This window comes from Paenibacillus sp. FSL E2-0151 (genome assembly GCF_037993015.1).
Taxonomy (GTDB): Bacteria; Bacillota; Bacilli; order Paenibacillales; family Paenibacillaceae; genus Paenibacillus; species Paenibacillus amylolyticus.
Genome location: NZ_CP150308.1, coordinates 6,915,581 through 7,030,923 on the forward strand (window position 1 = coordinate 6,915,581; position 115,343 = coordinate 7,030,923).

At 45.1% G+C, this 115,343-nt stretch carries 82 protein-coding genes and 1 pseudogene (2 of these 83 running past the window's edge); 15 read left to right on the forward strand and 68 right to left on the reverse strand.

The window, feature by feature from the left end; genetic code table 11:
- The 3 genes from MHI55_RS30620 to MHI55_RS30630 all read right to left on the reverse strand — a co-directional run.
- Positions 1 to 818, reverse strand: the 5' portion of a protein-coding gene (locus MHI55_RS30620) for an ATP-binding protein (protein WP_340388143.1). It extends 502 nt beyond the left edge of the window; only the first 818 of its 1,320 coding nucleotides appear in the window; the start codon lies at positions 816 to 818; the stop codon falls past the left edge of the window.
- Positions 819 to 986: 168 nt separating this feature from the next.
- Positions 987 to 4,124 (reverse strand): ATP-binding protein, encoded by a 3,138-nt coding sequence (locus tag MHI55_RS30625; protein WP_340388145.1) that lies wholly within the window; start codon positions 4,122 to 4,124, stop codon positions 987 to 989.
- A 3-nt stretch (positions 4,125 to 4,127) separates the two neighbouring features.
- The gene (locus MHI55_RS30630; protein ID WP_036671798.1) at positions 4,128 to 5,285 is read right to left on the reverse strand and encodes a response regulator; all 1,158 of its coding nucleotides are present in this window, start codon (positions 5,283 to 5,285) and stop codon (positions 4,128 to 4,130) included.
- Between the two features lie 175 nt (positions 5,286 to 5,460).
- On the opposite strand from MHI55_RS30630, the gene MHI55_RS30635 reads away from it, so the two are divergent.
- On the forward strand, positions 5,461 to 5,958 hold the full coding sequence (locus MHI55_RS30635) for a DinB family protein (protein WP_340388147.1): 498 nt from the start codon (positions 5,461 to 5,463) through the stop codon (positions 5,956 to 5,958).
- A gap of 138 nt (positions 5,959 to 6,096) precedes the next feature.
- Here the strand turns inward: MHI55_RS30635 and MHI55_RS30640 are convergent, their stop codons facing one another.
- The 6 genes from MHI55_RS30640 to MHI55_RS30665 all read right to left on the reverse strand — a co-directional run bounded on the left by MHI55_RS30640 (position 6,097) and on the right by MHI55_RS30665 (position 17,966).
- Positions 6,097 to 7,047 carry an SMI1/KNR4 family protein gene (locus MHI55_RS30640; RefSeq protein ID WP_340388149.1) on the reverse strand — a complete coding sequence of 317 codons (951 nt, stop codon included), beginning with the start codon at positions 7,045 to 7,047 and terminating at the stop codon, positions 6,097 to 6,099.
- 214 nt (positions 7,048 to 7,261) lie between these two features.
- Complete coding sequence (locus tag MHI55_RS30645) at positions 7,262 to 8,887, reverse strand: rhamnogalacturonan lyase B N-terminal domain-containing protein (RefSeq protein WP_340388151.1); 1,626 nt, start codon at positions 8,885 to 8,887, stop codon at positions 7,262 to 7,264.
- 252 nt (positions 8,888 to 9,139) lie between these two features.
- Positions 9,140 to 10,012, reverse strand: a complete 873-nt coding sequence (locus MHI55_RS30650; protein ID WP_076252074.1) for an AraC family transcriptional regulator — start codon at positions 10,010 to 10,012, stop codon at positions 9,140 to 9,142.
- Positions 10,013 to 10,181: 169 nt separating this feature from the next.
- On the reverse strand, positions 10,182 to 12,290 hold the full coding sequence (locus tag MHI55_RS30655) for a TerD family protein (RefSeq protein ID WP_340388153.1): 2,109 nt from the start codon (positions 12,288 to 12,290) through the stop codon (positions 10,182 to 10,184).
- Positions 12,291 to 12,629: 339 nt separating this feature from the next.
- The gene (locus MHI55_RS30660) at positions 12,630 to 16,652 is read right to left on the reverse strand and encodes an S-layer homology domain-containing protein (RefSeq protein WP_340388155.1); all 4,023 of its coding nucleotides are present in this window, start codon (positions 16,650 to 16,652) and stop codon (positions 12,630 to 12,632) included.
- 177 nt (positions 16,653 to 16,829) lie between these two features.
- Positions 16,830 to 17,966: a response regulator gene (locus MHI55_RS30665; RefSeq protein WP_340388157.1), complete on the reverse strand. Its 1,137-nt coding sequence runs from the start codon at positions 17,964 to 17,966 to the stop codon at positions 16,830 to 16,832.
- Positions 17,967 to 18,143: 177 nt separating this feature from the next.
- Between MHI55_RS30665 and MHI55_RS30670 the strand changes: the two genes are divergently transcribed.
- Positions 18,144 to 21,233 (forward strand): ATP-binding protein, encoded by a 3,090-nt coding sequence (locus tag MHI55_RS30670; RefSeq protein ID WP_340388159.1) that lies wholly within the window; start codon positions 18,144 to 18,146, stop codon positions 21,231 to 21,233.
- A 233-nt stretch (positions 21,234 to 21,466) separates the two neighbouring features.
- Here the strand turns inward: MHI55_RS30670 and MHI55_RS30675 are convergent, their stop codons facing one another.
- The 6 genes from MHI55_RS30675 to nikA form a co-directional block, all read right to left on the reverse strand.
- Positions 21,467 to 22,972, reverse strand: coding sequence for a malate:quinone oxidoreductase (locus MHI55_RS30675; RefSeq protein WP_076252082.1), 1,506 nt, complete (start codon positions 22,970 to 22,972; stop codon positions 21,467 to 21,469).
- Between the two features lie 379 nt (positions 22,973 to 23,351).
- Positions 23,352 to 24,320, reverse strand: a complete 969-nt coding sequence (locus MHI55_RS30680) for a dipeptide/oligopeptide/nickel ABC transporter ATP-binding protein (RefSeq protein ID WP_340388161.1) — start codon at positions 24,318 to 24,320, stop codon at positions 23,352 to 23,354.
- A complete protein-coding gene (locus MHI55_RS30685; RefSeq protein WP_036671813.1) occupies positions 24,317 to 25,117 on the reverse strand; it encodes an ABC transporter ATP-binding protein in 801 nt (266 codons plus the stop codon). The genes MHI55_RS30680 and MHI55_RS30685 overlap by 4 nt, the downstream gene beginning before the upstream one ends.
- Positions 25,114 to 25,968: a nickel transporter permease gene (gene nikC, locus MHI55_RS30690; RefSeq protein WP_036671814.1), complete on the reverse strand. Its 855-nt coding sequence runs from the start codon at positions 25,966 to 25,968 to the stop codon at positions 25,114 to 25,116. The genes MHI55_RS30685 and nikC overlap by 4 nt, the downstream gene beginning before the upstream one ends.
- On the reverse strand, positions 25,965 to 26,912 hold the full coding sequence (nikB, locus tag MHI55_RS30695; protein ID WP_100528661.1) for a nickel ABC transporter permease: 948 nt from the start codon (positions 26,910 to 26,912) through the stop codon (positions 25,965 to 25,967). The genes nikC and nikB overlap by 4 nt, the downstream gene beginning before the upstream one ends.
- Positions 26,912 to 28,462, reverse strand: a complete 1,551-nt coding sequence (gene nikA / locus MHI55_RS30700; RefSeq protein WP_339190535.1) for a nickel ABC transporter substrate-binding protein — start codon at positions 28,460 to 28,462, stop codon at positions 26,912 to 26,914. The genes nikB and nikA overlap by 1 nt, the downstream gene beginning before the upstream one ends.
- Before the next feature lie 370 nt (positions 28,463 to 28,832).
- Here nikA and MHI55_RS30705 point away from each other — a divergent pair, with 370 nt between their 5' ends.
- Positions 28,833 to 29,258 (forward strand): hypothetical protein, encoded by a 426-nt coding sequence (locus MHI55_RS30705; RefSeq protein ID WP_253504517.1) that lies wholly within the window; start codon positions 28,833 to 28,835, stop codon positions 29,256 to 29,258.
- A gap of 96 nt (positions 29,259 to 29,354) precedes the next feature.
- On the opposite strand, the gene MHI55_RS30710 is transcribed toward MHI55_RS30705, so the two are convergent.
- The 8 genes from MHI55_RS30710 to MHI55_RS30745 all read right to left on the reverse strand — a co-directional run bounded on the left by MHI55_RS30710 (position 29,355) and on the right by MHI55_RS30745 (position 35,878).
- The gene (locus MHI55_RS30710; protein ID WP_340388163.1) at positions 29,355 to 29,900 is read right to left on the reverse strand and encodes a hypothetical protein; all 546 of its coding nucleotides are present in this window, start codon (positions 29,898 to 29,900) and stop codon (positions 29,355 to 29,357) included.
- Between the two features lie 402 nt (positions 29,901 to 30,302).
- Complete coding sequence (locus tag MHI55_RS30715) at positions 30,303 to 30,782, reverse strand: hypothetical protein (RefSeq protein WP_340388165.1); 480 nt, start codon at positions 30,780 to 30,782, stop codon at positions 30,303 to 30,305.
- Between the two features lie 293 nt (positions 30,783 to 31,075).
- Complete coding sequence (locus tag MHI55_RS30720; protein WP_340028009.1) at positions 31,076 to 31,687, reverse strand: hypothetical protein; 612 nt, start codon at positions 31,685 to 31,687, stop codon at positions 31,076 to 31,078.
- Between the two features lie 322 nt (positions 31,688 to 32,009).
- Positions 32,010 to 32,180: a hypothetical protein gene (locus tag MHI55_RS30725; protein ID WP_340388167.1), complete on the reverse strand. Its 171-nt coding sequence runs from the start codon at positions 32,178 to 32,180 to the stop codon at positions 32,010 to 32,012.
- Between the two features lie 224 nt (positions 32,181 to 32,404).
- Entirely contained in the window at positions 32,405 to 32,812 is a 408-nt protein-coding gene (locus tag MHI55_RS30730) for a contact-dependent growth inhibition system immunity protein (RefSeq protein WP_340388170.1), read from the reverse strand.
- A gap of 102 nt (positions 32,813 to 32,914) precedes the next feature.
- Positions 32,915 to 33,478 (reverse strand): hypothetical protein, encoded by a 564-nt coding sequence (locus MHI55_RS30735; RefSeq protein ID WP_340388172.1) that lies wholly within the window; start codon positions 33,476 to 33,478, stop codon positions 32,915 to 32,917.
- Positions 33,453 to 34,889, reverse strand: coding sequence for a WXG100 family type VII secretion target (locus MHI55_RS30740; RefSeq protein ID WP_340388174.1), 1,437 nt, complete (start codon positions 34,887 to 34,889; stop codon positions 33,453 to 33,455). The genes MHI55_RS30735 and MHI55_RS30740 overlap by 26 nt, the downstream gene beginning before the upstream one ends.
- 185 nt (positions 34,890 to 35,074) lie before the next feature.
- Entirely contained in the window at positions 35,075 to 35,878 is an 804-nt protein-coding gene (locus tag MHI55_RS30745) for a DNA-binding protein (RefSeq protein WP_340388177.1), read from the reverse strand.
- 165 nt (positions 35,879 to 36,043) lie between these two features.
- Between MHI55_RS30745 and MHI55_RS30750 the strand changes: the two genes are divergently transcribed.
- The gene (locus tag MHI55_RS30750) at positions 36,044 to 36,382 is read left to right on the forward strand and encodes a helix-turn-helix transcriptional regulator (RefSeq protein ID WP_340388179.1); all 339 of its coding nucleotides are present in this window, start codon (positions 36,044 to 36,046) and stop codon (positions 36,380 to 36,382) included.
- A 109-nt stretch (positions 36,383 to 36,491) separates the two neighbouring features.
- Positions 36,492 to 39,698, forward strand: a complete 3,207-nt coding sequence (locus MHI55_RS30755) for a pentapeptide repeat-containing protein (RefSeq protein WP_340388180.1) — start codon at positions 36,492 to 36,494, stop codon at positions 39,696 to 39,698.
- Positions 39,699 to 40,233: 535 nt separating this feature from the next.
- Here the strand turns inward: MHI55_RS30755 and MHI55_RS30760 are convergent.
- The 5 genes from MHI55_RS30760 to MHI55_RS30780 all read right to left on the reverse strand — a co-directional run bounded on the left by MHI55_RS30760 (position 40,234) and on the right by MHI55_RS30780 (position 47,384).
- On the reverse strand, positions 40,234 to 41,928 hold the full coding sequence (locus MHI55_RS30760) for a diguanylate cyclase (RefSeq protein WP_340388182.1): 1,695 nt from the start codon (positions 41,926 to 41,928) through the stop codon (positions 40,234 to 40,236).
- A gap of 334 nt (positions 41,929 to 42,262) precedes the next feature.
- Positions 42,263 to 43,033 carry an AAC(3) family N-acetyltransferase gene (locus tag MHI55_RS30765; RefSeq protein WP_340388184.1) on the reverse strand — a complete coding sequence of 257 codons (771 nt, stop codon included), beginning with the start codon at positions 43,031 to 43,033 and terminating at the stop codon, positions 42,263 to 42,265.
- A gap of 160 nt (positions 43,034 to 43,193) precedes the next feature.
- Positions 43,194 to 44,612: an L-arabinose isomerase gene (gene araA, locus MHI55_RS30770; RefSeq protein ID WP_017691494.1), complete on the reverse strand. Its 1,419-nt coding sequence runs from the start codon at positions 44,610 to 44,612 to the stop codon at positions 43,194 to 43,196.
- Between the two features lie 274 nt (positions 44,613 to 44,886).
- Complete coding sequence (locus MHI55_RS30775) at positions 44,887 to 45,582, reverse strand: L-ribulose-5-phosphate 4-epimerase (protein ID WP_340388187.1); 696 nt, start codon at positions 45,580 to 45,582, stop codon at positions 44,887 to 44,889.
- A gap of 176 nt (positions 45,583 to 45,758) precedes the next feature.
- Positions 45,759 to 47,384 carry an FGGY-family carbohydrate kinase gene (locus MHI55_RS30780; protein WP_340388189.1) on the reverse strand — a complete coding sequence of 542 codons (1,626 nt, stop codon included), beginning with the start codon at positions 47,382 to 47,384 and terminating at the stop codon, positions 45,759 to 45,761.
- Positions 47,385 to 47,817: 433 nt separating this feature from the next.
- Here MHI55_RS30780 and MHI55_RS30785 point away from each other — a divergent pair, with 433 nt between their 5' ends.
- Positions 47,818 to 48,909, forward strand: a complete 1,092-nt coding sequence (locus MHI55_RS30785) for a GntR family transcriptional regulator (RefSeq protein WP_340390664.1) — start codon at positions 47,818 to 47,820, stop codon at positions 48,907 to 48,909.
- Positions 48,910 to 49,065: 156 nt separating this feature from the next.
- Here MHI55_RS30785 and MHI55_RS30790 read toward each other — a convergent pair whose 3' ends face one another.
- Positions 49,066 to 49,830, reverse strand: a complete 765-nt coding sequence (locus MHI55_RS30790; protein ID WP_340388191.1) for a leucine-rich repeat domain-containing protein — start codon at positions 49,828 to 49,830, stop codon at positions 49,066 to 49,068.
- A 178-nt stretch (positions 49,831 to 50,008) separates the two neighbouring features.
- Between MHI55_RS30790 and MHI55_RS30795 the strand changes: the two are divergent.
- Positions 50,009 to 50,155 (forward strand): annotated as a pseudogene (locus MHI55_RS30795) (ABC transporter ATP-binding protein); the annotation flags it as partial.
- A 276-nt stretch (positions 50,156 to 50,431) separates the two neighbouring features.
- On the opposite strand, the gene MHI55_RS30800 reads toward MHI55_RS30795, so the two are convergent.
- From MHI55_RS30800 to MHI55_RS30820, 5 genes are all read right to left on the reverse strand, one after another.
- Complete coding sequence (locus MHI55_RS30800) at positions 50,432 to 51,571, reverse strand: 5-methyltetrahydropteroyltriglutamate--homocysteine S-methyltransferase (RefSeq protein WP_340388193.1); 1,140 nt, start codon at positions 51,569 to 51,571, stop codon at positions 50,432 to 50,434.
- Positions 51,572 to 51,763: 192 nt separating this feature from the next.
- Complete coding sequence (locus tag MHI55_RS30805) at positions 51,764 to 53,557, reverse strand: hypothetical protein (protein ID WP_340388195.1); 1,794 nt, start codon at positions 53,555 to 53,557, stop codon at positions 51,764 to 51,766.
- 71 nt (positions 53,558 to 53,628) lie between these two features.
- Complete coding sequence (locus MHI55_RS30810; protein ID WP_340388197.1) at positions 53,629 to 55,920, reverse strand: glycosyltransferase family 2 protein; 2,292 nt, start codon at positions 55,918 to 55,920, stop codon at positions 53,629 to 53,631.
- Positions 55,920 to 57,014, reverse strand: coding sequence for a bifunctional glycosyltransferase family 2/GtrA family protein (locus MHI55_RS30815; protein WP_076252108.1), 1,095 nt, complete (start codon positions 57,012 to 57,014; stop codon positions 55,920 to 55,922). The genes MHI55_RS30810 and MHI55_RS30815 overlap by 1 nt, the downstream gene beginning before the upstream one ends.
- A 177-nt stretch (positions 57,015 to 57,191) precedes the next feature.
- Complete coding sequence (locus MHI55_RS30820; protein ID WP_340388199.1) at positions 57,192 to 57,374, reverse strand: hypothetical protein; 183 nt, start codon at positions 57,372 to 57,374, stop codon at positions 57,192 to 57,194.
- Positions 57,375 to 57,447: 73 nt separating this feature from the next.
- Between MHI55_RS30820 and MHI55_RS30825 the strand changes: the two genes are divergently transcribed.
- The gene (locus MHI55_RS30825) at positions 57,448 to 58,191 is read left to right on the forward strand and encodes a YheC/YheD family protein (RefSeq protein WP_340388201.1); all 744 of its coding nucleotides are present in this window, start codon (positions 57,448 to 57,450) and stop codon (positions 58,189 to 58,191) included.
- A gap of 83 nt (positions 58,192 to 58,274) precedes the next feature.
- Here MHI55_RS30825 and MHI55_RS30830 read toward each other — a convergent pair whose 3' ends face one another.
- The 7 genes from MHI55_RS30830 to MHI55_RS30860 all read right to left on the reverse strand — a co-directional run bounded on the left by MHI55_RS30830 (position 58,275) and on the right by MHI55_RS30860 (position 70,927).
- Positions 58,275 to 58,613, reverse strand: a complete 339-nt coding sequence (locus MHI55_RS30830; protein ID WP_051449797.1) for a hypothetical protein — start codon at positions 58,611 to 58,613, stop codon at positions 58,275 to 58,277.
- Positions 58,614 to 58,869: 256 nt separating this feature from the next.
- Positions 58,870 to 59,421 carry a DUF4303 domain-containing protein gene (locus tag MHI55_RS30835; RefSeq protein ID WP_340390665.1) on the reverse strand — a complete coding sequence of 184 codons (552 nt, stop codon included), beginning with the start codon at positions 59,419 to 59,421 and terminating at the stop codon, positions 58,870 to 58,872.
- A gap of 327 nt (positions 59,422 to 59,748) precedes the next feature.
- A complete protein-coding gene (locus MHI55_RS30840; RefSeq protein WP_340388203.1) occupies positions 59,749 to 60,183 on the reverse strand; it encodes a hypothetical protein in 435 nt (144 codons plus the stop codon).
- Positions 60,184 to 60,702: 519 nt separating this feature from the next.
- On the reverse strand, positions 60,703 to 61,248 hold the full coding sequence (locus tag MHI55_RS30845; protein WP_100526857.1) for a 50S ribosomal protein L25: 546 nt from the start codon (positions 61,246 to 61,248) through the stop codon (positions 60,703 to 60,705).
- 375 nt (positions 61,249 to 61,623) lie between these two features.
- Positions 61,624 to 62,400 carry a class B sortase gene (gene srtB / locus MHI55_RS30850; RefSeq protein WP_340388205.1) on the reverse strand — a complete coding sequence of 259 codons (777 nt, stop codon included), beginning with the start codon at positions 62,398 to 62,400 and terminating at the stop codon, positions 61,624 to 61,626.
- 22 nt (positions 62,401 to 62,422) lie between these two features.
- Positions 62,423 to 68,416: a carboxypeptidase regulatory-like domain-containing protein gene (locus MHI55_RS30855; RefSeq protein WP_340388207.1), complete on the reverse strand. Its 5,994-nt coding sequence runs from the start codon at positions 68,414 to 68,416 to the stop codon at positions 62,423 to 62,425.
- Positions 68,417 to 68,803: 387 nt separating this feature from the next.
- On the reverse strand, positions 68,804 to 70,927 hold the full coding sequence (locus MHI55_RS30860; protein WP_076252119.1) for a 5'-nucleotidase C-terminal domain-containing protein: 2,124 nt from the start codon (positions 70,925 to 70,927) through the stop codon (positions 68,804 to 68,806).
- Between the two features lie 591 nt (positions 70,928 to 71,518).
- Here MHI55_RS30860 and MHI55_RS30865 point away from each other — a divergent pair.
- Positions 71,519 to 72,145 carry a hypothetical protein gene (locus tag MHI55_RS30865; RefSeq protein ID WP_076252121.1) on the forward strand — a complete coding sequence of 209 codons (627 nt, stop codon included), beginning with the start codon at positions 71,519 to 71,521 and terminating at the stop codon, positions 72,143 to 72,145.
- A 52-nt stretch (positions 72,146 to 72,197) separates the two neighbouring features.
- On the opposite strand, the gene MHI55_RS30870 is transcribed toward MHI55_RS30865, so the two are convergent.
- From MHI55_RS30870 to MHI55_RS30915, 10 genes are all read right to left on the reverse strand, one after another.
- Positions 72,198 to 73,313 (reverse strand): response regulator, encoded by a 1,116-nt coding sequence (locus MHI55_RS30870; RefSeq protein WP_076252123.1) that lies wholly within the window; start codon positions 73,311 to 73,313, stop codon positions 72,198 to 72,200.
- Positions 73,310 to 75,040, reverse strand: coding sequence for an ATP-binding protein (locus MHI55_RS30875; RefSeq protein WP_340388209.1), 1,731 nt, complete (start codon positions 75,038 to 75,040; stop codon positions 73,310 to 73,312). The genes MHI55_RS30870 and MHI55_RS30875 overlap by 4 nt, the downstream gene beginning before the upstream one ends.
- A gap of 164 nt (positions 75,041 to 75,204) precedes the next feature.
- The gene (locus tag MHI55_RS30880) at positions 75,205 to 77,496 is read right to left on the reverse strand and encodes an S-layer homology domain-containing protein (protein ID WP_076252127.1); all 2,292 of its coding nucleotides are present in this window, start codon (positions 77,494 to 77,496) and stop codon (positions 75,205 to 75,207) included.
- Positions 77,497 to 77,968: 472 nt separating this feature from the next.
- Positions 77,969 to 79,666, reverse strand: coding sequence for an ABC transporter ATP-binding protein (locus MHI55_RS30885; RefSeq protein ID WP_076252129.1), 1,698 nt, complete (start codon positions 79,664 to 79,666; stop codon positions 77,969 to 77,971).
- Positions 79,667 to 79,725: 59 nt separating this feature from the next.
- Positions 79,726 to 80,577, reverse strand: a complete 852-nt coding sequence (locus tag MHI55_RS30890; protein WP_076252131.1) for a glycosyltransferase family A protein — start codon at positions 80,575 to 80,577, stop codon at positions 79,726 to 79,728.
- Positions 80,574 to 81,239, reverse strand: a complete 666-nt coding sequence (locus MHI55_RS30895) for a glycosyltransferase family A protein (protein WP_076252133.1) — start codon at positions 81,237 to 81,239, stop codon at positions 80,574 to 80,576. Before MHI55_RS30895 ends, MHI55_RS30890 begins: the two co-directional genes overlap by 4 nt.
- 4 nt (positions 81,240 to 81,243) lie before the next feature.
- A complete protein-coding gene (locus MHI55_RS30900) occupies positions 81,244 to 81,663 on the reverse strand; it encodes a hypothetical protein (RefSeq protein ID WP_076252136.1) in 420 nt (139 codons plus the stop codon).
- 1 nt (position 81,664) lies between these two features.
- Positions 81,665 to 82,702, reverse strand: coding sequence for a hypothetical protein (locus MHI55_RS30905; protein ID WP_076252141.1), 1,038 nt, complete (start codon positions 82,700 to 82,702; stop codon positions 81,665 to 81,667).
- A gap of 38 nt (positions 82,703 to 82,740) precedes the next feature.
- Entirely contained in the window at positions 82,741 to 83,811 is a 1,071-nt protein-coding gene (locus MHI55_RS30910; RefSeq protein WP_179087890.1) for a nucleotidyltransferase family protein, read from the reverse strand.
- A 346-nt stretch (positions 83,812 to 84,157) separates the two neighbouring features.
- The gene (locus MHI55_RS30915; protein WP_076252145.1) at positions 84,158 to 84,826 is read right to left on the reverse strand and encodes a DNA alkylation repair protein; all 669 of its coding nucleotides are present in this window, start codon (positions 84,824 to 84,826) and stop codon (positions 84,158 to 84,160) included.
- Positions 84,827 to 85,040: 214 nt separating this feature from the next.
- Here MHI55_RS30915 and MHI55_RS30920 point away from each other — a divergent pair, with 214 nt between their 5' ends.
- On the forward strand, positions 85,041 to 86,015 hold the full coding sequence (locus tag MHI55_RS30920) for a YndJ family transporter (RefSeq protein ID WP_340388211.1): 975 nt from the start codon (positions 85,041 to 85,043) through the stop codon (positions 86,013 to 86,015).
- Positions 86,016 to 86,106: 91 nt separating this feature from the next.
- Complete coding sequence (locus MHI55_RS30925) at positions 86,107 to 86,559, forward strand: HEAT repeat domain-containing protein (RefSeq protein WP_036611867.1); 453 nt, start codon at positions 86,107 to 86,109, stop codon at positions 86,557 to 86,559.
- Between the two features lie 253 nt (positions 86,560 to 86,812).
- Here MHI55_RS30925 and MHI55_RS30930 read toward each other — a convergent pair whose 3' ends face one another.
- Positions 86,813 to 88,303, reverse strand: a complete 1,491-nt coding sequence (locus MHI55_RS30930; RefSeq protein ID WP_340388213.1) for an aldehyde dehydrogenase family protein — start codon at positions 88,301 to 88,303, stop codon at positions 86,813 to 86,815.
- Positions 88,304 to 88,330: 27 nt separating this feature from the next.
- Complete coding sequence (locus MHI55_RS30935) at positions 88,331 to 89,416, reverse strand: 5-methyltetrahydropteroyltriglutamate--homocysteine S-methyltransferase (protein ID WP_340388215.1); 1,086 nt, start codon at positions 89,414 to 89,416, stop codon at positions 88,331 to 88,333.
- 274 nt (positions 89,417 to 89,690) lie between these two features.
- Between MHI55_RS30935 and MHI55_RS30940 the strand changes: the two genes are divergently transcribed.
- Positions 89,691 to 91,715 (forward strand): right-handed parallel beta-helix repeat-containing protein, encoded by a 2,025-nt coding sequence (locus MHI55_RS30940; RefSeq protein ID WP_340388217.1) that lies wholly within the window; start codon positions 89,691 to 89,693, stop codon positions 91,713 to 91,715.
- A 174-nt stretch (positions 91,716 to 91,889) separates the two neighbouring features.
- On the opposite strand, the gene MHI55_RS30945 is transcribed toward MHI55_RS30940, so the two are convergent.
- The 6 genes from MHI55_RS30945 to MHI55_RS30970 all read right to left on the reverse strand — a co-directional run bounded on the left by MHI55_RS30945 (position 91,890) and on the right by MHI55_RS30970 (position 104,493).
- Complete coding sequence (locus tag MHI55_RS30945; RefSeq protein ID WP_340388219.1) at positions 91,890 to 92,219, reverse strand: hypothetical protein; 330 nt, start codon at positions 92,217 to 92,219, stop codon at positions 91,890 to 91,892.
- A gap of 563 nt (positions 92,220 to 92,782) precedes the next feature.
- Positions 92,783 to 94,519, reverse strand: a complete 1,737-nt coding sequence (locus MHI55_RS30950; RefSeq protein WP_339190479.1) for a dockerin type I domain-containing protein — start codon at positions 94,517 to 94,519, stop codon at positions 92,783 to 92,785.
- Positions 94,520 to 94,667: 148 nt separating this feature from the next.
- On the reverse strand, positions 94,668 to 98,057 hold the full coding sequence (locus MHI55_RS30955) for an S-layer homology domain-containing protein (protein ID WP_340388221.1): 3,390 nt from the start codon (positions 98,055 to 98,057) through the stop codon (positions 94,668 to 94,670).
- Positions 98,058 to 98,061: 4 nt separating this feature from the next.
- The gene (locus tag MHI55_RS30960) at positions 98,062 to 99,792 is read right to left on the reverse strand and encodes an InlB B-repeat-containing protein (RefSeq protein ID WP_340388223.1); all 1,731 of its coding nucleotides are present in this window, start codon (positions 99,790 to 99,792) and stop codon (positions 98,062 to 98,064) included.
- A 412-nt stretch (positions 99,793 to 100,204) separates the two neighbouring features.
- Positions 100,205 to 103,264: an ATP-binding protein gene (locus MHI55_RS30965; RefSeq protein WP_339190474.1), complete on the reverse strand. Its 3,060-nt coding sequence runs from the start codon at positions 103,262 to 103,264 to the stop codon at positions 100,205 to 100,207.
- A complete protein-coding gene (locus MHI55_RS30970) occupies positions 103,261 to 104,493 on the reverse strand; it encodes a response regulator (protein ID WP_340388225.1) in 1,233 nt (410 codons plus the stop codon). The genes MHI55_RS30965 and MHI55_RS30970 overlap by 4 nt, the downstream gene beginning before the upstream one ends.
- 298 nt (positions 104,494 to 104,791) lie before the next feature.
- Here MHI55_RS30970 and MHI55_RS30975 point away from each other — a divergent pair, with 298 nt between their 5' ends.
- Positions 104,792 to 104,926 carry a DUF2252 domain-containing protein gene (locus MHI55_RS30975; RefSeq protein WP_257467764.1) on the forward strand — a complete coding sequence of 45 codons (135 nt, stop codon included), beginning with the start codon at positions 104,792 to 104,794 and terminating at the stop codon, positions 104,924 to 104,926.
- 26 nt (positions 104,927 to 104,952) lie between these two features.
- Positions 104,953 to 105,315, forward strand: a complete 363-nt coding sequence (locus tag MHI55_RS30980; RefSeq protein ID WP_339190469.1) for a DUF2252 family protein — start codon at positions 104,953 to 104,955, stop codon at positions 105,313 to 105,315.
- A gap of 135 nt (positions 105,316 to 105,450) precedes the next feature.
- Here MHI55_RS30980 and rlmH read toward each other — a convergent pair whose 3' ends face one another.
- The 6 genes from rlmH to MHI55_RS31010 all read right to left on the reverse strand — a co-directional run bounded on the left by rlmH (position 105,451) and on the right by MHI55_RS31010 (position 111,953).
- Positions 105,451 to 105,930: a 23S rRNA (pseudouridine(1915)-N(3))-methyltransferase RlmH gene (gene rlmH / locus MHI55_RS30985; protein ID WP_076252167.1), complete on the reverse strand. Its 480-nt coding sequence runs from the start codon at positions 105,928 to 105,930 to the stop codon at positions 105,451 to 105,453.
- Positions 105,931 to 106,592: 662 nt separating this feature from the next.
- Positions 106,593 to 106,760, reverse strand: coding sequence for a CxxH/CxxC protein (locus MHI55_RS30990; protein WP_017691462.1), 168 nt, complete (start codon positions 106,758 to 106,760; stop codon positions 106,593 to 106,595).
- 206 nt (positions 106,761 to 106,966) lie between these two features.
- Positions 106,967 to 107,938 (reverse strand): MBL fold metallo-hydrolase, encoded by a 972-nt coding sequence (locus tag MHI55_RS30995; RefSeq protein ID WP_340388227.1) that lies wholly within the window; start codon positions 107,936 to 107,938, stop codon positions 106,967 to 106,969.
- Between the two features lie 388 nt (positions 107,939 to 108,326).
- Positions 108,327 to 109,505 carry an IS110 family transposase gene (locus MHI55_RS31000; RefSeq protein WP_340386931.1) on the reverse strand — a complete coding sequence of 393 codons (1,179 nt, stop codon included), beginning with the start codon at positions 109,503 to 109,505 and terminating at the stop codon, positions 108,327 to 108,329.
- 346 nt (positions 109,506 to 109,851) lie between these two features.
- Positions 109,852 to 110,376, reverse strand: a complete 525-nt coding sequence (locus MHI55_RS31005) for a hypothetical protein (RefSeq protein ID WP_051449799.1) — start codon at positions 110,374 to 110,376, stop codon at positions 109,852 to 109,854.
- 299 nt (positions 110,377 to 110,675) lie between these two features.
- A complete protein-coding gene (locus MHI55_RS31010) occupies positions 110,676 to 111,953 on the reverse strand; it encodes a trypsin-like peptidase domain-containing protein (RefSeq protein ID WP_036611896.1) in 1,278 nt (425 codons plus the stop codon).
- Positions 111,954 to 112,669: 716 nt separating this feature from the next.
- On the opposite strand from MHI55_RS31010, the gene MHI55_RS31015 reads away from it, so the two are divergent.
- A complete protein-coding gene (locus tag MHI55_RS31015) occupies positions 112,670 to 112,882 on the forward strand; it encodes a hypothetical protein (RefSeq protein WP_036611899.1) in 213 nt (70 codons plus the stop codon).
- Here MHI55_RS31015 and MHI55_RS31020 read toward each other — a convergent pair.
- The 3 genes from MHI55_RS31020 to yycH form a co-directional block, all read right to left on the reverse strand.
- Positions 112,851 to 113,657, reverse strand: coding sequence for an MBL fold metallo-hydrolase (locus MHI55_RS31020; protein ID WP_036671861.1), 807 nt, complete (start codon positions 113,655 to 113,657; stop codon positions 112,851 to 112,853). The two genes, MHI55_RS31015 and MHI55_RS31020, sit on opposite strands and share 32 nt — an antisense overlap.
- A 6-nt stretch (positions 113,658 to 113,663) precedes the next feature.
- Positions 113,664 to 114,407, reverse strand: a complete 744-nt coding sequence (gene yycI, locus MHI55_RS31025; RefSeq protein WP_036612041.1) for a two-component system regulatory protein YycI — start codon at positions 114,405 to 114,407, stop codon at positions 113,664 to 113,666.
- Between the two features lie 272 nt (positions 114,408 to 114,679).
- Positions 114,680 to 115,343, reverse strand: partial view of a two-component system activity regulator YycH gene (gene yycH, locus MHI55_RS31030; RefSeq protein ID WP_076252171.1) — the 3' portion only. It continues 617 nt past the right edge of the window; only the last 664 of its 1,281 coding nucleotides appear in the window; its start codon lies off the right edge, out of view; it ends in the stop codon at positions 114,680 to 114,682.

Genomic DNA, 115,343 nt, shown 5'->3' on the forward strand with positions numbered 1-115,343 from the left:
ATGTTGACCGCTTTTTCATTATCATACAGCTTCAGCAGACCTGCCAGAATGCGTTGTGAATCCTTCTTCACTTCATGAATCTGCTGAGCGATGCCCAGGGTGCGCTGACTGTATTGATTCATGTCCTGCTCCCGGAGATCGCGATATAGATCATAGCTGTCAGCTGTAATGCCTTCGATCGTATTCATCGCTTTCTTCAGGTAAAAGACCTCGCCATACAGACCTGAGTTCACACTCAGCATCTGCTCCATCCGCTTCTCCTGCTCTGCATGTAAGAGCCGCATCTGCCTCACCGCAATGCTGTTATATAGCCCAATCACAAAATAACTTCGCAGACCACCTACCACAAGCAGATACAACCATTCCTTCATATAAAAAATATTGGTCCCGCTTAACATTCCGCGAAAAAGCAGCTCAACAAGATTAGAGGAGAAATCGATACATGTGATTAACCCGCCGAGCAGAAGAGGCTGCATCTCATGGAATCGATGCTTGAACTTGCTAAGCCCATAGGCAAAGACCACATAATACACACCTGCCCCCAGATTGTCCCGCATGCTTTCCAGTATAGACACCGTCTGTACATGATTGATGAGATCTACCGACTGGAACAGCAAATTCGCGATACCTGTCAGGATTCCTGTCTTCACATAAGACAAGTGTGGCATGATCATCAGCAGAAATAAAAGGATGCTAACCCCCAGCCCGATTCGGAAGTAATCTTCCCGGAACGGATTTATCTTGAATTGCGCCCCTACCGCAGTGGTAAAGGCAATGGCCGTCATCTGCACATTCTCATTTTTGACCCAATTGCGCATCGATCTCTTCACCCACTATAACAACGTTTAGCGCTCAATGCCGGAATCCGCGCTTCTAATGTTAAATATACTAACATATGAAAGAAGCATTAGAAATAATTAAAATTAGGGAATGAACGCGCAAGTAAAACAAAAAGGCCGGAAGTTTTCACTTCTGCGGCCTTTTCCTTATATCTCATCCGGAATATCAAATGACACCATCGTTCCCTCACCCGGCTCACTTACAATCGATAATCCCTGACCATAACGTTGTAGCAACCTACGGTTCGTATTTGCAATGCCTATTCCGCCTTTTCCACCCAGTGTAGCACGCAGTAGCTCAGCAACCTTCTCGGGTTCCATGCCTTTGCCATTATCCTTCACCTCAATACGGGTATAACCCTCATGACGAGTGATGGATAGGCATAACGTACCGCCTACATTGCGGCTTAATAGTCCGTGTCTGACGGCATTTTCAATCAAAGGCTGAATGGATAGCGGCGGGAGAAGCAACGGAAGGTCCGGCTCTACGTTTAATACCACCGACAATCGATCTTCAAATCGTGTTTTTTCAATAAAAAGATAGGCTTCAACGAGTTCCAGCTCGTATGATAATTTCACCAGTTCCCCTGTGTTGAGATAGTTGAAGCTGATCCGTAAATAGGATGAAAAAGCATCGCCAAGCTTCCGCATATGCTCTGTATCAATATCACTTAAGACCATAAGTGAATTCAACGTATTGAATAGGAAGTGAGGCTGAATCTGAGCCTGTAAATAAGCGGCCTCCATGCGCAGGCGCTCTTGGATAGACTGATTTAGCATGGTCAATGCACGTATCCGATATTTCAGTTCCACCGCATCTACAGGCTTCGTGACATAATCATTGGCCCCCGATGCAAACCCCGTGTAGATATCTGGCGGCTGACTTCGTGCCGTCAACAGCAGCACAGGAAGCTCCGACATCGAGAATTGTTCCCTCACCTTCTGGGTTAACTCATAGCCGGACATATTGGGCATCATCACATCTGTAATGAGCAGATCCCACTGACGTGTGCCGAGCAATTCCATCGCTTCCTGACCCGAACCCGCTGTAGTTATATCATATGGTTCCGTCGAAAGAATGCTGACCAGCACATCCAGATTCACCGGATCATCATCGACAGCCAGAATGGTGGCTCTCCCCTCTTTTAACAATGGAGCCATCTCTGCTGTCGCCAAGGCTTCCGCGTCCCCCATACCTGGGCGGGGTAACAGGAATCCGCTGGGTGCATCTTCCATCATCTCCGCGGCCTGTTCCCAAATTAGAGGTAGCTGCGACTGAGCCTGATCGGCGGCTTCATCCGCGAGTGGTAGATCGAAGCTGAATACCGAGCCCTTTCCGAGTTCCGAGCGAACCGTAAGTGCCCCGCCGTGCAGTTCTACAAGCTCTTTGCAGATGTTCAGTCCAAGCCCGATGCCTTGTCCATCACTGATTCCATACGACCCTTGTTCATACGGAAGGAAAATACGCATCCGTGTATCCTCATCCATGCCAATGCCTGTATCCGTCACATGAATCAGAGCATGTCCTTCACGAATTTCGGCACTTACGGATATCGTTCCTTCCTCTGTATGTTTAAGCGCGTTATGCAGTAGATTATACAAAATCTGAACAAGCCTTTCTTCATCAGCCATGACCTGAGGGAACGATTCGGGAATCTCCATATGAAGGCAAACCGGTTTTCGTTCTGCCATGAATTGCAGCATGGCGATAACGCCAGGCACAACCGACTGTATGGAAAGAGGCCCCTGACGTAACTCAATGCGGTGCTCCTTCAGCCGGACTACATCCAGTAGATCACCAAGGAGATGTGACATCCGTCGACCGATCGTAATCAGCAACTCCATATCCTCCAGGCTCCGTTCATCCAGCCTGTTTTTCTCTCGGGTGACCACGTTGTGAGCGATGTTAATGATCCCATGCAGTGGAGTCCGCAGTTCATGTGATGTATTCGCCAAGAACTGATCTTTAATTTTGTCGCCCTTCTGCAGCTCTGTATTCAGCTTCATATTCTCCCTGACATTCCTGAAGTATTTCTTGAACCAATAGGCAGAGAAGCCCGTAATCGCAAAGATAATATCAATAGGATAATAGACTGTTGTCACATCTCCGGCTGTCTCGGCCACACTCCATAACAGGTTGGATGTAATACCTCCTGCAGTAAGCAGCAGAAAAACAATATCCCGGTCCGCCTGTTTCCTGAAGATCATCGTTCCGACGATATATAGAAACCAGATCAGGGATACAAGAAAGAATAGGTTAATGACGTTGTAATGGATCATGGCATATGTAATATGAATGGGCATCACCACAATCACGGCCGTATAGATCAAGGTCATGACAACATGCCACTGTAGCCATGCCTTTCGTACATGAACCATCGTTAATCTCTGGAATAACAGAAGGATACAAGCATTTTGCAGCAACAATGAGATCAATCGAATTTTAATGCCCCAAGTATAATTAATTGGAAGCCATAACATCAATATATTATCATGACCCATCGTAACCGTGATGCCAACAGATAAAGTTAATACGGCTCCAACCAGCAAGGAACGTTCCTGTCGATTAAATGCGTAAAGAATACAGGCATACATGCCGTGGAGGAGCAGAACCAGAAAGGTGAGCATCTGAAAACCAATGGAATACCAACGCGAAAAATCAACGGCTGCCTGTGAACCAAAGCGAACAGGTTTGCTAATTCCGCCCATATACGGGCTGTCGTAATTGGCTACACGGACCAATAGTTCAATAGAGGTTGTTCCTTCCTGATCATAGGTCGCTGTATATGAAGTGCTTCGGGGTATATATGTACTGCTATCCGCGGAGACCTCACCCATACCCCCGTCCGCGTCTCCATTCAACTCGATCTCGGATGAACTTCGGATTCCCTTGAACCAGAAGGTTATCGGCGTCTGAAGTGGATCTGTCAAAATGCGCAATCGATATGTTCCGTAACCGTACGAACTCTCTTGTTCCTGATTCTGTGCACTCCCCCAGTCTCCTGGGACCTGAACAGTCTTTGCACCGCCATTCCTCTTCGCAATATCTTGTTGGGTCAGCAACTCATCCGGGTAAAGTTCCCATTCCCCATTCAAGTACATGACAGGGGAATGATCCAGATCCACATCTCTCAAATCAAGCACCCCGTTAACGGCGCGATGCTCATCTACTGTGTGGAATAGCTCAGACCATACCGAGCGCATGCCAATTAACACTCCAAAAATGATTAGCATGATGATCAAATATTTGTAACGGTCCATACGTTTCGTTTGAAGTAATTTCATTAATTATTTTTTCATGACTTTGGTTAAACCGAGCTTCCAGTCCTGATACCATTCGGTAATGTCCTCACTGATCGGTATCTCCAAATCTTGCTCCATTCTGGTGGTTAAGAGACGATACTGCTCCTCCACACCGAGATCGTTGTGCATTTCATCATATAACTTCATTAGCATAAAATAACTTTCTTCTTCATCCGGAAGCATATGCTGGATACGTTGTGTACTCTCGACCACTTTCTCCGCCAGCCCATGCTGCTGGTAATACAGACTTAGTTGTCTCATATGATACAGCCACAGATAGCGTAATCTTTCCCGCTCAGGTTCAGCCCACATGTATTCATAATTGCCAAGATAGGTACCCTTATATAGATGAAGCGCTTGCTCATAGGCATGAACGGTACTTGCGTCTATGACTTTCCATTGCCTGATTTCCCGTTCCCACTGCTCACTATCCAACTGAGCCTCACCCAATTCGAGTCGATAACCTGCCTCCAGGTGCCCGCTCTGAATCGTGATCATATCCATATTGCAAGTTTTCAGGGTTTGGCGGACATGATACATTGCAGTGTAGAGTTGATGTGTCGTCTTCTCCTCTTCCATTCCCGGCCACAGAAGCTCCAGCAGAACACTGCGATGGATGACCTGGTTCCGGTGGTGAAGCAAGTATGCAAACAGCTCCTGCGCCTTGCTTGTACGCCATTTGGCCACCTGAACATCCTTGCCTGGAAGCTTAAACTGAATCTGATTAAAACAGCAAATTAAAGGTACGTTTGTATCCTTTGACCGCTGCTCGCGTTTTACGCTCAGTTTCTCTCTTACGCGGCTCACCGTCTGCTTCAATCGATCCTTTTGGATGGGCTTCATCACATAGTCCAAAGCCTGTAATTCGAAAGCATGCACCGCATATTGATCGTAACTGGTCACAAATATAATTTCGGTGCCCGGTGTTGCCGCCTGAATCTGTCTTCCCAGATCCATACCATCCATCTCCGGCATATGAATATCCAGAAATACAACATCAGGACGGTGCTCCACAATACCCGCCACAGCCTCTGTTGGATTCATATATGTAGCGATAATTTCAATGCCGCTTACTTCTTTTTCTAGTGATTTTTGAAGGCCTATCAACGCTAGACGTTCGTCGTCAACCAATATCACTTTCACAGGAGCTTCCTCCTCGACCCTGAGGTCTTGAGATTTATTTTCACTATTATATCATAGGCATTTTAAGTATTTAGCGTTCTTCGTTACCTATTTTTAATTTTTAGCAATTTAATTGTATAATACTAAATAGAAGACAGGTTATCAGATCCGGTCTTGGAAGAGAGGAAGGTTCCATATGTCAGATATTAATCAAAGCTTTGGGCAAGCCCTTGTCAAATCATTAGTGGGGGAACGCGGTCATATCCGCATCGCCCGTGCTCTACCCGATATCGATGTCACACTTGCTGCTCGTACGCACGATGCCATGCCATATACGATCTATCAGTTGGTGAAGCATATGCATTATTGGCAACAATTCATGCTCGAACACTTGGAAGGACGCAAGCCACAGCTCCCTGCTAACGTGAGTGAAAGCTGGCCTGAAGAGAAGGGTCCACAGGACGAAGCAACGTGGAAGGCAGATATTCAGGCATTCTTGGATGGAGTTGATCAAGCCGTAGCCATTGCAGAAACTGCACAATTAGATGATCCACTGCTCTATTTCCCGGGTGAAACTAAAGCAGGACTTCTGCGCAATATCGCCTCCCATAACTCGTACCATCTAGGGGAGATTGTTCTGTTGCGTCGCTTCTACGGCGCATGGCCGCCTCCAGGTGGCGGATATCCGGCGTAAACCGGAAAGATTCCGATAGAACGAAAGCAAGCCGCAAGGGAATGTATCTCCCTCGCGGCTTGTATTGTTTTTACCATACTCTACATTGTTTAGTTAGCACTAGTATAGAGGCGCTTCAACACAATGATATTATTCATACTAGACTTCTGGAGTCATCAGCCCTTGGATAAACGTCTCAAAGTTCGGTGCCAGCGGAAGGATCTCTTTGGGATTCTCCCTCTTCACATAAACGACCTCAGGTTCTCCATCATTACCGAATGAACGATAATCGAGCATGACAACCCCCGACTCCGAAGGAGATACCGCGATGACCACACCAATCTCCGGATAACCTTCACGTTCAATCAAAGTCCAGCTACCTTGTACACCCGCTAGCGTGCGAGGCTTCTCACGGCCAATGCCCAGTATGCCTTCAATTTCAACATAATCCGTAGCTCCCGTATCTGTGTTGGCTACAGGGAAATATCGATTGTACGGAATGCCACCGTTATGTAGCTTCATCATCTCAATGTAGGAGGCAGGGAGTCGGAACACCAATTGCTCCTCCACAGACTCAATGAGGCCATCACTTGGCGGATTGGACACATAGTGCTCCAGTGCCTGCTCACTATCGTTCCAGAATTCGCCGGATTCCGGTCTGGGAACTGCTTCAAAGGTCGCTACAACGTCAACGGGTACATGGAATTCTCCAACAGCCTCTGGATCCGTTTCAACTTCAGGTTCAGATTCGGACGGCTCCTCCATTTTGCTTCGAATCCATCCCAGAAACTCCAGCGTATCTTCATCCTCAGGGTCCAATTCATCCGCTCTTTCAAACGCCTGCAGTGCATGCGCATATTGCTCCAGATAATAATAAGCCAGTCCAATCCGATAATGCCAGAGTGGGTCACCTGTGCCCTCTTTAGCAACCGTCAGGAATTGTTCAACCGCTTCTTCATACTGTTCCAGGTTATTTAGCGCTCGTCCCAAATGGTTAACCAGCTCATAATCCCTTTCTTCCACAGGAATTGCTTGAATTGCATCTACAATTTCCTGAAATTCATCTTCTTCATGCCACTCTTGCAATTGAACCAACAGATCGTCTCTCATTCTCTTTTCCTCCCCGTTCATTCACTCATGATTACGTATTGAAAATTATACCACTATCCGGATCACCATCTCCAGCAAAGCAAAATCCTTAGGGATATCATGAATCAATATCTTTTCATTTCGGATGACAAGACTAAAAGAGGTAACCAGAACCCGGTTAAGAAAACCAGGCAGGCCACCTCCTCTATTCCTTCCACTATATTGAATTCTTCATTCAATTCAGCAACTCAACACAGTCATAGACCCAGCCTGCACTTAACCAGTTACCCAAGTCACTTGAACCGCTGATTGGCGTAATCGTGATGGTATTGGAACCATTCACGAAGTAGGATGCTGGAACATTCCAGCTAAAGGTTGTGTTGTTCCCACGATACGTACCAATGGTGAAGCTACGAGAATTGGGCTGTGAAGATGCAGCAGGATTGGTTAAAGCATGTCCATTAACCGTTACACTCGGTCTGCCATTATTGTAAGCTGCGGTAATACCGATGTTGAGCGTATGAGAAGATGCCGCTTGAGATGCATTCAAATTAAACGTTATTGTGGTTGGAGAATTCTGACCACGGAACTGGATTGCCGGGAATCGATTGGTCGCACTACCGGTAGCATAGGTGACAGGTCCCCAGCTTGGGTTGCGACTATCGGAAGGGTGACGGATCGGAATCGTCTGTCCATTCAGGAGCTCCCGTGGTGTACCATCCCAATTACCAATTCGCCAGATGTTAGAGGCTTTACTCGGGTCATTGTTGATCGTACGTGTATTCAGTGTCGTCGTTTGCCCTGCCGTGACATTAACCGTTTCCGTATATACGGCCAGTTCTCCCTTATAGGCTGTCATGGTGTACGTGCCCGGGATCATGCTGTATTTGGCTGCCGCCCCACTTGAAGACGTCCCCACCCAATACTGGGCGTTGCTATTGGCAAACCCAATTGTGTAAGCATACCCTGTATCCATCCCGGAGAGGCCATTAAGTACCACGTTCCCCCTACTGGATACCCAACCCTGCAGATTAAGACCAGACATCCAGCTGAAGTCGGGTACACTTGGCGTACCTCCCGTTGTAAAGATCAAAGCGTACGGCCCATGCAGACCCAGGCGCCAATTCTCCGTCTGTGCATGTCCTGAGTTCATATAGTTATATACTTCCGTCTCTGTTCCACTTTGGAACTGGATGTCGCGGAAGAATGGACCACCAGAGCTTTTTTCCCGATTGCCGTAGGCCATAAACACACCGACGCCATTCCCCGTAACTCCACGAACGGATAAATCTTTGGCCTGATCATTACCATAATATTTGGAGGCCGACTGTCCATTTGCAAACCCGAACACATCCTGACTTTCAATCGCTCCGGTGTTACCCCTGTTGTTTGAATTCGCCGGAACACCTGTCAACACACTACCATTACCACGGAAAATGTATCGCAGCTCCCCGATCGAAGGTTGAGCCGTGATATGCGTGGCCATGTATATGATATTCTCCCCACCACGTGAAGCATAATAGTGATTTAGTGTGCTTGTGGATACCGTGATTAACACGGTTGATCCTGAAGGAGAGGTATTCCACGTCACATTGGCGGAGGAGCCCAAACCTGAGCCGATATGTGATCCTCTGTTGCTGTTCAGCTCCGTACCGTTCATTTTGGCTGAGATAATATCCCCATTGGTTTTGTTCACCACATAGACTAATCCTGATCCGGTGTTTACTTCAATTCTGGAGCCGTTATCGGTCACATTAATGGTTGCCGCGTGTCCGGTAGATGCAGGGTATACAACAGCTGTTGCGATCATAACGATGATTAAAAACAAACCAAGCGCCTTTCTCACTATACTTTTGGTCATGAGTAATTTCCTCCTTGGAACTCATTTGATAAAGCGCTTACATTATAATGTATAATAACTGACACTTCCGTCGCCCCCCCCCTTTTTAAATCACTCTTCTACATACAAGTATTCTTACAATTCCAATAAAATAATACCATTATATTACATAAATTTGCAATGAAAACGGCACGTATATCCGATAGCAAATTCTGAAAACAAAAAACGCAGCTTCAAAAAGCTGCGCCCGCAGATACTAAGCTAGAGACAGTATCATCTCTTCCGAATAGGTATCCATATCTCACTTCTATATTGCTCTACAGTAACATCCTTGTGCTCATTCCATAACATTTCCGGACCCTCACTCAGCTCATAATCCGATGAGGGAAACCACTCTGCGTAGATCCGGCCCCACACCTCCTGAAGCGTGCTTGGAAACGGACCCACGACGGTAAATACAGCCCACGTTGAAGCAGGAACCTCCAGCTGTTCCAGTCCTTCAGGCGTATCCTTTGTCGTAGCTGCACCAATGTAATGATCCAGTTCTCCCTGTTCCGCCATCCGTCCCTCACTGAAATGGGCTGAAGCACTGATTAAGCCCATAGGTTGGACGTTTGATGCCCCCTTGATCGTATCAATCAATTCCGGTGTGAGACTCTGGTACATCGCAGCGATCTCCGGATTAACCCCGTTGAATACGATTGGCACCCTTTTACGAATACCCACGATTCGAAAAGCTTCTTTGTCTTCAATGCGGTAGTTCATTTCGCTTCCTCCTTGAATGGTCAGTTGAAATGTCATCCGTGGAAAGGCTTTAAGGGATGGGCCATGGTTTCGCGCTTCGGAGGGCGTAGTGTCATGCATGCTTTGAAATGCCCTAGTGAAAGAATCCGGCGATGTATACCCGTACTTTAGCGCAATATCAATGATTTTGCTGTCACTGTGGCTTAACTCCATGGCCGCAAGTGTCATGCGGCGACGCCGAATATATTCCGAGAGTGTTACACCACTAAGAAAAGAGAACATGCGTGTAAAGTGATACTCCGAGCAGCAGGCAATTCGGGAAATCTCCTTCATGTCCACGACATCCATCAGATGCTCCTCAATATGATTCAAGGCTTCATTTAACCGCCTCAGCGTATCCATATCATCCCTCCCACGTTAATTTAAGCTTAGCAAAGTCATTCTCTTTGCATCCGACATTACCTGCACCATTCTGTAGGCTCTTTGCACCCAAACCAGAAAAAAAGAGCAGCATCAGCTACTCTTTTCTAACCTTGATATTCACATATCGCCAGTAGTCAGGTCAAACAGGTCAAACCAGATACTCCGCCATAATCTGCTCGATATCATAGGGTGTAATACCTTGATCCACCGAATAGATTGTATCCGCTTGATCTATTGTATCCACCAGTTCTCCTCTAGCTTTCGCGTGGAGCATGAACAAGTCGTGCAGATCGGGTTTGCGTAAATTCGTTAGTGCTTTACCCATCAGCACGATACCTTTCTGATTCCCCTCTACGTTATTGTAGTATTCCGGATATCTGGTCAGCGCCAGGTCTGTCCAGATGACGGTGCGTTCGACCAGGTCCATAATCACAGGGATCGCAATCTGCGTATCCGCGGTAATATCGATTTTGTTCGCTACGGTAGACGGTTCGAAAATCTCGCCAGACCCCGGCTTCTTCAGCATCATCCACCCTACAAAACATTCCGGCAGATCACAATACGGATGACTGGTAAACGATAGCAGTGTCGCCACCACATATCGTCCACCATAGGCCACGATGGATGGAATATGCAGATCAATGAACTCACTTGCGCCATAAGGTGCGGTCACGATATCTCCGCTATGGACAGCCTTATAGTTAGAGGATCGCAGATTCGTATAGGAAATATGCTCCACATAGTTCCAGTCCTTATCGTACATCACCGCAGACAAGTCAATGTCCACGCGCCCTGTAGACTTTCCATCCACGTCCCCCTCTTTCCACCAGTTGAAGAATCGAATGGTATCTCCCTCGGCCATCGGCACACGACTCCCACGTACGATAGTATGCAGAGCCTTGCTCGCCGATCTCTGGGAAAAGGGCACCAGATAATCATGAAGCTGTGGATCGACATAAGTCTTTCCAAGCGGGGCAAGGGCAGCGAAGCGCTCTACCAATGCCTGTTCGCACAATTGCACGACATTCTGACACGTGGCTTCATCGATCTCTGGCAGCTCATTCGGAACAGCAAAAGCTTTGGCTACATTGCCTTTCGGGAAGAAGACACGCAGATCCTGCGGTTCATTACGGTGGGCAAAATGCTGTCTTACCTGCAATAACACCGGGGTAGATACTTGCTCCAGTACCTCACCAAATGCCAGCAGTACATACGCTTCATCTTCGGTCATCCGCAGCAAGTGATCCAGTCTTCTCGCGAATTCACCTGGACGCTGTGACAACAGATCGATCAGACTCCATACATTCCGATATTGGAAGGCAAGCTCCACACTTCCGTTGAAGGTCGAATAAGGCTTATTATTACGCAAAATATCAAAGGCTTCTTCGCATCGTGGATACCGAAGCTTATATTCCGAAGGATGCAGAATTTCGCCAAGGCGAATCCAGCGATCCTTATATCGCAGCATATCCTCCGTCATGGAGCCACATTGCTCCAATAATCCGAGCAAAAGGCGTCTCTCGCGGCGTTTGAATTTCCGGAAGGGAGAAGCCGCAGCGAGGCTGACATCACCATCGGACCAGGCAACAGCCAGACGGAGGACATCACTTGCCGTTTTGAAATACGGACCGATCCGGTCGATGTTTGCTTTTTCATGCTTCAACAGCGAGGCAATCACAAAGCCCACATTTTCTTTAAACGGAATCTCAGCGGGTAATAGCGCATCCACGTCTTCCGGGTCTGCATGCTCCAATACCGTGTCGATATCCGCCTTGTCTGTTTCCGAGATGGAACCTTTTGCTTCAATGATCTGACGGATGAGTGTCTGGAATGCTTGCTGGTTTCCCAAACCAATGACTTTTAAGTCCGTCTTCTCCAGCAAAGGCATTCGCTCCACAGATGGTTGATCCGGATAGACCACAGTCAGGTTGGTCAGATAATGAATAATCGCATTGAGATATAACTCGGCCTCATCCGCTTGCATCACCTGCATCGGGAATCCTGCATACATCGGTGTGTACTTCACATGTGCGCCGACCATGACTCTTAGATCAGCCACGAGTTGAATATATGTTGCTTCAAATTGTTCCTTGGACAGCTGCCGCATCGCCTGCATTAGCTCATCCGAGAAGGTATATCCGAGTGCTTCAATATTTTTGAGGGCAGTCGCCAGATGTGTCTTCGGCAACTGTTGTTTCCCTTCGTTTGATTCGATAATGAGTTTGTTCGCTCTGCGCAAATAGATTGTATTGTTCATGATAAAAGAGTCCAGGAAAGCCACATCCCTATATAACGTGGAAGGTTAGGGTTAGAAGGAAGGAATGTGATAGCCTGGACGCCTCCTCTCTGAAATAAAATCTTCAGGAGAGCTTCGACCCTATGATCTCCAATGATTGTAGAAGGAAGGATCGCAATAGCCTGAAGGCCAGCAGTTCAAAGTTTGTCACCCGAACCTCTGGTGAACCCATCATCTCAGATTCCACGATCTGCCAACAGGGCGAAAGTATTACGACATGAATTTAAGAATTTAATAAAAATAGAAAAAAGCCTTTGCCGACCCCCAATGTCAGCAAAGGCTTTTCATTTTAGATTGTGTTTATTGATCAATCAAGTTGGTTACCTTCAACATTCTTGCAATCAATGCAGTGACCTCAGCACGGGTCATCGTGGTCTTCGGACTCAGCACCTCCGGCCCATTACCTTGGATGATTCCGGCTGCAATCAACTGGGCTACATCTTCTTTGGCCCAATTCGATACATCCGCTGCATCACTGTAACGTTCCAGTTCAGAGTTCATCTGATCCGGGCTAATTGCCGCTTCCGGCTCAATCAGACGGTAGGCACGAGCAACCATAGCAAATCCTTGCTCACGTGTGATCTCCTGATTACCGTTGAAGTTCCCATTATCGTAACCGCGAACGATACCGAATTCATTTGCAAGGGCTACCGCAGAGCGGAACCATGCGGAATCGTTAACGTCAGGGAATAGATTCTGTGGTGCATCCTGACGCATTAAGCCCAGTCCAAGCACAACAATCTCGGCAAACTCAGAACGAGTAACCTGACGGTTCGGTGAGAATGTGTTATCTCCGTTACCCTGCAAATCCAGTCTTGCAGCGATGTTGTTCACATCAATTTTACCCCAATGGGATCTGGCATCTTCAAAATCCTGTGGATTCCAGATGACCGAGTAACTTCCGCTGCTACGCAAGTCATTAATGAGCGCATAGTAACGACTACTGATCTTAGTGACAACCGTTGGTACATGGAAGATGCTACCGTCCGGATTAATGATTACGCCTGTAGTAATCCGGTTCGGATCGATACCTTCCGGAAGTGCAATATACTTCGGTGCATAACCATTCAGCTGGCCGGATCGCACGGTCTGTCCATCTTTCGTAAACGTCAGATCCAGATCAACCGGTGTGACAAGTAGCTCGTATCCTTGGGATGCGGCTCTTGTCTCGGCGCTGTCAATCAAGGCATCCGAGGAACGTGCGATATCAACATGGACATCAATATCATTCAACGCTGCATTACCAAGCTGTCTGGACACACCATTCACGTCCATTTTACCGCCAGGTACCGGATAGATTGCCAGCGGATTGCTAATGTTTAGTTTGGAACCTTGATCCACCAATTGTTTCAGTGTTTCGAGGGTTAAACCGTCCACCTTCATATCCCCATCATTCGGTGAATGAATGGCGAACTGCTGGCCTGTGCCTTGTGACATGGCAACATTCAGCTTGGCTGGATCAACTTGAACTAATGTTTCTTTGTTGTCAGATGGTTTGGATGTAGCAAATGGTTGATGGTTACCATCCCGAGTTGTTTCCAAATTATCCTTCACGGGTGCCGGAGTTGGCGTTGGTACTGGCGCAGGTGTAGGTGCTGGTGTACTTCCGCCGTTACCTCCCGTATTTCCACCGCCGCCATTGTTGCCTCCACCATTGTTACCATTGTCACTGGATGCTCTAGTCACGTTGATTTTATACGCCGTAACATTTCCAAGTGAATCGGTTACTCTAACAACGATCTTATTTCCACCGACTTGGAGCGGTAGATTCTCACTTACAGTACCACTTGAAACCTCGTTCCATTCTCCATCTCCAACAGCTATTTCAATCTTCGCAAGTGGATCAAGTGCCGTTGGCGTGAGCTGGAATTGATATACGCTATTCGGCACAGAGATGGTGTACGTGTCTTTCGCCGGATCAAAAGCCGGAGACAAGCTTCCCACCGAAGGGACCAGCGTCTGCAACGTAGACTCATCTGTACCAATTACTTTGGTAAGTCCCGTTCTAGCGTTAGTCAGATCCTGAAGTGCCTTATCTACCAGCGCTTGAGTCGCTGTCGGTTCATTTAACACTTGCTCTGCTTCATTCATTGCATCTTTGAGTGCAATCCAGCTCGCTGGTGTGTACGCTGACTCTTCGAGGCTTTCACCTGTAATTTCAGTTACTTTCGCTTGCAAAGCTGATTTATCTACAACTGGTACAGATGTTGTAGGGATTAAGCCCGTTCTTGCATCTGTCAGATCCTGAAGTGCCTTGTCTACCTGCGCTTGATTCGCTGTCAGATCATTAAGCACTCGATTTGCTTCATTCATCGCATCTTTGAGTGCTTCCCAGCTCTCTACCGTATATTCCGTTTCGGTTAGATTTTCACCCTTTATTCTATCATGTTCATTTTTCAGCACTGACGTGTCGACACCAGTACCAGGCTTTTTGGTAAGCCCCTTCCGGGCATCCACCAAATCCTGATAAGCCTTTTCTACTTGTTCCGGTGTTGCATTCTCGTCGTCGAACACGGATTCAGCAACTCCTAACGCTTCTTGCAGCGTTTGCCATGTTTCTGGTGTGTACTCCTCTTCGTCCAGTTCGCCTGATTCGATCTTACCGTTAATCTCATCGGCTTTAGCTTTCAACTTCGACTTATCAATAGCAACAACATAACTTTTCGAATTCGACTCTTCTGAATCAGAATAGGCTGGATTGTTCGTCTTCGCTGTTACTGTCACTTTGTAGGTGCCAACTTCTAGCGATGGTACCAATTGCGACAGGTTAAGCGCCATTCCGGTTACTTCCACCGTCCGCTTCGTGCCGTCTTCCAGTTCGATTGTTACTTCATATTTATCTGCATGCGCAACTGCTTCCCATGTCAACTCATCGTCGGTCAGTGTGACGTCCGGTACCGTCAAAGGAGTAGCAGCAGTTGCAATGGTAAAGTACGAGTTCGGACCAAAACTAGAGGTATTCAGGGTTAATTGGCCATTCTCAATTAAATGTAATGAGTTTGGATTACCAAATTTAGCATCATCGCTGATCACAACATACCGAGGCAACGCCGGGTTACCTCCCGTTTCGTCTACCTGAAGTGTAATCTGTGATTCAGTCCAATTTGCTTTCTGTACCTTGAAGACACGCTCCATCCCAAGTAGTTTTTTCCCATCTTTCGTAATTGGTGTTTTGAATTCAGTACTTGCTCCATTGTCACCAAACGTAAAGAAAGAAGAATCCTTTAAGAATTCATTTTTATTTGCAGAATTGGTATCCTCAACACTGTTGCCCAATGCAATCGTCAACGTAGATCCCAGTTCCTGCGCTTTGGCTTGTTTCTGCATCAATCCGCTCTGATCATCTCGACCGATGCTTGTAATGCGATGGGTATAGACTGCGTTCTCCTGGGCATCCCAGATCGTAGCCATGTTTGAATCGACATATGAATTTGCTGTCGTCTGATCCATCGTGTAGCCATATTTGATCGCCAGATATGTGCTGACTTTTTGGCGTTCTGCGTCCGTAAGAGCATGGTCAAATACGATAATTTCTTCAATCGTACCCTGCCAATGTTCAATGCCCGTAGCTGCTGGGATCAGCTTACCGACTACTGCTCCGCCAGAGTTACCAGTATCCCATAGCTTAACATTATCTTTTCCCCAGTCATTTAGTTGCTGTACCTGCTTCATTTTACTGTACAATCTAGCTTGGTTTATACCAGTATCTCCGCCTGTCCAAGTAACAAATTGCTCGTTCGGGAAAGTCGTGCCCAAGAATCCTTCAGGGGTGTATAATGTTTGGTTTCTATCACTGTTAAATGTCGTCAAGCCGCCCCTTGTATTATTCTGAAGCATCCCCATACCCGTATAAGCATTCGGTGTTTGTACTCCCCATGAAATAATATAATTGAGGCCTCCCGTTTTATTGGTTTTACTAACGGTAATGATCGATCTGGGGCTCTTCCCTTGAGGAAGCTTACTTACATCCAGATTCATAAAACTACTCGTGCCGTTATATTCCAATACCGGATTGAAATTGATATTATGATTTTTATCATCCCAATAGGTCGGTTGATTAGCTTCCGTACTTTGGGTTGCATTGTTTATTTTACTGCCTTGATCTTCCCAGATACTCACCTTTTCGCCGCTGGCAACTCCGCTTACCCGCTCTGGTCGTAGCCATAGTGAAGGGGATCCAACTCCGCCCGGACCAACAGGAGTCTGGTTAGTCGACTCCGCTTGAGCCAAACTCATGGGCAACGTTCCAATCGCTAGAATAAAGGAAAGAACCAGCATGGAAATTCTTTGCCATGGTTTCTTCCGGATTTTTGCTGTGTACATAGTTTCCTCCTACTTAATATGTTATTTTTGGACTGCTTACTGACTCAAAACATCATATCTACCCTCATCTTGCTTATTCTACACATGGCCTCTTACCAAACTCTTACCAAACCTTTCACTAGCAAATACAACAAAAAACAGCCTTGCAAATGAAGCTGCAAGGCTGTATATTTCCAATTAACTATTCGAATTTTTCCATTGTTGGTACCATAACTCAACTTCTAGGCCAGGACGTATACCTGCCTCTTGTTCTAAAGCGATAACCAACTGATTATATTGAGCGACCACAGGATCTTTATTGCCTAATCGATCGTAGGTCTTCATTAAGGCCAGTCCGACTTCCTCCAATGATGGTTCGAATTGCTGTACCCGGTAATATAACGTGAGTGCTTCCGTATTCTGTCCCAGTTCGATGTAATATTGTGCGAGTTGCATGGCATGGTTACGCCAGAGTGCATGCAATCGCTGGCGCTCCAACTCAGCCCATACATAATCGTCCTCCCCATAATATTTGCCTTCATATTGATCTGAGGTCTGCCGATGTTCAGTTATTGTAGACGAAGATAATAGAGGCAATCGGGTAAGACGGCTCTCCCATTCTTCCGCGTCAATCCTGAATTCACCCGTTTCCAATAGATAGCCAAACTGTTGATAACGAATGACCATCTTGTCCTCACCCATGAATTCGTTCATCATGCTACGTAAGCGATGGATCCCACTGTGCAGATTGGATATACCTCTCCGCTCATCCAACTCTGGCCACAACAGTTCAAGTAGCGTATCCCGCTTAATCGGTTTGTTCCGATGGTGAAGCAAATAGGCGAATAACTCTCTAATCTTGGTTGTTCTGAACTTCATATGTTTTGGCGGCTCATTTGGGTGCACTTGGACTTGGAGCATCCCCAGACAACGGATCATCATGGATGGCCCTTCTGTTATATTCAGACTTACTGACACCGTTCGGCGTTGATACATCTTCATCGTTTTTTCCAAACGGTCACGCGTTACAGGCTTCATAATATAGTCCAGCACTTCAAGCCCATAGGCCGTCAGTGCATGTTCGTTATATGCGGTTGTGAAAATAACTTCTGTTCCAGGAGAAACCTCATGGATACGTTCGGTCGCCTCGATCCCGTTCATCCCCGGCATTTGAACGTCCATGAAGACGATTTCCGGCAGATGAATTTCGATCTGATCTATGGCTTCCTGTGCCGTCAGAAAAGAGCCGATAACTTCGCAATCCTCTCTCTCTTGCAACAGTTTGTTCAACCTGCTCAGAGCGAGATATTCATCATCTACCAAAATCACTCTCATATGCACAACTCCTCTGGCTCACTGATCACCCTTTAATCTATAATTTTACCATAAATCCTGACGTGGGACCGCTATCATTTAAATATAGAATCTATGTTCCGGTATTCAAAAAAATGTTCATCTTTGGCAGAGGGCATGCAGGAATTTGAAGTAAACTGTCGAAAACTAAAGTCTGCCATGAAACCAATAACCTATAAAAAGATACCCCGATATGTAGTGCTGTCGATTCTATTCCTGACTATTTTGCTTGGCTTTCGCTGGATATGGTCCGAGACTTTCACTATTCCCGCACATCCTGAACCCATTGAAGGCTTGTTAGACCTTCGAGACTGGGACCTAGCCAACACTTCACCTATATCCCTGGATGGAGAATGGGAGTTTTATCCCCAGACGTTAATCTCTAATCGTGACGCGAAAATAGCGGATAACCCATCCACACCGATTCAAGTTCCCGGTGACTGGCGTGATGCATTACCACAATCCTCATCGTCGTTCGGATATGGGACGTACCGTCTTCGCATACTGTTAGATCCATCTGTGGAGGAAGTCTCTCTCTGGGCTCAGAAAATCCAGACATCATCGATTATCGAGATGAACGGGACCATTGTTGCCGAATTCGGCCAACCTGCCACTCATGCCGAAGCCTATCGACCAGAAAGGACTGCATTTACAACTTCCTATGTGCTTGACGGTTCTACCGAACTCAATCTTTTGGTGCAGACAGCCAATTTTGACGATCCTTATAGCGGAGGGATCACACGCTCTCTCTATTTTGGTTCTCCAGAAGCCATTGGAAGTGAACGAGGATTGTCTATCGATCTGCAAAAGATTACATTCGCCATACTGATTTTGCACAGCCTATACGCTTTTGTCATGTTTCTATTTATCCGAAAGGAACGAGCTCTTCTGACGTTCTCGATGCTAACACTGGTAGCTGCCCTAACGGTCGCTTCCGACCATGACAATCTGTTATTAAGTTGGATTCCTCTCAACTTCACTTGGATCGTTAAGGCCAAAGCGTTGTCCTATCCGTTGTTCGCATTCTTTCTTTTACAAATGGCTAAAAGCTTCTCCCATAATCTACAATGGCGTAAACTGTTCCGTATCTATGCCAGCGTGCTTGGCGTTTACTGTTTATTTTTACTCGTCGCACCCGTGACCCTAATCTATCATGTACTTGAGATTGGGCTTTCTGATTTCCTCTATCTGTTTGCCATCGGCTGGTCTGTGTACCTATTCTTCCGAATGGCAGCCGAGAAACGAAGGGACGCAAGCTTTTTGCTCTTTGCGGCTACTAGCAGCCTATCAAGCGTGTTATGGGGAATTGTGAACTCACATAGCGAAATTACCAACGTATATTATCCGATCGATGTGATTGCGGCTATGTTTGGCTTCTCCGCCTATTGGTTCAGAAAATACTTCCGCAATTCAAGTGAGATCGAGAAGTTGTACGAACAGCTCAAAGAGGAGGATCGCCAGAAGGATCAGTTTCTTGTGAATACGGCTCATGAATTGCGTACACCGCTGCACGGGATCATCAATATCGCCGAGAGCATCGCGGTTCGTGAACGTCGTAAATCAGGTGGGCAGCAGGCAGAAGACATGAAGCTGTTAGTTACCATCGGCCGACGCATGTCCCAACTGGTGGATGACCTCCTTGATGTCATTCGTTTGAAGGAAAAACGTATTACGCTTCAGAAGAAACCTTTATCTCTTGCATCTGTCATTCCAGGCGTGATCGGTATGTTCCGATTCATGGCAGAGGGCAAGCCCATCCATATGCAGGTGGATATTCCAGAATCACTGCCGTTGATTCAAGCCGATGAGAGAAGACTTGTTCAGGTGCTCTACAACCTGTTGCATAATGCGCTCAAATTTACCGATGAGGGTACCATTACCGTGTCCGTTCGGGAACATGGAGAGTACGTCTTGATTCAAGTTTCAGATACAGGTGTTGGTATGAGTGAGGAGATACAACAGCGAATATTCGAGGCGTATGAACAAGGAACCCCAGAGGCCCGTTTAAGCGGAGGAATCGGCCTCGGTCTCAATATCAGCAGGCAGCTCACCGAACTCCATGGCGGCCAACTCACCGTGCAATCCGTACCTGGGCAAGGATCGACCTTCCAGATCTCGCTTCCACGGGAAGACACCGCATCGTTATCGGACCAGACTGAGCAGCAATGGGACGCTCACAGCTTCGATGAAATTGCGATTGCAGAGCCGCAGCAGCAGACCGTCTCTCAAGATAAGACTGCCGCAAGAATTCTTGCCGTCGATGATGATCCTGTAAACCTGCGAGTACTGATCTCCATGCTTGCGAATGAACCGTATCATATTCAACCCGCGGCCTCGGCGCTTGAGGCACTTGAATTATTGGATAAGGAGCCTTGGGACTTACTGATTGCCGATGTCATGATGCCTCATATGTCCGGTTATGAACTGACCGAGAATGTACGCAAGCGTTATTCGGTATCCGAGCTTCCCATCCTGTTGCTGACGGCCCGTAACGAGCCAGCGGATGTATACGCCGGATTCATGGCCGGTGCTACGGACTATGTCACCAAGCCCGTGGATGCCGTTGAATTAAGACATCGCATCGGGTCTCTGATCGTACTGAAACAATCTATCGATGAGCGACTGCGCATGGAGGCTGCTTACTTACAAGCACAGATTCAGCCCCATTTTCTTTTCAATACGCTCAATTCAATCATGGTTCTTAGTGAGATGGACACGGAGCGAATGCAGAAACTGGGCGATGCTTTTATCGAGTACCTTCAGACCAGCTTTCATTTTGTCAATTCGGAGAAAATGGTTGAGGTCACTCATGAGTTGGATCTATCCCGCGCCTATCTCTATATTGAGAAAGAACGATTCATGAATCGGTTGAACGTCATCTGGGATATTCCCGATGATCTTGATCTATCCCTGCCGCCACTCACCATTCAACCGCTCATTGAGAATGCTGTTCGACATGGTATTCTCAGCAAAGTGAAGGGTGGAACCGTGCATATCCGAATCATCAACCAAACAGCGTCCACCTTGATTGAGATCGAGGATGACGGTGTGGGGATGCAGCCCGAGCAGATCGAACGGGCACTAGCGTGGCCCAAGAAAGGTCCAGGCGGAACTGGAGGCATTGGATTAACCAATACACATCGCCGGTTGACCCAGATGTACGGACAAGGTTTGACCATCGTCAGCTCGCCGGGCCAAGGTACGAAAGTTTCCTTTGTCATCCCTTTGGACCGCAGCATGAGAGCCTGAGCGATAAGATCGTTCTATGACTCTACAGCAGCATATTGTACGATCCATATCCGTATGCTTTGTGTAAGGTCTACGGGGAACGCGAGGATAGCGGACATGTTCAAGCCCAGGCTCGAGTTCAAGTTCAGGTTCTGACATACCAAATAAACCAAAAGAGAGCTAAGCACGGGTTTCGACCCGGCTTAGCTCTCTTTTCTATGACTTCATTATGATCTAACACGATAAACTATACGTTATACGTGCAGGACATGTTTTTCATCCGATAACCCCAGCGCTTTGGCTGTTGAAGAATGAACCTCTTTGAGAAGATCCAAGTTCTCCACAAGTGAGATGCCATAGGAAGGAATCATTTCCTTGATCTTTGGCTCCCATGCCTCCATATGCTGCGGGAAACACCGCTGAAGAATCTCAAGCATGACCTGAACTGCCGTGGATGCACCCGGTGATGCACCTAGCAGGGCCGCAATCGTCCCATCTGCAGACGTGACCACTTCCGTACCAAATTGCAACGTGCCCTTGCCACCTTGAACGGTATCCTTGATCACCTGCACACGCTGGCCCGCCAGAACCATATCCCAATCCTCGCTCTTCGCACCCGGAACAAAGTCACGCAATTCTGCCATACGTTGCTCTTTGGATAACATCAGTTGCTGGATCAGATATTTGGTCAAAGAAATTTCTTTGACACCTGCCGCGAGCATCGTAAGCAGATTATGCATCTTAACAGACGTGATTAAGTCGGCATTGGAACCCGTCTTCAGGAATTTCGGTGAGAACCCGGCAAACGGACCAAATAACAGCGACTTTTTATTGTCGATAAATCGAGTATCCAGATGCGGAACCGACATCGGCGGAGCTCCTACCGAAGCCTTGCCATATACTTTGGCGTGATGCTGTTCCACGACTTTTTGATTTTTGCACACCATAAAGATCCCACTGACCGGGAATCCGCCGATATGTTTACCTTCCGGAATGCCCGTCTTCTGGAGCAAATGTAGACTTCCGCCGCCCGCGCCGATGAAGACAAATTTTGCCTTATGGCGTTCGACTGCACCGCTCTTCAGGTTTTTCACGGATAATTCCCATTGTCCATCGCTGGTGCGTTTCATATTCTTCACGCTATGTTGGTAGTGGACGCCCACTTGTTGTTCCTTCAAATGTTTGATCAGCATACGCGTTAAAGCACCAAAGTTAACGTCCGTACCGGAGTCAATTTTGGTCGCTGCAACAGGTTCATTACTGGTACGATCTTTCATCATCAGCGGCATCCATTTCGCCAGCTCTTTCTTGTCATCCGAGAATTCCATGCCTGCGAACAGCGGGTGATTCGACAAGGAGTCATAACGTCTTTTCAAAAACTGGACATTGCTCTCTCCGTGTACATAACTCAAATGAGGAATCGGCATAATGAAGTCCCGCGGATTACGAATCAGACGGCTATTGACGAGATAGGACCAAAATTGCTTTGAGATCTGAAATTGTTCATTCACTTTAATCGCTTTGCTAATATCTACGGTTCCGTCTGGTCGTTCAACGGTATAGTTAAGTTCGCACAATGCAGCATGCCCGGTTCCGGCATTATTCCATTCGTTGGAGCTTTCCTCTCCTGCAGTGGCTAGCTTTTCGAAAACCTTAATATTCCAGTCTGGTGCCAATTCTTTTAGCAAAGTTCCCAAAGTTGCACTCATAATTCCGGCACCAATCAAGATAACATCTGTACTCGTTTGTCCCTGGCTCATGTCTACCGTCCTTATATCCTATATTTGCCAAAAGGATGTAAGCGTTATCGATTTGGCATTTGCAGCAAGCCCATTCTTGAACGGGATCGCACCTTCTCTGAATGATTATAACCTTGATCTAGTGTATCAATAATATAGAGCAATTTAAATATGCAATTTCAAGATATTTGCTATTCCATCAGTATACGCTAGTTTACATCGGAACGTTAGCCCGGTTATAGGCCTGAAAGATATATTTGTTCAAAACAAAGAAAGGAACCCGGTTTTAGGGGGACTTTGGATGATCAAATGGATGCACTAAAAGCCGCTCTCGAATCTCTTCGTAAGGCGGCTTCATATATAAATTAACGATTACCACCCCCGGCGTCTCCGGGAGTACTCAGAAGATTGAAATCAATTCCTTTGTATACGGATGGCGTTCTTCAGCGAACAACGCATCTGCACCAAAGCGGTCAACGATCTGACCTTCCCGCATAACGATGATACGCTGGCTCATGCGATGTACAGCAGCCAGATCATGTGAGATGAACACGTATGAAAGACCAAGCGATGTCCGCAGATCGGTGAGCAACTGCAAAACTGCTCCTTGCGAGATCACGTCCAGGCTGGCCGTCGGTTCATCCAGAACGACAACGTCCGGTTCAATGCCAATAGCACGTGCAATCGTGACGCGCTGACGCTGTCCACCACTTAGCTCATGGGGGTAACGTCCAGCCAAATCGCTTGGAAGCTCGACCGCTTCAAGCAACTTTTGGACGTAAGCCTCCTTCGACGTATAGGTAAAGTGGGACAGCTCGGCGTTCCGTCCAAGTTGTTCGTACGGATCAATCAGCGAATCAGCAATCTTGAGCTTCGGGTTTAGTGCAGCCATTGGATTCTGGAAAACAATCTGAATCTTCCGGCGATGTGGCCGCAACCGTCGGCCGCTCAGCCGTGCAATATCCTGTCCACCCAGTGTAATCGAACCTGTATCTGCATCTTCAATCCGTAGCAGACAGCGGGCGAGCGTACTCTTGCCGCACCCGCTCTCGCCAACCAGGCCAAGGCATTCGCCGTGGTTCAGGGTGAAGGAAATATCGTTCACAGCCGGCCGGTCTGCCCCCGCATACGTTCGGCTCAGATGTTCCACGTGAAGCACAGGATTGCCAGGGGTGCTGAGCGATGAAGCATTGTCTGAACCGGCAATATCTATATCCGCATCTATATCCGTATGATCTGTACCCGCAGTATCTATGATTACATTGTCTGTGTCTACATGGTTTAAGTCTCTAGCAAAATCGTGGCTTCGCACACCAGATTCTTCGGACTGCATGAGTCCACGGCGTTCAGCATTTGTGGTTGTCTTCATTCCGTTCCTGCCTCCTTCAATCCCGACTTCAGCGAGCGACTCAGAACGGGAGCCGCATCAATCAGCTGACGCGTATATTCATGCTGGGGATGATCAAGAATGCGATGTTTCCCGCCAGATTCGACGATCTGACCTTCCTTCATCACAGCCAAGCGGTTGGCATAGCGACGTACATGGCGCCAATCATGCGTGATAAACAAAATGGCACAGCCCGTCTCCGCTTGTTTGCGTGCCAGCAGTTCCAACACGCGATGCCCAGACACACTGTCCAGTGCCGTTGTTGCTTCGTCAGCAATCAACAGGCGAGGAGACAGCATCAGCGATGTGGCAATTGATGCCCGTTGAAGCTGTCCACCGCTCAACTGGAACGGATAGCGGCGCAGCAATTCAGCGCCAAGGCCAACCGATTCCAGCGCTTCCTCCGCTCGTTTCTTGCGGATGGCAGAAGACTTTTCCCCGTGTACCTTCTGGTATTCATCAAAGTGCCCACCAATACTGCGAAAGGGCGTAAATGCTCCCTGATAGTCTTGAAAAATATATGAGATGCGGCTTCCCCGCAGGGCGCGCATCTCCTTTGGCTTCCGTTCGAGCAGGTTGCTGCCCTCGAACATGACTCGCCCCGACGCATGCAGGTTGGGCGGCAGCAGACGACCAATTGCTTGCGAGAGCAAGCTTTTGCCACTACCACTCTGTCCAACCAATGCCATGAACTCGCCTTCGCGAACAGCCAGAGAGACTTGATCTACAATCGTACGATCCCGACTGGAGATGCTCAGTTCCTCAATGGAGAGAATCATGGTTGCACCTCCTTCTTCACGTCAAACCGGTCTCTTAGATAGTCACCCAGCATGTTGGCAAGCAGGACTACCGAGACAATGGCAAGACCCGGATAGATCATCAGCTCCGGCCGAGACTGGAAGTACGGCCGTGAGTCGTTCAGCATCGCACCCCATTCAGGTGTTGGCGGCTGTGCGCCAAGGCCAATGTAAGACAATGATGAGATGAGTAGAATGATTTTACCCAGATCAAGACTGGCCAGCACAAGCACATGGCCTGCGATATGCGGAAGCAGATGTTTTCTCATGATACGACCGTCCGAAAGTCCGTTGGTACGGGCAATTCGAATGTAATCCTTTTGTGACTCAGATAAAACCGTACTTCGAACTAGACGGGCATAGCTGACCCACTTTACGATCACAATCGCCAATACCAGATTACCGATTCCCGCGCCAAGCAAGCCACTTAGCACAATCGCCACGATGGTATCAGGGAAAGCGAGAAAAGCATCAGCGATGCGCATGAACAGCTTATCGACCCAGCCACGTTTGTATCCTGCTATCAGTCCAAAAGGAATACCGATCAGCAGTGCAGCACCGAGTGCCAGCAAGCTATAACCAAGCGTTTGGCCGCCACCAAGCAACAGACGTGTCAGTACATCGCGGCCCAGATGGTCGGTGCCGAACGGATGGAGAGCACTTGCACCCTGCAATCGTCCGCGCAGATCGGTTAAGGTATGATCATGCTTCAGAACTAAAAAGGCATACAAGGAGGCCGCGATGACCAGCAGTGCAAACAGCAGACCAATGATCGCCTGCCAGCTATGTTTTTTAGATTTTGTAGTTGGAATGGGCAGGGGTATGGTTTTCATCGGTGGGCCTCCTTTTCCTTGAGTTTCATTTCGGGATTCAAATAACGGTACGACAGATCAACCGCTGTATTCACGAGGAATACCACGATAGCCATGATCAGAATGTAACCCTGAATCAGTGGATAATCACGCTGGCGGATGGCATCAACGACAAGCTTGCCAATACCCGGATAAGCGAACAACACTTCAATCACGACAACTCCACCAATCAGGCTGCCGAGGCTTACGCCGAATACCGTAATGACAGGCGGCAGACTGTGCCGAAACGCGTGAAGCATGAAGATCCGGCCTTCGGATAACCCTCTTGCCCGGGCGGAGCGAACGAACTCCTGGCTAAGAGAATCCAATAGGCTGGAACGCAAAAGACGCACATAAACGCTGGAAATGGCAAGTCCCAGCGTCAGAGATGGCAGAATAAGTGAGGTGAATCCATCCCGGCCCATGGTCGGCAGATTGCCGAAGCGTACGCCGAACATATCGATTAGGATCAGACCCAGCCAGAAGCTTGGCACCGCCGCACCCAGAATGGAGAGTATGCGGCTGCCGCGGTCAATCCAACTGCCACGATGGAGCGCTGACAGCGAGCCGAGCGGGATCGCTATGACGAGCATGACCAGTAGAGCGCCTATCGTCAGTTCAGCCGTAGCCGGCAGTGCACGCATCAGGGTCTGCATAACTGGCTGGCCTGTTGAATACGATACGCCGAAGTCGAGACGAACAAAATCGAGCAACCAGTTGCCGAACTGGACAGGAAGCGAATCATTGAATCCCATCTCCTCGCGTACAGCTTCGACCTGCTCCTGACTAACAGACAGTTCGTCCACATTCAGGATCGTCAGCACGGGATCACCCGGAGCCAGACGAATGAACAGGAAGCTTACAAACATAATGAACAACAGAAAGATAAATACCTCAAGGAACTTCCGAAGCAAAATGCGAAACATTACATCACATCCAGCTTATTGGTAATCATGTAATATTCACTGCGAGTGGTAACCCAGTTCTTGATCTTCTTACCGTTGTAGGCAACGATTGTACCTGGATGCAGCACGAATGAGTTCAGCACGTTGTCATGCACGTAGTTGGCTGCCTTCTCGGCAAGTTCCGCGCGCTTCTCCGGTTCAACTGTGAGATTCAGTTCGTCGATGATCTTGGTCAACTCCGGATCTTCCGATCCACTAAAGTTAAGAGCACCCTTCGGATGGTACGTTGCATTCAGGTAATAGCCTGCATCCCCACGAGGAGCCGTCAAATTACTGTACGTTGCAATATCCCAGTCGCGGTTGGATGCCATATAATCTTCTGGCGTGTCAATCTGGCGAATCTGCACGTCGATACCGATCTTCTTCGCATCAGATTGGAACACTTGAGCAATCAGTGGCAGATCGGCACGGGCTGAATATGTCAGCAGCGTCAGCTGCAATGGTTTGCCATCCTTGGTCATCACGCCGTTTTGCTGCGTGTATCCTGCTTCGTTGAGATATTTTACAGCGACATCAGCTCCGGATTCCGTTGCTGTATCCGTATAGGTTGGTGCGAAGGGCAGTGATGGCAGGAACGGTCCGATAGCAGCTTCACCGTAGCCGAGCAGGATCGTGTCCACGATACCCTGACGGTCAATCAGCGCGTCCAGCGCACGACGGACATTGAGGTCCTTCATACTCTCCCGCTGCATGTTCATCGTTAGCTGATGCACGCGGAATGTCGACGTGGACTCAACCGTCATGCCGTCCATCGCTTTGAGCGATTCGAGGCTCTCGACTTCAGGACGGTATACGATATCTACCTGTCCAGATTTGAGCGCTAGTGTGCGGGCATTGGCATCTTCATTGAAAGAGAACGTGATAGAATTCAGAGGCGATGCTCCATCCCAATATTCATCATAACGATCCAGTTGCAGCTTGCTGCCTGGGGTAAAAGAAGTCAGCTTGAACGGCCCCGTACCAATCGGCTTGTTCACAATGTCCGGCTCACTCACGTCGATAATCGCCGTGTTGGGGTTCACCAGTTCCGAAGCGAACTCCGGGAACGGCTGAGTTGTAGTGATCTCCAATTTGTCGCCCTCGGCTTCAATCGTATCAATCTTCAGCGCATTCTGGATGGCTACATTCTCTTCCAGTGCCCGCTCAAGGGATGCCTTAACGGATTCACCCGTCATTGGCTTGCCGTTCTGGAATGTCACATCATCTCGCAGGTCAATCGTCCAATGCTGCCCATCTTCGCTCTCCCAGCTCTCGGCGAGCCATGGAGCAACCGTCAAGTTATCTTCATCGAGACGAACCAGCGTTTCCGTAATGCCCGCGCGCAGCGGCACATAGCTGGAATCCACATGTGGATCTAGCGAACTGGTGGAGAAGTTATATAGGAAATGAACATTTTTATTATCGGTGGATGGTTGCGCAGCGGGACTGGACTCAGATGATCCGCAGGCGCTCAACAGTCCAGCGCTCAAGGCCAAGGAGACCAGCGCTAGCAGTGGCGTCTTTTTATTCAAGGTAATGCCCCTCTCTCTTAATCGTAATCATTATGATCTAAACAATGAGTATTATCATATCGTAATGATTACGTTTTGACAAGAGTTATATTGGTGTTGGAACGAGAAAGAATCCGACTCTCGGATGAGAGCGGATTCTTCATGTTTTTTGTTACATATGAGGGCTTTATTAGTGGGCATTTCTTTTGCGATCCGGAATTGTTTACAGGTAGAACCATCCAAAAATTTCTAGAAGAGTTAAACCCAGTTTCGTAGTCTTCCAGCAAATGTGACCAGTAACCTCGATGTACTTTAAGGATTAAACAAAATTGAGTTTATGCGGAACATTTCAAATACAAAATTCGTTTAGCGTTTAAAGAGGGGGAGTACGATGAGAAGATATTCACTTATCGCCTTAATGTTTGCTACAGTTATGGTCCTGATTCTTAGCGGCTGCCAAAGTTCTAATCAGCCCGATCAAGTCGAAGTAAATAAAGTCCAGAAGGAATTACACACCTTTTATCCTGGCGATATTACACAGGTTGACTCTATTGAAATGATGACTGGTGGTGATGGTACTAAAAAAACAACTACAGATCAAGTGCTGATTCAGGAATGGATTGAAAAGGTACGCGATTTAGAAATTGTAATTGATCCAGATCAAGAAGATGCTACAGGGGTATTGTTCCATGTAACAATGTTTGAGCAGGGAGAAGAAGTGCTGTATATGACACCTACCGATATGAATCATCAGCGAATGCAGCCACAGTTGGAATTGGCTGACCGAATGTCGGAACTTTATGATGCCATAGAATAAGAGTGTTCTTATATCCTGTATTCAAAGTGACTACATGCTTAAAAGTTCGATTTGAAATTATCCTTCGTAATCCACATTTTCAGCAAAGTAGGTTCTCTATGAGTTCAGTCGCTTTACATCGGTTAACTTTTCCTGAAGTATTTGAATACTCGTACTCTGCAGTATGTCAGGATTCAATTCAGTAACAAAATCCAGAAACTGATGCGCATTTTTCATAATTTCATCTGTAAAGGAAGCCGAACTTACAATAACATCCTTCCAAGTTGAGTATCTAAATTCCTCAAGTGGTTCAGTAATAAATAAGTCCAGAATAACTTCCCGATCAATATCTTCTACTAAACTAACTTGTAGTTCCACTCCCTGCTGTTTAAACTCCAGCCACAAATTAGCGCTATCAGGAATTCGATAAGCAACATATTGATGTATTCTAATCTTCTGGACTATAGTCAGTAAGTCCTCAAACCATCTAATAAGTCTTTCATTACCAAATGGACAATCGTCAAAGAACATACCGTACTTACTTCCGTTAAAGTCCAATTCAATAATTCCCTCGATATCTTGTTTCGTTAGATCAAACTGCTTTGCAGACATTTGTTTAATTTCATCAAAGTTATCGATAGCCTTGAAAGATAAAGTGAACATAATCAGGGCACTCCCCCGCTCTGTAGTCGCTACTAACCTCAGAATATATACAGAATTGTAGTTTCACTAATAAATGCGCTAGGTAATATATCAAGTAAATTTTCAATTCTACCCGTCATATAATTTAACCCACTTCCGTTTAAATGTTCCTTTGCCCACTCACTTAATCGTTTTAACTCAACTACAGCAGCTTCTAATTGGTGAAAATATATTTTAGATCCATCCCGAATCAGGGCTATTCCTAATTAATGTATTGCTGCCTCCCAGTACTCATCGTAAAATTCCTGAGTAGCAATATTCTCACTGAGTGTAAGTTCACAATTCCGGTCTTCTATATCCCCGTTATATCTGTATAGACCTACGGACATTACTATCCCCCCCAGTTTGATCTACATGATCCTATTAGATGTCGCTAATATCTTGAACTGAAATATTTAAATGTCTCCAATACTTAAGAGGATAAGCTGAACTACCTAAAACCATTTCGCCTTGTCTTATGATGAAACTCCCACCTCGTTCAAAGAATTTTATCATCGGTTCGTAGAGGTCTATGTATTGAATTGCCTCATCCACTCCTTGATCTGCTAATTCGGAGACTTCTAAATAACAGTAGCAAATTACCTTTACATATGAATTTCCTAGTGTGTCCAGTTTTGAACAAGCTCGATATACCTCTTCATCTATAGCTTTTCCAAGAATTTTAGCAAAACTAAGTAGGGGATATTGATTTATTGAAGCATCCATCTCGTTTAATAATTGATTAACGCGTCTAAGATATTCTTTAATCAAAACATGAGAAGAAGATTCTAGTGAGCTATCTTCTGTATCCTCAAATGAAATAGACGATAATCGTTCAATAGCTTTGGTTAGTAGCTGCCCCATGTGTTACTCTCCCTCGATTAACTATTAAACCTATTAGAGTTACGTACAAGGTAACGACTAAATAACGCAGCCCTGGCAACTGCGTTATCGTTTTAAAGTATGTTCTTTAATCTCAATCACTTTGTCCGAAATCCTCCATTATTTCTGCGGCTATAATACAACCAGCCAAGGACAAGAAAATAAAGTCCTAGACTGTCACCGTTTCTTGAATCTATCGTACCCGATAGTTAAGTCACTTATAACGAACTATACCCGCATGCCAATGATTCTTACGACAAGATAGCCGGCCATGGCTAGTTCTTCAATGCGTTGATTTCATCACTCATCAGTTGAATGAGATCTTCGCGAGCATCTATTATGGCCGGGTTATACAACTGAATGAAATCATTCGAGTCTATCTCTATATGGATCTCTTTCTGTTCTTTCCCCGCTATAGGCTTTTTAATCTGATTGCGTTCATAAATATACTCTTCTATATACTGTTCAGTCGATATTCTGCTAAGACTTGATTGGTACTTATCAATGGCTGCATCAATTTCTGGTCCAAACATTGCTTTGGCCATATAGAAAGATCCGTTTAACTCTATCGTTGTTCTGTCGAATTCGTCTGCATATTTATATGCCAACGGAAAATCTTTTTCCATTTTTTCATATAACTTCCCATTCTGCTCAGTCGTCAAACTTTTCCCGTAGGATTGAACGCTAAACGTTAATGCAATAAGCAACTTAGAGTGGATCAGCGACTGTTGCTTGGACATGTTTGCGGAAATGTCCTCAAATATAGCGAATTTCCTTTCGTCAATCTTATTTTTCAGATTATCTTGTTGCGTCGCTTTGTACTGTGTTTCCCATGAATTTTGTGTAGTCTCGGCAATTACCAGAGCAGAAATTATGGCCGTCAACATCCCTCCTAAGATCGTGATTAGATGCAAGATCAATGGATTTCGCTCTGTCCTCCCATTAACCTTGTTACCAGAAATTCTAGATCTACTTTTGTTCTCAGTGTTATTGCTTCGAATCATTCTTGATCTCCGACTCATGTTCTTCTCCTTTTATCTAGTTGTCTTATCAACAATAACAAACAGATTCCTATTCTTCACAGTCGTCGACACCTACGATACCCCTGAAGGAGAAATCGGAACTACTGTCGGTAGCTAATGGCGTTTTCAGTCTAACACTTTAATTTCCTAGTCTACAACTTTATTTTCTTCGAACCGCTGCAGCTGCCTAGCCATCTGCACCGCCTGCCGTCCGGGAACCAGGAATGTGATCGGGATCAGCATGTGCTACTTTCTCCGGATTGTATGCGGAGCTGCACCTGCGCTGCTTGGGCAACTTCACCAGTAGATAATTAGCAGGACTATTCTCGTATATATGTAACGTCTCAGAATAGTTCATTAATAATATATAAGAACTGAGACATGGAATGGAAATCCATGTTGTTCAGACTAAGATTATCAAAATTACAGCTAGTCATATACGATTGTTCCAAACACACACCAGTTAACTCATAATGTTGAAAATCAACTTCGTGTAATCGTAGCTTCTCACCTTCTTGAGCACTAGTCTCTACCCACTTTTTGTGAAGTTCAAATTTAAGATCTGAATTTTGTTTCATAACTTTAAAGGCCAACCTTTTTCAAAAAAAGTTCTAATAACACAGCGTACTCTTCCTGATCTTCTTCATCAGCCCATTCGAATTGAGAAAAACTACTCTTGATAGTCTGGAGTATTCTTTTTAATTGTGACAAGTCTCTGAAATTATTCGTTTCAATAGTATAAAGAAGCTTCAACAGATGTCCATCATACATCTCCCCAGCAAGAGGATCTTCTGATAAAATTTCTATAGCCTTTTCTATACCAAGATCTATAAGCACATGTTGGCCCAACATTCTACTAACATCTTCTAAGTCAATCTCATTCACGTTCTTATTAATAAGTCTATCGTACCAATGATCCAAAGGTGAATCAGACATATCAGTCTGAATATTTTGATCTATTGAAAATATTTCTTTAATTAATTTACTCATTTATTTTGTTCAGCTCCTACATTTAAAAAGGCCTATCTACGATCTTATAGGACGCAGGTAGGCCGCTTCATTTAAAAATCGCCTCGAAGGGCAAGGAAGTTATTAGTTTGCCCAAGCTTTCAAGCCTTCTTCACTAATATCTATAGGTGCCTGTTTTGACATGTAGTCAGCGTTTGCCAGAGGAAATGCATAGCCCCCAGCAATAATATCGCCATGCCGTCTTCTGAGGGTTCCTCCTCTTTCAATCAGAAGAATTAGAGGTTCGTACAAATCATGGAATTTCAATGCAATATCATTTTCAGTATCCTGCAAGTTTAACCACTCTAGATAGGCTTCACACGTTCCTTTCATAAACGTATTTTTTAATCCTGCCAACTCAGGACACTTTTCTGATAGACCCAGATCACTATCAAATCCAATTGCATGAGAAGCTTTAAAGAAAGGATACGGTGTTTCTAGATCATATAATGTAATTAGCACTGCTGCTCGTCTTATATATTCTTGTATTAGCGCCATATGTGAAGGCTCGTCTACAGTACCAGATAGATTCCAATCTATATTATTTATTCTTTCTATTCCTTTGGAAAAATAACTCATCATTGCCTCCACTTTTCCGATTTTTTGTTTAGTATTTTTGCGATTATTTAAATGGATCAAAGCCTTCAAATGTACCATACTCCGGTTGCTCAGGTGCCTTTCTGTGTGCGCCATCATTCGGAGGTTGATCAGTATACGTTCTCTTATCATCTGACCATGACTCTATACGTCTGTACGGAATTCCCTCCCTCATTAATTTTGCTTCAGTAAGTTCATGATCGGCTAATTGTTTAAACCAATCCTTCTGGGCTTGATTGAGTTCTTTCTTCTGAGCTAATTGCCATGCATATGCTATTTCATCGTCAGGTGAGAAATGTTCTTTTTTGATCAGAATGCCTCCTGCTTTCGGAATTTCATGTTTCTCTAAAAATAAATGTTTCTTTAAATTTGTAATGTCTGAAATATTTAAGCCAGTATTCTTAGCAACATCGGGAACATCCTCTAATTGCATATTCCTGATTTTATCATATGACTTCATACCATAATCTGAAATGCTATCTTCAAAGAGGATAAGTTCATCCAACTTGTTAAACGAAGAATTCGGCATGTCATCTTTATTGATTTTTACTACTTTATTATCATGTGTAACAATTTCAGAATAATTATCATATACAGTCACCTTTTTAGCATGTTTACGAATATCCTGTACATTATCTCCAGAGACTATTTTTCTTATCGCATTTTCAGTTTCAATGTTAGGTTTTCTTAATGCCTCTGTCTTACCATTCTTCGCCTTAGCAGCCTCAATATTTTGCTTAATCTTTGCCACAGCTGGATTAGAAGCAGGCAATCGGTAAGGCCCTTTACTGCCCGGCATACTCCCACGAACCATCTGAATGGCCATGAATATTTGACTAAACTTCAGAGAGGTCACCATCATCTGAGCATACTTATCTGATACAGGCTCTCCCGTCGTAGGATGAATGCCCATCTCAAATGCCTTGATCTGTAACGCAAAAATATCTTCTCCAGGCGGTTCAACGTTCACAGCTTGCATGCGATTAAAGTCCAGATTTCCCTGATCCCTCTGATAAGCCTGAAGAGCAGCCTGATCAGCAACACCATTCTCGTTGACAGGCATCCATACCCACTTACCAAACATATTGACTTGCGCCATCCTATAGCCCTTATCACCCGAATTTGAATCACCTGATGATTTGGTCATCATAGCTGCGGCGCCGACAGCTCCAATTGCACTGCCCAGACTTCCCTTCTGAGCATCTGCATCTTGGAAACGCGTGGCGATATCCTTCAATTCTTTGGATGTGTTCACCATACTCTCCAGCGCTTTATCCAGTATAGGTCGCGACTGCTCGAACTCATAGTAAAATCGCTCCTGCGTCGCACCCATCCACATCATCTGAACGAACATGATCTGTCTCGTCAGATCACTTCGTATACTCTCCAACTGTTGTCTGGCTTGATCCACCTGATTTGATACGTGATGTAGTTGTTCAGGGGTAACTTTGATTGTACTCATACGTTTCTCCGCTCATTTGAAATAGGATTATCCTATGTTAGCAGAAGTGTAATATGTAAACTATCCGGCTAACATCCTGATTTCACCATGGTAAAAACACAAGCTGTGCTCCTCATCGGTGCTATGGTCCTATATGCATATACCTACTTCAAGGCATATCCTACCAGTTTCAGTAAATACCTTTCCTACTTCATTTCCTCCAACATCACCCGATACCGCCCAATCTGCTCCGCTGACGCCTCTTTCCGCAATGATTCCAACAATGCCGTGCACCTTATAAAATACCGATCCATCCTTAGCTTATCCGCTAACCTGATTGCCTGCAAAATGAACTCCACGGCCTCCTGTGGTCTTCCCATCCACTGTTCATACAAAGCCCGCTGATAAGAGTAATGGTACATATCATCGTTGTTTGAAGAATTCATTTCTGAGCCATCACCCAGCATCTGATCCTCAATCACCTGTAAAACCCGATCAATCTGCCACCTATGCCGCACTACTGCCTCCGTAATCACTTTCAGACCTGCCAAAACTTCCTCCGGATGCTCAAGCAAAAAGTTCACAAACTCCTCCAGCAGCTCCACCTGCCCAGCTTCAATCTCGAGAGCATACCGATTCACCAGTGCCTTATGTCTGAACTCCTGTACCACCAGCATACCTACCTCATCCAGATCCTCCAACCATCCCAGTTCTGCATATTGATCGATACATGCCCTCGCCTGATCTACCTGTCCCATCTTCTGGTGAGCCATACCCCGCATTAAGTGACTGATCCCGTAATAGTAGACCAAAGGCCGCTCGATGTGTATATGTGGTGCAGGCACTCCCTCTGACCGATGCTCCTGCCGCTCTTCATGGATAGACTGAACACATTGATATAACATGTCCGCCCTCTCCATTACCTTGTTCCAATTTTCAAAAGCCACAGCCATGTCCAACATTTCAACAATGATGTCCGGTTTGAGTGATTTTAGGATAGATTTTCGCAAAAGGAGATCCTCCTTAATTATCCATTTTTTTATAATTGTATAGATAAATCAAAAGAAGATCAATATAAATTGTACTTATGAGTACTTTTATTTAAGGTTTAAGTTTGCACATATTAGTCTGTAAGGATTCTTTAACCTCTTCTAACCTTAAGTGGAGGTGATCAAATGAGTTTACCAGAGGACGTAGGAAATCGAATACGTGAGTTAAGGAAGGCAAAAGGCTGGACACAAGAACAATTAGCTGAGGCAGCAGGTCTTCATTATAGCTATATTGGTGGAGTTGAGCGGGGAGATCGTAACATTTCTTTGGAGACTCTTGAGAAAATAATTAAAGCTATTGGAACTGAAGCACATGAGCTATTTCGATTCGAGAAAGATGCCAAGCGACAAGATGTGGTAGACCAATATATAACTCTAATTAGCGATAGCACTAAAGAAGAAATCTATACACTTGTAAGGATAAATAAAGAAATTATCAGTGCACTAAATAAAAAACACAATTAAATACCCTTCACTTTCTCTTGCAATTTTTTCATGATCAACTTCAAGTGAAATACACATCTTCATTTTCACCTGATTCCTTTATTAATTTATATATCTAGGGGGCCTTGAATTGACTAGTATAACTTGGACAAAAAAGACAATTACTGATATTAAAGAAACTATACCACTAGTCTCAAAATTAATAGTAGATAATCTTAAAGAAAACTTTAATGAGCATGGTCAGGGAATGTTAAACAATTTGAATGGTGCTCTGGGTATCTCTGTAAAACTATTGGGTCAAAAACTCATTGATAGCTATTTTGATGGGCTATCAGAGCAAAAGTTGAAGAATTTCGGTTTAGGGACATACTTTATATCTGCATGTAACCAAGCAGAGAGCTCTCTTCAAAATATTGATAGCATTAGCTTGGATCTTACTACGCGTAAAATTATCATAGAGAGATTTGAAGAGATATTTAGTGGTATTCAGAATTCAATTGATGAATCCGACCTAGTTCTACACTTCTCACCTATTAGACATCCTGCAGTTTCTATAGTACGAACTGTGTGTGAAACGATATTATTTGAATATATTAATGAACCTAATAAACAAAGTATAATTGATTCTTTTACTAAGGATTTCAATTTAAATATAGGTTCAAAAATAGAATCAGCATTTGGTGATGACTATAACAATCACATTAGAGAGGTTGAGGAAAAATGGACCAAGAATAAAGAAGGGAAACTCTTAAATGACATGTTAGATTTGAATCGTATAGGTTTTGCAGAGAACGAAGATTTAAAATACCAAGAAACATATGCATATTGGAATAAAGTTGATGATTATAGGAATTCTAATAATGAGATTAAGCTACATAATATAGATACATTTGAAGATTCTTTAGTTCCAATAGACAGTCTTATTGAACAGTACTTTAATAGAGGTAACGATACAATTGAGAAAGTCTTATTTATCTTGGCCGATTTTGGAAAAGGTAAGTCTATTTTTTTGAAACACAAAGCCTCGACACTTGCAAAACGTTATCAACAGCGCGGTGAAGGAATCATACCAATTTATTTTAATCTTAGGGATTTTGACCAATATGATAAAGGGAGCGGTTTTGGGGTTATTAGTGATTATTTGGGAATAAAGTACGGGATCGATGTGCAAGACGAGTTTTTCAGTAAGAATGAATTTTTCTTTTTAATAGACTCATTAGACGAGTGCGGAAATCTAACCGAAGAACGAATTGATAAAGTAATTTCATCAATAAAGAAAATACAAACAATTAATGTTAAAAATTGTAGACAAAATCAATTAGTCATTACTTCTCGGCCTATAGAGCATGGCATACTTAAACATTTAAACAGTAATGATCCATTTGTAATTAATAATGACGAGCACAGACCGATATACCATTACATCTCTATTTATGGATTTAAAAAGGAACAGTTCAATGATTCAATTATGGATTCTTTGAGAAGGACATCCCCTCTAATTTCAGGTGATTATACGGGGATATCAGAACAAATCGTCGAAGCTATTAATTTAGGAAAAGATTTTGATATATACAGTAAGCTTACCTCTTCAAAATTGTTAACACATACTGAACTTAGACGCCCAATTTTCTCTTATATGATATATAAACTCATAATTAACAAATCTGATTTATCATTATCAAATAAAGTAGGAATTTACTTATCCTTTATAAATGTTTTGACTAAAGAAGCTAAGTATATTGATTCTTCTCTTGAAGTTAATTTAAAGGATGAGTATAAATTCAGAAATATTTTGCACGCAACTTCAGCACTTTGGATGTATGAATCCTACAGAGGGAATCAGGGGTTTCTAAAAAAAGATAATATAAGTGATACTATTGAAGGCTCAACTATTAATAGATCTGATACTCAAAAAATGAATATCTATAAAGATATTGAGGATGTCGAATTTTTATCTCAATCCTACTTCGGACAGAATGGTAATGTTTTTTATTTTCAACACCAGTCTTTTGCAGAAATACTGCTCGCGGAATACTATTTAAAAATTTTCATTCATTTTGCATTATATGATTCATCTACAGTTGAAACTGTCAGGGTAAGATTGATGTTAGGAAACCCAACTGAACAAACAATTGACTTTTTAGTAGGGTTACTTACACTTCTGAAAGAATGTGTGTCCGACAATCCTGATGAATTAACAATAAAAAAACGAAAACTACTCTTCCCTATGCTTGCATCTTTATCCACATCAGATTACAGCAAAGGCTTATTTAGTCAATATCTCAAGTTTAAATGGTTTGACAATTATCCCATCGACAAAAATACTGTAGAGCCACCACTCGAACTACTAAAGAAATGGATTATTGATAAAGAAGTGATTGACAAAATAATAAAATTGGCAAGAGATGTTATATATTCAAAAGCAAATTATCTACTGACATCAGTTAATTCCAACCACTCTTCTTTGTATAATAACGAAGTAACTCAAGTTAGTGATTCTATGAATAGTATCCCCCCAGATATTGATCGGTGGCTTTCATTTTTAGTAGGAAATATCTTATATACCAATGATAAGAAAAGAGTTTTTTTTACAAGTGGTATTACTGACCCGAAAATTATCTTTGATATGTTCCGAAATTGGAGTCTCTTCTCCGACACCGTTTCTCCAGATTGGGGAAGATCATTATTCCGTGGTCTTACTTTAGAAGATAACACTTCTGATGAACCAATCTTAGAGGATAGATACAGTCGTAGAAAGGTCAAAACCTATTCATTGACTGGTCTTTCCATGCAAGAAATGAACTTCTCATATTCTAAAATCAGCGATATTGTATTCAACAATTGTGGAATAAATAATAGCGATTTTACTGGGTCTGAAATATCAAATGTCAGTTTTGAGAATTCTGATTTGCGAAGGACCTCATTCAAAAGTGTAATCTTCAAAGAGGTTAACTTCACATATTGTTTGTTAAATAACTCAAAATTTAATAACATCCGAATAGAGGATAAACTATATTTAGAACTATGCCAGATAGCTCAAGGAATTTTACTACCTAACCTTTTAAGTGTGTTTCTGAAAAAGAGCGATCATGGATTAATCGACTTCGGAGGAAAAGCTTATGTAGGTAGCAACTTATATCCCCTAAAAGAACACAGTAGTATATACAATATGTTTTCAGTTATTGAACCTTTTCTTAGACTTGTGCTTAAAAGTGAAGAAAATTTTTCCAGTCCAAATGAAATTATAGATTGGTTTATTTTTGAGAATCAAGAAGATAAGGAGTATTTTAATAGACTCTTAAATAGACGAGCAAGGAGAATAGAAATATTAAGATAAGTAAAATATTATATCAAACGTTTTGATGCCGTTAAGTGAATCAATGTACTACTGTAGTAGTTGAATAAACTAATGAATTTCTTCTCAAATTAGAAGTCGTTTTTAAAAAGTAAACCTATTATTGATAATAGTTACTCTCTTAACACCAGTTATCATAACAACATTATAGCGATTTTGCTAAAGACTGCTTCCTTATAGATTGGGAGTAGTCTTTTTAGTATATATATTTTTTTCTAGGAACTACTTCCTGTGTCAGTGTCATTCTTTGATTTGCAATTTTTTATAATCCCCCCCTTTTCTCAGTTTACATATTTCAACACAAAAAATTAATATGCTTTATGAATTAAACTAAACATTTACACGAAACAGAGAGAGAGAAACTGAAGAAGCGGAGCATTCACCTTTATCCCCGGATTTACCTTTATTAAAGAAATTAAAAATCTGGGGATAAAGGCGATCAGAAGGTTGATCTGTTATCAGAGTGCCCAGTGTAAATATTATATATTTCAACTTATATAACAAACTATTTTTTATTTCAAACAACCCCCCGCTCAAACTCCGCAAACTCCACTCTGTTACGCCCGTTCTGCTTCGCCTGATACAATGCCTTATCCACCGCAGCGAACAGCTGAGTCAAATATCCCTCCGGATTGTCCGGCACATGCACAACTTCAAAATCCTCAAAGGCCAGAATTCCAATACTAATCGTAATCGACACCTGCGAACTCTCGTGATCCACCATAATGAAGTTGGACTCCACGGCTAATCTCACGCGTTCCGCGATCTGGTTCGCCAAGTCATGCTCCGTATGCGGAAGGTAGATCATGAACTCTTCCCCGCCATAACGCGTCAGGATATCGGTACTGCGAATCGATTGTCTGACGGCCTCCGCCGTGCGAACGAGCACTTCATCCCCGATGACATGCCCATAGCGATCATTAATCGCTTTGAAGTAGTCGATATCGAGCAGCAGGAGTGAGAATGGTGTTTTGTATTGAATATTGGTAATGACTTCGTGATTCAGATGTTGGGTCAGATAACGACGGTTGTAACAGTTGGTTAAACTGTCCGTCAGGGCGAGTTCCTCCAGTTTGCGATTGGCCTCGGATAACTCCTGACGGATCAGGTCTAGAGCCTGATTTCGCTCTTGAAGCGTTACGTTCTGGCGATTCATCTCTTTCACGTAGAAACGCTCCTGCGAGACATCCTGGAACGTGAGAATATGACCTATAGGCACAAGAGCCGAATCCACAATCGGAGACGATTGCAGGATAAAGTGCCGAATGTTGTTGTCCCGCTCCACGATCACTTCAATCTGAGAGAGGGTATTTTCTTTTTTCTTATAATGATTCACGAACTCCCGACAGCTGCCCACAAAATGAACAGACTCCAGAAAGGCTTCTATATCAAAAAAATCCCCCACATGCAGATCCATAAAGGATCGAGAGGCTTTGTTCGCTTCAACAATGACTTCATTCTCATCCAGTACCAGGATGCCATATGGAATGGTATTGATCACGTCCTCATGCGCGATGGAGACCAGATCGAACACATTGTATCTTTTGATCACATAGACAAAGAACAGGTCCGACAGAAAGATCCCCAGCGAAGTCATACCAGGAATGATCGGCAACCAGCGGGCTAGAACGACATTCAGAATCGCATCAATCGTTGCAAAGACAGCCAAGACCAGGATGCCCCACAGGGTGATTCTCACCTGTTTTTTGATCATGGCAGACGTGTGCGAAGAATACACCGCCCGGAATAGAACCACGAGAGAAGTCAAGAAATAGCTCACCAGAATAGTCATCACAACCCAGAACCAAAGGCCGTAATCCCGCTCGATGTACCCGCCCTCCAGTGGAATGACGAATTCGTTCCATGGATTAGCGACCACACCTATAGCCCCGATCACCGCAGGGACAAATAGCAGAAAGGTTCCTTTTGCACTCAGACGCTCTGAATAACCGGTAATAAAGATCGTCAGTAGAAGCCACCCGCTCCCAAGCAAGGAGACCGCAACGAAAGATAAGGTAACGTAGAACAATTGCAGACCGGAATCATCCGTGAGCATACTCGCAAATTGACAGAAAGGCCAGAGCATCATCAACCCGTGAAATAAAAAGTACACTTTATGTAAGTTCGTAATTCTAACTGTAGCAAACACATATACACCTACACCAAACAAAAGGACAAATAAAAAGAGATCATACCATACTAAAGGGTTCACGAATCTTCTCCTTCTTAGATGCTACAATGACAACGTGGTTGTTCATGATTCTATGTGATACTTATATATAACTTCAATAAACACCTATACAATTCTGCTACGCCAAACTTATTGGTTAATTTAACCATATCTTATCACACCACCATAAGGGTGAGTAGCCCATACACTGGAAGTCCGACCAACCTCTGATCGAAATGCTGATCTATTTCTGATATTTATGAATGCTTTTGAAGGTTTAGAGTACAAACAGGAGAGGAGATCATTTGCTCGGGAGTTATTCAGCTATCATCAAGTGGTCGATATCGAGCCATCCGGCTACCGGACGGCCCTTGTATCATTCGGTTACTGCATGTAGAGTGAGATTGTCCGTGAATAGATCGGGGTTATGCTTGAGCATCTCCGTAATTACCTCTGCTGTCTTAGCCGCATCACACACTCTTACGACCGCATCGCCGAGCTTTCCTTTACGCATTGCACCTTCGCGAACCAATACCTCATCTACTTTCCAGAAATGCTCCGACCATGGCAACCCACAATGTCTGCGGGATGGTACTGAAATCTGACTTCCATCCGGTAAAACCGTATACAGCATCTCATGCTCGTCCGTCATTCTGCCAGGGATGTCCACCCACTCTTCGACCCCGTGGATAAATGTATTCCGCTTCAAGTCAACGCCTACTAACAAAATCGTCGCTTTCCGATCAAGCAGTTTCCCCCATGCTGAACCTCTCGCACACGGTGTATCGAAGAGATGATCATCCTTCGTAAATGCCTCTGCGTCCCTTCCCAGTGCTGCTACCGAGTGCGTAGGGTGCCATGAACGAACTACGCCCGGACGTTTACGAAAAAGTTCAGGAAGAATACCCACACAACAGGAAGAAGTTTCCACGTGGAACACTGGGTTATCCGCATTAATGGTAGACCACGTATGCGTGGGAAGCACCAACAATCCCTCTTTCATATAGTCGCTAAAGGCATCCAACACTGTGTCTGCTCCACCTTCAACCTCGCCTATACTTTTCATTGAAGAGTGAATGAGCACCGTGCCTTGCCTATCCACACCAAGCTGTTCTAGTTGCTGCATCAAGCTATCTTTTGTATACATGTCCTTCCTCCTTCATTTCTTATCCCTTTTCGATGAAAAAGCAAAGCCTTGCTCAGCTTCACATCATGCTTCTCAGCATAACAAACAAAGGGCCGAGGGTTAACCCCCGGCCACAGAGAAAAAATTTGTATGAGTTCAGGCAGTAGCTACCACTCCACTTTTACTTAATAATAACGTACTCCAGATTCACCAGCTTCGCATACGTCACGATCTGATCTGTCGTCAGGTTCAAGGATACAACCGTATGGTGACCACCACCATTTTCGATCCATGCTTTCACTCCATCTTGGAAGTTCGGCTTCACGCTCCACAGAACACGTGCTACCGGCAGGTTAGGTGCTGGAACGGTTGGCTCAAATGCAGATACTTCGTTGATCAGCAGTTTGTAATGTGTACCGAAGTCTGCCATGGATACCACGACACCTTCGCCTGCTTTACCATCGAATACAAGACGTGCCGGATCTTCACGATCGCCAATGCCCAGTGGGGACACGATGATTCTCGGTTTCGTGCTGGCAAGTGTCGGATCTACTTCAAGCATGTGAGATTGCAGGATAGCTTCCTGTCCGGCAGCCATCTCGTATGTGTAATCTTCCATGAAGCCTGTGTTCTCGTTATGGGCCATGATTTTCAGCAAGCGATCCAGCGCAGCCGTTTTCCAATCACCCTCACCGGCAAATCCGTACCCTTGAGCCATCAGGCGTTGCACTGCCAAGCCCGGAAGTTGTTTCATGCCATGCAGATCTTCGAAGTTCGTAGTGAAGGCACTGTAACCACCTTCGTCCAGGAAACGTTTGATCGCAATTTCATAACTCGCTTGCACACGTACACTGGCTTCCCAAGCTTCCTTGCTGTTCGTGCCGTAATCGAATTCGTAGAGGTCTCCATACTGAGCGATCAAATCATCGATTTCCTGCTCTGTCACAGCGTTCACGTATTGCACGAGGTCGCCAATACCAAAGTAATCAACGGTCCATCCGAATTGGATCTGCGCTTCCACTTTATCACCTTCGGTTACGCCCACGTTGCGCATGTTGTCACCGAAGCGCGCTACTTTGATGTTAAAGCTTTCATTATAAGCTACCGCTACGTCCATCCAGTCAGCAACCTGTTGTTGCACTTCTGGGCGCTCCCAGTAGCCAACAACGATTTTATTTTGTTTTCTCAGACGGGCATTAATGAAGCCATATTCACGGTCACCGTGTGCCGCTTGGTTCAAGTTCATGAAGTCCATATCGATGGTTGCCCAAGGAATGCTTTCGTTGAATTGGGTTGCCAAGTGCAGCAAAGGTTTTTGCAGCAATTTTGTACCACGAATCCACATTTTCGCCGGGGAGAACGTATGCATCCACGTAATCACACCTGCTACTTCGTCGCGATAGTTCACTTCTTTCATCGTGCTTGTGATTTTATCTGCGCTTACCGCCAGATCCTGCAATACGAGCGGGTACGGCAGTACGCCACTTGCATTAAGAGCATCCGTAATTTTCTGTGCGTTGGCTTTTACTTCACCCAGTGCTTCTTCTCCGTACAAGTGCTGTGAACCGACCACAAACCAGAATTCTTTTGCTGCTGACATATAATCATCCTCATTTCATTATTTTATAGTTGAACAAATGGGTTACACTAGAACACTGCGATTGCAGTACCATCTTCCGATCGCTGGTTATCCCCGGATTTCTTTGATCAATTTTAATAAGGATGATATCCGGTTATAAAGGCGAGCGCTTCGCTTCTACAGATTGGTTCTGCACTCTCCGTTATCGTGTAAAAGTTTGATACAACTTCATTGGTAGTAGTAACAAACAACCTATTCGCTTGAATTATTATCAACCGATCGCTATATAACCTAATTACTTCTGTCCGTAATACGCGTCTTTTCCGTGTTTTCGCAGATAGTGTTTATCCAAAATGCCTTGTGGCAGTTCTTTCGCGAAGTTATTTAACTGCCGCGCGTACAGGTTCATTTTGCACACTTCCTCCAGCACGACACTGTTCACCACCGCAGACTTGGCATCTTTCCCCCACGTAAACGGCGCATGCCCATGAAGCAATACAGCCGGAATCGCCATAACATCAATCCCACGCTGTTCAAACGTTTCAATAATGACGCGTCCCGTCTCCGCTTCGTATCCGCGATCCACCTCGTCCTGATTCAGGAAACGTGCACAAGGCACCGCTCCATAGAACGTGTCTGCATGCGTGGTGCCCATTACAGGTACGTCCAATCCGGCTTGCGCCCAGATGGTCGCCCATGTGGAGTGTGTGTGCACGATGCCGCCAATCTCCGAGTAATGCTTATATAGTACGGCATGTGTTGCGGTATCCGAGGAAGGTCTCATCTCACCCTCCACCACGTTACCGTCCAGATCAACCACAACCATGTCGCTTGCTTTCATCGTATCGTAGCTGACGCCACTTGGTTTGATCACGAACAGACCGCTTTCCCGATCGATTGCGCTGACGTTACCCCATGTGAATTTCACAAGTCCGTGCTTTGGCAGTTCCAGATTCGCCTGGAATACCTCTTCTTTCAGTTGTTCTAACATGTTATTCCCTCCCGTTCTCTAAATAGTGCATGTTCAAAAAGTCGGTTTTCAGTACCGAGAAGATGGGATGAAGCTAGAAATGGAGTAGCGGAGCGTAGATAGAGCTACGTGAGCCACGGACATTTCGGCTGAATTCCATATTCGATGTTGATGATGCCACTAGGCATCCTTCGTAATCAAAAGCGGTCTTTTTGAACAACCTCTACCAGATGATCTACGGCTGATTGCTCAATCGCAAGTCCCTTCCGGTAGCGTTCGATAAATGCTTCAAACCCTTTCACATCCGATGCATCCGGCGCCACTTCGACACCCTCCACATCGTTAAAGACTTTCTGCTCCAGGAACACATCCAGGCTCTCCTCTTGATCCTTGTTGATCATGTAGGAAGCCAGAAGCGCCATGCCCCATGCGCCGCCTTCACCAGCGGTAGACATCACCGACACCGGCACGTTCATCGCAGCGGCTACAATCCGTTGTCCGACGACAGGCGTTTTGAACAGGCCACCGTGAGCCAAAATGCTGTCAATCGCCACATTCTCTTCTTCCGTCAAAATGTCCATACCCAGCTTGAGTGCACCGAAGGCACTGAACAGATGTGTCCGCATGAAGTTTGCCAGATTGAAGTTGCTTTCCGGGGAGCGGACGAACAATGGACGGCCTTTCTCAAGTCCCGTAATGTTCTCACCTGAGTAGTAACCGTAGCTGAGCAAGCCACCACCATCAGGGTCTGCCTCCAAAGCCTTGTTAAACAACACGCTAAACAACTTGGCGTTATCCACTTCATATCCCATTGCTTGAGAGAATTCACGGAACAGTCCAACCCATGCGTTGATATCACTGGAACAGTTGTTGGCATGCACCATCCCTACTGGACTGCCATCCGGCGTGGTGACCATATCAATCTCGGGATACACTTTGGATAATTCCTTCTCCAGTACGATCATCGCAAATACGGATGTGCCGACGGAGATGTTTCCCGTACGTTTTCTCACGCTATTTGTTGCCACCATACCCGTTCCGGCATCGCCTTCTGGCGGGCAGAGCGGAATGCCTGCTTGCAGATCTTGCGAAGGGTCGAGCAACTTGGCTCCCGCTTCCGTTAGCTCACCTGCATTCTCACCCGCGAGATATACCTTGGGCAGAAGGTCCTCGACTTTCCACGGATAACCTTTGCCTGCGATCTGTCCGTCGAACTGTTGGATCATAGATGGGTGATAGTTATGTGTAGACTCGTCAATTGGGAAAATCCCTGAAGCATCGCCGATCCCAATCGCCTTATTGCCCGTCAGCAACCAGTGGATGTATCCAGCCAAAGTTGTCAGGTGATCGATCTGTGGCACATGCACCTCTTCGTTCAAAATCGCTTGATACAAGTGGGCAATGCTCCAGCGTTCCGGAATATTGAATTGCAGAAGTTCCGTTAGCTCTCTTGCAGCTGCTCCCGTCGTAGCGTTACGCCACGTGCGGAAAGGGACCAACAGTTCACCCGCACTATCCAACGCGATATATCCGTGCATCATGGCCGAGAATCCGATGGAACCGACCGTTCGCAGCGTAATTCCGTATTTCTGTTCTACATCTTGCTTCATCTCACGATAAGCCGTTTGCAGACCTGTGATGATATCCTCCTGGTTGTACGTCCAATATCCATCTTTCAGGAGGTTCTCCCATTCATAACTGCCTGACGCGATGGTCTCAAAACGCTCGTCAATCAACACCGCCTTAATCCGCGTTGATCCAAATTCAATACCGAGCGAAGTAGCGCCCTTGGTAATGGCTTCTTTCAAGTCCAGTTGACTCATAATCACGTGTATCCCCTCTCCGGTCGCGATTTCACATCCCAAAGGATGCATATATAAGGTGAATCTCTTACTTATAGCAGTGACTAATAATATTTTTGTATAAAAACTTCCTGTTGTGTTTTCAAAGAATGCGCTTTCCTTTTCTGACAGCCTTAGTATATTTTTTGTACGTACATTTGTCAATAATATATAATAGTTATACTTACAAAGGACACATAATGTACTCTATTTGACCATTCAAAGGTCTTATACGGCTATAAAATGGCTATGCTGTAAGGTACACCTCTATGTGAAAAGGCTGAATATGTACGGTTTATTTTGAAAAATGTTCGGTTTTATTTTCATCCTATCTGAATCATGCTAAAATATGTACGTACAACTATTTGAACAACAACGTTGATATAGATGAGTAACGATGAAAGAAGTGGACTACGTGAAGCCAAAATATCAGGTCATCATTGATGATATAAAGAGTCATATCCTTTCGGGGACATATAGCATAGGCGAACAGATCCCCACCGAGTTGGCATTACAGGAAAGCTACACCGTAAGTCGCCAGACGGTGCGGAAGGCTATTTTGGAGTTATCGAACGAAGGGTTTTTACGCAGCGAAAAGGGTTCAGGGACTTACGTTAGCAATCAGTATCGATCACGATCAGGTGGCAATACGTCTAAGAAAACGATTGGTGTGATCACGACATACATCTCGGATTACATCTTTCCGTCCATCATCCGTGGCATCGAGAGTCGTCTGAATGAGGACAACTACTCGTTACTGCTGGCCAGCACCAATAATGATGTGGCACAGGAGAAAAAAGCCCTTGAAATGATGCTCTCCTACGGCGTGGATGGCCTGATTGTCGAACCGACCAAAAGTAATCTCTACAACCCAAACATTGCATACTACCTGTCCTTCAAAGAGCAGGATGTACCGTTTACGATGATTAATGCGTTCTATGAAGAGCTGGAGGTTCCGTTCTTCTGCCTGGATGACGTGCAATCCAGCTATCTTGCCACACGAGAATTGATCGCCAAAGGTCATACCCAGATCGGCATTATTGCCAAAATGGATGATCTACAAGGCAAGTACCGGATGAAAGGGTACATCAAGGCGCTGGGTGAAGCGAGATTACGGTTCCATCCTGAGCAAGTGCTTTCCTTTGATACCGCATCGAAACCGGATTTATCCTCTAATGTAGCAACGTATCTGGACGAAAATAGGGATTCGCTAACCGCAATCGTCTGTTACAACGATGAGGTGGGACTGGAGGTCGTGCACGCCTGCAGACAACTGGGTATCTCGATCCCGGATGAGTTATCCATCATTGGGCAGGACAATTCGTACATCGCCAAGAACGCCAACATCAGGCTAACAACGCTAACCCATCCCCAAGAACAAATGGGCCGTGATGCTGCCGACTGGGTGATCAAGAAGCTGCAAGGCAAAAAGGATCTGCCAACAAACACCTACTATCAGCCGGTGCTGGTTGAGGGAGAGACGGTGAAGGAGATCGTAGTGGAATAATATTGTTGTGGGACGGGCGTTAAGTTGTTACCGAGCGTTTCTGTCCAACATAATTAAAGAAGGCCGTCAGAATATCTGCGGCCTTCTTTGTTTTTGTTCACTATTAACGAGGGATTACTTCTTCTTACTATACATATACATTTTTTCTAATCGAAACTACTTCGCCTGATCCGCTTCATCGCTTACCAGACTTACAAGGACACCTTTCTTCTCCAGCTTTTTCACAACCTGCTCTGCTCGATCATTCAACGGATTGTTAACCAAATATACCTCTGTTAGATGTGGGATGGTTTCGAGCACTGAAATATCCTCAATGAGGTTATTTTCTACATATAGATACTCCAAGGTCGGATGATTTTTTAAAGGAGTCAGATCCTGAATTTTATTATCGTTCATAATGACCCATTCCAGCTTTAACTTCTGAAGAGGACTTAGATCAGTCACCTGATTACCACTGGCGAGCAGACTGGTCAGCTTATGCATATTTTTTAATGGAGCCAGGCTTTTGATTTTGTTATCGTCCATAACCAGATTTTGCAGACTAGTCAGACCTAAAAGTGGTGAGATATCTGCAATCTGATTGCCTTCAACAGCTAAGAACGTCAATTTCTTTAACTTGTTGAGTGGCTTAATATTTTTTATATTTTGACCCGGCAAAAATAAATCTGTCATATTAACGGCATGTTCAAGACCTTGCAGGTTAGAAATCTTAATTTTTAATTCCATAGCATATAGAGATTTTAATTTTTTCAAATCGGCAGCCTTTATTTCCTTCTTAGCCGACATCTTCAAATCTGCTCGAATAACTTTGGCCAAGACCGGGTCCTTAATAAGCGACGACGCAGCCAAAACGCTCGTTGCCGGTAATAATACAAAAACCAAACAAAGTACGATCAACTTTTTGATGATTTGATTATGCATGTAGAATCTCCTTACTTTATTTAATAATACAAATATACCATGATCTGAAATGTAATACATGGATATTATTTTCATCCTAATTTAATAGAACCCCTCCTGCTCTCATCCTATAACTGTTCCGTTAAGAACGGATAATGGACTACTTCATCAAGGAATGTAACCCTCTGTGCTTCATACCGGAAAACTTGTGGCTGAGGGTAAGCCCGCAGAGGTAATAACCGCCCCACAGGTTAAAGACATTTTCGGATTGGAATGTACGGTCATAGAAGACCCCGTTTCGGGATCACCGATGGTGGTGCCTAAAGGGCGATATCATGCAAGATAGCAAATAGCGGCAGTTGCGACAAAGATCCCTTTGTCCTAACTGTCGCTATTTTATTTCGTCCACCACACCTCTTCCTCAGTCATGCCGCTTACCTGATCGGTTATTCTCATCTCTACCCATTGCTTCACTCTCTTGGCTGTTATGGACTCTGATCAAACATCCACTCTACAATGAGGACTACACCAAAAAGCCATACGGATGATGGTCCGTACGGCTTTTTAGCGAATTTTTACTTATGCATAACATGTGCGTGAATGATGAATGACGTTGAAAAAGTTACTTCCAAAGCTCTTCAGCAATTTCCTTAATGAAGGAAAGCTTGCGCCATTGTTGTTCCTCGGTCAGATGGTTGCCTTCTTCCGTGGAAGCGAAGCCGCATTGTGGGCTCAGGCAGATTCGATCCAGATCAACATATTGTGTAGCTTCCTCAATCCGTTTCAGGATATCTTCCTTGTTCTCCAACTCTCCGAATTTGGAAGAGAAGAGGCCAAGTACAACCTGCTGATTGTCCTTCAGGAATCGAAGTGGCTTGAAGTCTCCAGCCCGTTCCGTATCAAACTCCAGATAGAATCCAGAGTAGTTATCGATGCTCAGAAGTGTCTGCGCAATCGGCTCATAACCGCCACCGACTCCCGCAAATGTCGAAACATAATTACCGCGGCAGACATGAGTGGTTACCACGAGGTCTTCCGGCAGGCCAGATACCACATCTTCGTTCAGTTTTGCGAGTTCATTGGCGTACTCTTCCACATTAACACCAATCTGCTCCATCACTGTGATGAACTGTTGGTCACACAATGCACCCCATGTGCAATCATCAATCTGGATGCTACGGCAGCCGGCTTCATAAAAAGCCAGGATGGATGCTTTGTACGCTCCGACAATGTCCGAGAGAAGCTCTTGGCGGTTCGGATAGATGGCCTGTGTGCTTTCCTTATTATCTGCCCGGTCCAATTCGAATAGGAACTGAGCTGCTGCTGGAATGGACTGACGGGCAACAACGTCTTCCCCAGCCGCTTCTTTCAAGAAGGCATAATGCGCTACAAATGGATGACTGCTATAGCTGATTTTGCCGCTCAGACGAGCTGTTTCCGGTCTGGATGTCGCACCGTTGAATCGGTAGCCTTCCTCAATGATCGTCCGCTCTACACCATCCAGTCCCCAGAAAAAGTCCAGATGCCACCAAGAGCGGCGGAATTCGCCGTCCGTTACAGCCTGAAGGCCAACCTCTTTTTGCTTCTGTACAAGTTTTACAATCTCGGCATTCTCCACTTCATTCAACTGTTCCGTGGTAATTTCCCCGTTCTGGTATTTTAATCGGGCATCCTTCAACGCACTCGGGCGCAGGAAACTGCCAACAATATCATATCGAAATGGAGTGACTGTTCGTTGTTTAGGTTCTGTTTGTATGCTCATAGTTTAATCTCCCCGTTTATCATTATAGAATTAAATATAACATATCCGATCGGAATAGCTGTTCTACGAAAGAGTTATAGCCCGCTATAGGTATTAGCTATAGCGGGCTATATTTAAGGAGGCTCTATATACAATCATGTATTCCATCTATCCTGACCTGATGCTCAGAACAGGATCTCAACAATTATGATCTCACGTCAAAGTAAGAACGATCTGATCCCCGGCACGGGTGATTTTGTAGATCCCCTCTTGCATGTCGATGCCATAATGCTTTTTCAGCAACCACTTGGCGTTGAGATCCGTCTCGACGACCACCAGATAATCGTAGCCGCTCAGAAGGTTATCCATATTATCCTCATAGAACAACACGATCCCGTCCACATGTGGAGCATACAAGAAATACTTTCCTACATATTGCATGTAATAATTCGTGACCTGCTGGTCCCTGTCTGAGGCGTAGAAGAGATATTTGTTATTATCCTCTTGTCCACCTGAGTACCACCGATCACCAGTAACCGCATGAACCTTGTAAGGGAGCGTTGTATCATAGCTTTGGGCGATAGACACGATACCATTGTATTCCGATAAAAGGATGGTCGCCGCAACAGCCATACAGCCGATAATGCCTTTTTGATAATGACCTTTCGTCTTGACCGTCTTAAAGGATTGATAATCAGGCACCTCACCGATCCGATAGTGGAATGATCGCTCCAGGTCGATCGCAGCGCACAACACCAGCCCACCGGCGAACAGCACCACGATACTCGATGCATAACGCTCAAAGCCTGCCAGGACAATGGCTTCATCCAATGGCATGGAGAAGAGATACAACGCCAGAATACCTGCATAATACAGTAACAGTACAAAATCCAAAGCAATTATTGCTTTCCATAAGTTCCACTTCTTCTTGAGCACGACAATGGCAAATACAGAAGCTGCGATTGCGATAAGCTGGAAAATAACAATGCCGATCACTGGCCGTGTTGTCAGATCCGTACTGGCCTTGAGGAAAGTCCACAGAATCTCACGCATCTGCTCTGGCGTTTTGCCCGCCTGTATCCCCGACGTAGCCACATCGAACTTGTTATCAATCCCTTGGAACACCGTTGCCATTCGCCAGCTCCAGCTGAAGTAGGGAATCAGCGCACCGCAGATCGTACCCACTACAGCGAGCGCTGTTTTCCAACTGAACTTTTGTTTATGTTTTAGCCATGTATACACTAGGAATATCAGACCGATCGCGGCGAAAATAATACCCGTGCTTTTGATAATGGTCAGTAATCCCGCAAGCGGAAGAACAACAATACATGCCTTTTTGATCTCATTACGATATTGGTAGATCACTGCCAAGATCGCGAGCGCGTAGATCGGAAGCAAGAAATCCACGAGCAGGTTGGTGATCCGAATCGTAAGATTGAAAAACGAAAGTGTAGATAACCCGAGTCCAAGAAAAGCGTACAGAAGAAAGCGTTTCTTCTCCGAAACAATGCCAAACATGGCATAAAAACAGGAAAAGATAAGCAATCCCTGTGCCAAGAGCATTACGGACTGGGAGTGCCCCATGAAGCGACAGACATAATAAATAAACGACGAAGTCCCCAGCGGATAGTTTTTAAAATCAATCAGGTTGGAGTCTGGCGTCGGAAAGGCATCTGTACTCAACATCTGCTTCAATACGATAGCCCAGTGGGAGAAATTATCGTAATGTGTTAATTGGTTCTGAAAGAGCACCAGCAAGAAAACAAAAGTCCCTGCCAGGAATGAAAATTGGAATATAGAAAAGGACATACGTAATGATGCCCCTCGGCGCAGCCTGAGAAACAACATTCCCCCATATAAAAGCAAACCTGCAATCAGGATGACAAGGCTGCCCGTAAAGAGCTGCCCTGCCAAACCACTTATAAAAACAAGGCAGGCAATCGAGGAAAACACGAATACAGGGATAAACTCCCAACGTAGTGATAGTGCCTTCCGTACAAACTTCATATATCCAAGAAAGGAGATTATCAATAAAACTCCCATCACAAAATGAAGCACAATGAGCATCTCTATCTCTCCTAACCCTCTCTGGTGGCACGATCAGAATGTGGCTGAATCAAATCCGTCAGCAATTGGTCGATCAGGCCCTTCTCCACAATATCATCGATATTCTCCACCGAGAGAAGCACTTCGCGCTCACGGGCTGTCGTTTTTCCCGTATGTTGCAAAATGACTTCAATATTACTCTTTGTATAAAAAGTAACGACCGCTCCTGCCGCAATATCACCATGGAAACCTGTCGCGGAGAAGAAACGATAATTGAAGCTGCGCAGCGTACAGCTAGCATCATTGGTGAAATGAACTGGAAGCTGAAGGGAAAGCCGCGGCATTTTTCGCTGATCCGATCTGGGTTGAACAATCCGTTTTTTCACATTACGTAACATATCGTCATAAGCCGTATCCCACAGATTCATCTGCTCTGGCAACGAGTGTTTACGGTCGTAGATGATTTGCATGTATTGGCGGTTATCATTCTCATCAATCGGCTGAACCGTTGCGGAGTAACGCCAGCCCTCTCCATCCTGTTTCACATAAACGATGACTGCATCGAGATTGGCCTCATACCGGTCGGTTTTGACAACCAAAGAGATGATCTTCTGCTCAGCCAAATAAATGGGATATGGGACATAGAAGGCAATACCTTGCTCAGATACATCCACCGTCTTGGCCTGATAACGCAGATTGTTGGCTTGGTCGTGAATCGTGACATCTTCCTGCGCCCGAATCCGTTCTGTCTCCCGATACGCACGGCGGCCGATCATGAAGAACAGGGCATAACACAGCGCAATCATGTTATGAATCAGCCAGAAAATAATGATACTGCTGAAGAACAGCGCAATGCCGTACTTGCCATTCACATACCGAATCACGGCTGCAATGGAAAGCAACAGCAAGAAGATATGCGGAAGTGCATATAACAGAGCAGACATCCATTGTCGACCGCTTGCTCTGCTTTTGTTGGTGACCTTGAATTTTTTCTCGCGAATTCCCAGCGTCTCCAGGAGAACCGGCCAGATCAGATAAGGCATAAATATGGTATCGATAACCTGACTCCATCGCTGATTCCGAATATTACTGGACAGATATCGCATGGATACACTATAGAAGAAATAAGATGGAAGCCAGAATATTAGGATTTGCCAAAAGGTTGTATTCACAATCTGGAAGTCGAACAACGCAAACAAAATAGGTGCCAAAATGAAAATCAACCGATTAAAGAAGGACCACCAGTATAAGAAACTGCTTAAGTAGGTCACTCTCGTCCAGAAAGGAAGCTTACCAGATAAGGGTGCACGCGTATTCTGCAGGCTCTGAATGATACCCCGTGCCCAACGAATCCGTTGTTTAATCATGCTCTTCACTGTTGTTGTTGTCTGCCCGGCAGCTTGAACCTCTTGAGTCGCATAGGTAATATAACCTTCCTGCTGCAAGCGGATGCTTGTCTCAAAGTCCTCGGTGATTGTATTGAGTGGAAAACCTCCGATGTCTTCCATGCCCTGCCGCGAAATGATCGTATTACTTCCTGTATAGGCTACCGCATTGGAGGCATTACGCAGGATGTTCACTTCTCTGGAGAAGAAATCCTGTTCATTCGGAATACCTTGCTCTGCATACAGGTTAAACTGGAATAGATCCGGATTGTAGAAGCTTTGCGGGGTCTGTACCAGACCAAGCTTGAACTTAGAATCCATCTCGTCCTCTCGGCGAGGACGCCATACCTCATTCTCCTTAATAAACGTGGAGAGCATGAAATAGGGTACCGTTTTCATCAAAAAGGTGTGCTGTGGAATCATATCCGCATCAAACGTTGCAATAAGCGGAGAAGAGCTTTTGCTCAGTGCATTGTTCAGATTGCCAGACTTGGCATCCTTGTTTCCGGGGAACCCCAAATATGCTACACCAAATTGTCTGGCAAGCTCCTCTACCTCTGGTCTTGCTCCATCGTCACAGAGATAGATATGAACCTTCTGCTTGTCCGGGTAATCCATGAACGTACAGGCATTAACGGTTTTATATAACAGATCAACAGGCTCATTATGCGTAGCAATAAATACATCCACATCTGGATAATACTCCGGCGGAACGATTGGAAAGTCGAGCTGTGTACGTTCTTTTTGCATCTTTTGAAAGAATAATTCAAAGGTTGTCAGTACGGTGACCGTCTCAGCCACAATCAGCAGCATACCAAAAATGACGTTCAGAACGCCCTCACCCCATGGCAACGTAAAGAACGTACGCCATACCAAATAAATCGACATCAGGATCATCGTGATGACAAAAAAGATATTCTGCCTTTTTTCGTTTTGCACTACAACTGCTTCCTCCTTGCTGCAAATACCCATCTTCGCTGCAATTGGAAACTGAGCAGGAACAGCAAGGCATCACAGACGAATTTCGCCAATTTCTCATCTACGAAGAGAACGGTATGGAATATATATACACCGGTACTGGAAAGCAAGATCACTACTCCGCATAACGTCAGATAGCGCCATAGACTGCCCTGGCTATCCTCCTTGCGGAATACAAAGTGTCTGTTCAGTACATAGTTGACCACAATGGAAATCACTCTCGCAATCACGGTTGCAAGCAGAATTCTTAAATAGTGCTGCTCACCCAACACGGGCCGCAACGCGTCGATCAAAAACCAGGCGATGCCTAAATCCACAACAGAACTGGCCACCGATGATGAAATGAACCGCAGGAAATTGGAGAACAACACCCCCATGACCCGAGCACTATCCTGGATCGCTTTAAAATGAGTGCCTGCATTGCCATTCTCATAAATGACTTGGATTGGCATCGTATGAATCGGTATGCCAGACTGAATGCACGAGATGAGCATCTGCAGCTCATATTCAAATCGAGTGCCGCGAACATCCTGCATAAACGCAAGTAACCCTGGACCGAAGGCACGAAGCCCAGTCTGGGTATCTGACAGTTTTTTACCATAGAGCATGGCAAAAATAAAGGAGGTCATTCGATTGCCTAACAGGGACTTTGGAGGTATGTTCCCCTCGCTGAAATTCCTTACCCCGAGCACCAATGAGTCCGGATAAATCCTTGCTTCTTGGGCTATGCGGTATACATCCTCAGCTGCGTGTTGTCCATCTGAATCAGCGGTTACGACGAAGGAAGATGCGTCGAATTGCTTCCCAATATACTCAAATCCGGTCTTGAGTGCCGCACCCTTCCCCTGATTTTCCGTATGTGTCAGCAGAGCACAACCGTTCTCACGAAGCTCCTCGAAAATCGACTGGTAGGCCTCACCAGATCCGTCGTCTACAATAACAATATTAGTAAATCCATACTCTCGCAATTGCCGTACATAGGCTGGAAGTCTCTCATCCGGTTCAAGCGATGGAATGAGGATGATCGTTTCGCCGTTTTGTCTACCTATAATCATCCTGGTAAGCCTCAATTCGACATATTTTCACAGATTCTTTTTTGAATATTGTGAGTATAACATCGAAAAGGCATACAGTAAACGAATAACTTGTATATATATTGGTAATAAAGTTGCACTCTTTTATAAGCTAGTTCATAGGCGAAAAATACTAGTTGAGGGTTAGTCTAGTACTACTCAAACCATTTCACATTTGGCTCTTGTTTCAGTACATGTACCAGCACGGCATGCCGTTCCAAGGTGGTGATAGAAGTGAGCCTGCGTATCCAGAAGCCACTCGAAGCGTGAATGAACACCGCCCCAGAATGCAGTCATTTCTCGCAAAAGTTCATCTTCTGTCTCCATCGACCGATTGGACATGCATCGACTTACAAATCTGGACGAATGGCCACTTATGCGGATCACGAATTTGAATTAAAATTACCGTAGACGATTGAAAAAGGCTGTGATTCCAATGTTATTCGAAAGAGACAAATGGTTGCAGTATGGCATTCTGCGCGATGAGCCCTCTCTCGCTGAACGTTTGCCAGAAACACAGTTGCTTGAGAAGGATACGTTAACAAAGATGCTTCTTCAGTATCCCAGCGTTGTACTGAAACCTCGTAATGGCAGTTACGGAAGGGGTATCCTGTTCATTAAACGAAGCGGTGCAAATGCTTATCGTATTCAAAATGAAAATAACATAGTCACCATGAGAGACAACGAGCAGTTACTCGAATGGTTCGAACAAACAATCAAAAGTGATGAATATATTGTCCAAAAGCGTCTGCAGCTTGCTCAAATTAAACACAGGCCGTTCGACATTCGGATCATGGTTCAGCGCAAAAAGGATTCCTCGTCCACTTGGAACGTGACAGGTTCCTATGCTAAAGTCGCTGCACAAGGATACCAAGTCACCAATGTGAATAACCGCCCCATTCCCGTTTTTAAAGCACTGAGACTAGCTCGAATTGGAGATCGGCGCTTACTTGTCAGAGCGGAACAAGTTGCACGATTAGCTGCCAAACGATTGGGAGAGCATTACCCTATGCTTAGACAAGTCGGGTTCGATATAGCCATCGACAAGAAACGGCGAATTTGGATTATCGAAGGCAATTATCAACCAGCCTTACGGCCTTTCCGACTTTTGAAAGATTCCTCGATGCACCGCAGAATATTATGGTACAAAGAACATTAAAACGAAAAAAGACGACCTGCCTGCTAGCCCGGCAAGTCGTCTCTTCATGTTTCGTGCCTAATCTCGATATTAACCCTCTTCGGTTATTTCCGGCATTTTCTAATCGCACTTGTAACACGTGTCACTCGGAACTGATTTACCCCTACCTGTATAATGGCGAACTGGCTGTACGAAGTACCAGAAGAGGTATACGGTTCAGCCTCAATATTTCCACTCGGTGTTCTAACCGTCGCGGTGATTCTAGTTACCAGGCACACACCACGGTCGGAAGATCTCCAAGTCTCGTCACGCTGAACACTATATCTATCGTTGCTACAAAAAATCGATGCATACTCCACTACTCCACTCGCATTAAACGAAGTCGAGTTATAGATCTGAACAGGGTCATAACCACTAGGTGCTCCAGGTCTTCTATTTCCCATTCTCAAAACCTCCTTTTTATTGATAATCTATTAGATGCAATTAAATAGTTTTGGTGAGGTATAAATGTGGACAAGGCAGAAAAAGTGTGTTTGTCCGAGGGTCGCAGACACAAAAAAGAACCACCCTTTACTGTACAAAGGTGGTTCGAGAATTATAGTCCTATTATCATAATCATCTTATTCAGCCAATTGAGCCGAAACGGTACATTATAGAAGGTCAAATAGAAGGTCAAAACTCCCTAAATTGCAGATGCTTCTATTCTGCCGCCTCCGCCAACCATGCTTGCATAGCCGGAGATTCTGCCCGATTCAAACGTAAGGCAATTTCGGTATCGATCTTATCCGGCGGCATGACTTCAACAAGGACACATACGGACTCTCGTGGTTGATTTAAGTCAAACACGCCTTCATCATCGAGCATTTTCATCGCCAGCTCCATGGCGTTCAGCCTCACATCCAACTCGCGATTCCAATCATCATTCTCCAGTTCCGCAATGAAAGGACGTTCGTTATATCGTTGTTTGACATCGTCAAAGTGATCATCCCCAAAACAACAATAGGGCGAATCCGCATACGACCATTTGATGAGATCCGCAATCGTGGATACCGGCGTATCACTTTCCTCTGCTTGCCTAGCCGATTCTAACGCCAAAGCTTCCCACGACCATGCAGAGATACTTGGCGCATGTCCCTCGCCAGTAGTGTATAACGTACAATAATAGTAACGTTCACCATTTTCAAAAAGAGTACAAAAGGACGTTCTGGCGGCAGCAGCGATCTCTATGGCCAGCGGCTCTATTTCTTGCATTGGCTTCACGATTAGAGTTCCCCTTTCCATTCGTTGATCATTTGCCCCTTCGATATGAATTGGCTATTTGGACTAGATACCAGACACCCGCACCCACAAGGGCAGCAAACACTAGATTGATGCAGCCGAACACGATGAGTGACTTTGCTTGGCCTGGACCAATCCGGAAAGCCGTAACAAGCTGGAAGACAGCCGGTAGCAGAAACGCCAGCCAAGAGACGGTTATAAGCTTTTCTGTTCTGAAACTCCACCATACTGCGGAACATGAGGTAACTAGCAGTACCCAGGTACAGATAATATTTAGGGCGAACGTCATTTCAGCCCCTCCTATTTGCCATGAATCACAAGTCTATATTTACTGAAGATCCACGATTGGCTCAATTTGTGCATTGCATCATGGCTTATACGCACAGAGGGCTTTTGCTCCTTCATCGCATCTGCATCAAGGGCTGAGAAGCGAAGGGGTTTGGTCATTTTTTTGATAGAGTCTCTGATTTCATCGAAAAACGCATAGGTCAGTGGCTTATGGTCCCGGATATCCTCATATATATAGTACTTTCCTTTTCCATCTTCCAAATTAACTTGGAAACCTTTCGGAAATGAAATCAAGATACACGGCAGTTCATCCTCTGCCCATTGTCCGTGATATGGAAAAGAAACCCCTTCATTTCTCACAAAAAATCCTGAACTTTCTTGATCCGATGCAATAAAAATAGAGTAAACAAAGAAGGGATGGATGTCATCTCTCTTTTCTCCTGCCACAAAATACTGATAGAACGTCTGATACTCCTCGTACACCTGATTATAATCATGCTCTGTTCGGGCAGCATTGGTACGATGGAATTGCGCTTGCCGATGCTCCAAAAGCTGCAAAAGGCTTTTAAACTCTTCAGGAGTGATGAAGAATCTCAGTTTATAGAATCCGCTATTCTTTAATTTGTCCATTTCTTTTCGCTCACCGCCCTGTTTAGAAATGTTATGCCAATGACCTTAGCAGTTCGGGTTCAACTATATATGTATCTTATTTCCATTATAGTGATTACCTTTCCTGAGTCTACCTACTTTACACCTGAATTTTGCGTATGAACTTTGAAAAGGTAGCGAAATATCAGGATCATTGCGCCTGTACGCGAGCAAAAGACATACGTGAGGTGAATTCCAGACTACCCGCCTTGTGAGGATGGGAGCACGCCAACATCTCGTAATCAGCACAAATTAGCCGTACGGAATATCACCCGTACGGCTAATTTTGAATTATTCAGCTTTGCGAATTTGGAATTGTTAAGGTTTAACTACAGAGAGAAGAGACTCATTCCCCTCAGAGATCACCGTCACATCTGGAGCAAACGTTGCATCACTTACATGTAGCGTTTCTCCAAGTTCCATAGCACTAATGTCAAATTCAATCGACGTTGGCAAGTGTCTCGGCAATGCCTCCACTTCAATAGAAGATAATTGAACTTGCACGACTCCGCCCTGCTTTGTGCCAATCGGTGTGCCGTTGAACTTCACAGGAATTTTAGTACGCAGGATCTCATTGGTCTGCACCTGCTGAAAATCCACATGAAGTAAATCCCGTGTAACTGGATCACGCTGGAGATCTTCCAACAATACAGTCAATGAGCCTTTCTCTTCAAACTGCAGTTCTATAAAACCAGACGTACCCTGCTTCAACCATTTTTGAAATTGTATTGTTGGAATATGAATCATTTCATTCTCCGTATTTTTGCCAAACACAATACCTGGCAAACGCCCGGATTTACGTAAATCCCTAAGCCGGGATGTATTTAATGGAATGCGGGTCTCCGCCTGAAAACTAGTAGTCATGCTATGTTCGCTCCTCTTTATTAAATGATATTTTCACATTTTTCATACTCATCCAACCATCCCCTGTTGGGGCTAAAGAGAGAAACATAGCATCACCACCTCCATATACGATCCAATTAATTTTAAAATACATTTAATGTAAGCACCCTTAATATACATGAAGGCACTCTACTCCGAAGAGTAGAATGCCTATGGGATGATTCAACCCTATCATAGAAACATAGATTTGTCGATTTAACCCGCCATTTCCCATTTTGACGACTGGAACAGGCCTTCATGTCCATGAGCACCTTATTTCGGGGACAAGAAAAATCGCGTCCTCTAAGGAGAGAACGCGAAATAAAGCAGATTGATTTTGTTTTTCAGCATCGTCAATTAACGCTTTCGAGCCACCACCGCTAACCTACCGTTTTCGGTCGAATACTCGCATGTGGACAGCACAATAAGCTTGTCACCATACTGTGCTGTTACACCTGTGTCATAAAGAGAGCGTTGTTTGATATTCTGAACATATGAATCGAACTCGGCGGGCGTACTTACATTCTCAATCTGGTAGTATTTAAACACGTCGTCCGATTTGCGATAAACTTTTGACAGAATAACGGCAACAATCTCATACTCTTCCTTTTCGTAAAGCGTGCTGAACTGGAACGTCGCATGCTCTTGATAAAAGCTTTCACCCTTGTACTTCATTAAATCTTTAAACATCCAACCACTTTTCATGTGATGTCCATGAATCAGCAAAATGTTCGAATGGTTGGTCGTACTAGACTCGTCCAAAAAAGGAAGACCACCTTGGTTTTCTTTTCTATCGAAATCATGATTGAGATAGTACTCCGAATCCTGTGGGCTCTGCATGACTGGGTACTCAATTCGGGTACCGTCAATCTTCAGCCAGCCGACGATGTCTGAGTTCCTCTCGTAAAGATCTCGAAATTCGGGAAGCATAACCGGCTCATTGCCTTTATTGAACAAAAGGGAGGGGATTGCATCCCCTCCACCTTGTTCTGATCCTTCTGTCCAAACCTTTGTTAACTCTTCGATTTTCTGCTTCTCGGCATAATCTCGCAAGAAAGTCCTCGCAAGACTGACAAGTGAAAATACCAACACAAGCAAGGAAACAGCGATAAGAATTTTTTTAGTTTTGCTCATTTTCTTACCGCCTTCCCTTCCATTACTGGATGTGCTTTTTCTTCTTGTACCCGAGCAGACAGAACCCGATCGTCATTAGGGACATCAGCGCCAAAACCATATACAAGAATGGCGATACACTGTTATCTCCAGTTTTCGGAGCATCGTCCAACTCGTTGCTATCGTTCTTAAGCTGATCGTTACCATTGCCTGGTTCAGGCGTTACAGTGCCCGGATCTGGCGTTACCGTGCCTGGTTCAGGCGTTACGGTGCCTGGTTCAGGCGTTACGGTGCCTGGATCTGGCGTTACGGTGCCTGGATCTGGCGTTACCGTGCCTGGGTCAGGCGTTACGATGCCTGGATCTGGCGTTACGGTACCTGGATCTGGCGTTACCGTGCCTGGGTCAGGCGTTACGGTGCCCGGATCTGGCGTTACCGTGCCTGGATCTGGCGTTACGGTGCCTGGACCAGGCGTTACGGTGCCGCCTCCGTTGTTACCATTGCCGCCATTGCCGCCACCAGAACGAATTGGCTTCATTGGCACATCGTACCTGACAATGTCAAAATCGACTGAAATGGTACTACTTGTGTGCGTTTCGTATCCGTCTTTCGTTACGATCAGATAGTAATCCGCTTCAGGAAACACCATGTACGCATAGAAGCCATCTGCATCACTACTCTGCTCCGGGCTCTCGTTGTCGTACGGCGGGAAATTTGGAACCTTTGGAAGCGTTACTTTCGTACCCGGAATGCGGCCGTTATCTCTATTCCGCTGCGTATCCGCATAATACAGTGTAACTTTGGCTCCATCAATTTTCTTGCCAGTGACGGCATCTCCTGTCGTTTCATCATAGACCGTACCGTAAGGGTCGACTAACTCCTCTGAAATATTCAGCTCTCCGTTAGCTTTAACGTTAAGTTGCGCCACTTTGAGGAGCAATTCCTCGCCGGTCTCAGCTTGATAGCGAACTTCCATTGTGTACTTCTGCTCGCTTAGCCCTTCCACAGAGAAAGTTCCATTCGACGCCATAGGAAATGCTTTAGGTTGGCCGTTTTCCTTAACATAATTTCCATCCTTGTCTTTCAAATAGATATGCATCTGGCTAGTCAACAAATCATTGAATAGCACTGTTGTTCCATCCAGTTGTTTGAACAGAATGATCCCCACGGCCGTAATGTCCGCTGGAACAGTCTCGTCCGTTACACTGCTGTTCACTTTTGCTTTCTGCGTAAATTCAACAGGTACATCCTTACCGCCTACCCGATACAATTTCGTATATCTGATCGTATAATCGGTATCCGCTACGGCTGGAATTGAATATTCACCCTTCTCGTTCGTCTGCGTCTGAATCTCTTCGCCTGTCTTCAGATCAGTTACCGTAATCGGTGCATTCGGAATGACTTCTCCTGTGTTATTGTTACGCAACACGCCTTCCAGATACGGTCGGGTATTGGCAAAATGTGCTTCAGATAATTTTTTCTCTGGAATAGTGCCCATGTGAATGAGACTCTCTGGATCAGTCACATAGCCATCTTCCGTATAATCATCTTGGGTCACTTTGTACTGAAGATTGGTTGGAAGCCCTTGGACAATGAACGTCTGGCCATCTGTAAGCTCAAAGCTCTCACCGCTCTTGATCATACCCTTACTGCCGTCTGATTTCTCATAGACGTAGGATTCGTCCGATCCCTCGCCGGTGAAGGCAACCGTGTACTTAAACAGCTTCTTCTTGTCTTCATCTTTGCCTTTAACTGTGTTGCTGATTAATAGGCCGCCCTTCAAGACTCGCACGTTCGTGAATGGGGCATCTTCATCAATACCTTTCATGACCCCGGTATAGTACCGTTCCTCAGGAGTAGTCATGTATTCATCGATTGTGTAATCTTGTTGGGTAACTGTGTATTTCAGATTCTTAGGCAGGCCCAAAATATCCAGTGTCTCTCCATCCTTGAGGCGGAAAGTACCGCCGGACTTGATCGAACCTGTGCTGCCGTCCGTCTTCAAGTAAGAGTAACTTTCCTCTTTGCCTGTATCCTCAAAGTTGACGGTGTACTCGAACTCCTTCGTGTTATCGCCGCCGTTGCCCATGACCGTATTGCTGATGGTCAGCTTGTTAACGGTCCGTTCATTGATGAAGTCCGCTTTGTGATCACCTTTATTCACGATTGAGCCAGACAGCTCTCTCGTACCCGGTATCGTCGTATAACCGTCAACGGATGTATAATCAGCCTCGTTTACGGTATAGACCAGATCCGCAGGCAAGGCTGGGAACGTCACAGATTCCCCGTGCTTAAGGGTAATCTTGCCTCCGCTCTTGATCGTGCCGAACGTATCATCCGACTTCTTATAGGTATACTCTCTGTCCTTACCTTCGCCGGTGATGGTCACGTTGTACTCGAACTCTTTGTCCGGATCACTGCCGTTGCCTTCCACCTTATTGGTAATGGTCAGCTTGCCTTGGGCCGGTGTAGGCACGATCAGTGGATTATCAGAGGTTAATTTCACCCCGTCAACCCAGATGGGCTTCCCTGGCGTATTCCCTACATATACTTGGTATACTCTTGTAGTTGGCAGCCAAGTATTGGTGTCAATATAAGTTTCTTTCAGCTCATAATACCCTGGATCAGGGAATAGCAGATTAAGTTTCCCTCCGCTATCGGTTTTTCCTTTGGTGATTATAGTTCCGCCGTCTTTCTTATAGAGTGTAAACTCTACGTCTTTTAGCGGATTGCCATTGGGATCTACCTTTTTCAGAGGCAACAGAGCATTGGAACTTGAACTGCCAGCCACGTCCGAACTGTCCAGCGTACTTTCGCTTCTGGCACTGACAGATTTCAGATTGTCATCGCCCTCCAGTTTTACCTCGTTGCCCATTGTGTCTCCAGCTTTCGCTTTAGATGGATCAACTTCTGTTTGGTACACAAACTGGTAAAGCTGATTAGGGTCGTCCATTTTAAATGTTAGAACCGTAGCGCCACCCGTGCCTGGTGCAGCTTCTACTTGAACTTCAGCATTCGGGTCGCTGAGGTCAAGTGCTGCGCCCTCTCGTTCAAGAGTGCCGCTTGCGGTCAATTTAGCAGGATAGACTGCCATACTAGGTGATGTCAGCACAAGCTTTCCGTTTTCTTCATAACGCAAATTCATGCCTGCACCCAAGGTATCCTGCAAATAAACACCCTGCTTCATGTTAAATGGCGGGGTATAGTTCACCGTCCATTCCAGCACTCCTGGAACTGGCTTAGTTACCGACTTTCCAAGGGTCTGAATAGGTACAATAACTTTGCGCTGTTCGGTGACAACCTTCTCCACTCCACCCCATGTCATATGGAGGTCGGCTTTGTTATACAGCACCTGCTTGTCTGTGCCGTTGATAGTGTATTCCTCTAAATACTTCTGCAGAGCATCATTGGAAGGTCTTGCCTTCACCAGAATGATATAAGGACTTTCCAACTTAGAGAAGGTGAAGGTACCCTCGTTTCCAATGTGTGAAAAATGGACTACATGAGAACTAGTACCTGGTTCAATTAGAGTTCTAGCATCGTTTCTAACACCATATTCATTGCCTGAACCATTGTTCGAAATTCCTTTCCAAAGCTCAAAATCCTTAGTTTCAGAGAAAGGAACAAATTCCCACCCTTCGGGAAGTGTATCCACTAGCTTAATATTACTAATGACTCGATTACCGCCATCCTTAGCCATTTCTTCTGTGTTATATCCAGGCATATTAACCCCTAAACGGAATGTGACCGTCTTGGTTGTCCTGTCATAGCCAGAAATCGTCCATGCTTCATTGTTATCATCTCTAATGTAACTGCTAACATTATTCGGCGTCACATTTTCAAAATTACCATCTACTTTTAATGGCCTCGAAGCAAAGAGCATATCCTTGTTCAACATACGCAGGTGTAGGTTGGCACTACTATTTGCTTCTTTTACGGTTTCGCCATCAATGAGCAAAGCCCGATTCGAGCTTATTTTCCCTGCGTTAATTTCCTGTCTGAAGAGAATGTTCGGGTTGGTCTCAAGTGCACGGAAGCTGAAGGATGCCGCTTCTTCGGTGTATCCGGTCACCTTGATCAAATCCGCCACCACTTTACCGTCCACGGTTAATGGAATAGCTTTCATCGTCAATCCGGTTGCATTCGACTTCAGAGTTCCCGCTTTGTACTGCTTCCAAAGCTGCGCAGAAGTGATATTTGCTTTAATTTTCGCAATTGTCTCCGCACTCACCTCGCTGGTTTCATCTACAGCGTTGTCCAAGACGTTCAAGTCACCGCCATGCACAAGGACATCGTATACTACCGCGTTAGGTAAGGCATACTGTGGTGCTAGATTAACGGTCCACGTGATACTGCCCAGGTTATAATCCTCGGTTGATACTGCGCCTGTTTTTGTAAACGTGTGTGCGCCAATGCTGACGACTGCCTCATCTGTCACCGCAATAGGTCTTTTACCCGTCATTACATCGTTGTTCTGTATAACCCCTGGTGTGTCCAAATTCCAGTTGGCACGAGGGTCAATTTGGAAGCTGGAACCACTTATCGCCTTGCTTTTAATCAACAATTCGACTTTTCCGTTAATATCCCCGAAGGAATACACGCCGTTTGAATCTGGTGTAATTGGCGTTTCTTCAGATACAGCGCCATCTACCCATGTCTGCCATGCAGCCGATTCAAATTCCAGCCCAGCCGGTAATACATTTGTGATGGTAAAGTCCTTTAACTCTTTTTTATTATATTGGTTAACCGCGATCTTCCATGTAATGGTTTCATTCGCATGGTCATACGAAGCGCTGGCTTGAATCCAGTCGGGAGCAAAAGAAATCTCCTGACCTGCCTGTACCAACATGTTGTTGTCCTGTCTCAGTTCCACTTTGCCATTCATGTCCCGGTAGCTGCGACCAAGATTGTTTGGCGGATTCCGATGTTCGTAATAATAAGCTTCCTTTGGAATCCATGTTTTATATTCAACCTTTGGATCTAGACCTGTTCCCTCTGGAAATATGTAAGTCAGCGATCCGTCGGCCCCAATGACTGGCGTTACATTTTGGCCGTTTACTTTGAATGAACCCTCCTTATAGATACCACGGACATTTCCAAAACCCGTATTATAAGTGGCTGGATTCGTATAGAATGTCTTCCCGTCTAACGGCAATTTGACTGTTTTATCAAACTGATCGAATGCAGAGACGTTTGACTCCCAAGTAATTGCACCTTCAACCAATTGCGCTGGCTGAATCCCGCGGTAACCATACTGATCCCACCTGATCATTCCAGGTGAGCTTAAAGTAATGTTATACTCTGCTGTAACATCTGGGTTCTCTAGCTGATATGCACCACCAAAGATGTTGATCGGCTTTTTATCGCCATACGCTAGTCCCGTTATATCTGCATTGGCAGTAGATTCAAAGCTGAAGGCAATACCTCGTCCAACACCATTGAAAAAATTATCTTCACCGTTAAATACAATCTTGATGCTATTTGGAGTGAAATAGGCGGTGCCCAGCTGTTTTGTACCTGATTCCGTCTGTGCATTCAAGGTTTTAGTAGCTGTTGGCAGCACCACTTCCTTGAAGTAATCTTCTCTTTTCAGCTCGATCCAGTCACCCTTTTGGATGTATTTCTCAGGATCTGCATTAGTGGGATTTGGGTCATCACCATTCACTGGTACCTTGAGACCTTCCGATTTGAGCGTAAAGGGCTGTCTACCCTGAATAATACCGTTCGGATTAATAACAGCATTCCCCTGTGTCACTTCCAGCGGAAAGGTTGAATTGGATTCCATAAATACCGCTGTTTTGTCCGTTGGGACTGCCACCATCGCTACGAAATTATTCGGTGCATCGTACACTGCCTCAGGTACCGAAAGTGGTTCGTCGGCACTCGGTGAGTCAGATTCAATGACGGCTTCCATTCCGGAATCGGTTGGCACACTCTCCGCATATGCGGCGGTGGAGTATATCACGGTCTGCAAGACGAGCAACATTGCCAGAAATAAAGACAATATCGGTTTACCTATATTGCGTTTTTGTTTCAAACGAAAATCTCCTCCACTTCTAAAATTTTTGCAGCAACCAGAAACTTTTTCCCTTTTCTTTGGCCATTCCATCCTTACAACAGAAACTGATAAAATTCATCAAGTTCATATGGCTTGCCTTACCATTTTACTGTAGAGCCCTTACCAAATTCTGAACACTAAACGGTAACCAAACCATAGAGCCAATTCAGACATAGATTTCTCCATAGAATCGTGGATTTTAAGCATAAAAAAAACATCCTAAATTGGGATATGGCATTCTCTTGGATAAACCCTTTTCACCAATTAAAGAACTACTTGATGAGAGGGTTTATCCGTAGAGGAATGCTCATTCGCCCGATAGGATGTGTTTCTCTGTTTTAATATAAAGTTTGAATAAGTTCTACATTATGAAGCTTTTGCTGCAACAGCTTTTTCAATTAATGCTTTTGCATCGTTAGTAGTCAGACCTAGTTTAGGTTGAAGTGATTTTTTATCTGTTCCAGCAAAAATACCTTTGTCAATCAGTTTTGCCATAGGTTTAATTGCATAGGCAGACACGGATTTACCATCTTCGAAACTAGCAATAATTGTAGCAGCGTCTTTATCAGTCGCTTGATCTTTTACCAATTTAGCAAGAATGGTAGCAGCTTCTTCACGCGTGATATCCCGATCAGGATAGAAGTTTCCACCAAAACCTTGAATGAATCCAGCATGCATAGCTTCAGCAATCGCATCTGCATATGCAGCATTAGCCGCAACATCTTTGAATACAGGTGCTGTAGCTACTTCGTTAAGTTTCAACATGTCGACCAGAGCACTTACAAATTCAGCACGAGAAATGACTTCTGTTGTTACAGGTGTTTCTGTTGGCTCAGTAGATGCAGCCAGGTTTGTGATACGTCCTTCATTTTTAGCTTCGATGCTACCGCCCTTATACGTGTCTACGATGTATTGGTAGAATACATCCAGATCGATAGGACCTGCCAGGGATGATTTAGCATCCAGCAGCACTTTATAGTTATCTCCACCTGCAGCCATAAAGTTGTTAACTACAGCCGTATATGTTTTTGCAGGATCAATCGTTGTTCCATCTTCCAGACTAAGACCAGTAACGCGTTCTGCGACTGGCTTATTGAAATCTGCAGTGTATTTCAAACCAGAGATTTGGAGTGTTTTGGTATTAGGTGTACCGTCAGCATTGGTACCCCATTGCTGCTGCAACAAGGTTTTAACCTGTTCGCCAGTCAGCTCAAGTTTTACTAGAGTATTACCAAACGGTTGGATTTTGGCAAGATCAGCAAAGGTCACATCGCCTTGTGGCAGATCCGCACGAATACCGCCTGGATTCATAAATGCAAAGTCAGCAGCACTGGCCTTATCCCCAAAGTCTGCTTCACGCATTGAATCTGCAATGAGGTTGCCCAGAGGGGCTTCGTTATTATAAGCATCTGTACGGGTAACAGAACCATCCGTTGTACCTACTGGTTTCGTCAGCTCAGGATGCTTGTCTAATGATTTTTTAATAATAGCTAAAGATTCAGGGTCTTCTTTTACACCCTCTTGGAAAGTCGTTGTAACAGTCGCTGATTTTTCAGTTACATCCCCGGTAGCAGGGTCAATCATCAGCTTGATATCTTCAAACGCCGTACCATATGAGTAGGCTTGCACAATCAACTTTCCGTTCACTTCACCGTTAGCCAAAGCATGATTGTCACCTGCAACGATAACGTCAACAGGGGAGTCCGCCGGTAAAGCTTTTGCCAGATCAGCTGCTTCTCCAGTGGTTACACCTTCTTTGGTTGTTGCTGGATCATGTGCCAAAACAATGATCGTTTCTACACCTTGGTCTTGCAATTCTTTGGCATATTTATTAACGGCTTCCACTTCTTCTTCTGCGCTTAAGAAACGTACGCCAGCTGTCCCAGATGGAGATACTTTGGCAGGTGTTGATTTCGTCACTAGTCCGATAAATCCAATTTTGACTCCGCCCACTTCTTTAATCACATACGGCTTAATCAATGTTTTTCCTGTGGCAGTTTCAATCACGTTTGCATTGACGTAATCAAATTTTGCACCGGCATGTGTTACCTTACCTTCTTTTGGATCAAGGCCACCAAAGATCTGTGCCTTTAAAGCAGCGACACCTTGGTCGAATTCATGATTCCCTAAGGAACCTACATCAAAGCCCATCATATTCATCCATTCCATGGTAGGCTCGTCACGATCCAAAGATGAGGCTGGAGCAGATGCACCAACAGAGTCCCCATTATGGAAGAGTAGAGAGTGTTCATATTTGGCTTGAGCTTCTTTGAGATAGGTTGCTAGAATTGGAGCCGTTCCTGCCTTCTTATCACCCACGATTGATGTGGTATCTAACTGACCGTGGAAATCATTGATTCCAATCAAGTGTACTTCTACATCGTTACCTGCGGCAGAGACAGAACCTGTTGCGCCCAATAGTTGCGTGAGTAATAGTGCAGCGGTAGCTACACGCAGTGTGCTTTTACCCAAAACTTTTTTCCAAAACATGAATGAAAAAACCCCTCTCCAATTTTAGATCCTGAGATATTTTACCATAGTTCAATTCATAAAAATCATTAAATATATAAAATGGGTGTAAAAAGTTGAGAGATTGATAGAGGAGATGAATACCTATATCTCGATCTGCACCAAAATTAGTGTTTAGCTTCAATTTATTCAATCGAATAACAGGTTTTTTTCTAGCTCAGGAGACGAGAAGTTATAACGCATTGGTTGTAAGTAATAGATTCAAAATTTCATATAGAAAAATATGGCTTTTATATTTTTTGTTGCTATAATGGAAAATAAAGTATGCATTTTCACTTGATGATATAACTCCTCTACTAAAAAACACTTAGCTTCCATCTCCTAAAACACACACATCCCATTACATAATATGTATCAAAGATTTTCACACTTCTATTAAAGGAGGTGACCGTTGGGAGCATTTTAGATCTTAGTTCCCATTTTACACCAGATGGGGACGTGTTACCTCACCGCTCCTGACTGAATACAACGCAGAAACATGCAATAGCTGTAAGGATTTGTTGTTCTATGCATTTAACTTTAACCATTATAAGAAAAATAGGAGCGTGTCCAATGAACAAACGACTTTTTCCCAGATCTTTTCGAGTTCTTATGGCTTGCTTGTTGATTCTTGCATTTGCCGTACCAGCAACAGCTTCTGCTGGCTATCTTGGAGATAAACTCACGATCGGCCAAAGCATGGCTAAGGGTGACTATCTCACCTCCCAAGATGGCAGGTTCTCAGCCATCTGGCAAAATGACGGGAACTTTGTTATCTATCAAAACGGTTCTTCTCTCTGGAGTAGCGGAACTAGTAACAGTGGGGCTCTTTCGTTCAATTTTGAATCACAGTACGGGAAACCTGTCATGTATAAATATGGCATGAAATATCAAGACGTTTACCAATATGGTTATCGTTATGGTTTCAACCCGGCTACAGGTAAATTCGAATATTACACCGGTTGGGGATGGGATAAAGTTTTGATGATTGATACTTCTGTACAGGTAGCTGCCTGGTCTCCCAATACCACCTCATGGATTCCAGGTCATCACGGGAGCAGCTTACCTGCTAACACAACGGGTGACACACTGGTCATGCAAAGTGATGGGAATTTAGTTCTCTATAACACAACCCTGACCAATAGCAATTATCCGAACAGTTGGATTCCTGTCTGGGCTTCCAATACGGGCGGGCGTTAAAAAAATGAAGAGCCGCATGCTTTGCGGCTCTTTTTTGTTTATCAGGAGAATATCATTGATATTGTTCATATTGCTGTTGAATAGACAGCGAAGGCTGTAATCCAAGTTCATGAAGCAGTAATTGTGTATATTGCTCATAGTGGTTATGTAGTGATTTTCGATCTCCCATGGCTCCCAATATACTTAACAACAGCAATGTTGCCTCTTCCTCAAACTCATTGCGGGATACAATTCTTCTGGCAATGCGTGCTGCTTCATTATATTGATTCCGTTCCAGCAACCAGCTTGCAAGACGCTTGGCATAGGAAACGTACACAATTAACAATCTCTCACGTTCCCCTGTCGCCCAATCAAAAGATTTACCCTCAAACAACTCGCCTACGAACTGTTTCTCTAACGCTATGGCCGCTTTTTCATTAGCTATATTGAATTCAAATAACTCCAACATGGTCTGTTCGAATCGAATAAAATCAACATCGGCTTGATCTAAATCTACCCGATATTGCTCTTGCGCTGATAGGATCATCTCCTTGAACCCATGCTCGGATAACACCTTTCTAAGCTGATAGACAATCGTATTCAAGTACACTTCTGCCTGCTTGAGAGGCCTCCCTGGGAAGAGATCCTCCAGGATTCGGGATTTGGCTACACTTCTACCCTGTTGAACAAGCAGATAGGCAAATAGCTCCATGCTTTTCTTGGATTTCCATTTCACTGTACCCGCTTGCTTGCTGCTAGCCTCGAAGCAACTCAGTCCATGAACCGTCAGCCGATTAGGCACAAGGTCGTCAGCAAGATTAGAAGAAGATCTGCGTCTGCTGGCCGCCCTAGTGAGCGTCTGAGCCAGTCGCATTCTGGAAATCGGCTTAACCATGTAGTCCAACGGATAAACATCGTAAGCGTGAATCGCATATTCTGCATGCGAAGTGGTAAACACAATGTCAAGATCATTACAAACTGAGATCAAGCTGCGTGCAAGCTCTAATCCATTGTCCGTAGCAATCTGGATGTCCAGGAATGCGAGATCCACTTCCCTGTTCTTAACGAAATCGAGTGCCTCTGCCGCATTCTGAAAGCTTCCGACAATCTCCACATCTTGCATATTCGACAGCATCCGCTTCATTGCCAACAGCATGGCAGGCTCATCATCAACGATGAGAACTTTCATCTCTCTGTTCCGCCTCTCAAAGTGAAGTGAAATACGCTTCCTTGTCGCACCGTGCTTTCTGCCCACATATCTCCACCACTTAGTTGTACGAACTGTCGACTTACGAGCAGTCCAAGCCCTGCCCCTTTTTCACCTAATGTACCCGCCATGGAGTTGAGTTGCTTCTCGTTAAATAGCTGACGAACTCGCCCCTCTTCCATACCTACTCCGTTATCACGAACGGACACGATCACCATGTCTCCTGACAACTGAGCGTACACTTCGATTAAACCACCCAATTCGGAAAATTTGATGGCGTTGGTTAATAAGTTACGAATAATTAAACCAACTGTTTCCCGGTCTGCATATACATGGGTGCCTATAGCAATCTTATTCATCACGCTGATATGTTTACTCTCACTTTTAATGTGTAACATATGACAACAGTCCTCAACAACCTCCGAAAGCTCCAGTAACTCTGGACGAAGTGTCATGTCTTCAACCTGACTGCGAAACCACTCCAACAAGTTATTAGCCATTCCAAGTGTATTACGAATCTGGTCACCCAGCTGCTCAATGATCTCCTGATGATCCGCAGCGAAGGATTGCCTGTCCGCCTCCAGTAACTCCACGAGTTGAAACTGCAGCGCTAGCGGACTGCGAATATCATGCGATATAATTGTAAACAGTTGATCCTTCAACTGGTTCAACTGTGCCATCTGCTCCAGATGCCGTTGTTTCTCTGTAATATCAAAAATAAGAGAAATATTACCCTGTGCCTTACCCAGTGTATATAATGGATATACGTTTACACTATATATTTTTCTTTCTCCATCCAGCCACTTATCAATCTCTACACTGCCCGGTTGCATAGACTTGCTCAGCTTATACCATTCTGGCCAGGACGCTAGGATTTCCGATATATTCCGACCCGAAATATTGGTATAGCCCAACTCTGAGAACCATTGTGAAGCTCGATTATTGTTATCGATGACCTTTCCCGAACCATTCACAATCACAATACTCTCCTGCAACGTATCGAGCACAATATTCCTGGCAATCGGAACGGTAGAGAAGAACTTAATCCTCAGAATAATCACCAGCATAATTGTCCCTGTAGATCCGCAGTAAACTGTTAATGGAAGTAACCATGATGACCACTCAGGCTTCACAAATTTGATAATCTCCAGGACAAACGGTAATGTAGCCAGAAGGAGAACCCACATTCCCGGCTTACGATAATCACTCCTAATATTCCTTACATACTGAAATAAATAGTAGAGGCATATAACCACTGCACTATAGCAAATGAGGCTGAATGCTCTAGAATAGAGGGTTTTTGTTGTGACTAGGTGGTCATTATAAAGCTCAATCGTCAGATATATAATATGAAAGTTTGGGTCAAGCCACATAAGCAACGACCACGATACAAATACGGCAAACAATAGGATCTTCCATTGGTTCTTCAGCAGCTTGTCTCGACCGACTAAGTGATAAACGAATAAGATCAAGAAAGGGACCATTACATTTTGGGTCGTATTCTGAATATTGCGAAAAATTAATTTAGTCATAAATACATCGCTATGTCTCTCCAGAATGATACTGCTTGAGTACATCATTCGGCATACGATCAAACCTACGAGGTAGATTACTCCGCGCTCTCGTCTAAACCCGTACACAGTGAGTAAGATGATACCCGTCATGATCAATGAAACAATCATCAGGATAAGTTCTACAGTGGAATTCATACATCAGGTCCCTTTATATTTAAATTAAGAAAATATACACCTTATGCCTTTTCTATCCATAATAGTAGAGGGAATTATGGATTACAAGCATATCTCCTATCAGGCTTCAACAAAAACTGACCCCTGTTGTCATCTAATGACATCAGGGGTCAGTCCTTTATTGCTTAATGTATAGATTTCCAAAGTCGCAAGAGTACAACCGCAGCTTCGGCTCTTGTTGTTCGTCCCTCCGGAACAAATCGATTACCCGCTTGCCCTTTCAGAAGTCCGTGCTCTCGAGCAGCTTCGATATAAGCTTTGGCCCATGTTGGAATGTGTGTATCATCAGAGAAGTAGGGGCTATCCGTACTGCCAGCCTTCCATTCCATGACCTTGGATACCATTGTAGCCATCTCTGCACGGCTTACCGTTTGCTTCGGTCTTAATGTTCCGTCGGGATATCCTTGCAGAGCGCCCTCAGATACGGCTGTCTGGATCGTCAGGTGTGCCCATGCCGGAATGCTCTCTGCATCGCTGAAAGATACCTCACTTGATTCGTTACGTATCGGGATCTGAAGTGTCCTCATCAGCATAACGGCGAACTCCATTCGTGTTACGTTGCCTCTTGGTACAAAGGTCTGGGCATCCATCCCCTCCACAATACCCAATTCGGCTGCCTCGCATATATCTGATGTTGCCCAGTGATTCTCGATATCCGTGAACCGACATACCGGAGCTGAAGGAACATGATGTTCATCATGGGTCATACGGTTAATGGTGACGGTATACGTCTTGATCGTTCCATCCTCAGCTTGAACCGTAAGGGTTAACACATTAGCACCCATCACCAAAGGAACAGTCGTCATCTCACTTATCCGTTCTCCCAACAGCTTCACAACCGCCTTGGGATGGGCTGAAGCTACTTCCAGTTCAACCTGCGCAGCGTCTGTTTCTACTGTATACGTCGTAGTCCCCGACGTGAACTTAGGAGATAATTCCAATGCCTTTCCGGAATTATAAACATTTATTTTAGCTAAAGCTGCCTGGTTAGATGGAGATGAGGTTACTGCAGGCGGAGCAGACGAATTACCGCCTTGATCTATTGGGCTCGGTGCTGGTGCCGGCGTTGTGTTATCCAGTAGAAACGGATTCGAAACAGCCTCCTTAACATTCCCCACTTTGTCTACTGCGCGAATGTGTAAGTACCAACTTCCATTCCCGCTAGTCTGACTCAACGTATCGCCGTCTCTAAAGGGGAACCAGCCCATTGCCGGAACGGCCGTACTTTGCGTCCACACATATTGTAGTGAATGATCATCTATTCCGCTTTGTAGGTCGCTGACCGTTACGATACTCGCTGCAGTTTTCGCTGCCACTACACCACCATTCGTACCAAACTGCACTTCCGGAGGCGTTGAATCGATCGCCAGCGTAATGGTATACGTTTTACCGGGTAACAAGTAGGGCTCCACGCGAACAGGAATAACCGTATCCGTGGTTGCTCCCGCAAAGTTTATCATCTTCGTGCTACCTGACGGCAGCAGCTCACCGTTCACATACATAACTGTCTGGTCAGTGCTCTCGAGTGTCGGCGTTACATCTACACTGGACAGCGATTGACCGTCGTAATAATACGTGTAGTCCATGACTGAAGGATCAAAGGATTCTGTGAAATCCCCTTCCTGTAGCTTAAGCCCGCTCAGATTGGCATTCCCAGGTACATTCATTTGTCCATCCTGATTAGATCCCCAGGTAATTACGGTACCATCTGACTTTAAGGCAAGCGAATGAAAATGACCTGCAGCGACCGCCACTACTCTTTCTAAGTCGGCTGGTATATTGGTTTGACCACTATTATTGTATCCCCAGGCAACCACTGTGCCATCTAACTTTAGCGCTAATGAATGATATTCTCCTGCAACAATCGCCACTACTCCGTCTAAGCCCGCTGGCACATTGGTTTGACCGTCCTGATTAGATCCCCAGGCAACCACTGTGCCATCTGACTTTAGCGCTAGTGAATGAGTTTCTCCTGCAGCAATCGCCACTACTCCGTTTAAGCCTACGGGCACATTGGTTTGACCCCTATTGTTGCCTCCCCAAGCGACCACTGTGCCATCTGACTTCAGTGCAAGCGAATGGATGTTTCCTGCAGCAATCCCCACTACCCCTTCTACAACCACTGGTACATTGGTTTGACCGTTGGTATTGTTACCCCAGCCGACAACCGTGTTGTCTGACTTCAATGCAAGCGAATGGCTGCTTCCTGTGGCGATTGCCACCACATCATTCAAGCCCGCTGGCATGTTTAGTTGACCAAAGCTGTTGTTCCCCCAGCCGACCACCGTGCCATCTGACTTCAATGCAAGTATATGAAAATACCCAACATCAATTGCCATAATATCGCTTAAGCCTACGGGGACGTTTAGTTGACCAGGCCCCCAGCTAACCAAGGTACCATCTGACTTTAACGCCATTGAAGCATTACCTCCTGCGTCTATTTTCTCCGCTTTAACAGGTGAAGAAGGATCTGCAGCATAAACTGATCGCACCTCGAATGGAACGATTATGCTGAACAACAATACGAAGCTTATAACAAGATAAACCGTCTTTCTCCAATTAAACGATAACAATATGTATCCTCTCCTTCATCCCTTTGATTAGGTAACTAATCCTTGATTATTTTCTATCGGCATACGTCAGAATGATAGCCTTGCTAGAGCAAGCTTTAACCCAGATCCGAGATCCATCATCCTCTATGGATATTAACAGAGGGCTATGAAAGAATAATGAAAGAACATAGCGATGATGGAACCACGATCCATCCCGACTTCTAACGTATACACTTGGCTCGAACCAAACTGATCCCCCAGGAAGCAGAAAAAACCGATTAGAGACAACTTTACTTGCAGCTGTCTCTAATCGGCTTCAACATTTCACTCTATCAAATCACTTCAATTCATAAACGAAATCACAATACTTTAGAGTTGATTCTCGATGAGATGCAATGATAACAGTCTGATTATCTAATCTAGACACTGCTCTCATCACTTCCTCTTCAAGGCATTCGTCTAATGCGGATGTTCCCTCGTCCAACACCAAGATATCCGGAGAATCGTACACCGCCCTCGCTAGGCCTACGCGTTGGCACTGTCCCCCGGAAAGAAAGATTCCGTTCTCACCAAGATTGGTATTTTCACCTTGACCTAACCCTGCAATCATATCTGCTATTTGAGCCACCGATATAGCATGCGTCATTTTTTCTTTATCATAGTCCCGATAGAAAACAATATTTTCCTTCAGGTTTGCATTCAACAAAAATACTTTTTGGGGAAGATATCCGAAACGAAGCTTTGCCTCGCTAAGTTGCTCCGTCGTTCCATCTCCATGCTCGATATCGAGTCTTCCGTCATTTCGCACAAGAAGACCCGTCAACAGATTTAACAGTGTACTTTTGCCTATTCCGGAGGGGCCCCTTAAACCGACAATAGCACCACAAGGAATCTCAACGTTTATTTTCTTCAAAACTTCTTTTCCATTCTCATAGGAAAAAGATAGATTACTACATACAATTTTACTGCCCTGATTAAACCTGCCTGTAGCATGTGTATCTTTGTCTTGATCATTTACAGCATACGACTTTCTTGGTTTGTCTTCCTTTAGTATCCCTTGGATCTTCTCGTAGAAACCCCCGTCCATTCGATCCAAAACCGAGGAGTTCGCATACAAAGAAGATAAATAACCATTTATTCTGGTCACTCCTGGCATAACTCTAATTAAAATCAAGGCTAGAATGGCCATTTTCGACATGACGTCCTCGGATGAGCCATTCGTTACATAAACAGCAAGAAACGCCATCAACATACAAGCCACCGTAATCAATTCAATCAGATGTCTAGGCAATGTGGAATAGACAGTTTGCTTTACTTCTAAGGTTACATTTTCCTCGATGTACCCTTCATAGAGATGCTCCACTGCGTCTTTTGCGTGATACAATTTCACTTCCTTGATACCATTTATGGCCTCTCTTGTGACGGCACTCATTCGGTCGAAGCTGTGATTGGAACGTTTTCCGGTCTCTCGCACTTTAGTATAAATAAACCGATGGAACAAGATCATGATAAGAACATACACCAGAATCAAAGCCGCTGAAATATTGACATTTAGGACGCACATGTAAGCCAAAAGCATGAGAATGACGACAGCTTCTGCAATAAACTCCAGCATGCTCTGTATACTCAGGAAGATGGAACCCGTGTATTTGTTAATATTATTAATAAGAGCCGACGAATCTTCATCAGTGAAAGATTGATAATCTTGATCCAGGTGCATGCGCAACAATGACTTGCTTGTATCCTTATATTGGCTAACGATATATTTGCGCTTTATAATTCCTAACCCATATACAAACACGTTTTTTACTAGAAAACATATAAAAACAATTCCCGCAAAAAAAGCAACTTTGCTAATACTCTCATGATCCCCTTCTAGAATAGTAGAAACAAAAGGAACAATAAGTGAAATGCTTGCGGTCTCTAACACTGCACCGATCACATAGAAAAAGACAAGCACGCCAAATTGAATCTGTCGCTTTCGACCAAACAGATTCCATAATGTAAGTAAATTTACTCCGAGTGATTTATTCAAGGCAAGTCGCCGCTTTCTTCGTATAGTCCATCAAAACTACTGCACACTAATTTCAGTCTTCACTCGTTGCTCGTTCTATTTCTTGCTATCATGGCCGTAGTTTGCATTAAGGTCTTCTTAAATGCAGCAATCATATGTTCCACTTCTTTGTGATAATACTCTTGATCACATTCACAATAAGGCAAAATACTTAAATAAAGCTGCTTGATATCTTCTATCCGTTTCATAGTCTCCGTGAAACTACGCTTCGTACTAGAATGACCGCTACTTCTCCTGCAATATACATGCAGCTCCTCGTTTAGATAAGCACACTTGCTTCTGCTCGCGATTGGAAGTAGCAGCTGCGGATTCTGATCCACAGTGGATGCCGGAATCTGACGATTCGGATAACAGGAAAACAAGGCTTCTGTTCGCACCATAAATCGGCCCGCAAGTTCCAAGATACGTTCATGGAACAAATCATCAAATATATCGGACAAAAACGGCTGATTATTTTTTTCTCTATACATAATCGGATTCTCTGTCTCATCTTTGATTAATCCGTTGCTTCGCACCATATTAATATCAGGATGAGTTAGAAGACACTCTACCTTCTTTTCAATACTGTCATCCGTCCAGTAGTCATCCGCATCGCACCAGGTTAATAGTTCGCCGTGGACACTCGGAAGTGCTAGATTTACAGCAGCCACCTGTCCTGCATGGTTTTGGGATAGAACTTTCACCGATATACCTTTTTCTTCCATTATAACTGCCCGCTCTGTAAGGACCGAGAGTGAATCATCGGTAGACCCGTCATCTACCAAAATAAGTTCTAACGGCGCATAGGTCTGGTTTTCTACAGAATCTAAGAAAGTGTTTAAATATGGCATGGCATTGTAGATTGGCGTTATGATGGATACTAACGGTTTCATTCTTTTGACATCCTTTTCCTTAAAATAGCTGCATAATTTTTCATTTCTTCTTCACGTTTTAAACGTCCTGTATTGGTCATATGAAGGCGTCGCCTTAACGTTACTTGATTGATTTCACGAACCACGGCTCCTGTTTCCTTCAAACTCATCATCCAATCTACCGTTTCTCCACTTGAAAGATTTTCATCGAAGTATCCGTTCCGATCAAAGACTGATTTTTTGATAAGCGCGCAGCCCGGCAATACACCGCCATAACCGTTTTCTCTTGCCTTCAGTTTCATACTTTGTTCACTCGATAACTCCGGCGAAATAAAATCTTTTGCCTTTCCATATACAACAACACAGTTCGATTCATCTTCCATGGCAGTAAAAAGATTATCCAATGCATCCTGAGACAAAACATCATCTGCATCCAGAAATAATACATAATCCCCACAAGCCATCTTGAGTCCGACATTCCTTGCTTTTGCTGCACCACCATGTTCCACCGAGATCACACGATCACCTAATCTTTGGGCAGTCGCAAAGGAATGATCTTCTGATTGATCATCTACAATAATAATCTCCTTCTCGCCATTCCAGGTCTGGTTCGATATCGATTCCACTGCTTCTTCTAAATAATATCCCGCATTATATACAGGCATAATAATGGATAGCCTCATTGTATTAATCCTCTTCTTTTAGCTTAGGCCATCCCATATCTGCTTCCACATCATGTACAGGGTCTGCCAACAGAAGATCTTGAACCTCCGCGAATTCATTCAACTCAAGGCTGTAATCTCCATGAACCACGACAAAATCGCCCAATGATTCTTGGCTGTAAGGTTGATCATCTAAAATAAATATTTCCTTTTCCGTAAGCGCAGCAATAAACCGCTCTACACGCTGATCAATATCCACTACACAGTCCTCATTATTTTTAATTGTATCGACAATCTGCTTCGGGTCCTTGCCTTGCATCAACGCATCTAAAACCATCGATCCAAGAGCACTTGCTCCATAATACATTCCAGTAACAAAATTGATTATAATGGCTTGTCCGTCAGCAATATCATAAAACATCTTCTCATCATTTAATTTATACATGTTAAAGTCCCTCCATAAAGTTTTGCAATACGATTACATTCTTCTTAAGGTCTTTACTTAAACGAAACTCATAAACGGGTAAATCCTTCAGTCTGTCCATCATTCTCTTAACCATTTCTGTATCTCTTCGTCCGCCAATCTGACTTACACTGGAATGAACCAATTTTACCAATACTGAACCTCGGTCCGTCGGCACAATCATTGGATCGCTTCCCTCTGTAACAGTTGGACACAAAATAGCTTTAATCGGTAATTCTTCCTGAAAAGGATAGGCGGATGCATCAAAGAACTTCTTCCCGTTTCGCTTTTCCTCCGTCTTGATAACAGGCATGTTCGGTTTCAAAATCTGATACATATCCGAATTCAATCCAACCATTGTATATAGTGGCAGTGCATTTCGTTCTCCCACTTCACGCATCATAACATAATCATCTGCCACAAAATCTAACCCCTCAAGCAAACAACTTACCGATAAAGTTGACTTCCCAGCACCACCCCGCGCACTTATCAATACACCCTTATGATTAAATCCGACTGCAGCGGAATGCAGAATCAATATGTTCTCCTGCTCTGCCCAAAAATAAAAACATCTTATAAGTGGATGTCCCAACATGCAATCATCATAATCAGTGCCTGCTTGTCTGCAGAAATAATAGGTCTTCCTGATGTAGTCGGCACCCTCCATCTCCGTACTTCTAGTAACCTTGATGCTTCCCGTTGCATCCTTTCCCTGATATACATCGGTTATTGCTCCTTCTTGCAGCGGCTTATCGCGAAACGAATCGGGAATATAGACATTAACATCATCCGTATAGCACCAGATTACTGCACCCGGCACTACGTACTGCTCATTTGAAAGGACTCTTCCCAAAAGAGATGATCGTATTAATGAAACCTCTATGTCATCCCAATATCGAATTTCGAGAACCTTATCTGCTAATCTGATTTGCATATTCTTATAATGCATCCCGTTTTTCTTCAAAATTCGCTTATTAACATCTTCGAAGAAAGTGGAAATTGTAGCTTTTTTATTATCCATCCATTATTCTCTCTTTTCTCGCATAGTATTTGTTCTAATCAACGAAGTCTTAACCGTGAGAGAAATTTCTGATACAATTTCACGGGTCTATTTAAGTGGTAAAGTTCGGCAACATATTTTGCAAAACACATACCAGATTCTACTTCCTTTAATTCATGAGAATAATATCTATACTCCTTTCTGATAGGTTTATATTTTATTCTTAAATGTATTACCCGCAGCGTGATTGAACTATTTTCGTCCGCACGGCGTTCTTTCATATAAGGCACAATCGTCTCATAAAAATCCATTGCGTCTTTTAGCCATTTGCCATATCCACTATCCACTGCAAATAAATTTTCTGCATCCTCTAACGAAATGTCCTCTGGAAAACAGGTTGCGAATAATTTCATCATCAAGTGAACCCGATAACTACAATGCAGTTCACTCGCGCGCTTTGCTATTGCTGTCCAATCCGTGTCAGGCATCATTTTCAAGACCATTTTTGCATCAAATAACCACTTCATCCGTCGTTCCGGCATCTCATCAACAAATATGCATCTGGATTGCGAATCTAATATATGGACAAACATGTCTAACGGTGATAATACTCTGAATTTACAGCTATTCACCTCAACCTGTTCAACTCTCTCCCAAATATCACTGCCCTTTTCAAGATTGTTCTTAAATATGACATGATGAATATCAAACTCCGTCTTTCCCAACTTATATGTAATGGAATGCTTAGCTTCTACTATATACTCCGCACCCATATCTTGAAAAATTGAAACCGCTTCTTCATATTGTTCACCCTCGAGCGCAAAGTCTAAATCAGCCATCATTCTAGATACTCCTGAGGCAAAATGTAGACGCATCGCGGCTCCCTTTAAAAGCAAAGGGTATATATTCTTTTCATTCAACTTCTGTGTACTCATAAAAAGTTTCTGTAGCATCAGGGCATTCTCCACCTGATAATAACGATAGATGCCTTTTAATTGTGGGATGACATGCTTCGGAAATCCCATCCAATCGACGTTATACCCAAAATGAGCTAACATCAGCAGATAATTATGATTACCCGTATCCATATTCAGACCCTGAAGCTGATCCTCTATTTCTTCTATATTCACGTGTTCCTTAAATAGGAGTGACAGTAATCTTTGCTCGCACGGAACAAGTAGCCGTTTTTGCAACTCTTTCTCTATCGCTATATTCATATCTATTCTTTTTATCCTTTCATCTTTATTGGCTTTAATGTACAGTCAAAAACTTATTGAATTTCGTTTCATTTTTCCCAGCCGGTTTGTTCCATTTTGATTACTTATTTTTGAAATTATAACAGAGTGCTATGAAAGAATAATGAAAGAAATAAACCTGTGGTTTGGTTCCTACTCATTGGGCAAGGCATCATTATTATTAATGGATGCAGTCAGGGAGGTCCATTAGTTCGAACCACATAGGGATTCGCAGAGGTAACTAATTCTTATTTCGTTTGTTAACTTCAATTGCAATGAACTCTGGCAAATAATTAGGAGTACAGCCCTTTGATACCATTTCATCTTTATAAAGACCTGTATTCTCACCAAGTTTTATACAACGTGCACGATACTTTTGATCATAAATGCCTATCCAGCCTGCAATGAAATTCATAGCCCACTGAACTGCCGGCTCTTCCTGCGTAATATTAGCTTCAATTGCAGATAGTAAGTCCTCGGTGTTATCAGGAGGCGTTTGTCCGGTCCATCTCAATCGCGCTTGATAATACCAAAAAGCTCGCCTTTGAAGAGCAGAAGGGCTTTTTTCCCATGACTCCATCAATGCAATGGTCTTCTTGTCTTTGGTAAGCTGATTAGCCATTAACCAATCCATTAAGTTATTTCGCTCATCAAAAGTGTGAGTCTGCATATCCTTATCAAACTTATTAAGCACTTCTTGTGAGAGAAGTTTTTTATCCATAATTAAAATAGCTAATAGTCTGGGCAAAAACGCTTCGGTCGACCAAAGTTCCATAGCTAGTTCGTGATCTTTTTTAATATCCTTTGCGATTTTTCGTAATTCGCCTAGCTTAGTTTTACTATTGATCTGCTGTAGAATGTCCCCTGCTTTTGAAGAGTATTTCATTTCTATACTTTTATCCTTATTCATTTGATACCACAGCTCCTTTATGGCGAAAGTCTTTGAAGAGCGAAAGGGCTATTTCCCATGACTCCATCAACCGCAGTAAGATAAGCTTATTTTCATATATTGACAAATAAATGTGTTAGACTACTAAAAGAAGAATTGCCAATCTATACTAAAGAATGCTACACAACTGGATACAGGCAGTTCTTACGATAAACGTAGTTAGAAAGGAAACCCCATGAATAGTTCCTTGAAGCAACGAATGAAATCATTATTAGCACCCGTGTTTCCCGGTGGAATCATAACCATTCTGATATTTTCCCTTGATTACTTCCAAATCGAACTTGTTGAAAAATTTCTGCTTTTTGCGGCTTTTGTCATTGTACCTCTTGTGATTTCACTTTTGAACCATGACGAAAAGAATAAACATCAACGAATGATTTATGCCGCTATGAAATGGCTTCAATTTCCCGCTGCGCTTCTTACCCTGGCCTCGGTAATGAGTAATAAGATGTGGGGGTTAGAAAGTACGGAAATCCCAGGAATTCTGTCTCTTGGATGGCTACTGTTCACACTGCTGCTTGGCATCTATGGCTTGACCACGATTGTGATCTCTAAAGGAAAAGCAGCGGAAATAGCGATTGGTGCGGGGCTCGTTTATTTTTTTATCGGGGGCATTTGGTTTACCTTATATCAATATCAATTGAACCTGTTCCAAGCTAATCCTTCAACGCACGCGTTAAGCTCGCTCCACTTCCATTTCTCATCTGCGATCGTTCCGATTTTTATTGGTGCACTGGGACGCATCATGACGAAGAAAAGCTGGTATCCTTGGGTCGTTGCCATCGATATCATCGGACCCATATTGATTGCTATTGGTATGATTTTCTCCAAGTCAATTGAATACGTCGGTGTCACTTTGTTCGCCTGTAATATTGTGGTTTACACCGCTTATCTCCTTTCTTACTTGAGGAAGAACTCTTTGGATAATAAGGCAACCTTCTTTTTAGGCCTTTCTTGTCTAGCCTTTTACACGGTTGTTGTCATTTCTATTTTCTATCCGTTACTGAAAAATATGTACTCCTTAACCATACTCGATTTTATTCCCATTTATGGATCTCTGCATGCGTTTGGTTTTGTCTTATGTGGACTAATTGGTTGGGTGTATATGGTGGACTTCATTAAGGAAAAGGCTAACCAATCGGCTTCATAGGAGTAGTTTAGTCAGGTTCGTGCTATAATAGTGATCACATAAATAACATTCATCATTCTGCCGAGATGGCGATGATTAAGGAGATTGAATTTTGACGAACAACCATGATATTGGAGCAGTTAACGAACTACCGGAGAACTTTGAAGAGCTCAAACGAGCGGCTAACCGGACGTCGAGCTGGAGAGAAAGACTGAATGCCGTGAACGAATTGGGGAACTGGAATACAGCCCCTACCATTAAGTTGCTGCAGCATGTTTTGAAAAATGATCAAGTGTTTCAAGTGCGCGAAGCCGCATATCAAAAGCTCAAGCAGTTGGATGAAGATGTACAAATGCCTGCCAAAAACAAAGGTGAGCTGTTTAAAGGTACTAACAAAATTTTGCTACGGATTAAAAAAAGCCTTCCTGAAGGTCACACATTCGAGCAATTCAAGGAAAAACTGCAAAAGACACGTCTGGATATTTATGATACTTACGAGGGCGACAAAGATGCTGATTTCGATTCCTGGCTCCATGGAATTTGGGAGACACTAGGTAGAAGATAACCGCCGTTCACCGTAAAATAGCTGAATATAAAGCCACTCCATCAATGGAGTGGCTTCTTTATTTTCTCAGCGTCACCTCCATCAGATGTGGGGTTATTTTTTCTCTAAAAAAGTCACCACTGTCAAACTGATCTGACAAAAAAACGCCCTGTCTACTGATTCTTAAAAATCAGTAAACAAAGCGCAAAGTTAGAGCCTACATTCAATTTCACATGTACATTCCTGTACGATGCGAAGTTGTGTACTATAAGATTTATTCTGGTATATAAGGAAGATCCAGTGTCTTTGGAACGTTAATGACATGTTTTTCTGTATACGTGCGGATGCCTTCGGCACCGTATTCACGGCCAATACCAGATTGCTTAACTCCACCGAAAGGGAACCGAACGTCGAGACCCTGCACAGCAGCTGTATTGATCATTGTCGTTCCAGCTTCGAGTTGACGTGCAACGGAGATGGCATCCTCTTCTTTCCCCCAGACAGAACTCGTCAATCCATATATGCTTTCATTGTGTAGATGAATAACCTGCTCTTCATCGTCAAATGGAAGAATCGGAACCGTAGGACCAAACTGTTCCTCCACTACAATCGGATCATGAACATCGCAACCTAAGACAAGCGTAGGTTGTAGGTAGTAACCTTGTTCAAACAGCTTCTGATCAAGAATTTGACCGAGAGGGATGACTTTAGCCCCACGCTTTTGCGCATCTTCCACCAGACCCAGCACGTAATTTTTCTGCTTCAGGTTATTAACCGGACCTATTGTCGTATTTGAATCAAATGGATCGCCAATTCGAATCCAGCGATTTGCCGCCTCTATATATTTTTCCACAAACTCATCATATATAGAACGGTGCACATACACACGTTTGGCGATCATACAGATCTGACCTGCTGTCAAGAAATTAGAAATGACAATCCGGCGCATTGCTCGCTCATCATGAACATCAAAGCTTTCCAAGAAGATAGCCGCATCATTACCACCAAGCTCAAGCGTCATATCCTTAATCGTTTCCGACGCCGCTTTAATGATATGCTTAGCTGTTGCGGTTCCACCTGTAAAGGCGATTTTAGTAACAAGAGGATTACTAGTCAGTTCAACACCCACATCCGCATCACCATGAACGACATTGATTACACCAGCCGGGAACTCACTCGCAATAATCTCTGCCACCTTCGCTGCCGCCAGTGGCGCATATGGGCTTGGTTTAAGCACAATCGTGTTGCCCGCAAGTAAGGCAGGAGCGATCTTAATCGTAGATAACGCAATGGGATAGTTCCATGGACTAATCGCTGCCACCACACCAATGGGATCATAGGAAAGAATCGTTTTACCATTCTCATGCTCTTTGATCTCTTCCTGTAGAGCCGATTTAGCTTCATTACAAGCAAACTCCATCCACATTAACGAAACATAAATTTCACCGTGTGCATCATACAGGGGCTTGCCATGCTCTCTAGACAGCAAATGTACAATTTCATTCTCAGCTGCTCTAATCTTCTCGATCGCCTTGCGCATCATCGTAATGCGTTCATCAATGGAGGTCTGCTTCCATGTTTTAAAAGCCCCTGCCGCAGCTTCAATCGCTTCAACGGCTTGTTCTTTCGTAGTGACAGGGAAATAACCTACGATCTCAGTTGGGTTTGTCGGATTCTCTTTTGCTACCTGCGAAAGGGATTTTACATTCTGACCATTAATGAACGCTTCAACTATAATTGTCTCTTGGTCTGCTTGGATCGTCATTTTGAATCCCTCCGTTATTTAGATGGATTAATTCCAAACTTCTTCTGCAATTTCCTTAACATAACGAAGTTTACGCCATTGTTGTTCTTCCGTTAAAATATTGCCTTCTTCTGTAGACGAAAAACCACATTGTGGACTCAAACATAGTTGCTCAAGTGGAACATAGGTTGCCGCCTCTGCAATCCGAGCTTTAATGTGTTCTTTATCCTCTAACTCGCCTGTTTTTGATGTGAGTAAACCAAGCACGATTTTCAAATCTTTTCGATTCACATATTTTAATGGCTCGAAACCACCTGAGCGCTCATCATCAAACTCTAAAAATAATCCATCTACGTTTAAGCCTCCAAAGATAACTTCAGAAGCGTAATCATAACCACCCGTTGAGAAATAGTTCGATTTATAGTTACCACGACAAATATGCATCGTCACCACTAAATCTGCTGGTTTATGAGACAAGGATTCATTAATCATGCGCTGCATCGTTTTCAACTCTTCCGCCGGTTCCAGACCTTTAGCACGTAACTTATCGTGACCAGCTTCTGAGAACAGGTCTGCCCAAGCTGTATCATCTAATTGCAGGTATCGACAACCCGCATCATAGAAGGCTTGAATTGCTTTTTGATACGCCGCAATCGTATCCTGAAGGAATTGCTCTCGGTCCGTATAGATATTAGCGTCATTCTCCAATCGATATAGAAGCATGTTGGGACTTGGAATGGTCTGTTTCGCCACAGCGTCACCTGCATGCTTTTTCAAAAACTCAAAATCCTGAACAAAGGGATGACTCGAGAAATCAACTTTACCAACAACACGAATCCCACCCTTGCGCGTTTGCATATTATGGAATTTTGGTCCGTCTATTTGCTCATACAACTCTACGCCATCCAAGCCACCCAGAAAATCAAAATGCCACCAGCTTCTACGGAACTCACCATCCGTAACTGCCAATACGCCATTTTCCTTTTGCTTTTCAATAATTCGAATAATCTCTTGATCTTCTACAGCTCTTAATTCTTCATATGTGATGTTGCCTGATTTATATTGTTCACGTGCCTGACTTAAGTTTGCAGGGCGTAGAAAGCTGCCTACATGATCATTACGAAATGGTATCATAAGAATTTCTCCTTCTAACTTTTTATTCTAATGAGTATAGCATGATGAAATGGAATGCTTGTTATATGAAAAAAGCATGGCTAGTCATAGCTTTTAACAATAGCTAAATTCTCAAAAAGCAAAAAAATCACAACCTCATAGGGTACTAGATATGGTTTACCTCATATCAGTATACCTTTAGCCCGACACCTGACTTCCTATCTCTCCCAATACATTTATTTTCTAGTATAATAACGAGATACAACAAACATTTTTAAATAGAAGGAGAGTTGTTATGGAATATCATGTATCCAACCATGGGAATGATCAAGGAAAAGGAACAGCAGATCAACCCCTTCGTACCATATCACGCGCTGCGGCTCATGCCATGGCTGGTGATACCGTTATTGTTCATGCGGGAGTATACAGGGAATGGGTTAACCCGGCGAATGGAGGAACAGCGGAGCATCGAATCGTATATCGATCCGCAGGAGACGGGGAAGTTGTGATTACAGGAGCTGAACGGATTGCCAACTGGAATTCCGAAGGAAACCATGTCTGGAGCACAGAAGTGCCCAATTCCCTCTTTTCCGTTCGCAATCCCTATGAGGTAGAGCTCAGTGGAGACTGGTTGTTTGACGGGCCCTTCCCAATTCATCTCGGCGATGTCTATTTGGATGGCAAATCATTGTATGAATGCGATAATATTGAAAGCGTTCACAATCCTGAAGTTTGGTCCGAAGCCAAGTATCCCAAGGATTCATTGTTAAAATGGTATGCCGAGGTTGGTTCTACAACAACAAAAATCTGGGCTAACTTTGGTGGAAAAGACCCTCGTACGGAAAATGTAGAAATTAATGTACGTCCTTATTGCTTTTGGCCTGAGAAACCGGGACTGAACTATATCACCGTAAGTGGTTTCACACTTCGTCAAGCCTCCCCCCAATGGGCACCACCTACGGACTACCAGGAAGGTTTGATTGGACCTCACTGGAGCAAGGGCTGGATTATTGAAAACAATATAATCAGTGAATCCAAATGCGTTGGTATTAGCCTGGGTACCGAAATCGGCACAGGGCACACCAAGTCTTTGGAGAAGCATAGTAAAGGTGGTACTCAACGCGAGCAGGAGGTTATTTTACAAGCATTACGCTCCGGCTGGCATAAAGATAACATCGGCAGTCACACAGTTCGAGGTAATGTGATTCACGATTGTGAACAGGCAGGTATTGTGGGTCATATGGGAGCAGCCTTCAGCCGCATATATCAGAACCGTATTTATAATATTCACCATAAACGACTAAGACACGGTGCCGAAGTTGCGGGAATTAAGCTTCATGCTTCCCTGGATACTCAAATTAGCGAAAATATAATGTATAGCTGTTACCGTGCGCTTTGGCTGGACTGGCAGGCACAGGGCACTCGCATCAGCCGTAATGTATTTTTTGACAATCTTTCGGAGGACCTCTTCGTTGAGGTGTGCCATGGTCCATATATGGTCGATCATAACCTATTTCTCTCTCCGATGAATTTCAGAAATATGGCTCAGGGCGGGGCATTTGCTCATAATTTGTTTGCAGGCCGATTTGTAGTTCGTTCCGAAATTACTCGTATTACGCCATATCACTTCCCTCACGAGACGGCCATGGCTGGATACTCCAATATCACTGGAGGCGATGACAGGTACTACAACAATATCTTTATAGGTGACAATGATCCTAATAATGAGCCTGTGCCCATCACCTTTTTTGAGCATCTTCCGCTTAAACCAAGAGATGAAGTTGGAGAGGACGGGAAGACGGTCATGGATGGTGTTCCGGACAATTCCATATGTTATCTGCATGCTGTGGGACTTGGCGGCTACGATCAACATCCGGATGTGAAAGATAAGAAATGGTGGGAATACACCAAAGAGGAGCTTATGGAGCTTGGCGATGCCGCAAAGGATTTCTTTATAGGCAATGCCGTTCTTCCGGTAGCTATGGGTGGCAATGTATTTCTTAACGATGCGGTTCCAAGTCGTCACGAATCGGATGCGAAGATAGTTGCACAGAAGGGCGTAAAAATTGAGATGGATCCTGCACTAGGCAAAGTGCACATTCAGATCCATGATCCCGAATTGCTTCGGGGAATCTCTGCAATGTTAGTTACCACGGATCTGCTTGGAAAGACTTATCACGCCAACATGAAGTTTGAGGAGCCGGACAGTAGTCCATATCATTTGGACTCCGATTTCTTCGGATCAAAGAGACCCGATGCAGATGTCACACCTGGTCCCTTTGAATTAACCAAAAAGGGTACGATTGATTTTGAAATTTAGTTTATGATTGAGGGTCCAGTCATTTCAGGTGATTGGATCAAAATATAAAGACAAAGCCACTCCGTACATGGAGTGGTTTCTTTGCATAGAACTTCTCTATTATAGAATATTAGTTCTTTGTATCCCAAGCAGTATGGTTTCCCCAATCAGACCATAATGACTTTAATCCTTTAACTAGCCACTCTCCACAAAAGCTATTGTTCCTTCGTGTGAAACATAAATAATCCAGTCCATTTTGTGTGAAGTCCAAAACCCCTCACCACCTGAAAGCTCGCCATTGCAGCCATAATAAGGATACAGATTGGAAACCTGTATATTTAAAGTCTCACCTGTTTCTAGAAATTCAATCACCTGCTCAACTTCATGGTGCGTAAGCAAAGTAATAATATCATTTAGCTTTTCTTCACTCTCTATATATTCGGAATCAAAAGATATCAGGTCTTCTCTACTGCAATCGAATAATGGATACCAGTAAGGTTGTCTTATATCCCACACTCGTTCCATATCTTTTCTCGAATTGCTAGAAACCTCTTCTGAAATGATTGCTTTTTTGCAAGAGCCCCCCTCCTTCCTGCTACTTCTGAATGGCTTCTCTAAGATCATAACGAAAATTGAACCAGAGAAACAGAGAGAATTACTACATTTGATCATCATTAAAATAACAGTGAATACTGACAACCAATCCAGCAAAAAGAAGCATCAAGGAAAAGGCCGATTTTGTGATTGCCGATTGTTATATAAAGTAGAACGGCAGGAGTTGAGGATAACGGCACAGGAGGAAGCTTGAAATGAAGAGCGGATAGAAAAACAAAATGAAAACCTCATTAATGAACAAAGTGGGCATCAAGTCAAACATCATATGGAGCAGACCCAAAGAGCATCTCACTTCAAGCTGGCAGTGGCCTGTTATTTACATTCAGCAGACTTCTGGTGATGTCCCAGTTCATTTATTATACAAATCTCGATGTCCCTATCGCTATGTCTTCAGTATAAAAGAAAAGCTCCACGCAAAGCCATTAGGCTTTACATGGAGCTATTTTCACTTCATCAGCGACAACTAATATGCCTCATCTTTTTCCCGTTACAAAGGCAAGAATCGCCTTAACGTCAGCCTCGTCCACAACTCCATCATTATTGAAATCGGCTGCTGCCAGTTGATCCGCGGTCAAGGTGATCGCACCCTTCAGATACTTCGCCAGCAGCTGAGCGTCCGCTGCCGATACTCCATTAGAGCCATCCAGATCTCCCTTAACAATCTGGGCATAATTCGCTGTAAACGTGACCGCCCCAGTGATAACTGTCGCCTTCAACTGGTCGCTACTTAGCTTCGTCATACCACCATCACTGCTCCAGCCCGTAAACCGATAGCCAGGGTCAGGAGTAACGGTTGGTACAGCCTCTGGCTTCATCCCCACCTCGACATCCTCGCTCGTTGCACTGATCATTCCGTGGTCACCAGATTTGTAGCTTACTTTCGCCTTCACGATAAGGATGGAAAGGGTTGCTGTACTCGAGATGTATTGTGCCCCGGAGGCATCGGTAATGACGACACGATACAGGTAGCCGTCCATATTCTTTGACACTGGATTAACCGTCAAACTGCCGCTTGTTGCTCCATTCACATCCTTGAAGCTGTTGCCTGTGCCTGTCGTATCCACCTGCCACTGATAGGCAAGGCTGTCTCCCATGGCAGATACAGAGAAGGTAGCCGCTGCATCAATATTTACTTGCGTATTTTCTGGCTGCTTAGTAATATTTGTGCCCGTTATTAACTGGTATAGTCCTCCATTACCGCCGACAAGCAGCTTCCCGTTACCATATTCCATAGCACCAAAATTAGTGGAAGTGATGCTACTGTCTGCTGCGGCTACTGGTGTCCATGATGTTCCACTATTGGATGACAGGAGCACAGTTCCGTCAGAGCGTAATACATACACATTATTGTCTTCATCAACAGCTACAGCGCGGTAATTGCTGCCTGTGGGCAATATTCTGGTTACTGTAGTGCCTACGAGCTTCCAAACACCGTTACCGCCAGCAATATAAGTTGTCCCTCCAGCTTGAGCAAGGTCGTTCATATCCATATCCGAAGAATCAACTTGAATGGTATTCCAGGAAGCTCCTCCGTTAGTCGAGTAGTAAATATTTTTTCTAAGATCTCCCAAAATGAATCGACTGTTAACCTGATCATATACAGCATTTACAATGCGCACACCACTGAAATTAGTGCTTGTCCATGCCTTCTCTTCTATATTTCCAGTGGAGGAGGTTTGTCGATAAATGACATTGGTATTGCCAGCTCCCATTACAATATTACTTCCGTCGGTAACAATTGGCCCAAGCAAGAATTGCCCCGTAGGAAAGGCAGATGGAGTCCAGCTAGTGCTGGTATTGGATGTATCATTCATGTAGCCCAAAAAAGAAGTAGTAGAGAAATCAGGAAACATCGTAGAGTTATATCCCGTCGCAAAAACTCTATCTCCAATAATGGAGAGGTAGTCCAGACTAAAAGTGTTGCTTGAACTGAAGGTATTCGAGCCAATGATTTTGGTCCATGTCTGCAGATCTGTGGATTGGTGTGCGGTGTTGTAGCCACCAGTTAATTGTGACTTGTAGTAAAAGGTATCGTTGTTGTAATAGAGCTTCATAGGAACACCTATGTTATCCTTGAGCAGTTTGTATTTATACTGCGGAGGTGTAACTGAACCATTGGCCTGAACCTCGTCCTTAGGGAGTAACAAGCTGCCCAACAAGGTGGAGATCAGCGCTAGGCACAAAGTGACCTTTCCTGCTTTTTTAAGCATAAGCTGTTCTTTCTCCTCTCGAAAATAAGAATATGTGTACTAGGAAAATCGCGGTAGATAACCTATTTTTTTGTTAGCCTGCATGTCCGCTTAAGGAGTATCTGCCTAGCATATGTAAAAACAGGGGGCACTTGCCCCCCTAAACTAATTAAATCAGGCCGGATTGCTGCAGAAGTCTTTGGATAATTGCCGCTACTTCCGCGCGAGTCATATGTTGCTTCGGTGCCAGCTCGGCAATGCCTCTACCAGATACAATACCTGCTTGTACACTGTCTGCCACACTACTGTGTGCCCATGTTGATACGGCTGCTGCATCCTTGAATGAACCCAGCACTGTAGCTGTGGATGTCGAGGTACCAGATTGCTTGTCCTGCAGCCCAGTCAGCTTCATTGCTTTGGCAAGCATGACCATGGCCTGCTCACGTGTAATCTTGTCGTTCGGACGGAATGTACCATCCTCATACCCGCCAATCAGCTCATACGCCTGTGCTGTGCTGACGGCCTGATTATACCAGTCTCCTTGCTTCACATCTGAGAAGGTTGTTCCTCCTTGCTCTGAAGCGAGTCCCAACCCCCGTACCAGGATAGCTGCAAATTCTGCACGAGTAATGTCCCGATTCGGACTAAACTGCCCATCGCCAGTGCCTTCAATAATCATCCGTGAACCCATATCATTCACAGCACCCTTCGACCAATGTGAAGCCACATCGCTGAACTCTGTCGGGTGCCATACTACGGAGTAGATGCTGTTAGTCAGACTGTTAATCTGTGCATAGTACGTTCCGCCGTTATTCACTACCTTCGTTGGTACATGTCGCACGCTTCCGTCTGGTGCAACAACGACACCAGTCGTGATCTTGTTCGGATCAACGTTAGCTGGAATCAAGATGCTCCGCTCTACGTAAGCATTGAATTTTGATACCTCAACAACAGAGTCCCCATACACAGCTTTCACCGTAAATTCTAGTGGCGGTACGGCGAGTGTGAATGAACCTTGTGCAGAGGCATCTTCAACGACCTTCAGCATATTCGCTGTCACCGCAGCAATTTCAATACGTACCTTGATATTTTCCAGTGAGATGAAATTGCCTAGCCTGTCTGCAATCGCGTTGATCTGGATCTGGCTTGCAGGAAGTGTGTATGTGGCTTGAGCCGTCTTGAGCTCGACCACTGCCTGCTTGCTTTCCATACTCTTGACCATTTGTCCATTCAATTCACCAATAATTACATCCGACTCTGTGCTGACCGGAATCGTAATGACTGCTCCTTGACCTTCTGTTGCAAGTCTCTGCTCCAGCTTCTGTGGATCGACCTGAATCGTCGTCACCTTTTGCCCATTGCGCTCTTCAGAGACAACTGTACCTGCTTGCTCAGCCTTGCCATTAACCAGAATCTCCACGCCGTTAGAGGCTGGGGATGTCGCTGGTGTTGATGGCGTACTGCCACCACCTGTACCGCTACCTGTGCTTCCATTTCCGATGCCACTATTGTCGTCGTTACTGGAAGAGCTTCTTGGGAACACGGCATTGGATGCAGCAGAGGGTTCACTTGCCCCGACTGCATTCACCGCCTTCACTGTGAATGTATAGCTAGTGCCGTTGCTCAAGCCCGTCATGACGATTGGACTTGCTGTTCCTGTCACAGTCTGTCCGCCTGGCTCAGCAGTAATCTCGTAGTGGGTAATTGGGCTACCGCCGTCACTTGTCGGTGCTGTGAAGCGGACTGTCGCCTGTCTATTCCCTGCAGTTGCTGTTACGTTCGTTGGAGGTGCCGATACCGTAGGAGGCGTTGGTGTGTCAGTTCCTGGAGCACCTCCGTTACTTGGGGTTGCGCCCGCCTGAATCGAAGCAACGCTTATGCCGTGAGTATTTCCTGCTTTTACCGTGAAGTAATAAGCTTGGCCGTTACTCAGATTCCGGACTGTGTAGGTTGAGTCTGTTACACTTGCGATCTCCTGATTACTGTATGCCCATGGCTCTGTTGCCATATAGATGTTATAGTATGTTGCTCCCGTAACGGTATTCCAGCTGAGGTCTACCAGCTGATCTCCTCCAACTGCAGTAAGAATTTGGGGAGCTGCAGGTGCTTCTGAGTCACCTGGGAATCCTGGAATTGGAATGATCGGCAGTACCATTAACGTCGCTGTACCTTGCTTGCTGGAGTCTGCTGTGGAAGTAGCCATGACGGTGTACAATCCTGGTGTGGTATCCGTCGCAACATCAACCTTGCCTGTATCATCAATAGTTACTTTGTCATTCATACTGGTTATGGACCAAGTTACGGTCGTAGCGGCGCCTTCTGAAGCGTCCACTGTAGCATGGAACTGCTGACTGCCTCCTGGCATTACTCCAATCGTAGTGGGACTGACGCTTACACTGTTGACAGCCGGAATGTCGCTGACCGTTATTTTACCAGCCTTCAGCGTCTTCTCCATTTCAGCCACGGAAGCATCTGTTACCGTAAAATGGTCCAAGCTTGACGTCTGCATCGTCAAAGGCTTGTCACCGGTTGCTGCCTCATTCTTGATCAGGAAACTTACAGTGAACAGCTTGTCTCCAACAACAATCGGCGTATCTCCACCGTCACTGTCTGCCCAGGCTGTCTTGAGCCAGCCTGCTGTATTATCATAATTGGAATCGAAGTAGTCGCCCGCTTCACCTTCAATGCTCGTCACTTCCAATGCATCAGCATCAAAGTCGATCTGCAGACTATAGGAGCCGATTCCAGAGTTGGCACTACTTGCCGTTACTGGCACTTTTACCGTTTCCCCCGGCATTCCTGCTACACTACCAATACCAACCGTTGCAGTGTGGCGCAGCCAGTTGGCATAGAGAGTCGTATTTGCCGTGACTCCTGCTGAGGAGAAATCCCAAGCAGTTGTCCCTGCCGCATCGGTGTACCAGCCAGTGAAGCTGTAGCCTGCTCTGATCGGAGCAGGTGGCTCGCTGATGGTGGTTCCGCTGCTTACACCCGTAATGCTCGTTACTGCGCTACCACCTTGCGTGTCAAATGCTACTGTATATTGCGCTGCTGAGACTGTGATCGTACCATCAAACGCGTAGGATGGATCTGCTGGGTCATCACCTTCATAAAGTGCATGATTGGTAACAGTTACCTTCACCTCACCAGGCAGCACATTTTCCTTAATCTTGAACCTCAATGTCGCGATTTTGCTTTTTTCCATGATAGCTACGACATCATCCGTTGGAGAATCGAGATTAATGATTCCTTGGCTTAAATTGAAAGAGTAGGAATTATCAATTACATCAAGCTCATTAACCAAGGTCACCAATTCGAGTGAACTGGTGTCATACTGGAGCGAGATGTTAAATTTATGAATAAGGAATTCAGGATCAACATATACCGCCATACTTACTATATCTCCAGGCTTGCCCTCCGCATCGGCCACTTCAACCGCAGGCAGTGCAGTATCGGCTTGAATCGCAGGAGTGATGGACAATACAAGACAAATCACCAGCAATATCGACGTCCATCTTCTCCATCCAGTCAGTTGCTTCCTCGTGTCAAAAAATTTCATGTGCTCAACCCTTTCCTGTAATAATCGCCAGAATCGCCTTGACATCCTTATCATCCACAACGCCATCACCATTGACGTCTGCTGCTTCCAGTTCCTCAGGTGTGAATTGAATGTTACCCTTCAGATACTTTGTCAGCATCAGGGCGTCCGCAGCCGTCACGATGCCGTCGCCGCTGGTATCACCTTTGATAATCTGGGTGTAGTAAGCTGTGTAAGTGATCCCTTGGGTGATAACAGTTGTCTTCAACTCGTCGGTTCTCAGCTTCGTTACACCCCCATCGCTGCTCCAGCCTGTGAACCGATAGCCGCTGTTCGGAGTGACGTTGGGTACTGCCGCTGGATGACCGCCTTTCACGATTGTCTCGTTCGTCGCACTGATCGTCCCATGCTCGCCTGGCGCATAATCGACTGTTACGTTCAGTGAGGCCCATTTCGCATATAGGAGTACATTGGAATTACGGATCGTAAAGGTGTCTCCGGCCTTATAATCCGTTCCGCTACCATCCGCCGCCGTATTCCAGCCGTAAAAAGCATAGCCAGGATTCTCCAGATTCCCCGTATTACCCACTGTCGTCACAGTAGCCTGATTATCATACAGGTTACTGTCTGTAGGCGCATTACCGGCGGTTGCGCCATTGCTGTTATAAGACACGGTGTAAGCTTCACCCAGCTTCATGACCGTCATCTTCTGACCATATACACTGTCCTGAAAAGCAATGTGAGGAGTGCCATGGTCTACCGCAAGCCAGGTATCGTTAATTAAACCTTCGGAAAACTCAGCATTGCCCACCGTTTGCCATACGCCGTCTGTGCCGTATTTCATCACAGTAGCCTTTGCAGAGGAACCATTGCGGAAGCCTACATAGGGTGTACCGTCTTCATCGATCGCCAGACTCGTATTATAGGCCCCATTTGTTGAGAAGCCCTCTGTACCTACAGGTGTCCAGCCATTTTGCTCGCTATACGTAACGACGGTTGCCTTATTGCTGTGGGAGCGATCTCCGAATGCGAGGTAAGGCTGACCATCATAGACGTCAAATGCGGAGAAATAATTCAGGTTGTTATTAAAAATGTCATCCCCGAGGCTAGTCCAGTTGCTTCCTTCTGTATACTTCATGACGGCAGCTCTATAACCATTGTAGTTATACTGGTAGGTCAGATAGAGGACGCCGTTATCCATCTTGAGCTGTATATCTGAAGGACTGCTTGAGGTGTAAATAATGTTGCCTATGAATTTCCAATTGTCATCTGTAGAATCCAGACTCATGACAAATACCTTGCGATTGTTCGTAAAAGCAATATAAGGTGTACCGTCCTGGTCTAGAGTCAGTCCAGCATTATAGCCCATTGGCGGCAGTGAATCCGGATTGCCGACAGGTACCCAGCCTTCGCCCTCCATATACTTCATGACCATTGGCTTACCCTCATGCGCCATATCGGGATAGACGATATAAGGAGCGCCATTCCGAACTTCAATCGGGGTAGTGTAGTAGGTCTGTTGGTTGAGCCCTGTGTTGTCGAGTGTCCTCCAGCCATCTGTGCTGGAATACGTCATCACACGCAGCTGGCCATTTTGATTCTGAAAGGTCACATAGGGCGTACCATCCTCCACCGCCAGTCGGTGATATTGCATATATCCATCTGAGATGCCAGGGTTGCCTACGGTTGTCCATTTCTCGGGCGCCGCATAGGCGCGGTTCACTTCCCATGTCTGGAATGGAGGGATGTATCCCATTGACAGCATACATGCAATTAGAATGAAACAAACCCTTCTTGCAGTCAGCATTCCTCTGTTCATCGTTCTGTTCATTCCTTTCTTTGGTTGATTCATAGCGTCTATTTCTTGATCCCTCCTGACAGCACAAATCTGCCGCTCTCACAACTATTATTACTTTTGTCCCACTTCTTTTAGCCTAGTATAGAAGATCACACCTTAAAAAAACCTTAAAAATCGACATAACTCTACATCACTTCTCTCCTACTGACACGCTTATATTCACAGTTAGATGAATCATTGAATGAACAATGACGATAACCAGCCAGAATATTTCTGAAAAAAACAAAAAACAGGCCCTATCATCATGGATAGGAGCCTGTCATGTGAGCCGTTGCTTGCGTCAACACCCGCGTCAATACTCATCAGCCGTTTACATCCCCACCGACGAGGCAGGGATGCGCACAGTTACCTTCGTTCCGTGCCCCAGAGTGCTCTCCAGTCGCAGTGATATGCCATATTCATAGGTTAGCCGCTTATTGATATTCAGTAAGCCCACCCCTTGCGATTCATCCGTCACAGTACGATCGAGCAGTGTCTGCAGTCGCTCCAGTGGTATACCAACACCATCGTCAGCCACAACAAATTGCCAATATCCATCCGACTCACTCACTGTTAAAGTAACCAGGCCTCCTTTAAGGCGATCACCAATGCCATGACGAATGGCATTCTCTACTAACGGTTGCAACAGCAGTGGGGGAATACGCAAGTCCAGCGCACCTGCCGCAATATCTGATTCGAAGCGAATCCGATCGCGAAAACGTGCTTGCTCAATATCGACATACGTACGTATGAGCTTGAACTCCTCCTCAAAAGCGATTCTTTCGTCCGTATTGCTGAATCGAAAGCTGCCGCGCAAGTAATCAGCCAGATCGACAATCATTCCCCGTGCCCGTTCAATATTCGTATAACTTGATGCGACAATACTATTCAACACGTTGAACAGAAAATGCGGCTTGATCTGGGATTGGAGGAAAGCTATCTCCATTTGGATCGCACGTCCAAGGGACTCCTTCATCGCCAGCAGGCTTCCGATACGAGCTTTCAGCTCCTCCATATCGAACGGTTTGGGCAAATAATCGTTCGCCCCTGCCTGGAAGGCGGCTACCTTGTGCTGTGGCTGGATGGTAGCCGTTACCATCAGAATCGGCAGCTCCAGCAGCGAGTACCGTGTTCGCAGTTCCTGACACACCTCATAGCCTGACATTCCTGGCATCATCAGATCCATAATGACCAGATCAACCTTGTCTGCTCGCTGAAGCTGTTGGAGCACCTCATACCCGTTTTTCACTGCGATTACCCGATAGTCAAGCCCCTGAAGTGCGTCAATGAGGACCTTCAGATTCTCGTACTGATCGTCAGCGATGAGTACCGTGTGCTTGCCCGCGTGATTCGAATAATAAGGCGTAGCAAATGAATACTGCATTTGCTTGGGATCGACCTCGGCGACTGGAGGGAGTGTAATTGCTGGGTTGCCTTGATCGGCGACAGGAAGCGTAATCGTGAATGTCGAGCCAACTTCAGGCGTAGAGAAGACCGTAAGCGTACCACTCTGCAGTTGTACCAATTGTCTTGCGATGGACAGTCCTAATCCGAAGCCGCCTCGCTGCGTTCCATGAAGCGATTTGAACGGATCGAAGATTAACGCCAGATCCTCCGGCTCAATGCCCCTTCCTGAATCCTGCACTGAAATTTCTAGCTGATCACCTTGTAGCCTTCCCGTTACCACAATTCTTCCATGCTCGGTATGCTTGATGGCATTATCCAGTAAATTACCGATGACTTGACTCAGACGGCCCTCATCAGCCAGTGCAAAAGGCAAATGTGCTGGGACGTGGTTCACGAGCTGAAGCTGCCGTTCGACAGCCAGATAAGAGTAGAAGCGCACTTGCATCTCAACTACAGCACGAATATCAATTGGCGCCGCAGTAATCTGAAGCTTGCCCTGTCGCAGCTTGGACAGATCCAGAATGTCATACACCAGTTGCGACAGTCTCTTGGTCATGTCTGTCATCAGTTGCAGCTTCTCCCGCTGCTCTGCCGTTGGCGGATGTACGGTATCACTCAGCATCGAGCGTGAAATATTCATGACCACATGCAGCGGTGTCTTGAATTCATGTGAGGTACGGGCCAGGAAATCATCCTTTACCTTGTCCGCCTGCAGTAGCTCCTCTGAGAGCTCCTCAATTTTACGGAAGGCGTTCGAGAAGTGGACTGACATCAGCAAGGCCAGCATCAGCAGCATCAGAAAGGGCTCGATCGGCGCCATTTCAAAAATCCGTACTCCATAGTAAATGTTCATATTCTGCTTCAGCGCTTGTACATTCGAGGCCATGGCTGCTACAGCTAGATAGAGGCTGCCTGCGACTCTATGGAGTGCGGCCAATACGAATACATAGGTAGCATACAACAATGAAAAGGTGGTATAGAATGTTGACATTTCTCGAAATGGAGACAACGAAATTCTGGCACCAAACAGAACATGCAACACAAGCAATATCACCCCGAAGATCAAGGCGCCGCGAACGAACCATTTGGAGCAATAAGGCCGGAAGGCGGAATAGACATAGAAGAAAAATCCAATCCCCACAACTGCCGCTGACACCATCTGAATACGGTAATACAACCAGAAGGGCAGCAGTCCGACCACATCGAACAACACCCGCTCACCATTCACGCTAGTGAATATGGCGAAACACATACAGACGATACCAACTACAGCAATGGAAAAGTCCTTTTTGCGCTGAGAGAATGAGCCGAGAAAATATAAGCCCATCATCAAAAAGGCTGTTATGGTAATCCAATCATGAATGATGGCCTGATTATACAGATCTGATATTTGCGTAGCTGTGCCTAGAAAGACAGATTCATTGATTCCGCTGCTTGCGCGAAAATCATAGTTGGCCACCTGAATCAGAAGCTCATTCGAGCCAGGCTGAAGTGTGAAATAGCTTGTATGTGGCTTATTCAAGGCTACATAATCCGGTTGTTTGCCTGGATTCCCGCTGGAGCCAACCACCTGGCCATTTACCATTATTCGATTCGATACCTGAATAGATGATGTTTTGAGTCCATATACCGTACTGGCAGCCACGTGATCCATTTCAATCCGTAGTCTATAGGTCACCATACCCTTCGTAGGTATCAGCTGCGACCATGATCCCGGTACCTGAATCATTGCTGCTGTTAATTCTTCCCCCGCAGTAGTAGGGATCAAGTCTTGCTGAGTGAACAGCTTGTCAGGGTACAGCTCCCATTCACCATCCAGCGGTAGCACTCCGTTCTCCGCGAACCCCCAGGAGGTCAGATCCAGCACTCCGCTCGTTGCGACGGGGATCTGTTCTTTGGGCATAGACACATAGGTCAGGAAAATCCCGTAGGCAGCAATCAGCAGAAATATGGTAATACATGCAGCGGTAGCTTGTTTTTTCATCGGTTGTTCCACTCAGCCTTTTCCCTCGTCTGCTGAATCAGCAGCACGGTCTCCGCCTCCAGCTCAGCTCCCAACTGAAGACACACCGCTTGCTCCAACTGGGAGCCTACGCGATGGGCCTCAGATCGATTGCCCATGTTCAGATGCAGTCTGATCAGCTCACGTCCGTCCTGTTCAGAATCCGGAATTAGCTTCAATATGCGCTGCATACTATCTACAGCCAAGCTGGCGTTGTCCTGCTTGTGGAAATACGCATACCATACTCTAAGCGCACGAATATAGGCCCCTCTAACCTCCAGCTGCCTGGACTCCGCCCATCTAAAGTCACAAGCGTCCATATAATCACCCTTGTACATTTGATTCATTTGGTCATAAAGCTCGGCATCCATCTCTATAGTAGTTACACTCCTAGTCAGGTGGTCTGACTGGGTGCTCAGCGATTTGATTTGGCTTACCAATTGCTTGAACTCGGCGACATCGAGTATCATTCCATCCCATTCAGCCACAAAGCCCTGATGAACCTTGTTTATACGGATCGGAATATGATGATCTGTCAGGGTCTTGCGTAAATAAGACAGGCATGTATACAGATACGTCTTTGCCTTATTCAGGTCATAGCCTGGCCAGATGGCTTCCAGAATAGCCGCCGTGCTTAAGGATTCCCCTGCAACGTGAATCAATAAAGCGCACAGCTCCTTTTCCTTCTTCGTCTTCCAGGACAACACTCTGCCTCCGTTACCCGGCAGCCTGATCTGGAATCCACCCAGACATTGAATGGCAGCAGACGAATTCTCAACATGTCCAGCTTGGGATGGGTTGGTGGACGAGGGGCTAAGCGAAGAATGGGACATGGAATGCTGAACACGAGTAACAGCATTCTGCAATCGGTCTGGTGTAAAGGGCTTCAGCAGATAGTCAATCGACTGAATCTCAAATGCCTCCACGGCATACTCTGCATGAGCTGTCGTGAAGATGATCGGCATCTGTGGGATCATTTGTCTAATCGCTCGTGCTACCTCCATCCCGTTCATGCCTGGCATTCGGTTATCCAGAAACACGGCATCAATAGGGCTTTCTCTTCCGTTGCTCTGAAGTGTCCGTATTACCTCAATAGCCTCGACAGGGTTCATATATCGCCCGATCACCTGCACATTCCCGAGCTGTCCCAGCAATATTTCAAGCAAATCGAGTGCATCTTCTTCATCATCAATCAGCATCACACGAATCATCAGGGTGTTCTCCTTAGCAGATAAAGTAATTCATAATATGAAAGAGTGTAACCTGCTTGGCTGATCACGTCTACAAAATCAAGCATAAAATTCCAGCCACAATCCGCAGGAGCCTGTATTCTCCTCTCTTGGATTGTGGCCCTGATGTGCACTATGATAAGAGGCATAATTCAGGTTCTTATATACAGGGGAGCATCTTGATGGTAAAGCCAGTCATTGTCGACAATGACATTAGCACACGTACCAAGCTGCGCCGGATACGCTCATCTCGGTGCTGGAAGAGTTCGATGAGAGGTTTATGAAGCTGGATCAGAAGGAGCTTGCTGAGAATTACCGGAAAATAATGCAAACGTCGTTCTCCTTCTTCCGGGGAAGTGCCTATCTGTTCTATTATGATGCTACACGTCATTATTTCTCTATCACACATCGGTAGAACAGCCGACATGGATTCAGGGCGATTTGCACTTTGAAAATTTCGGAGCATTCTGTGATGAATCGGGCCAGATTGTGTATGATGTGAATGATTTTGATGAAGGCTGCATCGGCTCCTATCTGTATGATGTACTGCGGATGTCGGCAACCATTGCGCTAGGCCGCCGTCATCTTGGCTACGACCAGGAGCGCCAACTCGCCATGCTGGAGCACTATACGATGGCCTATTACAAGCAGATTCGCCGCTATGCCAAACACAAGGCGGACCCTGACAAATTCGTGATGGACAAGCAACACGCCAAGGGCTTGATCCGTAAGCTGGAGAGGCGTCAGCAAGGACACTTTCTGGAGAAGGTGACAGACCGACCGGGTGTCCCTGGAGAACAGTGAGCTGGTCGTGCCCACACCAGAGGAACAGGAGCAGTTGGAGAGTGCTTGGCCGAGGTATCTCTCCACACTTCGCTCTTCCATGGAGGAGACGGGGTAATATCGGATCAAAGATGTTGACATCAAGCAAATTTCGCCCTACTTGTGGTACGGTTCATTCCGATTTATCTTCACCGCGCGATAAATCTGCTCCACCAATACCAGCCGCATAAGCTGATGCGGCAGGGTCATGCGCCCGAAGCTCAAGCGCTGCTTCGCGCGGCGCAACACCTCATCGGAGAGCCCATGGCTTCCTCCGATGACAAACACGACATGGCTCGTCCCATACGTGCCGAGCTTGTCGATCTCCAATGCCAGCTCCTCGGAACTCCAGAGCTGGCCATCCAATGCGAGCGCGACAACATGCGCCTCGCTCTTCACATGCGCAAGGATGCGTTCGCCCTCGCGCTCTTTTACCGCCCGAACCTCAGCTTCGCTCAGGGTATCGGGCGCCTTTTCGTCTGCGACCTCGATCATCTGAAACTTGATGTACGGGGCGAGCCGCTTGGCATATTCCTGAATGCCCAGCGTGAGATATTTTTCCTTCAATTTGCCTACGCCAATAATCTGAATAAACATGAAAATCCATTCCTCCTAAATTGTCTTGCGAGATTTCCTATAAGTAAGATGCTTCATCGCATCGTTCGTTCCATCTGTAGTATACCTTTACTACATATTTCTCCAATTCTAACGAACCTCACACACCTTATTCAGCCCCATTTCGGCTACTTTAAAATCTAACGAATCTGAAACACACTATCTCAGTCAAAACAAGCGTTCCCCACCACTTTCGAGGCCTTTTCAGTAACATAAAGTGTCTACGATTCGTTAGATTTCAACCAGGCGGTATTTGCCACGAATAAGATCCGTCAGGTTCTTTAGAGTTACTCCGCTCCGCCACACCCACGTCACTACCCACATCGCTGTTACCCAACGGCACTTTCCCCCATGCCTCAGCGGCTTCCATTTCTATTACCTACAACTTGCACCTTTACTACAACCTAGCTCACTCCCAACTCGGCACCTACCTACCTTAATCTTCTCTTACTCTCGGCCTACTCCCACGTTAACCCCTACAGCTCCACGCTGCCTAACAACCACCACCAATTCCCCACACAAAGCCAAAAAGAGCGCTCATCACGCTCTCCTTGGCTTCTTGCTGTGATGTTCATACCGGATGGAAAGTCAGCCCGAAGCGCCACCTTAAGTCACGCCTCCAGCCATCTAAGTCCTACAGTACGCTAAACGACGAGGAATTCCGCGTGCTGTTCGCACTCGGCGCATTTAGCAGGCGGGTCCCAGTCGGCAAATTCCGTCTCCTTCAGATCAACGATATCTGGAGCGTCCTCATACTCATCGACAAACATGTCGATGGCAATGTCCACGTGTTCTTTGCATACAACGTACATCCGTTAAGCATCCTTTCTGTAACCAGCTATGTTCCCGATTCACAACCGCGTACCCCATTACAGGATAGCCACTTCTCAGTTCTATCACACCTGCCGCCGAAAAGAAACCCCTACACGCCTAATGACAGCAAAAACATCCCTCCCACTTAACAGGATAAGGATGTTTGCCTTTTACTTATACCGTTTCTAGAAGTCCATCGTTCTACTTAAGGCCAAGAAATTTCGCCTTTAATTACCTGAGCGCTCGTCTCCAGATCGCCTGTATTCGTAAAGTCCGGATATGCTTTTTCCATGGCTGCAATCAGTTCTTTAGAATCTTTGGCTGTCTCTGCCTCTGCTTCAAATTTAGCAATATAATCACGGGTGAATGTAACACTCGATATATCCCCGGCACTGGTACCCAGGTAATGACCTGGAATCACTCGCTCTGGATTCAATGCAATAATTTGGTCTAGCAATTGGCGCCAGTAGTCACGGCTCTCTGGCGTTTGGTTATCTGCAATCCAAACGTGCGAATTTTCGTAGACAGGAACACCACCAAGAACAGTCTTAATGGAAGGAATCCACAGGAACGTATGGGACGGATCGGAACCATCTAGACCAATAATCTCTACGGCTTCTCCATCTACAGTCATTTGAGCACCGTCAAGGACGTCCGGAACAATCTGTGCAGTTGGTGCATTTTCTTTCAGAATCGGATTCCAATAGTCATTCTTCACTTGAATTGTTTCCTTGATTCCTTCCACCGTTGCTGGAGTTGCAACGATTTTTGCATCAGGGAACGCCTCACGAATTACCGCTAGACCGAAGTAATAGTCCGGGTCCTTGTGGCTGATATATACGGCGGTCAGTTTTTTACCCTTTTCTTTAATCATTTTGACCAATTGCTCGGCATCATTCTTTTGGAACTGCGCATCAACGAGCACGATTTCAGTTGGACCTTCAATCAGGTTTGATGAAACGCCAAAAATGCTGTTTTCCCCAGGATTATAGGTAGTCACTTTCAGCTCCACCGCTGGTGTGTTTGTTTCCTCGCTCTTTGTATTTTCAGCACTAGCAGCATTGGATGAAGAGTCTTCCGCATTTTCGGTTTTACTTGCTGTACCCGCACAAGCACTCAGAATTAACATGAAACATAGAACGAGCATAATGCCCATTGATGATTTTTTCGTAAACATTTAATTGATCTCCCTCTCTTTATGTCGCCGCCGTTTATTCATAACAATGTATCCAGCAGCCAATTCCGTTGATTTTTTAAACCATCCTATAGTCTGGTTGTACAATTGCTTAGACTAAATCCCCCTTTAAATCACTATATGTAACTACTACAGTTACAACTTATATAATGTGATTATTATAGTTACAACTAACTGCGACTGTCAAGATATTTATTCAAAAAATCTACTTCTAATAACTTTTCCGCTACTCACAGACTTTATCAAAACAACAAAAACCAGCTAATGTTTGTCAAGCATTTCTGGTTGGATGAGTTCTCTTTTCGTGGTATACTTTTTCCGACCAACACGAATAACCTCCACGGCTATGGAGGTTTTGGTTAAATATGGATTACACTTGGTAGGGCTGGCCCTTCTGCAAGATGGCGAAAATGTGATGTAACAGCTTGTTTGCGCAGGCGATCACAGCCACCTTGTAGGGCTTGCCCTCGTTTCTTTTTTTCTCGTAGTACGAACGGATTCTTGCATTCGCATTCTTTCGCATTCCACATTGCACCGCTAAATATAGCGAACGTCTAAGCCTTTTAGAGCCTCGTTTCGTAATTCGTGTACTTGTCGCTGTGAACTTTCCTGAACTGAAAATCCCTGGGTCAAGGCCCGCAAACGCTACAAGTTGCTTCGCATCACTAAACTGTTTCACATCACCTAGTTCAGCTACAATGGCTGCGGCCAGTTTCGTTCCAATTCCCGGGATACTTCTCACTAGTCCGACTTCAGGCAGATTTTCTGCGAGTTCCTCCATTTGTTTTTCGAGTTCCTCCAGTTGCCGAATCATCGTCAACAATAAAGAGACCATTCCGAGCAGTGCCTTGCTTTGAGCGGGGCTACGCCGAATTTCTCTCCATTCATCCAGTACTTCCTCCAGTTTTTTCGATTTTTCATTGGTCCATCGCTTGGAATGGGATCGTCCCGAATTACCCTGAATGACTTCATTCCAATTCGTCACACTTCCCTCCAAACAATGAGACAGCACCGTCAATGATGTTGTTGAAAACACATTGTAAAATATCTGCTCATACGCCGGAAAAACTTGCTCCAGCAAGGCTCTGCTGTTCAGCTTCGCCTGCACAAAGATTCCCGTGACAAACTCATGCTGCCGAGTCAAATGCTGTAGCTCTGTAAACGTCTCATCCCAATTTCGATGCGGCTTCACGTCGCCGCGATAGTACATCTCTGCCAGATGCCAAGCATCTGCAGCATCTGTTTTAACTTTGCGTAACTGCGTTCCCTTCGCTCGCTTGGATTGCAAGGGATTCACAATGTAGTAGGTGTAGCCACTCCGATTCAGACAGGACACCAAGGCACGATGGTAATGCCCAGTCGCCTCCAAAACAACCACTGGAGCAACACCCGTTTCGGCTTGAAGGGCCCCTAACATCTCCGTGAATTGTTCGAATCCACTCGCAACATGCTCAATGACGATAGCTTTACCAACGGGCTCATTTCGTTTTTGAAACGCCTGTATCACACTTGAACCTTTAGCGACATCTACACCAACAACAGGTTCCATGTCCTCACTCCTTATCTTTCGTTTCGCCGGTCCTTTCCACGATGGTTCCAAACCCATAGCTTCGCTTGTTATACGGGGTCAACTGCCCCTACCAGCCCAAACATGGTCTTTTGGAGGTCGTGGGAGAACTGTTTTTGTTACGAGGTCCTAGCCCCTAAAACCGCCACGTTCTCCCGGCTTCCCCCATCGTAAAACGACCACAAAAAAAGGCCAACCAGTAATTACTGGCTAACCTGATAATACGAAAAACCAACCAGAATTTTCTGATTGGCCCCCATTTAACTTCCCCTAACCCTGTAATACGCTTTATTCCAAAGATTCATACTCTTCATGTCCAATACTAATTTTACTTCAATCCCGACTGCGCTTTCGTCAACAGCTTGCCACCTTGAAAAGCAATAACAGCATTGGCACCATTGCCGGCTGTGCCTTTATAGTTGTAAACCACCATATTCTCCGCTTCACTCAGCGCTTCACCTTCGCCGCCGAGGATCTCGATGACATCTCCCACCGACATGCCAACCTCAAGCTTCTCATACTGGGCAAAGGTAATCAGCACCCCATCGCCTTTCCCAGCCGATCCGTTGTTTCCCGATGTTACAGGCGTTTGACCACCAGCCTCACCTACCGCAATCACACTTGTACTCAACTCATTCAACTTGGTCTCAAGTGCTGCGATCTTTTGCTCCTGCTCAACGCTCTTGGCTCCCTGCTCCACCAGTTTCTTCTCAAGCCCTGCAATCTTCTCTTGCAGAGCACTTGTATCTACAGATGCTCCTGTCGTAGCTACCTCAGATCCACAGGCCGACAGCACAAACAGCGACAGCGCCAAGCTCGTTCCCCCAAGCATCTTTTTCTTCAAATGTTTCATCAAAAATACCCCTTCCATTCTGAAATAAAATCAGATCGACAAACAGATGTTATTGCATCAGCGACCGTCTCCAACATATTGACAACAGTTTACCACAGCCCTAGTCTTATGTATCTGCTCCTTTGGCTCCGGGTCTAACTGATCATGAGAATATAAAAATGGTTGATCTACTCATTTACTGTCGAACGAGCACATCCACCCATAACAACTAAAAAAGAGTGGTCAGTTGATCTGATCACTCTTCTAGCATTCCCTATTTCAATCCACGCAACAGTATGGGCTCGCTCGTTGATCTTCCCTTACTCCGGTTTATCCGTCAGCTTAACTGATACTTTCTCCGCTTTGCCATCCCGGTAGAAGGTCACTTCAATGGTATCTCCAATCTTCTTCTCATCGTACAGATACTTCCGCAGATCCAGCGTGGAGGTAATTTTTTGCCCGTCAAATTCCGTAATGACATCATTCAGCTTCATACCTGCTTCGGATGCCGGACCGGATGCTTCCAGCACAACCACACCGCTGTCCACATGAGATGGCAGCTTCAGATCCTTACGCTGCTCGTCATCCAGTGGTGCATAAGGGTTGCTCAGATCGACCGTGTACACGCCCAGGTATGGACGAGATACTTTGCCGTTCAGTAGCAGGGAATCTACCGTTTTCATCACTTCGTTCATCGGAATCGCGAAGCCAAGACCTTCAACGCCCGTATCCGAGATTTTCATCGTGTTGATGCCGACCACTTTGCCGTTCAAATCGACCAAAGCACCGCCGCTATTACCTTCATTAATCGCCGCATCCGTCTGGATCACGTTTTGCTCCCAGTCGTACACTCCGTCCTGATTAATCGATACAGGTAGAATACGATCCGTGTAACTGACAATACCGGATGTCAGCGTACCGCCCAGACCGAGCGGATTCCCGATCGCCAGCACCGTTTGACCGCGCTGAAGTTTGCTGGAATCGCCAATCTCCGCGACTGCTCCCAGCCCTTTATCTTCTGCGGATAATACAGCAATGTCACTTACACGGTCTTTACCGACCAGCTTCGCTTTATGTGTCTCCCCATCTACGGTCACAATCTCCAGATCACTCGCACCCTCCACGACGTGGTGGTTGGTCATAATGTAGGCCTTGCCATCTTCCTTCTTGAAAATGACCCCTGAGCCCAGCGCCGAATCTTCCATCGATAGACTGCTACCCGTTTTATGGTTCACAATGCTCACCACGGAAGGACGAACATGGGCTGCTGCCTGGATAATCCGGTCGTATGGATCAGCTGCCTGCGCTGTCTGTGCACCGCCTCCACCACCATTACCTGTAGCATTAGCCAGCGGTAACGAAGCAGGCTGTGTGATGAAGCTAAACAGCATGACGGTCACGATGGAGCTGATCACCGAGCTAATCACAGCTACCTTCACTGTGGAACTGATTCCCGTACGCGATCTGCGCGGATTGCTCCAGCGGTCACGTCCACGTGCTCTGCCTCCAGGGCGGATGATCTGAAGTTTGCCTTTCTGTTCAGGTTCGGCGCGTCTTGATACTTTGGTTGAATAAAAATCGTCTCCAAACAATCCCATCGTGATCCTCTCCCCTTCGTTGTCACGCATCAAGACCCTGACTGCCGCCTAAGTTGTCGCATGGTTCAACGATGGAGTTCTCACATACACCACTCCGCCAACAGACGAACCTTCCGATCGCTGTTACTCACAAATTTTTTTGATCCCCTCTTCCAAGGTAAAAATTTGTTCCTAAAGGCGAACACTCTGTTTCTTCAGGTTTCTTCTGTCGTCTTCGTTACGTGAAGACTCCAACGGTTTCCCATGCTTTTTTGCAATTTTAAAAAATGGTCTTGCATATCGCCGCATCCCGGCATCAAATCAAGATACAGCGTCTATGTACAACAGAACGGACACGCCATTCTGTCAGTGACTCTATCAATCATGCTCTCGCATTCTATGACATGCCATTTCACACGCAAAACAGCAAAAATCACAATGCTCCTCATATACTAAACACGTCAAATCACAAAAAGTTGCATATTTACGAAAATTAAAGCAAATTTCCGCTATAACGCGCTTAACAATAAAGGTCCATAGTATCTATCACCACAAAATCCGGTCCGCTAAGCGCCATTTTGGCAAATTTGAAGAACTTTTTCACCCTTGCATAGTCACAGGTTCAGCATACACGTCTCATCACACAAATGTTAGCGGCAAAAAGAGGAATGTTTTCCATCAAGCCTGACTACAATAATAGTAAAAGACAATTCGAAGCTTCATAGAGGAGGATATATATGGATCGCACACGTACACTCACAGCCATGGATGAAGTTCATATGGCGGCCAAGCTGGCCGATCTCAAGGAAGAACACTATCGAAATACCCTTGCACTCAGCACCATCATTGAACTACTTATTGATAAAGGCATCCTAACCCGCGAGGAAGTCGAGCGCAAAGCCGCCGAACTGGACAGCTTTATGGCTCACCCACCCTATCCCATGGCGTAGGACGGTCGTAATACGTATCACAGAGTTTGAACTCATGGTCCCGATAAAAGCATCCACGGCTCTCCATCGCGTCGCGCACCGACATTTTTGCCAAGTCCATCATATTATGATCTCGGCTAAGATGTGCCAAATACGTGCGCTTGATGCGTCCGTTCATCAGTTCACTAAGCGCTGCACCTGCCGCTTCGTTCGACAAATGCCCAATGTCGCTCAAAATCCGGCGCTTGGTGTTCCATGGATAACGCCCCATACGCAGCAATTCGACATCATGATTCGCCTCCAGCACCAGCACGTCAGAATCAGAGATGGCATCGCGAACCTTGTCGCTCATGTACCCGAGATCCGTTGCAACAGACAGCTTCTCCGTACCATCATCGAACGTATAACCTACCGGCTCAGCCGCATCATGCGAGATCCCGAAGGATTCCACGCGCAGTGAACCAAAATCATGCTTTTCACCCGTCTCAAATACCCTCCGGTTTTCCTCTGGAATCGCCCCAACCGACTTCTCCAGTGCCGCCCACGTATTCAGATTCGCGTAGATTGGTAAATTATATTTCCGAGACATCGCGCCTAGTCCTTTAATGTGATCGGAATGTTCATGTGTAACCAGAATCCCGTCCAATTCTGCCCCAGAAATCTCCCTTTCCTGAAACAGTGCATCCAATCGCTTCGCACTAAGACCCGCGTCAATCATGAGAGAGGTACCCCCATGTTGTATGACTGTGGCATTACCTGTCGAACCGCTGGATAACACGGTAAAATATATCCCCATAACGCATTACTCCCCTGGTTTGTCTGTCTTGGGACTGAAAACATCCCCACTGATGCCCTGCACGTACAACACTTCGCCACTTTCCAGCACGAACCGCCATGCCGGCATCGCTACCTGTATATCTGAATTGAACAACTGGCCGTAATAGCCCAGCTGAATATCTTTGACAATTGCATCATTTGGCAAAAAGTTCTCGATCAGCGTTCCCAGCGCCTTCGACGCCGGAAGCACCTGCTGATCGCTCTCCTCTGCGGTCGTAATCCGCACTGGAGTCTGACGGTAACCCGTTATTTTCTGGTCGCTGTAGAATAGCTCCAGACTCACATTGAAGAGCGGCCATTTGCCATCCACCAGTGGGTGAAGCACAAAAGCCCCATCCTCGGCCATCAACTGATCCAGCCGGTATGTCCCGATCTGTGGAATCTCACGCTCTAATGCATCTTCCAGCTCACTTTGAGAGAAGATTAACTTGCTATCTACAGGCTGTTCCAGTTCCATATCCACGCCAGCCTTGTCCTCTTCAATGAACTCATAGGACAACTTTGGCAGCTTTGGCGTTTCATTTGGAATCGGAGCCAGCACCTGAATGCCCTTCTCTTCCATCGCCTGCTGTGTATTATCTGCCAGTGAGGTGAAGTCCAGATTGGCTCCGGCCGTCTCCCGCGCATCCATCCAGATCTGGTATCCCAGCACCAGATTGAGCAGCAGAAAGGCATAGATCAACACATTTTTCGCCCGTCCCCAATCCAAAACATCCCCCCCTAACTTAGCTGCTTGCAATACTTTCTCAAGTTGCCTACACCTTCCACCGGAACTGGCCGTTTATAGCCTTTGAACTTAAAGCTATACGATAACGGAGAGGGCAGAAATAACCTGAAGAAGCGGAGCGTTCGCCTTTACCACCAGATTTCTCCCGTGTTAAAAGGGAATTCAAGAAATCTGGGGGTAACAGCGATCGGAAGGTTATTCTGCACGCGTAGTGATAAAGTACAGCTACTCTTTGGTTCAAAGACTATAACCTATCAAGAAACGGTGGTTTCCTCCCCGTTTCCAAAGCGGATCACCCATACCGGAATCAGCTTAAGTCCGTCCTCAATCGAAGAAGGACGATACGCCGGGTACACGTCCACGACCTGGCGATTCTCACCTGCTACCTTTTTAATAAGAGCCTTCAGCTTGTCTCCGCCAGGCAACTTTACCGATTTCTTCGTCTCTGCACCTTCGTTCAGGTATTCCAGTGATCGCTCATAGCTGGATACCGTCTCCTGCTGCATCTCCATACTGATCGTGCCAAAGCGGAACTGCATGGAATCCATAATCGGATAGCTACCATAATACTGTTGGAATTCAAGCTGCGTCTTGATGTCGGCGGTCTCCAGCATCATGCGCGAACGGCCTTTCCAGCCACCATGCTGATTCACAAAATCAACTGCAGACAACGCATCCTTCGCAGGATCAATCTGTCCCGCAGGCGGTGCCGCCGGATCGGTGTAGCTGATCCAGCGTTGCTCCTGTTTTACCTGCAAACTACGTTTACTGTCCGTGTAGATCTCAGATCCGTCTTTTTCCCGAATATTCCGGGTCATGCTTGGATCGAAGAACAGACTACGCTGCATCTGCTCAACCGTGAACTGCCCTGTCGGCACATCTGCCTCAATCGTCTCCAGAGCTTCGGCCGGGATATAA

Bases quoted from the DNA above. Each gene is read 5' to 3' on its own strand.
- MHI55_RS30625 (WP_340388145.1), bottom strand. From the start codon at position 4,124: ATGAAATTACTTCAAACGAAACGTATGGACCGTTACAAATATTTGATC.
- MHI55_RS30635 (WP_340388147.1), top strand. From the start codon at position 5,461: ATGTCAGATATTAATCAAAGCTTTGGGCAAGCCCTTGTCAAATCATTA.
- MHI55_RS30640 (WP_340388149.1), bottom strand. From the start codon at position 7,047: ATGAGAGACGATCTGTTGGTTCAATTGCAAGAGTGGCATGAAGAAGAT.
- MHI55_RS30645 (WP_340388151.1), bottom strand. From the start codon at position 8,887: ATGACCAAAAGTATAGTGAGAAAGGCGCTTGGTTTGTTTTTAATCATC.
- MHI55_RS30650 (WP_076252074.1), bottom strand. From the start codon at position 10,012: ATGGATACGCTGAGGCGGTTAAATGAAGCCTTGAATCATATTGAGGAG.
- MHI55_RS30655 (WP_340388153.1), bottom strand. From the start codon at position 12,290: ATGAACAATACAATCTATTTGCGCAGAGCGAACAAACTCATTATCGAA.
- MHI55_RS30660 (WP_340388155.1), bottom strand. From the start codon at position 16,652: ATGTACACAGCAAAAATCCGGAAGAAACCATGGCAAAGAATTTCCATG.
- MHI55_RS30665 (WP_340388157.1), bottom strand. From the start codon at position 17,966: ATGAGAGTGATTTTGGTAGATGATGAATATCTCGCTCTGAGCAGGTTG.
- MHI55_RS30670 (WP_340388159.1), top strand. From the start codon at position 18,144: ATGAAACCAATAACCTATAAAAAGATACCCCGATATGTAGTGCTGTCG.
- MHI55_RS30675 (WP_076252082.1), bottom strand. From the start codon at position 22,972: ATGAGCCAGGGACAAACGAGTACAGATGTTATCTTGATTGGTGCCGGA.
- MHI55_RS30680 (WP_340388161.1), bottom strand. From the start codon at position 24,320: ATGAAGACAACCACAAATGCTGAACGCCGTGGACTCATGCAGTCCGAA.
- MHI55_RS30685 (WP_036671813.1), bottom strand. From the start codon at position 25,117: ATGATTCTCTCCATTGAGGAACTGAGCATCTCCAGTCGGGATCGTACG.
- nikC (WP_036671814.1), bottom strand. From the start codon at position 25,968: ATGAAAACCATACCCCTGCCCATTCCAACTACAAAATCTAAAAAACAT.
- nikB (WP_100528661.1), bottom strand. From the start codon at position 26,912: ATGTTTCGCATTTTGCTTCGGAAGTTCCTTGAGGTATTTATCTTTCTG.
- MHI55_RS30705 (WP_253504517.1), top strand. From the start codon at position 28,833: ATGAGAAGATATTCACTTATCGCCTTAATGTTTGCTACAGTTATGGTC.
- MHI55_RS30710 (WP_340388163.1), bottom strand. From the start codon at position 29,900: ATGTTCACTTTATCTTTCAAGGCTATCGATAACTTTGATGAAATTAAA.
- MHI55_RS30715 (WP_340388165.1), bottom strand. From the start codon at position 30,782: ATGGGGCAGCTACTAACCAAAGCTATTGAACGATTATCGTCTATTTCA.
- MHI55_RS30720 (WP_340028009.1), bottom strand. From the start codon at position 31,687: ATGTTGACGGCCATAATTTCTGCTCTGGTAATTGCCGAGACTACACAA.
- MHI55_RS30725 (WP_340388167.1), bottom strand. From the start codon at position 32,180: ATGAACTATTCTGAGACGTTACATATATACGAGAATAGTCCTGCTAAT.
- MHI55_RS30730 (WP_340388170.1), bottom strand. From the start codon at position 32,812: ATGAGTAAATTAATTAAAGAAATATTTTCAATAGATCAAAATATTCAG.
- MHI55_RS30740 (WP_340388174.1), bottom strand. From the start codon at position 34,889: ATGAGTACAATCAAAGTTACCCCTGAACAACTACATCACGTATCAAAT.
- MHI55_RS30750 (WP_340388179.1), top strand. From the start codon at position 36,044: ATGAGTTTACCAGAGGACGTAGGAAATCGAATACGTGAGTTAAGGAAG.
- MHI55_RS30765 (WP_340388184.1), bottom strand. From the start codon at position 43,033: ATGTATACAAAAGATAGCTTGATGCAGCAACTAGAACAGCTTGGTGTG.
- araA (WP_017691494.1), bottom strand. From the start codon at position 44,612: ATGTCAGCAGCAAAAGAATTCTGGTTTGTGGTCGGTTCACAGCACTTG.
- MHI55_RS30775 (WP_340388187.1), bottom strand. From the start codon at position 45,582: ATGTTAGAACAACTGAAAGAAGAGGTATTCCAGGCGAATCTGGAACTG.
- MHI55_RS30780 (WP_340388189.1), bottom strand. From the start codon at position 47,384: ATGAGTCAACTGGACTTGAAAGAAGCCATTACCAAGGGCGCTACTTCG.
- MHI55_RS30790 (WP_340388191.1), bottom strand. From the start codon at position 49,830: ATGCATAATCAAATCATCAAAAAGTTGATCGTACTTTGTTTGGTTTTT.
- MHI55_RS30800 (WP_340388193.1), bottom strand. From the start codon at position 51,571: ATGAGCATACAAACAGAACCTAAACAACGAACAGTCACTCCATTTCGA.
- MHI55_RS30805 (WP_340388195.1), bottom strand. From the start codon at position 53,557: ATGAAGTTTGTACGGAAGGCACTATCACTACGTTGGGAGTTTATCCCT.
- MHI55_RS30815 (WP_076252108.1), bottom strand. From the start codon at position 57,014: ATGATTATAGGTAGACAAAACGGCGAAACGATCATCCTCATTCCATCG.
- MHI55_RS30820 (WP_340388199.1), bottom strand. From the start codon at position 57,374: ATGTCCAATCGGTCGATGGAGACAGAAGATGAACTTTTGCGAGAAATG.
- MHI55_RS30830 (WP_051449797.1), bottom strand. From the start codon at position 58,613: ATGGGAAATAGAAGACCTGGAGCACCTAGTGGTTATGACCCTGTTCAG.
- MHI55_RS30835 (WP_340390665.1), bottom strand. From the start codon at position 59,421: ATGCAAGAAATAGAGCCGCTGGCCATAGAGATCGCTGCTGCCGCCAGA.
- MHI55_RS30845 (WP_100526857.1), bottom strand. From the start codon at position 61,248: ATGACTACTAGTTTTCAGGCGGAGACCCGCATTCCATTAAATACATCC.
- srtB (WP_340388205.1), bottom strand. From the start codon at position 62,400: ATGAGCAAAACTAAAAAAATTCTTATCGCTGTTTCCTTGCTTGTGTTG.
- MHI55_RS30860 (WP_076252119.1), bottom strand. From the start codon at position 70,927: ATGTTTTGGAAAAAAGTTTTGGGTAAAAGCACACTGCGTGTAGCTACC.
- MHI55_RS30865 (WP_076252121.1), top strand. From the start codon at position 71,519: ATGAACAAACGACTTTTTCCCAGATCTTTTCGAGTTCTTATGGCTTGC.
- MHI55_RS30870 (WP_076252123.1), bottom strand. From the start codon at position 73,313: ATGAAAGTTCTCATCGTTGATGATGAGCCTGCCATGCTGTTGGCAATG.
- MHI55_RS30875 (WP_340388209.1), bottom strand. From the start codon at position 75,040: ATGAATTCCACTGTAGAACTTATCCTGATGATTGTTTCATTGATCATG.
- MHI55_RS30880 (WP_076252127.1), bottom strand. From the start codon at position 77,496: ATGGCGTTAAAGTCAGATGGTACCTTGGTTAGCTGGGGGCCTGGTCAA.
- MHI55_RS30890 (WP_076252131.1), bottom strand. From the start codon at position 80,577: ATGAAACCGTTAGTATCCATCATAACGCCAATCTACAATGCCATGCCA.
- MHI55_RS30895 (WP_076252133.1), bottom strand. From the start codon at position 81,239: ATGAGGCTATCCATTATTATGCCTGTATATAATGCGGGATATTATTTA.
- MHI55_RS30900 (WP_076252136.1), bottom strand. From the start codon at position 81,663: ATGTATAAATTAAATGATGAGAAGATGTTTTATGATATTGCTGACGGA.
- MHI55_RS30905 (WP_076252141.1), bottom strand. From the start codon at position 82,702: ATGGATAATAAAAAAGCTACAATTTCCACTTTCTTCGAAGATGTTAAT.
- MHI55_RS30915 (WP_076252145.1), bottom strand. From the start codon at position 84,826: ATGAATAAGGATAAAAGTATAGAAATGAAATACTCTTCAAAAGCAGGG.
- MHI55_RS30920 (WP_340388211.1), top strand. From the start codon at position 85,041: ATGAATAGTTCCTTGAAGCAACGAATGAAATCATTATTAGCACCCGTG.
- MHI55_RS30930 (WP_340388213.1), bottom strand. From the start codon at position 88,303: ATGACGATCCAAGCAGACCAAGAGACAATTATAGTTGAAGCGTTCATT.
- MHI55_RS30935 (WP_340388215.1), bottom strand. From the start codon at position 89,416: ATGATACCATTTCGTAATGATCATGTAGGCAGCTTTCTACGCCCTGCA.
- MHI55_RS30940 (WP_340388217.1), top strand. From the start codon at position 89,691: ATGGAATATCATGTATCCAACCATGGGAATGATCAAGGAAAAGGAACA.
- MHI55_RS30945 (WP_340388219.1), bottom strand. From the start codon at position 92,219: ATGGAACGAGTGTGGGATATAAGACAACCTTACTGGTATCCATTATTC.
- MHI55_RS30950 (WP_339190479.1), bottom strand. From the start codon at position 94,519: ATGCTTAAAAAAGCAGGAAAGGTCACTTTGTGCCTAGCGCTGATCTCC.
- MHI55_RS30955 (WP_340388221.1), bottom strand. From the start codon at position 98,057: ATGAAATTTTTTGACACGAGGAAGCAACTGACTGGATGGAGAAGATGG.
- MHI55_RS30960 (WP_340388223.1), bottom strand. From the start codon at position 99,792: ATGGGATACATCCCTCCATTCCAGACATGGGAAGTGAACCGCGCCTAT.
- MHI55_RS30965 (WP_339190474.1), bottom strand. From the start codon at position 103,264: ATGAAAAAACAAGCTACCGCTGCATGTATTACCATATTTCTGCTGATT.
- MHI55_RS30970 (WP_340388225.1), bottom strand. From the start codon at position 104,493: ATGATTCGTGTGATGCTGATTGATGATGAAGAAGATGCACTCGATTTG.
- MHI55_RS30975 (WP_257467764.1), top strand. From the start codon at position 104,792: ATGAAGCTGGATCAGAAGGAGCTTGCTGAGAATTACCGGAAAATAATG.
- rlmH (WP_076252167.1), bottom strand. From the start codon at position 105,930: ATGTTTATTCAGATTATTGGCGTAGGCAAATTGAAGGAAAAATATCTC.
- MHI55_RS30990 (WP_017691462.1), bottom strand. From the start codon at position 106,760: ATGTACGTTGTATGCAAAGAACACGTGGACATTGCCATCGACATGTTT.
- MHI55_RS30995 (WP_340388227.1), bottom strand. From the start codon at position 107,938: ATGTTTACGAAAAAATCATCAATGGGCATTATGCTCGTTCTATGTTTC.
- MHI55_RS31000 (WP_340386931.1), bottom strand. From the start codon at position 109,505: ATGGAACCTGTTGTTGGTGTAGATGTCGCTAAAGGTTCAAGTGTGATA.
- MHI55_RS31005 (WP_051449799.1), bottom strand. From the start codon at position 110,376: ATGAAACATTTGAAGAAAAAGATGCTTGGGGGAACGAGCTTGGCGCTG.
- MHI55_RS31010 (WP_036611896.1), bottom strand. From the start codon at position 111,953: ATGGGATTGTTTGGAGACGATTTTTATTCAACCAAAGTATCAAGACGC.
- MHI55_RS31015 (WP_036611899.1), top strand. From the start codon at position 112,670: ATGGATCGCACACGTACACTCACAGCCATGGATGAAGTTCATATGGCG.
- MHI55_RS31020 (WP_036671861.1), bottom strand. From the start codon at position 113,657: ATGGGGATATATTTTACCGTGTTATCCAGCGGTTCGACAGGTAATGCC.